General features: G+C 36.7%; 128 protein-coding genes, 1 rRNA gene, 2 pseudogenes, 1 riboswitch and 2 other annotated features (1 of these 134 running past the window's edge). Of the genes and pseudogenes, 22 read left to right on the top strand and 109 right to left on the bottom strand.

From position 1 onward, the window contains the following. Positions 1 to 91, bottom strand: a 16S ribosomal RNA gene (locus tag C7437_RS12340); the annotation flags it as partial. 302 nt (positions 92 to 393) lie between these two features. On the opposite strand from C7437_RS12340, the gene C7437_RS12345 reads away from it, so the two are divergent. Continuing rightward, positions 394 to 1,059: a hypothetical protein gene (locus C7437_RS12345; protein WP_111440045.1), complete on the top strand. Its 666-nt coding sequence runs from the start codon at positions 394 to 396 to the stop codon at positions 1,057 to 1,059. Positions 1,060 to 1,101: 42 nt separating this feature from the next. On the opposite strand, the gene C7437_RS12350 is transcribed toward C7437_RS12345, so the two are convergent. Beyond that, a complete protein-coding gene (locus C7437_RS12350) occupies positions 1,102 to 1,782 on the bottom strand; it encodes a KinB-signaling pathway activation protein (protein ID WP_111440046.1) in 681 nt (226 codons plus the stop codon). Between the two features lie 135 nt (positions 1,783 to 1,917). Here C7437_RS12350 and gerD point away from each other — a divergent pair, with 135 nt between their 5' ends. Then, positions 1,918 to 2,508 carry a spore germination lipoprotein GerD gene (gene gerD, locus C7437_RS12355; protein ID WP_170122372.1) on the top strand — a complete coding sequence of 197 codons (591 nt, stop codon included), beginning with the start codon at positions 1,918 to 1,920 and terminating at the stop codon, positions 2,506 to 2,508. A 30-nt stretch (positions 2,509 to 2,538) separates the two neighbouring features. Here the strand turns inward: gerD and C7437_RS12360 are convergent, their stop codons facing one another. The 74 genes and pseudogenes from C7437_RS12360 to C7437_RS12725 form a co-directional block, all read right to left on the bottom strand. Beyond that, positions 2,539 to 3,591, bottom strand: coding sequence for an Mrp/NBP35 family ATP-binding protein (locus C7437_RS12360; protein WP_111440048.1), 1,053 nt, complete (start codon positions 3,589 to 3,591; stop codon positions 2,539 to 2,541). Between the two features lie 78 nt (positions 3,592 to 3,669). Beyond that, positions 3,670 to 4,383 carry an N-acetylmuramoyl-L-alanine amidase gene (locus tag C7437_RS12365; protein WP_111440049.1) on the bottom strand — a complete coding sequence of 238 codons (714 nt, stop codon included), beginning with the start codon at positions 4,381 to 4,383 and terminating at the stop codon, positions 3,670 to 3,672. 297 nt (positions 4,384 to 4,680) lie between these two features. After that, the gene (rpsI, locus tag C7437_RS12370; RefSeq protein ID WP_111440050.1) at positions 4,681 to 5,073 is read right to left on the bottom strand and encodes a 30S ribosomal protein S9; all 393 of its coding nucleotides are present in this window, start codon (positions 5,071 to 5,073) and stop codon (positions 4,681 to 4,683) included. A gap of 23 nt (positions 5,074 to 5,096) precedes the next feature. Next, positions 5,097 to 5,534, bottom strand: coding sequence for a 50S ribosomal protein L13 (rplM, locus tag C7437_RS12375; RefSeq protein ID WP_111440051.1), 438 nt, complete (start codon positions 5,532 to 5,534; stop codon positions 5,097 to 5,099). Positions 5,535 to 5,701: 167 nt separating this feature from the next. After that, positions 5,702 to 6,451, bottom strand: coding sequence for a tRNA pseudouridine(38-40) synthase TruA (gene truA, locus C7437_RS12380; protein ID WP_111440052.1), 750 nt, complete (start codon positions 6,449 to 6,451; stop codon positions 5,702 to 5,704). 14 nt (positions 6,452 to 6,465) lie between these two features. Beyond that, a complete protein-coding gene (locus tag C7437_RS12385; protein WP_111440053.1) occupies positions 6,466 to 7,263 on the bottom strand; it encodes an energy-coupling factor transporter transmembrane component T family protein in 798 nt (265 codons plus the stop codon). Then, positions 7,263 to 8,132 carry an energy-coupling factor ABC transporter ATP-binding protein gene (locus C7437_RS12390; protein ID WP_111440054.1) on the bottom strand — a complete coding sequence of 290 codons (870 nt, stop codon included), beginning with the start codon at positions 8,130 to 8,132 and terminating at the stop codon, positions 7,263 to 7,265. The genes C7437_RS12385 and C7437_RS12390 overlap by 1 nt, the downstream gene beginning before the upstream one ends. Next, positions 8,108 to 8,956 (bottom strand): energy-coupling factor ABC transporter ATP-binding protein, encoded by an 849-nt coding sequence (locus tag C7437_RS12395; protein ID WP_111440055.1) that lies wholly within the window; start codon positions 8,954 to 8,956, stop codon positions 8,108 to 8,110. The genes C7437_RS12390 and C7437_RS12395 overlap by 25 nt, the downstream gene beginning before the upstream one ends. A 284-nt stretch (positions 8,957 to 9,240) precedes the next feature. Beyond that, positions 9,241 to 9,621, bottom strand: a complete 381-nt coding sequence (gene rplQ, locus C7437_RS12400) for a 50S ribosomal protein L17 (protein WP_111440056.1) — start codon at positions 9,619 to 9,621, stop codon at positions 9,241 to 9,243. A 54-nt stretch (positions 9,622 to 9,675) separates the two neighbouring features. Next, complete coding sequence (locus C7437_RS12405) at positions 9,676 to 10,620, bottom strand: DNA-directed RNA polymerase subunit alpha (protein ID WP_111440057.1); 945 nt, start codon at positions 10,618 to 10,620, stop codon at positions 9,676 to 9,678. 135 nt (positions 10,621 to 10,755) lie between these two features. After that, complete coding sequence (gene rpsK, locus C7437_RS12410; protein ID WP_111440058.1) at positions 10,756 to 11,145, bottom strand: 30S ribosomal protein S11; 390 nt, start codon at positions 11,143 to 11,145, stop codon at positions 10,756 to 10,758. Positions 11,146 to 11,170: 25 nt separating this feature from the next. Then, on the bottom strand, positions 11,171 to 11,536 hold the full coding sequence (rpsM, locus tag C7437_RS12415) for a 30S ribosomal protein S13 (protein WP_111440059.1): 366 nt from the start codon (positions 11,534 to 11,536) through the stop codon (positions 11,171 to 11,173). A gap of 23 nt (positions 11,537 to 11,559) precedes the next feature. After that, a complete protein-coding gene (gene rpmJ, locus C7437_RS12420; RefSeq protein WP_003247619.1) occupies positions 11,560 to 11,673 on the bottom strand; it encodes a 50S ribosomal protein L36 in 114 nt (37 codons plus the stop codon). Between the two features lie 37 nt (positions 11,674 to 11,710). Then, complete coding sequence (gene infA, locus C7437_RS12425) at positions 11,711 to 11,929, bottom strand: translation initiation factor IF-1 (RefSeq protein ID WP_016429904.1); 219 nt, start codon at positions 11,927 to 11,929, stop codon at positions 11,711 to 11,713. A 449-nt stretch (positions 11,930 to 12,378) separates the two neighbouring features. Further along, positions 12,379 to 13,032, bottom strand: coding sequence for an adenylate kinase (locus C7437_RS12430; protein ID WP_111440060.1), 654 nt, complete (start codon positions 13,030 to 13,032; stop codon positions 12,379 to 12,381). 66 nt (positions 13,033 to 13,098) lie between these two features. Next, positions 13,099 to 14,391: a preprotein translocase subunit SecY gene (gene secY / locus C7437_RS12435; RefSeq protein WP_111440061.1), complete on the bottom strand. Its 1,293-nt coding sequence runs from the start codon at positions 14,389 to 14,391 to the stop codon at positions 13,099 to 13,101. Further along, a complete protein-coding gene (gene rplO, locus C7437_RS12440) occupies positions 14,391 to 14,831 on the bottom strand; it encodes a 50S ribosomal protein L15 (RefSeq protein WP_111440062.1) in 441 nt (146 codons plus the stop codon). The genes secY and rplO overlap by 1 nt, the downstream gene beginning before the upstream one ends. Before the next feature lie 32 nt (positions 14,832 to 14,863). Continuing rightward, positions 14,864 to 15,046: a 50S ribosomal protein L30 gene (gene rpmD, locus C7437_RS12445; RefSeq protein WP_111440063.1), complete on the bottom strand. Its 183-nt coding sequence runs from the start codon at positions 15,044 to 15,046 to the stop codon at positions 14,864 to 14,866. A gap of 15 nt (positions 15,047 to 15,061) precedes the next feature. After that, on the bottom strand, positions 15,062 to 15,562 hold the full coding sequence (rpsE, locus tag C7437_RS12450; protein WP_111440064.1) for a 30S ribosomal protein S5: 501 nt from the start codon (positions 15,560 to 15,562) through the stop codon (positions 15,062 to 15,064). 21 nt (positions 15,563 to 15,583) lie between these two features. Then, positions 15,584 to 15,943: a 50S ribosomal protein L18 gene (gene rplR / locus C7437_RS12455; protein WP_111440065.1), complete on the bottom strand. Its 360-nt coding sequence runs from the start codon at positions 15,941 to 15,943 to the stop codon at positions 15,584 to 15,586. A gap of 34 nt (positions 15,944 to 15,977) precedes the next feature. Continuing rightward, entirely contained in the window at positions 15,978 to 16,517 is a 540-nt protein-coding gene (gene rplF, locus C7437_RS12460; RefSeq protein WP_111440066.1) for a 50S ribosomal protein L6, read from the bottom strand. Between the two features lie 30 nt (positions 16,518 to 16,547). Further along, a complete protein-coding gene (rpsH, locus tag C7437_RS12465) occupies positions 16,548 to 16,946 on the bottom strand; it encodes a 30S ribosomal protein S8 (protein WP_111440067.1) in 399 nt (132 codons plus the stop codon). A 30-nt stretch (positions 16,947 to 16,976) separates the two neighbouring features. After that, a complete protein-coding gene (gene rpsN / locus C7437_RS12470; protein ID WP_025783851.1) occupies positions 16,977 to 17,162 on the bottom strand; it encodes a 30S ribosomal protein S14 in 186 nt (61 codons plus the stop codon). A gap of 18 nt (positions 17,163 to 17,180) precedes the next feature. After that, a complete protein-coding gene (gene rplE / locus C7437_RS12475) occupies positions 17,181 to 17,720 on the bottom strand; it encodes a 50S ribosomal protein L5 (RefSeq protein WP_111440068.1) in 540 nt (179 codons plus the stop codon). A 23-nt stretch (positions 17,721 to 17,743) separates the two neighbouring features. Then, a complete protein-coding gene (gene rplX, locus C7437_RS12480) occupies positions 17,744 to 18,052 on the bottom strand; it encodes a 50S ribosomal protein L24 (protein ID WP_111440069.1) in 309 nt (102 codons plus the stop codon). A gap of 36 nt (positions 18,053 to 18,088) precedes the next feature. Beyond that, positions 18,089 to 18,457 (bottom strand): 50S ribosomal protein L14, encoded by a 369-nt coding sequence (rplN, locus tag C7437_RS12485; RefSeq protein WP_111440070.1) that lies wholly within the window; start codon positions 18,455 to 18,457, stop codon positions 18,089 to 18,091. Between the two features lie 43 nt (positions 18,458 to 18,500). After that, positions 18,501 to 18,764: a 30S ribosomal protein S17 gene (rpsQ, locus tag C7437_RS12490; protein WP_111440071.1), complete on the bottom strand. Its 264-nt coding sequence runs from the start codon at positions 18,762 to 18,764 to the stop codon at positions 18,501 to 18,503. A gap of 18 nt (positions 18,765 to 18,782) precedes the next feature. Next, the gene (rpmC, locus tag C7437_RS12495) at positions 18,783 to 18,983 is read right to left on the bottom strand and encodes a 50S ribosomal protein L29 (RefSeq protein ID WP_111440072.1); all 201 of its coding nucleotides are present in this window, start codon (positions 18,981 to 18,983) and stop codon (positions 18,783 to 18,785) included. Next, positions 18,973 to 19,407, bottom strand: a complete 435-nt coding sequence (gene rplP / locus C7437_RS12500; protein ID WP_111440073.1) for a 50S ribosomal protein L16 — start codon at positions 19,405 to 19,407, stop codon at positions 18,973 to 18,975. The genes rpmC and rplP overlap by 11 nt, the downstream gene beginning before the upstream one ends. A 1-nt stretch (position 19,408) precedes the next feature. Next, a complete protein-coding gene (gene rpsC / locus C7437_RS12505; protein WP_111440074.1) occupies positions 19,409 to 20,068 on the bottom strand; it encodes a 30S ribosomal protein S3 in 660 nt (219 codons plus the stop codon). Between the two features lie 3 nt (positions 20,069 to 20,071). Beyond that, positions 20,072 to 20,416, bottom strand: a complete 345-nt coding sequence (rplV, locus tag C7437_RS12510) for a 50S ribosomal protein L22 (RefSeq protein WP_111440075.1) — start codon at positions 20,414 to 20,416, stop codon at positions 20,072 to 20,074. A 20-nt stretch (positions 20,417 to 20,436) separates the two neighbouring features. After that, positions 20,437 to 20,715: a 30S ribosomal protein S19 gene (gene rpsS / locus C7437_RS12515; RefSeq protein ID WP_111440076.1), complete on the bottom strand. Its 279-nt coding sequence runs from the start codon at positions 20,713 to 20,715 to the stop codon at positions 20,437 to 20,439. Between the two features lie 60 nt (positions 20,716 to 20,775). Then, complete coding sequence (gene rplB / locus C7437_RS12520) at positions 20,776 to 21,606, bottom strand: 50S ribosomal protein L2 (protein ID WP_111440077.1); 831 nt, start codon at positions 21,604 to 21,606, stop codon at positions 20,776 to 20,778. A 41-nt stretch (positions 21,607 to 21,647) separates the two neighbouring features. Further along, positions 21,648 to 21,932, bottom strand: a complete 285-nt coding sequence (gene rplW / locus C7437_RS12525) for a 50S ribosomal protein L23 (RefSeq protein WP_111440078.1) — start codon at positions 21,930 to 21,932, stop codon at positions 21,648 to 21,650. Further along, positions 21,932 to 22,555, bottom strand: coding sequence for a 50S ribosomal protein L4 (gene rplD, locus C7437_RS12530; RefSeq protein ID WP_111440079.1), 624 nt, complete (start codon positions 22,553 to 22,555; stop codon positions 21,932 to 21,934). Before rplD ends, rplW begins: the two co-directional genes overlap by 1 nt. Positions 22,556 to 22,580: 25 nt before the next feature. Further along, a complete protein-coding gene (rplC, locus tag C7437_RS12535) occupies positions 22,581 to 23,210 on the bottom strand; it encodes a 50S ribosomal protein L3 (RefSeq protein WP_111440080.1) in 630 nt (209 codons plus the stop codon). A gap of 46 nt (positions 23,211 to 23,256) precedes the next feature. Next, on the bottom strand, positions 23,257 to 23,565 hold the full coding sequence (rpsJ, locus tag C7437_RS12540) for a 30S ribosomal protein S10 (RefSeq protein WP_042478628.1): 309 nt from the start codon (positions 23,563 to 23,565) through the stop codon (positions 23,257 to 23,259). 490 nt (positions 23,566 to 24,055) lie between these two features. Next, entirely contained in the window at positions 24,056 to 26,035 is a 1,980-nt protein-coding gene (locus C7437_RS12545; RefSeq protein WP_170122373.1) for an FtsX-like permease family protein, read from the bottom strand. Continuing rightward, complete coding sequence (locus tag C7437_RS12550; protein ID WP_111440082.1) at positions 26,025 to 26,786, bottom strand: ABC transporter ATP-binding protein; 762 nt, start codon at positions 26,784 to 26,786, stop codon at positions 26,025 to 26,027. The genes C7437_RS12545 and C7437_RS12550 overlap by 11 nt, the downstream gene beginning before the upstream one ends. Positions 26,787 to 26,884: 98 nt before the next feature. Continuing rightward, positions 26,885 to 27,916, bottom strand: coding sequence for a sensor histidine kinase (locus C7437_RS12555; RefSeq protein ID WP_111440083.1), 1,032 nt, complete (start codon positions 27,914 to 27,916; stop codon positions 26,885 to 26,887). Further along, positions 27,913 to 28,602 (bottom strand): response regulator transcription factor, encoded by a 690-nt coding sequence (locus C7437_RS12560; protein WP_111440084.1) that lies wholly within the window; start codon positions 28,600 to 28,602, stop codon positions 27,913 to 27,915. Before C7437_RS12560 ends, C7437_RS12555 begins: the two co-directional genes overlap by 4 nt. Positions 28,603 to 28,696: 94 nt before the next feature. Beyond that, positions 28,697 to 29,884: an elongation factor Tu gene (gene tuf, locus C7437_RS12565; protein ID WP_111440085.1), complete on the bottom strand. Its 1,188-nt coding sequence runs from the start codon at positions 29,882 to 29,884 to the stop codon at positions 28,697 to 28,699. A gap of 117 nt (positions 29,885 to 30,001) precedes the next feature. Then, entirely contained in the window at positions 30,002 to 32,083 is a 2,082-nt protein-coding gene (fusA, locus tag C7437_RS12570) for an elongation factor G (protein WP_111440086.1), read from the bottom strand. A gap of 50 nt (positions 32,084 to 32,133) precedes the next feature. Then, complete coding sequence (rpsG, locus tag C7437_RS12575; protein WP_111440087.1) at positions 32,134 to 32,604, bottom strand: 30S ribosomal protein S7; 471 nt, start codon at positions 32,602 to 32,604, stop codon at positions 32,134 to 32,136. A gap of 48 nt (positions 32,605 to 32,652) precedes the next feature. Next, positions 32,653 to 33,075 (bottom strand): 30S ribosomal protein S12, encoded by a 423-nt coding sequence (gene rpsL, locus C7437_RS12580; RefSeq protein WP_111440088.1) that lies wholly within the window; start codon positions 33,073 to 33,075, stop codon positions 32,653 to 32,655. 99 nt (positions 33,076 to 33,174) lie between these two features. Further along, on the bottom strand, positions 33,175 to 33,423 hold the full coding sequence (locus C7437_RS12585) for a ribosomal L7Ae/L30e/S12e/Gadd45 family protein (RefSeq protein WP_111440089.1): 249 nt from the start codon (positions 33,421 to 33,423) through the stop codon (positions 33,175 to 33,177). Between the two features lie 135 nt (positions 33,424 to 33,558). Then, positions 33,559 to 37,161 carry a DNA-directed RNA polymerase subunit beta' gene (rpoC, locus tag C7437_RS12590; protein WP_111440090.1) on the bottom strand — a complete coding sequence of 1,201 codons (3,603 nt, stop codon included), beginning with the start codon at positions 37,159 to 37,161 and terminating at the stop codon, positions 33,559 to 33,561. A gap of 114 nt (positions 37,162 to 37,275) precedes the next feature. Further along, the gene (rpoB, locus tag C7437_RS12595) at positions 37,276 to 40,830 is read right to left on the bottom strand and encodes a DNA-directed RNA polymerase subunit beta (RefSeq protein WP_111440091.1); all 3,555 of its coding nucleotides are present in this window, start codon (positions 40,828 to 40,830) and stop codon (positions 37,276 to 37,278) included. Positions 40,831 to 41,057: 227 nt separating this feature from the next. Beyond that, positions 41,058 to 41,660: a class I SAM-dependent methyltransferase gene (locus C7437_RS12600; RefSeq protein ID WP_111440092.1), complete on the bottom strand. Its 603-nt coding sequence runs from the start codon at positions 41,658 to 41,660 to the stop codon at positions 41,058 to 41,060. A gap of 78 nt (positions 41,661 to 41,738) precedes the next feature. Further along, entirely contained in the window at positions 41,739 to 42,098 is a 360-nt protein-coding gene (rplL, locus tag C7437_RS12605) for a 50S ribosomal protein L7/L12 (RefSeq protein WP_111440093.1), read from the bottom strand. Between the two features lie 70 nt (positions 42,099 to 42,168). Next, positions 42,169 to 42,669 carry a 50S ribosomal protein L10 gene (gene rplJ, locus C7437_RS12610; protein ID WP_111440094.1) on the bottom strand — a complete coding sequence of 167 codons (501 nt, stop codon included), beginning with the start codon at positions 42,667 to 42,669 and terminating at the stop codon, positions 42,169 to 42,171. 31 nt (positions 42,670 to 42,700) lie between these two features. Continuing rightward, positions 42,701 to 42,842, bottom strand: a sequence feature (ribosomal protein L10 leader region). Positions 42,843 to 42,886: 44 nt separating this feature from the next. Then, positions 42,887 to 43,582: a 50S ribosomal protein L1 gene (gene rplA / locus C7437_RS12615; protein WP_111440095.1), complete on the bottom strand. Its 696-nt coding sequence runs from the start codon at positions 43,580 to 43,582 to the stop codon at positions 42,887 to 42,889. Between the two features lie 130 nt (positions 43,583 to 43,712). Beyond that, a complete protein-coding gene (gene rplK / locus C7437_RS12620) occupies positions 43,713 to 44,138 on the bottom strand; it encodes a 50S ribosomal protein L11 (RefSeq protein ID WP_139176005.1) in 426 nt (141 codons plus the stop codon). Between the two features lie 169 nt (positions 44,139 to 44,307). Further along, a complete protein-coding gene (nusG, locus tag C7437_RS12625; protein ID WP_111440096.1) occupies positions 44,308 to 44,841 on the bottom strand; it encodes a transcription termination/antitermination protein NusG in 534 nt (177 codons plus the stop codon). 104 nt (positions 44,842 to 44,945) lie between these two features. Then, positions 44,946 to 45,131, bottom strand: coding sequence for a preprotein translocase subunit SecE (secE, locus tag C7437_RS12630; protein WP_111440097.1), 186 nt, complete (start codon positions 45,129 to 45,131; stop codon positions 44,946 to 44,948). A 43-nt stretch (positions 45,132 to 45,174) separates the two neighbouring features. After that, positions 45,175 to 45,330, bottom strand: a pseudogene (gene rpmG, locus C7437_RS12635) (50S ribosomal protein L33); the annotation flags it as partial. A 71-nt stretch (positions 45,331 to 45,401) separates the two neighbouring features. After that, a complete protein-coding gene (gene sigH / locus C7437_RS12640) occupies positions 45,402 to 46,046 on the bottom strand; it encodes an RNA polymerase sporulation sigma factor SigH (RefSeq protein ID WP_111440099.1) in 645 nt (214 codons plus the stop codon). Positions 46,047 to 46,116: 70 nt separating this feature from the next. Next, positions 46,117 to 46,626 carry an NYN domain-containing protein gene (locus tag C7437_RS12645; RefSeq protein WP_111440100.1) on the bottom strand — a complete coding sequence of 170 codons (510 nt, stop codon included), beginning with the start codon at positions 46,624 to 46,626 and terminating at the stop codon, positions 46,117 to 46,119. A 4-nt stretch (positions 46,627 to 46,630) separates the two neighbouring features. Further along, the gene (rlmB, locus tag C7437_RS12650; RefSeq protein WP_111440101.1) at positions 46,631 to 47,395 is read right to left on the bottom strand and encodes a 23S rRNA (guanosine(2251)-2'-O)-methyltransferase RlmB; all 765 of its coding nucleotides are present in this window, start codon (positions 47,393 to 47,395) and stop codon (positions 46,631 to 46,633) included. Next, on the bottom strand, positions 47,392 to 47,814 hold the full coding sequence (locus tag C7437_RS12655; RefSeq protein ID WP_281269965.1) for a Mini-ribonuclease 3: 423 nt from the start codon (positions 47,812 to 47,814) through the stop codon (positions 47,392 to 47,394). Before C7437_RS12655 ends, rlmB begins: the two co-directional genes overlap by 4 nt. Before the next feature lie 4 nt (positions 47,815 to 47,818). After that, complete coding sequence (cysS, locus tag C7437_RS12660; RefSeq protein WP_111440102.1) at positions 47,819 to 49,219, bottom strand: cysteine--tRNA ligase; 1,401 nt, start codon at positions 49,217 to 49,219, stop codon at positions 47,819 to 47,821. Further along, positions 49,219 to 49,878, bottom strand: a complete 660-nt coding sequence (gene cysE / locus C7437_RS12665; RefSeq protein WP_111440103.1) for a serine O-acetyltransferase — start codon at positions 49,876 to 49,878, stop codon at positions 49,219 to 49,221. The genes cysS and cysE overlap by 1 nt, the downstream gene beginning before the upstream one ends. Positions 49,879 to 49,937: 59 nt before the next feature. Further along, positions 49,938 to 50,164, bottom strand: a binding site (T-box leader). A 58-nt stretch (positions 50,165 to 50,222) separates the two neighbouring features. Continuing rightward, entirely contained in the window at positions 50,223 to 51,686 is a 1,464-nt protein-coding gene (gene gltX, locus C7437_RS12670; protein WP_111440104.1) for a glutamate--tRNA ligase, read from the bottom strand. A gap of 71 nt (positions 51,687 to 51,757) precedes the next feature. Further along, complete coding sequence (gene ispF, locus C7437_RS12675; protein WP_111440105.1) at positions 51,758 to 52,237, bottom strand: 2-C-methyl-D-erythritol 2,4-cyclodiphosphate synthase; 480 nt, start codon at positions 52,235 to 52,237, stop codon at positions 51,758 to 51,760. After that, the gene (gene ispD / locus C7437_RS12680; RefSeq protein WP_111440106.1) at positions 52,238 to 52,930 is read right to left on the bottom strand and encodes a 2-C-methyl-D-erythritol 4-phosphate cytidylyltransferase; all 693 of its coding nucleotides are present in this window, start codon (positions 52,928 to 52,930) and stop codon (positions 52,238 to 52,240) included. It abuts the gene before it with no gap. 70 nt (positions 52,931 to 53,000) lie between these two features. Beyond that, positions 53,001 to 54,089: a PIN/TRAM domain-containing protein gene (locus C7437_RS12685; protein WP_111440107.1), complete on the bottom strand. Its 1,089-nt coding sequence runs from the start codon at positions 54,087 to 54,089 to the stop codon at positions 53,001 to 53,003. Between the two features lie 123 nt (positions 54,090 to 54,212). Continuing rightward, complete coding sequence (gene radA / locus C7437_RS12690; protein WP_111440108.1) at positions 54,213 to 55,583, bottom strand: DNA repair protein RadA; 1,371 nt, start codon at positions 55,581 to 55,583, stop codon at positions 54,213 to 54,215. Between the two features lie 127 nt (positions 55,584 to 55,710). Then, positions 55,711 to 58,170, bottom strand: a complete 2,460-nt coding sequence (locus C7437_RS12695) for an ATP-dependent Clp protease ATP-binding subunit (RefSeq protein ID WP_111440109.1) — start codon at positions 58,168 to 58,170, stop codon at positions 55,711 to 55,713. Next, on the bottom strand, positions 58,167 to 59,264 hold the full coding sequence (mcsB, locus tag C7437_RS12700; RefSeq protein ID WP_111440110.1) for a protein-arginine kinase McsB: 1,098 nt from the start codon (positions 59,262 to 59,264) through the stop codon (positions 58,167 to 58,169). Before mcsB ends, C7437_RS12695 begins: the two co-directional genes overlap by 4 nt. Next, positions 59,254 to 59,799 carry a UvrB/UvrC motif-containing protein gene (locus C7437_RS12705; protein ID WP_111440111.1) on the bottom strand — a complete coding sequence of 182 codons (546 nt, stop codon included), beginning with the start codon at positions 59,797 to 59,799 and terminating at the stop codon, positions 59,254 to 59,256. The genes mcsB and C7437_RS12705 overlap by 11 nt, the downstream gene beginning before the upstream one ends. Positions 59,800 to 59,821: 22 nt before the next feature. Beyond that, positions 59,822 to 60,289, bottom strand: coding sequence for a CtsR family transcriptional regulator (locus C7437_RS12710; RefSeq protein ID WP_111440112.1), 468 nt, complete (start codon positions 60,287 to 60,289; stop codon positions 59,822 to 59,824). A gap of 391 nt (positions 60,290 to 60,680) precedes the next feature. Continuing rightward, positions 60,681 to 60,986 carry a hypothetical protein gene (locus C7437_RS12715; protein WP_111440113.1) on the bottom strand — a complete coding sequence of 102 codons (306 nt, stop codon included), beginning with the start codon at positions 60,984 to 60,986 and terminating at the stop codon, positions 60,681 to 60,683. 146 nt (positions 60,987 to 61,132) lie between these two features. Further along, complete coding sequence (locus C7437_RS12720) at positions 61,133 to 62,056, bottom strand: S66 peptidase family protein (protein ID WP_111440114.1); 924 nt, start codon at positions 62,054 to 62,056, stop codon at positions 61,133 to 61,135. Positions 62,057 to 62,590: 534 nt separating this feature from the next. Then, on the bottom strand, positions 62,591 to 62,935 hold the full coding sequence (locus C7437_RS12725) for a hypothetical protein (RefSeq protein WP_111440115.1): 345 nt from the start codon (positions 62,933 to 62,935) through the stop codon (positions 62,591 to 62,593). A 539-nt stretch (positions 62,936 to 63,474) separates the two neighbouring features. Beyond that, positions 63,475 to 63,573, bottom strand: a riboswitch (SAM riboswitch). A 143-nt stretch (positions 63,574 to 63,716) separates the two neighbouring features. Here C7437_RS12725 and corA point away from each other — a divergent pair. Next, positions 63,717 to 64,682, top strand: coding sequence for a magnesium/cobalt transporter CorA (gene corA, locus C7437_RS12730; protein ID WP_111440116.1), 966 nt, complete (start codon positions 63,717 to 63,719; stop codon positions 64,680 to 64,682). Between the two features lie 411 nt (positions 64,683 to 65,093). Here the strand turns inward: corA and C7437_RS12735 are convergent, their stop codons facing one another. Next, entirely contained in the window at positions 65,094 to 65,468 is a 375-nt protein-coding gene (locus C7437_RS12735) for a hypothetical protein (RefSeq protein WP_111440117.1), read from the bottom strand. A 4-nt stretch (positions 65,469 to 65,472) separates the two neighbouring features. Beyond that, entirely contained in the window at positions 65,473 to 65,961 is a 489-nt protein-coding gene (locus tag C7437_RS12740; RefSeq protein WP_111440118.1) for an acyl-CoA thioesterase, read from the bottom strand. A gap of 207 nt (positions 65,962 to 66,168) precedes the next feature. Between C7437_RS12740 and rluF the strand changes: the two genes are divergently transcribed. Both rluF and C7437_RS12750 read left to right on the top strand, forming a co-directional pair. After that, the gene (gene rluF / locus C7437_RS12745; RefSeq protein WP_111440119.1) at positions 66,169 to 66,873 is read left to right on the top strand and encodes a 23S rRNA pseudouridine(2604) synthase RluF; all 705 of its coding nucleotides are present in this window, start codon (positions 66,169 to 66,171) and stop codon (positions 66,871 to 66,873) included. Between the two features lie 61 nt (positions 66,874 to 66,934). Further along, positions 66,935 to 67,654 (top strand): DUF6904 family protein, encoded by a 720-nt coding sequence (locus tag C7437_RS12750; RefSeq protein WP_111440120.1) that lies wholly within the window; start codon positions 66,935 to 66,937, stop codon positions 67,652 to 67,654. Between the two features lie 52 nt (positions 67,655 to 67,706). On the opposite strand, the gene C7437_RS12755 is transcribed toward C7437_RS12750, so the two are convergent. Continuing rightward, positions 67,707 to 69,248 (bottom strand): Mur ligase family protein, encoded by a 1,542-nt coding sequence (locus tag C7437_RS12755; RefSeq protein WP_170122374.1) that lies wholly within the window; start codon positions 69,246 to 69,248, stop codon positions 67,707 to 67,709. 204 nt (positions 69,249 to 69,452) lie between these two features. On the opposite strand from C7437_RS12755, the gene C7437_RS12760 reads away from it, so the two are divergent. The 5 genes from C7437_RS12760 (at position 69,453) to C7437_RS12780 (ending at position 76,118) form a co-directional block, all read left to right on the top strand. Beyond that, entirely contained in the window at positions 69,453 to 70,937 is a 1,485-nt protein-coding gene (locus tag C7437_RS12760) for a DASS family sodium-coupled anion symporter (RefSeq protein ID WP_111440122.1), read from the top strand. Positions 70,938 to 71,431: 494 nt separating this feature from the next. Then, on the top strand, positions 71,432 to 72,157 hold the full coding sequence (locus tag C7437_RS12765; RefSeq protein WP_111440123.1) for a FadR/GntR family transcriptional regulator: 726 nt from the start codon (positions 71,432 to 71,434) through the stop codon (positions 72,155 to 72,157). Positions 72,158 to 72,190: 33 nt separating this feature from the next. Then, positions 72,191 to 73,156: a fumarylacetoacetate hydrolase family protein gene (locus C7437_RS12770; protein WP_111440124.1), complete on the top strand. Its 966-nt coding sequence runs from the start codon at positions 72,191 to 72,193 to the stop codon at positions 73,154 to 73,156. A gap of 105 nt (positions 73,157 to 73,261) precedes the next feature. Then, complete coding sequence (locus C7437_RS12775; RefSeq protein WP_170122375.1) at positions 73,262 to 74,146, top strand: VOC family protein; 885 nt, start codon at positions 73,262 to 73,264, stop codon at positions 74,144 to 74,146. Positions 74,147 to 74,426: 280 nt separating this feature from the next. Beyond that, positions 74,427 to 76,118, top strand: coding sequence for an AAA family ATPase (locus tag C7437_RS12780; RefSeq protein ID WP_111440126.1), 1,692 nt, complete (start codon positions 74,427 to 74,429; stop codon positions 76,116 to 76,118). Positions 76,119 to 76,254: 136 nt separating this feature from the next. On the opposite strand, the gene C7437_RS12785 is transcribed toward C7437_RS12780, so the two are convergent. The 12 genes and pseudogenes from C7437_RS12785 to C7437_RS17475 form a co-directional block, all read right to left on the bottom strand. After that, positions 76,255 to 77,250 (bottom strand): zinc-binding dehydrogenase, encoded by a 996-nt coding sequence (locus tag C7437_RS12785; RefSeq protein ID WP_111440127.1) that lies wholly within the window; start codon positions 77,248 to 77,250, stop codon positions 76,255 to 76,257. A gap of 126 nt (positions 77,251 to 77,376) precedes the next feature. Further along, positions 77,377 to 78,165, bottom strand: coding sequence for an enoyl-CoA hydratase/isomerase family protein (locus tag C7437_RS12790; RefSeq protein ID WP_111440128.1), 789 nt, complete (start codon positions 78,163 to 78,165; stop codon positions 77,377 to 77,379). Positions 78,166 to 78,199: 34 nt separating this feature from the next. Continuing rightward, positions 78,200 to 78,316 (bottom strand): annotated as a pseudogene (locus C7437_RS17470) (acetyl-CoA C-acyltransferase); the annotation flags it as partial. A 10-nt stretch (positions 78,317 to 78,326) separates the two neighbouring features. Continuing rightward, a complete protein-coding gene (locus C7437_RS12800; protein ID WP_111440129.1) occupies positions 78,327 to 78,983 on the bottom strand; it encodes a 3-oxoacid CoA-transferase subunit B in 657 nt (218 codons plus the stop codon). Further along, positions 78,967 to 79,653, bottom strand: coding sequence for a CoA transferase subunit A (locus tag C7437_RS12805; protein WP_111440130.1), 687 nt, complete (start codon positions 79,651 to 79,653; stop codon positions 78,967 to 78,969). Before C7437_RS12805 ends, C7437_RS12800 begins: the two co-directional genes overlap by 17 nt. A 206-nt stretch (positions 79,654 to 79,859) precedes the next feature. Next, positions 79,860 to 80,765, bottom strand: coding sequence for a VOC family protein (locus tag C7437_RS12810; RefSeq protein WP_170122376.1), 906 nt, complete (start codon positions 80,763 to 80,765; stop codon positions 79,860 to 79,862). A gap of 252 nt (positions 80,766 to 81,017) precedes the next feature. Continuing rightward, positions 81,018 to 82,079 carry an MBL fold metallo-hydrolase gene (locus C7437_RS12815; RefSeq protein ID WP_111440132.1) on the bottom strand — a complete coding sequence of 354 codons (1,062 nt, stop codon included), beginning with the start codon at positions 82,077 to 82,079 and terminating at the stop codon, positions 81,018 to 81,020. 236 nt (positions 82,080 to 82,315) lie between these two features. Continuing rightward, entirely contained in the window at positions 82,316 to 83,923 is a 1,608-nt protein-coding gene (mhpA, locus tag C7437_RS12820; RefSeq protein ID WP_111440133.1) for a bifunctional 3-(3-hydroxy-phenyl)propionate/3-hydroxycinnamic acid hydroxylase MhpA, read from the bottom strand. 101 nt (positions 83,924 to 84,024) lie between these two features. Further along, the gene (locus C7437_RS12825) at positions 84,025 to 84,318 is read right to left on the bottom strand and encodes a Dabb family protein (protein ID WP_111440134.1); all 294 of its coding nucleotides are present in this window, start codon (positions 84,316 to 84,318) and stop codon (positions 84,025 to 84,027) included. Positions 84,319 to 84,647: 329 nt separating this feature from the next. Continuing rightward, positions 84,648 to 85,382: a FadR/GntR family transcriptional regulator gene (locus tag C7437_RS12830; RefSeq protein ID WP_111440135.1), complete on the bottom strand. Its 735-nt coding sequence runs from the start codon at positions 85,380 to 85,382 to the stop codon at positions 84,648 to 84,650. 271 nt (positions 85,383 to 85,653) lie between these two features. Further along, a complete protein-coding gene (locus tag C7437_RS12835; protein WP_111440136.1) occupies positions 85,654 to 86,358 on the bottom strand; it encodes a LysR family transcriptional regulator substrate-binding protein in 705 nt (234 codons plus the stop codon). A 14-nt stretch (positions 86,359 to 86,372) separates the two neighbouring features. Continuing rightward, positions 86,373 to 86,588 (bottom strand): LysR family transcriptional regulator, encoded by a 216-nt coding sequence (locus C7437_RS17475; RefSeq protein ID WP_111440137.1) that lies wholly within the window; start codon positions 86,586 to 86,588, stop codon positions 86,373 to 86,375. 161 nt (positions 86,589 to 86,749) lie between these two features. Between C7437_RS17475 and C7437_RS12845 the strand changes: the two genes are divergently transcribed. Both C7437_RS12845 and C7437_RS12850 read left to right on the top strand, forming a co-directional pair. After that, positions 86,750 to 87,958, top strand: coding sequence for an acyl-CoA dehydrogenase family protein (locus tag C7437_RS12845; RefSeq protein ID WP_111440138.1), 1,209 nt, complete (start codon positions 86,750 to 86,752; stop codon positions 87,956 to 87,958). A gap of 75 nt (positions 87,959 to 88,033) precedes the next feature. Continuing rightward, a complete protein-coding gene (locus C7437_RS12850; RefSeq protein WP_111440139.1) occupies positions 88,034 to 88,534 on the top strand; it encodes a flavin reductase family protein in 501 nt (166 codons plus the stop codon). 133 nt (positions 88,535 to 88,667) lie between these two features. On the opposite strand, the gene C7437_RS12855 is transcribed toward C7437_RS12850, so the two are convergent. The 3 genes from C7437_RS12855 to C7437_RS12865 all read right to left on the bottom strand — a co-directional run bounded on the left by C7437_RS12855 (position 88,668) and on the right by C7437_RS12865 (position 92,311). Then, the gene (locus C7437_RS12855) at positions 88,668 to 88,961 is read right to left on the bottom strand and encodes a DUF6509 family protein (RefSeq protein ID WP_111440140.1); all 294 of its coding nucleotides are present in this window, start codon (positions 88,959 to 88,961) and stop codon (positions 88,668 to 88,670) included. 212 nt (positions 88,962 to 89,173) lie between these two features. Beyond that, positions 89,174 to 89,680 carry a DUF4825 domain-containing protein gene (locus tag C7437_RS12860; protein ID WP_111440141.1) on the bottom strand — a complete coding sequence of 169 codons (507 nt, stop codon included), beginning with the start codon at positions 89,678 to 89,680 and terminating at the stop codon, positions 89,174 to 89,176. Then, positions 89,681 to 92,311, bottom strand: a complete 2,631-nt coding sequence (locus C7437_RS12865) for a cation-translocating P-type ATPase (RefSeq protein WP_281269970.1) — start codon at positions 92,309 to 92,311, stop codon at positions 89,681 to 89,683. It abuts the gene before it with no gap. Positions 92,312 to 92,537: 226 nt separating this feature from the next. On the opposite strand from C7437_RS12865, the gene C7437_RS12870 reads away from it, so the two are divergent. The 7 genes from C7437_RS12870 to C7437_RS12900 all read left to right on the top strand — a co-directional run bounded on the left by C7437_RS12870 (position 92,538) and on the right by C7437_RS12900 (position 99,111). Next, on the top strand, positions 92,538 to 92,891 hold the full coding sequence (locus C7437_RS12870; RefSeq protein WP_111440143.1) for an ArsR/SmtB family transcription factor: 354 nt from the start codon (positions 92,538 to 92,540) through the stop codon (positions 92,889 to 92,891). Further along, the gene (locus tag C7437_RS12875) at positions 92,891 to 94,618 is read left to right on the top strand and encodes a SulP family inorganic anion transporter (protein WP_425450568.1); all 1,728 of its coding nucleotides are present in this window, start codon (positions 92,891 to 92,893) and stop codon (positions 94,616 to 94,618) included. The genes C7437_RS12870 and C7437_RS12875 overlap by 1 nt, the downstream gene beginning before the upstream one ends. Before the next feature lie 266 nt (positions 94,619 to 94,884). After that, positions 94,885 to 95,403: a transporter gene (locus C7437_RS12880; RefSeq protein WP_111440144.1), complete on the top strand. Its 519-nt coding sequence runs from the start codon at positions 94,885 to 94,887 to the stop codon at positions 95,401 to 95,403. Between the two features lie 385 nt (positions 95,404 to 95,788). Next, positions 95,789 to 96,184, top strand: coding sequence for a MarR family winged helix-turn-helix transcriptional regulator (locus C7437_RS12885; protein WP_111440145.1), 396 nt, complete (start codon positions 95,789 to 95,791; stop codon positions 96,182 to 96,184). Positions 96,185 to 96,197: 13 nt separating this feature from the next. Further along, complete coding sequence (locus tag C7437_RS12890; RefSeq protein WP_111440146.1) at positions 96,198 to 97,367, top strand: MFS transporter; 1,170 nt, start codon at positions 96,198 to 96,200, stop codon at positions 97,365 to 97,367. Between the two features lie 106 nt (positions 97,368 to 97,473). After that, positions 97,474 to 98,010 (top strand): superoxide dismutase family protein, encoded by a 537-nt coding sequence (locus C7437_RS12895; RefSeq protein WP_111440147.1) that lies wholly within the window; start codon positions 97,474 to 97,476, stop codon positions 98,008 to 98,010. 18 nt (positions 98,011 to 98,028) lie between these two features. Then, positions 98,029 to 99,111, top strand: a complete 1,083-nt coding sequence (locus C7437_RS12900) for a CAP domain-containing protein (protein WP_111440148.1) — start codon at positions 98,029 to 98,031, stop codon at positions 99,109 to 99,111. A 235-nt stretch (positions 99,112 to 99,346) separates the two neighbouring features. Here C7437_RS12900 and C7437_RS12905 read toward each other — a convergent pair whose 3' ends face one another. The 7 genes from C7437_RS12905 to C7437_RS12935 all read right to left on the bottom strand — a co-directional run bounded on the left by C7437_RS12905 (position 99,347) and on the right by C7437_RS12935 (position 105,208). Next, positions 99,347 to 100,015, bottom strand: a complete 669-nt coding sequence (locus tag C7437_RS12905) for a DNA alkylation repair protein (protein ID WP_111440149.1) — start codon at positions 100,013 to 100,015, stop codon at positions 99,347 to 99,349. 13 nt (positions 100,016 to 100,028) lie between these two features. Continuing rightward, entirely contained in the window at positions 100,029 to 100,760 is a 732-nt protein-coding gene (nfsA, locus tag C7437_RS12910) for an oxygen-insensitive NADPH nitroreductase (protein WP_111440150.1), read from the bottom strand. Between the two features lie 112 nt (positions 100,761 to 100,872). Then, positions 100,873 to 101,229, bottom strand: a complete 357-nt coding sequence (locus C7437_RS12915) for a DUF779 domain-containing protein (RefSeq protein ID WP_111440151.1) — start codon at positions 101,227 to 101,229, stop codon at positions 100,873 to 100,875. A gap of 20 nt (positions 101,230 to 101,249) precedes the next feature. Next, the gene (adh, locus tag C7437_RS12920) at positions 101,250 to 102,770 is read right to left on the bottom strand and encodes an aldehyde dehydrogenase (protein WP_111440152.1); all 1,521 of its coding nucleotides are present in this window, start codon (positions 102,768 to 102,770) and stop codon (positions 101,250 to 101,252) included. A gap of 237 nt (positions 102,771 to 103,007) precedes the next feature. After that, positions 103,008 to 104,057 (bottom strand): LLM class flavin-dependent oxidoreductase, encoded by a 1,050-nt coding sequence (locus tag C7437_RS12925; protein ID WP_111440153.1) that lies wholly within the window; start codon positions 104,055 to 104,057, stop codon positions 103,008 to 103,010. Between the two features lie 3 nt (positions 104,058 to 104,060). Next, complete coding sequence (locus C7437_RS12930; protein ID WP_111440154.1) at positions 104,061 to 104,699, bottom strand: NAD(P)-dependent oxidoreductase; 639 nt, start codon at positions 104,697 to 104,699, stop codon at positions 104,061 to 104,063. Between the two features lie 80 nt (positions 104,700 to 104,779). Next, the gene (locus C7437_RS12935) at positions 104,780 to 105,208 is read right to left on the bottom strand and encodes an Rrf2 family transcriptional regulator (RefSeq protein WP_111440155.1); all 429 of its coding nucleotides are present in this window, start codon (positions 105,206 to 105,208) and stop codon (positions 104,780 to 104,782) included. Positions 105,209 to 105,455: 247 nt separating this feature from the next. Here C7437_RS12935 and C7437_RS12940 point away from each other — a divergent pair, with 247 nt between their 5' ends. Next, the gene (locus C7437_RS12940) at positions 105,456 to 106,274 is read left to right on the top strand and encodes a YitT family protein (protein WP_111440208.1); all 819 of its coding nucleotides are present in this window, start codon (positions 105,456 to 105,458) and stop codon (positions 106,272 to 106,274) included. Between the two features lie 304 nt (positions 106,275 to 106,578). Here C7437_RS12940 and scpC read toward each other — a convergent pair whose 3' ends face one another. The 7 genes from scpC to C7437_RS12970 form a co-directional block, all read right to left on the bottom strand. Further along, a complete protein-coding gene (scpC, locus tag C7437_RS12945) occupies positions 106,579 to 108,093 on the bottom strand; it encodes a succinyl-CoA:acetate CoA-transferase ScpC (protein WP_111440156.1) in 1,515 nt (504 codons plus the stop codon). 223 nt (positions 108,094 to 108,316) lie between these two features. Continuing rightward, positions 108,317 to 108,961, bottom strand: coding sequence for a LytTR family DNA-binding domain-containing protein (locus C7437_RS12950; RefSeq protein WP_111440157.1), 645 nt, complete (start codon positions 108,959 to 108,961; stop codon positions 108,317 to 108,319). A 23-nt stretch (positions 108,962 to 108,984) separates the two neighbouring features. Beyond that, positions 108,985 to 109,938, bottom strand: coding sequence for a TRM11 family SAM-dependent methyltransferase (locus tag C7437_RS12955; protein WP_245909287.1), 954 nt, complete (start codon positions 109,936 to 109,938; stop codon positions 108,985 to 108,987). A gap of 116 nt (positions 109,939 to 110,054) precedes the next feature. Next, positions 110,055 to 110,231, bottom strand: a complete 177-nt coding sequence (locus C7437_RS17000) for a hypothetical protein (RefSeq protein ID WP_170122377.1) — start codon at positions 110,229 to 110,231, stop codon at positions 110,055 to 110,057. 105 nt (positions 110,232 to 110,336) lie between these two features. Beyond that, on the bottom strand, positions 110,337 to 110,942 hold the full coding sequence (locus tag C7437_RS12960; RefSeq protein WP_111440158.1) for a class I SAM-dependent methyltransferase: 606 nt from the start codon (positions 110,940 to 110,942) through the stop codon (positions 110,337 to 110,339). Positions 110,943 to 111,104: 162 nt separating this feature from the next. Continuing rightward, positions 111,105 to 112,271 (bottom strand): TraB/GumN family protein, encoded by a 1,167-nt coding sequence (locus tag C7437_RS12965; RefSeq protein WP_111440159.1) that lies wholly within the window; start codon positions 112,269 to 112,271, stop codon positions 111,105 to 111,107. 119 nt (positions 112,272 to 112,390) lie between these two features. Continuing rightward, positions 112,391 to 112,807 carry a MarR family winged helix-turn-helix transcriptional regulator gene (locus C7437_RS12970; protein ID WP_111440210.1) on the bottom strand — a complete coding sequence of 139 codons (417 nt, stop codon included), beginning with the start codon at positions 112,805 to 112,807 and terminating at the stop codon, positions 112,391 to 112,393. Between the two features lie 349 nt (positions 112,808 to 113,156). On the opposite strand from C7437_RS12970, the gene tatC reads away from it, so the two are divergent. After that, positions 113,157 to 113,912 carry a twin-arginine translocase subunit TatC gene (tatC, locus tag C7437_RS12975; protein ID WP_111440160.1) on the top strand — a complete coding sequence of 252 codons (756 nt, stop codon included), beginning with the start codon at positions 113,157 to 113,159 and terminating at the stop codon, positions 113,910 to 113,912. Positions 113,913 to 113,971: 59 nt separating this feature from the next. Beyond that, entirely contained in the window at positions 113,972 to 114,175 is a 204-nt protein-coding gene (tatA, locus tag C7437_RS12980) for a twin-arginine translocase TatA/TatE family subunit (RefSeq protein WP_111440161.1), read from the top strand. 496 nt (positions 114,176 to 114,671) lie between these two features. On the opposite strand, the gene C7437_RS12985 is transcribed toward tatA, so the two are convergent. Then, positions 114,672 to 115,343 carry the 3' portion of an EAL domain-containing protein gene (locus tag C7437_RS12985; RefSeq protein ID WP_111440162.1) on the bottom strand. Its footprint extends 327 nt past the window's final position, so 672 of the gene's 999 nt are visible here — the last part of the coding sequence; its start codon lies off the right edge, out of view — the gene reads right to left on this strand; it ends in the stop codon at positions 114,672 to 114,674.

A 115,343-nucleotide genomic window follows, 5' to 3' on the forward strand; every position in this document is an offset into this window, starting at 1 on the left:
AAGAAGCAAGCTTCTTCATCATTCGCTCGACTTGCATGTATTAGGCATGCCGCCAGCGTTCGTCCTGAGCCAGGATCAAACTCTCCATAATAGTTGAGTATAAAACTCAACAAATTAGAACTAGTTTAAAAGCTCATTTTGTTTTGCTGGCATCATCATTAAATGATGTCAAAAATGTTTTGCTATCGAGCTAACCAAAGTTAGTCAATAAGCTGTATTTCTTAACGTTTTGCATGTTCAGTTTTCAATGTTCATGTTTGTTTCTGTTTGTTTCTGTTTGTTTAATTTGTCGTTTTGTTTTGACGACTTTTATATCTTAACATCTTTTAAACATGAATGTCAACACTAAATCATAAAATTTATTAGAACGACTAGAAAGGTGCGAGAATACTCATGAAAAAAAGGCTATTATTTATTATGACGCCGCTACTGTTATTAACTCTTTTCTTTATTATCCCTCAAAATTTTCCATCCTTATTACCCGTTTTTAAAATAACTGAAAAACCAACGATTATCTCTAAAGGCACTCACGGAGTAACAGTAACAATTGATTTAACTTTTGGAAAAGAAGATATTGAGGGTTTAATTAAAAGCCTTGAAACACCCTATCCTCATTTTTTTATGAGTAATGATTGGATTGAACGTTCTGACTCTCTAATTGAGTTAATGAAAGAGAAGAATATTCCAATTGGGCTATTAGGGCAAGATGGAGCTTCTTATATAGAGAATCCCACTTTATTCAAAAAAGAAATAGAAAGGTTTGAAGGTTCTATTGGTAGAGCTCCTCAATGGTTCCGTACAAGGGATTATGAATTCCCTGTCGAATTACAAGAAACAGCTTGGAAGTATGAGGTTAATTTACTTGGCTCTAGTAAATACTGGATAGAAGGTGAGACTAACCCTAAACTTCAACAAGGTGAAATATTGAGTATCCCACTCCATCAAGATGAAAGAATTGATATAAATCAAATTACTCAGTTACTAAAATCAGACAGTTATCTCACGATTGAGCAAAACATATTTGGACTTAAAATAAAAACGAAAACACTTCCTAATTAAAATAAAAAGCTGCTCCGACAGTTTCGTCAGAGCAGCCTTTTTTTATTTCGATTTTACAGCCGCGGTTTCTCTTCTAGCTTTTCTGCGTGCTTCTAATTTTAGTCGATCCTCATCTGATTTTGCATTGTATTTTGGTAAAGCTAATAATTGATATGCATTAACTGCAAGAATCGGGAATAATAATAACGCAACCCAGCTATCTACATTATCTGCATTAACCATTAATACAGGTAACCACTCTAAAGTCGATACTACGATCATGAAAAACAGTGCAGAAATAAGTGCATGTTTTTTTGTCATATTTGCTTTTACAATTGCAACAACTACCGCTGTTAGAATTAAAACCGCGAGTAAAATGGCATATAGCCAAACTTGTCCAGTTGTTTCCGCATTTGGTTTGAAACGGAACATAATCAAATCAATAATTACGATTGCAATGATTAATAGTTGTACCCAATTCCATAAAGTAAGCGTTTTGAAAATATTTACTCCCATTTGATGAATAGTTAAGTAAGCGAAAAAGCCCATTTGAGTAATCACACTAATTGTGAAACCCATTACAATCATAAAAGCAAAGGCAGCAAAAAATTCACCCCATTGTCCAGTCTCAAAATATATTGCGAAAGCATCATCCCACCGTATAAATAAACCTAAAACACCAGTGATAATTCCTCCTATCAACATAGCATTTAGAAAAAATTTGAACCAATTTCGTATAGTCACAACAAATATTCCTCCATATCTTACTATTTCCTCTTTAAATTGTAACAACCAATTGCGAAAAAATCTATTTCTTCCTTAGTACTATACATATTTTCGCAATAAATGTGAACATTAAACGAAAGGAAGGTGATGAATTTGAAGCATTTTATCCTCATTTTGTTGACCATTGTCTTACTCGCCAGTTGTAATACCCCTACTTCGACTCCCTCTTATGAGGAAAACAAAAAAATGATGATTGATGCTTTGCAAACAGAGGACGGCAAAAAGGCAATAAGAAAACTTTTGGAGGACCCGGAATTTAAAAGCCTTTTAGTAATTGACAGTGAGCAAGTCAAAAAGTCCGTCGAACAAACTATGTTGTCTAAAGAAGCAGAGGCTTTTTGGAAAGAGATGTACCAAGATCCTAAGTTCTCCGAAACAATGGCAAAAAGTATGTTAAAACAACAAGAAGATATAATGAAATCCCTTATGAAAGACCCGACGTATCTTAGTGATTTAGAAAGCTTTTTCGGACAAAAAGAGATGACAAAAGAATTAGAAAAAATATTGAAATCTGCTGATATGCGGAAAGAGATGCAAAAAGTAGTCGAAGAAACGATTCAAAGTCCTTTGATGCAAACAAAATGGCAGGAACTTATCTTAAAATCTGGCGGGCAATCAGCAAGTGAAAGTGGTGCTTCTGGTAAAAAATCAGAAGAGGAGACAAAAAAAGAAGAGACAAAATAAGGCCGCTCCATTTAGGAAACGGCCTTTCTTTTATGCTTTTTCTATTACTTTTTGAGCGATCTCCAAATAAATTTTGCCTGTTTCATGGCTTTCTGCATATACAGATGGAGCAAAATCGATATCGTTCCAATCAGGTTGCCCTAGTGGTAATTGTCCTAGTAATTCAGTACGTAACTCATCAGCAAGTTTCGGGCCTCCACCTTTACCGAATATGAATTCTCGTTCACCAGTAGATTTAACCTCATACCAAGACATATTTTCAATAACGCCTAATATCTCGTGGTCTGTCTGCAGTGCCATTGCTCCAGCTCTAGCCGCAACAAAAGCAGCTGTCGGATGCGGTGTTGTTACAATAATTTCTTTAGAAGTTGGTAACATTTGATGAATATCCAATGCTACATCTCCTGTACCAGGAGGTAAGTCTAATAGTAAATAGTCTAGTTCTCCCCATTCTACATCTTTGAAGAATTGATCCAATGCTTTCCCTAGCATTGGCCCACGCCATACTACAGGTGTATTATTTTCTACGAAAAACCCCATTGAAATAACTTTTACGCCTTTTCGTTCTACTGGAATAATTCGATCTTCTTTAATCTGTGGAATATCTTTTACACCCATCATATCTGGTACACTAAATCCATAAATATCTGCATCCACTAAACCAACTTTTTTGCCAAGACGCGCTAGAGCAACTGCTAAGTTTACAGATACAGTTGATTTACCAACCCCACCTTTACCTGATGCAATAGAAATAATTTTCACTTTGCTATTTGGTGAGAGTATGCTTTCACTATCGCTTTCTTTTGCTTGGCCTCGGAATTGTTCTAATACTTCTTTTGGAAGCTCTTCAAAACGAATCCCTACTGTTGCTGCTCCGGCTTCTTTCAATACTTCTACGACTTTTCCTTGAAGTTGCATTTGTTCAGCAGAATTTATTTTTGCAATAGCTAGTTTCACACTAACATGATTTTTTTCTTCCTTTATTGATACTTCCGAAATCCCGTTCGTTTCCTCTAACGTTCTATGTAAAAATGGATCGTTTAATTCTCCAAGTAATGCTCGAACCTGTTGTTCATTAATCATTTGTAGACACTCCCCTTTAGTTAACTATTCGCATAATAGTATACCATATACGAGTGTCTACAATACCACACATTGAACTCAGTAAATATTATCTTCTACAAAGCGACTTACACCTTCTCTAATCGCTTCGACCATTTCTTTTTGATATTTGTCTGATTGTAGTAATTCACGCTCTTCATCATTACTAATAAATCCTGTCTCGACTAATACAGTAGGAGCAGACGCTTTCTTTAAAATATATACTTGTTTAATCGAAAGTGCTTCTCTCTCTGTATTGCCTATATTTTCACGAATGGACCCTTGGATGGATTTAGCCAAAAGTTCTCCCCCTGCATGGCCCTCTGCATGATAAAACACTTGTGCGCCTCTCCATCTTTCTTCTGGAACAGCATTCACATGAAGGCTAATTACTATGTCTGCCTCCGAGTTATTTATGATTTCTTCTCGAAGAAGTAAGTCTGCTCGTTTTCTTGCTCGAATTGTAGGATAGTCCACATCTGGAGTATGCTGTGCAATTGCATCGCCTTCTTTACTACGCGTCATTACAACAGTAGCACCTTTCGATTTCAGCTCTTTTTCTAATTTTAAAGACATCGCAAGTGTAATATCTCGCTCAACTATTTCTCCATGACTTGCACCTCCATCAATCCCACCATGTCCAGGATCAATTACAACTTTCACTCCACTTAACACATCTGGTAAGAAAAAACTTTTATCGCTTGCTTGTGTTCCGTAAAACACTGCTATTAAACTAACCAAAAATAATACTGAGATAATTAGCCACTTTTTCATGTCCATCGCTCCTTTTTCACTCATTATACGTACGACGGACAAAGAGTATGAAAAAGGCTTAAGTAACAAATAAGAACAGCGAAAACGCCCTTTTTCTATGTGGACTTTAACGGTTCGCTTTGGACGAAACTTATGGTAACTGGTTAAACGATAAATCTTTCGTACTGTCCAAAGCGATCTAGAAAAAAATCGCACCTCCTTTGTTCAAAGTCGATGAAATTCATATACTTTCTTAACAAAATAAAAAAAGCACTCCCCGAGAATTCTCGAGAAGTGCTTTGAACTGAAAATATAATATTAACGTTTTGAGAACTGAGGTGCACGACGAGCACTTTTAAGTCCTGGTTTTTTACGTTCTTTCATACGTGGGTCACGTGTTAAGAATCCTGCAGATTTTAAAGCTGGACGGTAATCAGGGTCAACTGTAAGTAATGCACGTGCAATACCATGACGGATCGCTCCTGCTTGACCTGTGAATCCACCACCATTAACATTTACATGTACATCATAGCTACCTAAAGTTTGAGTAGTTACTAATGGTTGCTTCATAATTTGAATTAAGATTTCATACGGTAAGTAATCTTCTGCTTCACGTTTGTTAATAATAATTTTACCTTCGCCCGGTACTAAACGTACACGTGCAGTTGAGCTTTTACGACGACCTGTGCCGATATATTGAACTTGTGCCAAGGGTATGTCCTCCTTTTAATATATTATCCGCGAAGCTCGTAAGCTTCTGGTAATTGTGCTGCATGTGGATGTTCTGATCCAGCGTAAACATGAAGTTTTCTGTACATTTGACTACCTAAAGAGTTTTTAGGAAGCATCCCTTTAATAGCCATTTCTAACATTCTCGTTGGGTACTTAGTACGCATTTCTAAAGCTGTACGTTGTTTAAGTCCACCAGAGAATTGTGTGTGACGGTAGTAAATTTTATCATTTAACTTGTTCCCAGTTAAATGAATTTTTTCAGCGTTGATAATGATCACATGATCACCTGTGTCAACGTTTGGTGTGAATGTTGGTTTATGTTTTCCGCGTAAAATAGCTGCTAATTCAGAAGCAAGACGACCAAGAGTTTGACCTTCAGCGTCTACTACTAACCATTTACGTTCTACTTCGTGACCTTTAGCCATGAATGTTGTGCGCATGTATTTTGTCCTCCTAATTGAATCATAATCGATCTAAAATTCTATATATCCTCATACAATAAGTTTCGGGGCTTATCTTGTGGGAGTATTAGAAATACCATACATAATCATAACCTGAGTACTTGATTATGTCAAGCGTTTTACTAAAAACACCTGGAAAGGTTGCTTCACTCTAAATAAGCCACTTTCTCTAAATACAAACCTTGTGCTGGAGCGGTTTTCCCTGCTTTTTCTCTTGCGCAGGATTTTAGGATTTCCGGCAAATCCTCTACACTTTTTTTCCCAATTGCAATTTCCCACAAAGTACCTGCAATAATACGAACCATATTATATAAAAATCCATTTCCACTAATGATCATATGAAGTTGATTAGATTCTTTTTTCACTTCAAACTTTATCGAATGAATGGTTCTTACAAAATCTTTTACGCTTGTATTTGCTGCACAAAATCCCGAGAAATCATGTGTTCCTAATAAGTATACAGATGCTTTTTCCATTCGTTCTATATTTGGTTTATATCGATCGATATGTACAGAATAATTTCTTTCAAACGGGCTCTGCACTTCATTCAAAGACCAAATATAACGATACGTTTTACCAATGGCATGATATCTTGCATGAAAATCTTCACTTACTTGCTCTACAGACACTATTCGGATATCACCTGGCAATTGTACATTTAACGCTATTTGCCATTTGTCCATTGGAATTAATAATGGGCTATCCCAATGAATGACTTGTCCAGTCGCATGTACACCTGCATCCGTTCGTCCACTAGCAACTACCTTCACGACATTCCCTTTATGCATGTCTTGAAGAACTCGCTCTAATTCTAGTTGGACAGTACGCTTTCTGGGTTGAATTTGATAACCTGAAAATTCAGTTCCGTCATAACTTATGATTGCTCGTAGTCTCACGTTTACACCCCACTCTACTGTCTAAAATATAAGAGTATAACTGCTAATACAACAAGCGTAAGAAGTATAACTGTATCTCTTGTTGCCCACTCTAATTTACGGTATCTCGTTCTACCTTCTCCACCCTTGTAGCCTCTAACTTCCATAGCTGTAGCTAAATCTTCCGCACGCTTAAAGGCACTTACAAATAACGGAATAAGTAAAGGAACAATTGCATTCATTCGCTCTTTAATACTTCCAGAAGTCATGTCCGAGCCTCGTGCCATTTGTGCTTTCATAATCTTATCCGTCTCATCCATTAATGTAGGGATAAAACGAAGAGAAATAGACATCATTAATGCCAATTCATGCACAGGAAGCTTCCATTTTTTTAATGGGTTCAATAATGCCTCAAGTGCATCCGTAATCGAAATAGGCGTTGTTGTAAGCGTTAGAATAGATGTTAAGATCACAAGTACGAAGAATCGAATGGAAATGAATATCCCTTGTCGAAGTCCTTCTTCGTATATCTTAATAAACTTCCATTCAAAAATGATGGATCCTTCTTTTGTAAATATTAAATGCAATAAAAACGTAAAGATAATTAATATAACAACAGGCTTCAATCCATTAATAAGAAAGTATAATCGGATTTTACTCATACGAATGATCAAAAATGTAAAGACAAACAAAACTCCGTATGTAATCCAGCTGTTTGCGATAAATACAATTGCAATAAATAAAAATACAAAAATGAGTTTTGCTCTAGCATCTAATCTATGAATAAATGAATCCCCTGGTATGTATCGTCCAAATATCATCTTTTCTAGCATTACACTTCACGCTCCTCTTTCATCAGGCGAGCAAGTTCTTCTGCTAGTTTCTCTTCCGTCAAACAAATAGTAGGAAGCTTTTTGCCCATCATTTGCTCCACTTTTTTTTGAAACTTTACACATTGTGGCAATTCTAAACGATAATCTAATAATCGTTCTTCATTTTCGAATATTTCTTGTGGAGTACCTTCTAATACGCATTTCCCATCATGCATAATTGCAATACGATCAGCATACCTTGCAGCATCTTCCATACTATGTGTTACAAGAACCGTTGTTAAGCCTTTTTCTTGATGTAGTCGATAAAATAAATCCATTATTTCTTTACGCCCTCTTGGATCCAAACCAGCAGTTGGTTCATCCAATACTAACACCTCTGGATTCATTGCAAGGACTCCCGCAATTGCAACTCTTCGCATTTGGCCACCAGATAGGTCAAAAGGAGATTTCTCTAATACTTCCTCAGGCAACCCCAATAATCGACTTAACTCAATCGCCCTAGATTTGGCTTCTTCTGCTGGTACACCAAAATTCATGGGACCAAACATAATATCTTTTAATACAGTTTCATCAAATAATTGATGTTCAGGAAATTGAAACACAATCCCTACTTTTTGTCTCACTTTTCTTAAATGCTTGTTCTTCTGATCAGCTTTTACTAACACATCACCAATTTTAATAGAACCTTCAGTAGGCTTTAATAAAGCGTTCAAGTGTTGTAATACCGTTGATTTTCCAGACCCAGTATGCCCTATAATTGCTTGATAAGAACCTGAAGGAATATCCAAATTAACGTCGAATAACGCTCTTTTTTCAAAGGGGGTATTCTTCGCATACGCATAGCTTACTTGTTGAAGTGTGATGTCCATAAATCATTCACCAACTCTTCTTCTGACATATGCTCTGCGACTAACTCAATACCTTGATCACGCAGTAACCTGGAAACATTCATCGCAAATGGTAAATCCAAACCTAAATCAACTAATTCTTGCCCACGCAAAAATATTTCTTCTGGTGAACCTACTGCATACTTTTCGCCTTGATTCATCATAATAATTCTATCTGCCAGAAGTGCTTCCTCTAAATCATGAGTTATGGAGATAACCGTCAAATCTGTTTCTTCTCTTAACTTACGAACTATCGAAAGTACTTCTTCTCTTCCTTGTGGATCTAACATAGAAGTTGCTTCATCTAATAATAAAATTCTAGGTTGTAGCGCAATTGCACCAGCTATTGCTACCCTTTGTTTTTGACCACCTGATAAATGATGGGGCTCACTATTCATAAAACTACTCATATTTACTTTTTCTATAGATTGCTGTACTCGCTCTACCATTTCCTCAAAAGGGATTCCATTATTCTCTAAGGCAAATGCTACATCGTCTTGAACGGTAGCACCTACAAATTGATTATCTGGATTTTGAAAAACCATTCCCATTTGAGAACGCGTTTCCCATAAGTTTTGTTCGTTTAACGTTTCCCCAAAAATACGTACTGTTCCCTTCTGAGGAAATAGAAGACCATTCATTAAACGTGCAAGAGTCGATTTACCAGAACCATTATGTCCCACAATCGCAACCCACTCACCCTCATAGATTGTAAATGATACATTGTCTACTGCAGGTCGAATATTTTTTTCTTCTTCTGTATATGTAAATGTCACTTCTTGTAAAGAAATAATTTCGCTCTTCATTCTTTACCTCCTCTAGGCTCTGCTGTGCTATTTAAGTTCAAATATTTTCGAAAATTAAAAAAGCGCGCACCTCATTTGAGAAATGCGCTCTTCTAAGAGTATTTTCTAGACTGGCTGCTCATGACCAATCTATAAAATGAGGTGCGTAGAGCTAGACGAGACGCAACTGAATTGTCCGCTCATCGTAACACTCTGCTTTTATAATGTCGTATAAATCTAATAAATATATTTGAAAAAAGAAGAGGGTGGTAGAAACACCAATGACCCTCTTCAACTTTTAATGATTAAACTAACTCAATTACTACAACTGGTGCCGCGTCTCCGCGACGTGGTCCAACTTTCATAATACGAGTGTAACCGCCTTGACGGTCTGCATAGCGTGGTGCTACATCGTCAAACAATTTTTGTAATGCAAAAATTGTTGATTCATTACCTTCTTCATCAGTAGAAGTTACTAATTCACGACGAATGTAAGCAGCCGCTTTACGACGTGCATGTAGATCTCCGCGTTTGCCTAAAGTGATCATTTTTTCAACAACAGAACGTAATTCTTTTGCGCGTGCTTCAGTTGTTTGAATACGCTCATTGATAATTAGGTCAGTTGTTAAGTCACGTAACATCGCTTTACGTTGAGAACTTGTACGTCCAAGTTTTCTGTAACCCATGGATGTTTCCCTCCTTTGGTGAATAATTCAAATCTAGCTTTATCAAAAATTCGCTTAGTCTTCTTTACGTAATCCTAAGCCAAGCTCATCTAACTTAGCTCTTACTTCTTCAAGTGATTTACGTCCAAGGTTTCTTACTTTCATCATATCGTCTTCTGATTTGCTTGCCAGTTCAAGTACTGTATTAATACCTGCACGTTTTAAGCAATTATAAGAACGAACAGAAAGATCAAGTTCTTCGATAGTCATCTCTAATACTTTTTCTTTTTGATCTTCTTCTTTTTCGACCATGATTTCAGCAGTTTGAGCCTCATCAGTCATTCCCACAAAAATATTCAAGTGCTCTGTTAAAATTTTTGCCCCAAGCGAAATCGCCTCTTTTGGACCGGTGCTGCCATCTGTCCACACATCAAGAGTTAATTTATCGTAGTGCGCCGATTGGCCCACACGAGTATTTTCCACTTGAAAATTAACGCGTGAAACTGGAGTGTAAATAGAGTCGATCGGGATTACGCCGATAGGAAGATCCTCACGTTTGTTTTGATCAGCAGGAGTGTAGCCTCGGCCTCGTCCAGCATACATACGCATGCGGAAATGACCATTTTTGCCGATTGTTGCAATATAGAGTTCTGGATTTAAAATTTCAACGTCACTGTCATGAGTAATGTCAGCTGCTGTAATAATTCCCTCTCCTTTTACATCAATCTCAATGACTTTTTCTTCATCAGAGTAGATTTTCAAAGCTAGTTTCTTCACATTCATAATAATTGATGCAACATCTTCCACTACGCCTTCAATAGTTGAAAACTCATGTAAAACGCCATCAATTTGAATAGAAGTAACTGCAGCTCCTGGTAAAGAAGACAGAAGGATACGACGTAAAGAATTACCCAAAGTATTTCCATAGCCACGCTCTAGCGGTTCTACAACAAATTTGCCAAATTTAGCATTTTCGCTGATTTCTACACTTTCAATCTTTGGTTTTTCAATTTCCATCATTCCAATTTACCCTCCCTCAAAACATCGAATGTATAGGTTCTTTCCATCATGAATTCGATCGTTTAACTGATATGTTGCATTAACAAATTCAGTCTGCACAATAAATGATGTTCTCAAACATTTGAGACTCGCCTATTATACGCGACGACGTTTTGGTGGACGGCAACCATTATGTGGTACTGGTGTAACATCTTTAATAGCTGTAACATCTAGACCTGCAGCTTGAAGTGCGCGAATAGCCGCTTCACGACCAGCACCAGGACCTTTAACTGTTACTTCTAAAGTTTTGATACCATGTTCCATAGATGATTTAGCAGCAGCTTCTGCAGCCATTTGTGCAGCGAATGGAGTAGATTTACGAGAACCTCTAAATCCAAGAACACCAGCACTTGACCATGAAATTGCATTACCTTGCATGTCTGTTATAGTAACAATTGTATTATTAAATGTAGAGCGGATGTGAGCAATACCGGATTCGATATTCTTTTTCACACGACGCTTACGTGTTTGTTGTTTACGTGCCATGTTAGGAAGAAACCTCCTTTACCGATTATTTTTTCTTGTTAGCTACAGTTTTACGAGGACCTTTACGTGTGCGGGCGTTATTTTTAGTGTTTTGTCCGCGTACAGGTAAGCCTCGACGATGACGGATACCACGGAATGAACCGATTTCCATCAAACGTTTAATGTTAAGTGATACTTCACGACGAAGGTCACCTTCTACTTTATAAGCACCAATTTGTTCACGAATTTTGTTTAACTCGTCTTCTGTAAGATCTCTAACGCGAGTGTCTTCAGAAATACCAGCTCCAACTAGAACTTTTTGTGAAGTAGTTTTACCAATTCCAAAAATGTAAGTTAATGCAATAACTACGCGTTTTTCGCGTGGAATGTCAACACCAGCAATACGTGCCATATGTGTTGTCCACCTCCTTCTTATTATCCTTGTCTTTGTTTGTGTTTAGGATTCTCACAGATTACCATTACTTTACCGCGTCGGCGAATTACTTTACATTTTTCGCAGATCGGCTTTACAGATGGTCTCACTTTCATCTAACCCAACCTCCTTAGTAGTCCGGAGTGCAAAAGATTATTTAAAACGGTACGTGATACGACCGCGAGTTAAATCGTAAGGAGAAAGTTCAATTGTGACTTTATCTCCAGGTAAAATGCGGATAAAGTGCATACGAATTTTACCAGATACGTGCGCAAGTATCGTATGACCGTTTTCTAATTCTACCTTAAACATCGCGTTTGGCAAAGTCTCAACAACTGTTCCTTCGACTTCAATTACATCATCTTTCGCCATCAACCCTGTCTCCCTTCTATATACAAATCAGGTTCTCATCAATATTCAAACGAAATTTGCTGTTAGTATAGCCTCTATAGTAACGAAACTATTCGTTTCAAGCATATGTTTGGAAATCATGAGAGATGTTCGAAAGACACTCGTAAGGTTTCGCTTAACGCAATCCACGGAGTAGACTGACTGGTAGAACCTGTCTCCCTCATGTCAACATGTTCGGACGAATGTGTTGGATGAGTTCCATAGTACCCGTTCGTTACATAGATGCTTCCACGAAACCCATTATACCCCGAAAAAATTTGAAATGCACGTGGACTAGGGGGCCCTCGCTTTTAAGCATTTCTTTCTTCCAGTTCGTATACCGGGCGCAATATGCTTTTGCAGCTCTCGAAAAAAACGTTTTCGTTCTTTGCATACTGCCCGGGTATTCGTCTGAGACGGGCACCGGGCTATTAAATGCGGTTGCCCTGTAACAGAGCATCAAGATCAGCAAACACTTTCGTAATATCTTGCTGTCCATCAATATTAGTTAAAACACCTTTGTTATCATAAAAATCAAGCAAAGGTTTTGTTTGATTCATATTTACTTCCAGACGGTTTGTTACTGTTTCGGGATTATCATCCGCGCGTTGATAAAGTTCTCCACCATCTTTGTCACATACCCCATCTTTAGCAGGTGGGTTAAAGACTAAATGGTAAGCAGATCCACATTCTTTACAAATGCGACGACCTGTTAGACGTTTGATTAATTCTCCATGTTCAACTTGAATGTTAAGTACATGCTCAACTGATCTTCCAAGAACCAAAAGTAAAGCATCTAGTGCTTCAGCTTGAGGAACTGTACGTGGAAAACCATCAAGTAGGAATCCTTTTTCGCAGTCTGGTTTACTTAATCTCTCACGAACAATGCCAATCGTCACTTCATCAGGTACTAATGCACCTTGATCCATAAACGATTTTGCTTTTAAACCAAGTTCCGTGCCTTCTTTCATCGCTGCACGAAACATATCGCCTGTAGAAATATGAGGGACTGCGTACTTCTCAACAATTTGATCTGCTTGAGTGCCTTTACCAGCACCCGGTAGACCCATTAAAACTATATTCATACGTTAATGCCCCCTCAGGACTGAATTGTAGATTCTTAGGAACAAAAAAGTCCCTAAAAACCAACATTACTTCATAAAGCCTTTATAATGACGCTTAACTAATTGAGATTCTAGTTGCTTCATTGTTTCTAGTGCAACACCCACAATGATTAGCAAACTTGTTCCGCCAATTTGCGCTGATTGCGGAAGACCCGCAAATTTTACAAATAGCATAGGCATGATTGCAATAACCGCTAAGAAAATAGATCCAACAAATGTTAATCGATATAATACGCTAGTCAAGTAGTTTTGTGTATTGATACCTGGACGAATCCCCGGAATATATGCACCTTGCTTTTTCAAATTGTCCGCTACATTCTCTGGATTCACTTGAATGAATGCATAGAAGTATGTAAAAGCAATGATTAAAGCAACGTAAATTGTCATACCAATAGGTTGAGTGTAATCTAATGCTTTTGTTATAGCATCCGTTACATTATTTTGTCCAAAGAACAAAACAAGTGATTGAGGAGCCATAAGGAAAGCAGATGCAAAGATTACCGGGATAACTCCCGCTGCATTAACTTTTAACGGTAAATGTGTTTGTTGACCACCCGTTTGAGTAGTCCCGGCCACACGCTTAGCGTACTGAATAGGAATTTTACGTAACGCTACTGTAATATAGATAACTCCAACAGTAACTGCAATAATTGCCAATAAAAGTAATGCGACTACAATTAGATTGATAAACAGTGCTTCACCAGCACCTTCAATTTGTTGTGCATACACTTGGTTTACTGCATTCGGTATAGCAGCAGCGATGCCAGCGAAGATAATGATAGAAATACCGTTACCTACACCTTTAGCCGTAATCTGCTCTCCTAACCACACTAAGAATGCAGTCCCTGCAGTTAAAACAATTGCTATAATAATATAGGTTGTTACACCCTCATCCTTTATTAAAGAACCGCTATACATACGATTAAAACCGTATGACATTGCAAATGCTTGTATAAAAGCTAAGATAATTGTGAAGTAACGAGTGAATTGAGCAAGTTTCCGTCTTCCGACTTCACCTTGTTTAGACCACTCCGTAAACTTCGGTATAACATCCATTTGTAATAATTGAACAATAATAGAAGCAGTAATGTATGGCATGATACCCATTGCTAAAATAGAGAAGTTAGCAAGTGCTCCACCACCAAAAGTATTTAAGAAACCGATTAATCCAACTTGATCACTCTGTTTCAATACATCTGAGTCAACATAAGGTACTGGAATGAATGTTCCAATACGAAAGATTACTAACATTAACAAAGTAAAAATGATTTTATTTCTAATATCTCGAACACGCATAAAGTTAGAGATAGTCTGAAACATTAAACCACCTCTGTTTGTCCGCCAGCGTTCTCAATTGCTTCTTTAGCCGAGCCAGAGAATTTGTGAGCTTTTACAGTTAATTTCTTTTCAAGTGATCCATTACCAAGAATCTTGATACCTGATTTTTCATTACTCACTACACCTGTTTCAATTAATAAAGCAGGTGTTACTACTGTGCCTTCTTCGAAACGATTTAATGTGTCAAGGTTAACAATTGCATACTCTTTACGATTAATATTCGTAAATCCACGTTTTGGTAAACGACGGAATAATGGGTTTTGACCGCCTTCAAATCCTGGACGAACCCCACCGCCTGAACGTGAGTTTTGACCTTTATGACCTCTACCTGATGTTTTACCTGTACCAGAACCGATACCGCGTCCTACTCTTTTGCTAGTTGAACGAGAACCTTCTGAAGGTTTTAACTCATGTAATTTCATATGGTGGCACCTCCTTATTCTTAAAATAAATCCTAGATTTCTTTCAAAGTTATTAAATGAGCTACTTTTTTGACCATGCCGCGAATAGCGACATTGTCTTGATGCTCAACTGTTTGGTGCATTTTACGTAATCCAAGAGCTTCTGCAGTTTTGCGTTGATTCGGTTTAGTACCAATCAAGCTTCTAGTAAGGGTAATTTCTAATTTAGTTGCCATTGTAATTTCCCCCCCTTATCCTAACAGTTCTTTAACTGATTTACCACGTAATTTAGCAACGTCCTCAGCACGTTTTAATTGTTGTAAACCTTGAACTGTAGCACGAACCATGTTGATTGGTGTGTTAGATCCAAGTGATTTAGAAAGAATATCCGTAATACCAGATAATTCTAGTACCGCACGAACTGGTCCACCAGCAATAACTCCTGTACCAGGTGCAGCAGGTTTAATTAAAATTGAACCAGCTCCGAAGTGTCCAACAACTAAATGTGGTGTAGTTCCGGCAACTCTTGGTACTTCAATTAGATTTTTCTTCGCATCTTCAACAGCTTTACGAATTGCATCTGGAACCTCTTGAGCTTTACCAGTACCAAAACCTACATGTCCGTTCTTGTCACCAACAACTACTAATGCAGTAAAGCGGAAACGACGTCCACCTTTTACAACTTTAGCAACACGGTTAATCGTAACTACGCGTTCTTCAAGTTCAAATTTGTTTGGGTCAATACCACTCATGAAATATGTCCCTCCTTCTTCTTAAAATTCTAAGCCGTTTTCACGTGCAGCTTCAGCTAACGCTTTAACACGTCCATGATATAAGTAACCGCCACGGTCAAATACAACAGACTTAATGTCTTTTTCGACAGCACGTTTTGCAATAATTTCTCCGATTTGTTTAGCAGCTTCAAGATTTCCAGCTGTTCCAGCGAAGTCTTTATCCATAGTAGATGCACTAACAATTGTTAATCCTTGAGTATCATCAATTAATTGTGCATATAAATGTTTATTAGAACGGAATACGTTTAAACGCGGACGTTCAGTAGTACCCGTGATTTTTGCACGAACACGTCCATGACGTTTCTTACGAACTTGATTCTTATCTTGTTTCGTAATCACAGTGGTCACTCCTTTCTATCTAATGCCAGAAGCATTATTTACCTGTTTTACCTTCTTTGCGGCGTACAACTTCGCCTTCGTAACGAATACCTTTACCTTTATACGGCTCTGGTGGACGTACTTGACGAACGTTAGATGCTAATGCTCCAACACGTTCTTTGTCAATTCCGCGAATGATAATTTTTGTATTTGTCGGAACTTCAACTTGAATTCCATCCTCCGGAGTGAATTCAACTGGATGTGAGAACCCTACGCTAAGTACAAGTTTTTCTCCTTGTAGTTGCGCACGATATCCTACTCCAACTAATTCAAGTCCACGTTCAAATCCTTTAGATACACCAGTGATCATATTCGCTAATAACGCGCGAGTTGTTCCATGAATCGTGCGGTGATCTTTTGAATCTGAAGGACGAACTAAAGTAATGATAGTGCCTTCTTGTTCGATTGTGATGTCTTTGTTGAAAGTTCTTGTTAATTCACCTTTTGGTCCTTTAACAACTACTGTATTATCATTGTTGATTGTTACAGTAACGTCTGCAGGAACCTCAATTGGTTTTTTACCTACTCGAGACATTTTGTTGCACCTCCATTCGTTTGTTGATTCTTACCAAACGTAAGCTACGATTTCTCCGCCAACTTGTTTAGCGCGTGCTTCTTTATCTGTGAATAAACCATTTGAAGTAGAAACTAAAGCAATTCCTAAACCATTCAATACTCTAGGCACTTCATTTGATTTAGCGTAAACGCGTAGACCAGGTTTTGAAATACGTTTCAAACCAGTAATAACGCGCTCGTTGTTTTGACCATATTTTAAGAAGATACGAATAATACCTTGTTTGCTATCTTCTACATATTCAACATCACGGATGAAACCTTCGCGTTTTAAAATCTCCGCGATTTCCTTTTTCAAGTTTGAAGCAGGAACTTCCAATTTCTCGTGACGAACCATGTTAGCATTACGAATGCGTGTAAGCATATCTGCAATTGGATCTGACATTGTCATTACATTTACCTCCTTCCCAGTTATAGGGGATTACCAGCTTGCTTTTTTAACGCCAGGAATTTGTCCCTTGTATGCAAGTTCACGGAAACAAATACGGCAAAGCTTGAATTTGCGATATACAGAGTGCGGACGCCCACAACGTTCACAACGTGTGTATTCTTGCACTTGGAACTTTGGCGTACGTTTTTGTTTAGCGATCATTGATTTTTTAGCCACGTTTTCGCCTCCCTTATTTTACTTTTGGAATGGCATACCGAATTGTGTTAATAACTCACGAGCTTCTTCATCAGAGTTCGCAGTTGTTACAATCACGATGTCCATACCGCGTACTTTCGAAACTTTATCATAATCGATTTCAGGGAAGATTAATTGCTCTTTAACTCCTAGCGTGTAGTTACCGCGACCGTCGAATGCTTTGTTAGAAACACCGCGGAAGTCACGAACACGTGGAAGTGAAATAGAGATTAATTTATCCAAGAAGTCATACATACGCTCTCCGCGTAGTGTAACTTTTGCGCCGATAGGCATTCCTTCACGAAGACGGAAAGTTGCGATCGATTTTTTAGCTTTCGTAACTACAGGTTTTTGACCTGTGATAATTTGTAGTTCTTCTACAGCAGCGTCAAGCGCTTTAGTATTTTGAACAGCGTCACCGACACCCATATTGATAACAATTTTATCAACATTAGGTACTTGCATCACTGATTTATATTCAAATTTGCTCATTAGAGCAGGAGAAACTTCCTTAAGATACTTTTCTTTTAGGCGGTTCATGTGTGTACCTCCCTTCTTTATACTTATTTAATAACTTCACCGGATTTTTTCGCAACACGAACTTTTTTGCCATCTTCTACTTTATAACCTACGCGAGTCGGCTCGCCAGTTTTAGGGTCGATTAACATAACATTCGATACGTGAATTGCTGCCTCTTGGCTTACAATTCCACCTTGCGGATTTGCTTGGTTTGGCTTCATATGTTTTTTGATGATGTTTACACCTTCAACTAACACACGGTCTTTCTTTGGAAAAGAAGTTAGAATAACTCCTGTTTTCCCTTTATCTTTACCTGCGATTACCATTACTTTGTCGCCTTTTTTAACATGCATTCTGTCGCACCTCCTTGATTGGCACTTTCATGTAAATTAAAGAACTTCTGGAGCTAAAGATACGATCTTCATAAAGTTGTTGTCGCGTAATTCACGAGCAACCGGTCCGAAAATACGTGTTCCACGCGGTCCTTTGTCATCTTTGATAATAACGCATGCGTTCTCATCGAATTTGATATATGTTCCATCTTTGCGACGTACGCCGCTTCTAGTGCGAACGATTACAGCTTTAACGACGTCACCTTTCTTGACAACGCCACCTGGTGTTGCTTTCTTAACTGTACATACGACGATATCGCCGATGTTTGCAGTCTTACGACCAGAACCACCAAGTACTTTGATAGTTAAAACTTCACGTGCACCTGAGTTGTCTGCAACCTTCATACGAGTTTCTTGTTGGATCACTTAGGTAACCTCCCTTCGGAATTAATTAGTTCCGAATTTATTATTAGATAATAACCGCTTTTTCTACAACTTCCAAAAGACGGAAACGTTTTGTAGCTGATAGCGGACGAGTTTCCATAATACGGACGATATCGCCGATTTGGGCTTCGTTTAGCTCATCATGAGACTTGAATTTTTTAGAGTATTTAACACGTTTACCGTATAATTTATGTTTTTTATGAGTTTCAACTAAAACAGTAATTGTTTTATCCATTTTGTCAGAAACTACACGGCCAGTGTATACTTTGCGTTGATTACGCTCAGTCATGCCTGAAAACCTCCTTTATCAGTTGTTTGCACTGATTTCTCTTTCGCGAATCACAGTTTTCATACGTGCAATCGCTTTACGTACTTCACGAATGCGAGCTGTGTTTTCTAATTGACCAGTCGCCAATTGGAAGCGTAGGTTGAAAAGCTCTTCTTTCAGTGATTTTACCTTTTGTTCTATTTCTGAAGTAGTAAGTTCACGGATGTCATTAGCTTTCATTAGATTCACCACCAATTTCTTGACGTTTAACTATCTTACATTTAATAGGAAGCTTATGTGCCGCTAAACGTAGGGCCTCACGAGCAACTTCTTCAGTTACGCCAGCAATTTCAAACATAATTTTTCCGGGTTTAACGACAGCTACCCAACCTTCAGGAGCACCCTTACCGGATCCCATACGAACCTCAAGAGGCTTTTTCGTATATGGTTTGTGCGGGAATATTTTAATCCAAACTTTACCGCCACGTTTCATGTAACGAGTCATGGAAATACGAGCTGCTTCAATTTGACGACTAGTAATCCAGCTTGCTTCAGTTGCTTGTAAACCGAATTCACCGAACGCTATTTCTTTGCCGCCTTTTGCTTCACCACGCATTTTTCCGCGGTGTTCTCGACGATATTTAACGCGTTTAGGCATTAACATATTATTTGCCTCCTTCCTCAGAGTTCTTCTTAACTGGAAGGACTTCACCACGATAGATCCATACTTTTACGCCTAATTTACCATAAGTTGTGTCAGCTTCTGCATGCGCATAATCTATGTCAGCACGTAATGTATGAAGTGGTACAGTACCTTCACTGTAGTGTTCAGCACGCGCAATGTCAGCGCCGCCTAGACGTCCAGATACTTGAGTTTTAATACCTTTTGCGCCTGAACGCATAGTACGTTGAATTGCTTGTTTTTGAGCGCGACGGAAAGATACGCGGCCTTCTAATTGACGTGCGATACTTTCTGCTACTAATTTAGCATCAAGGTCTGCTCTTTTAATTTCTACGATGTTGATGTGTACACGCTTGCCAGTAGTATCGTTTAAGTGTTTACGAAGTGTTTCAACTTCAGTACCACCTTTACCGATTACCATACCTGGTTTCGCAGTGTGAATTGTAATGTTTACACGTTTTGCAGCGCGTTCGATTTCAACTTTAGAAACCGATGCTTCTTTTAAACGAGTTTCGATATGTTTACGAATTGCTAAGTCTTCGTGAAGAAGAGTTGCGAAGTCTTTGTTACTAGCGAACCATCTTGACTCCCAGTCACGAATGATACCAATTCGTAATCCTATTGGATGTACTTTTTGACCCACGGGTTATCCCTCCTTCTTCTCAGATACCACTATTGTGATGTGGCTTGTACGTTTGTTAATTGCACTTGCACGACCCATAGCACGTGGACGGAAACGTTTTAGTGTTGGACCTTCGTCTACAAAGATTTCAGAAACAACTAAGTTGTTAATGTCTAAATCGTAATTGTGCTCAGCGTTTGCAACAGCAGATTTTAAAACTTTCTCAACTACAGGCGATGCTGCTTTTGGAGTAAGTTGTAAAATTGCAACTGCTTCACCGATTTGCTTACCTCTGATTAAATCAACGACTAATCTTACTTTACGAGGGGCAATGCGCACTGTTTTAGCAATAGCTTTTGCTTGTGACATTTGAATGACCTCCTCTCAAATTAGCGTCTTGTTTTCTTATCATCTGAACCATGACTTCCAATAGCGCGTGTTGGTGCAAATTCACCTAATTTATGACCTACCATATCTTCAGTCACGTATACAGGAACATGTTTGCGTCCGTCATATACCGCGATAGTTAATCCGATAAATGTAGGGAAAATAGTAGAACGGCGAGACCAAGTCTTAATCACTTGTTTTTTCTCAGAACCGACTTGTGCATCGACCTTTTTAAGTAAATGATCGTCTGCAAAAGGTCCTTTTTTCAAGCTACGACCCATGCTGAAACCTCCCTTCGCGATTGCACCACGGTTTGTTTGTGTAACCGCAGTAAAACCACTTTATTTTTTACGACGACGAATGATAAGCTTGTCGGATTTATTTTTCTTGTTACGTGTTTTGTATCCAAGAGTAGGTTTACCCCATGGAGACATCGGTGATTTACGACCGATTGGAGATTTACCTTCACCACCACCGTGTGGGTGATCGTTAGGGTTCATTACAGATCCACGTACAGTTGGGCGTTTACCTAACCAACGATTACGACCTGCTTTACCGATATTTACAAGTTCATGTTGCTCATTTCCTACTTCACCAATTGTAGCGCGGCAAACACCTAGGATTAAACGAACTTCACCTGATTGTAAACGTACAATTACATACTTACCTTCTTTACCAAGTAATTGAGCAGATGTACCAGCAGAACGAACTAACTGACCACCTTTACCAGGTTTCATTTCGATATTATGAATTGTAGTACCCATTGGAATGTTTTCTAATGGAAGTGCATTTCCAGCTTTAATATCAGCTTCTGGTCCTGACACGATTGTCATTCCCACTTCTAAGCCTTTAGCAGCTAGGATGTAACGTTTTTCACCATCTGCATAGTTAATTAACGCGATATTTGCAGTACGGTTTGGATCATATTCTATAGTAGCAACGCGTCCTGGTATGCCGTCTTTATTTCGTTTAAAATCAATAATACGGTATTGACGTTTATGCCCACCACCATGATGACGAACAGTAATTTTACCTTGGTTGTTACGGCCGCCTTTACGTTTCACAGGAGCAAGTAATGATTTCTCAGGCTTGTCAGTTGTGATTTCAGCGTAATCTAACGATGTCATGTTACGACGTCCGTTTGTGGTTGGTTTATACTTTCTAATTCCCATGTTATACCCTCCTTTTTGAGTATTAATTCCTTATAAAAGGATTAGATTTCAAATAATTCTATGTCTTTACTTTCAGCAGTCAATTTAACAATAGCTTTACGACGTTTGTTAGTGTATCCACCGAATTTACCTACGCGTTTGTATTTACCTTTGTAGTTCATGATGTTAACTTTATCAACATCAACTCCAAAGATTTCTTCAACTGCATATTTTACTTGTGTTTTATTAGCGCGAGTGTCCACTTCAAAAGTGTACTTTTTATCCGCCATTACTTCAGAAGATTGCTCAGTAATGACTGGACGTTTAATAATATCACGTGCTTCCATTATCCAAGCACCTCCTCTACTTTTTCTACTGCAGCTTTAGTCATTACAAGTTTGTTATGACCGATTAAATCTAAAACGTTAATGCCTGTTGCAGACACAACTGTGATTCCAGGGATGTTACGAGCTGCTAATGCAACTGTTTCATCTAAATCAGCAGTTACGAATAACGCTTTTTTATCGATTGAAAGGTTAGATAACACTTTCACGAAATCTTTTGTTTTTGGAGCGTCAAACACTAAACCTTCAAGTACTACGATGCTTTCTTCGCGAACTTTCGTTGAAAGTGCTGAAAGAAGTGCTAAACGACGTACTTTCTTAGGTAATTTATAGCTATAACTACGTGGAGTTGGACCGAATACAACACCACCGCCACGCCATTGTGGAGAACGAATAGATCCTTGACGAGCACGACCAGTACCTTTTTGTTTCCAAGGCTTACGGCCACCACCAGCTACTTCAGAACGGTTTTTCACTTTGTGATTACCTTGACGAAGTGATGCGCGTTGAGCAATGATAGCGTCAAATAAAACAGATTCGTTTGGCTCAATACCGAAAACTTTATCGTTTAACTCGATTTCGCCAACAGAAGATCCGGTTTGATTGAATAATGATACTTTTGCCATTCCTGTTTCCTCCTTTCTTTAGAAATTATTTCGATTTAATAGCTGCTTTAACAACTACTAATGATTTACGAGAACCTGGAACATTACCTTTTACAAGTAGTAGGTTACGCTCAGCATCCACTCTTACGATTTCTAAGTTTTGGATTGTTACTGTGTTCCCACCCATTTGACCAGGTAATTTCTTTTGTTTAAATACACGGTTCGGAGCAACTGGCCCCATTGAACCTGGACGACGGTGGTAACGAGATCCGTGGGCCATTGGTCCACGAGATTGTCCGTGGCGTTTAATAACACCTTGGAAACCTTTACCTTTAGTAGTACCTGTTACGTCAATAACATCGCCTTCTGCAAAACTTTCTACGTTGACTTCTTGACCAACCTCGTAATTAGCTGTATCCAAGCCGCGGAATTCGCGGATGAAGCGCTTAGGAGCAGTGTTAGCTTTAGCTACGTGCCCTTTAGCTGGCTTGTTAGAAAGCTTATCGCGCTTATCTTCAAAACCTAACTGAATTGAGTCGTATCCGTCTGTTTCAACTGTTTTCTTTTGAAGTACTACGTTTGGAGTAGCATCAATTACAGTTACAGCTATTAAGTCACCGTTCTCAGCAAATACTTGCGTCATACCGATTTTTCTACCTAAGATTCCTTTGGTCATCTGTCACACCTCCTATAATTATTTGTTCTTTTTTTATGTTTTACCATTAAAGTTTGATTTCTATATCAACGCCAGATGGTAAATCAAGCTTCATTAACGCATCAACAGTTTGTGGTGTTGGGTTAACGATATCGATCAGACGTTTATGTGTACGCATTTCGAATTGTTCACGAGAATCTTTATACTTATGAACCGCACGAAGAATTGTATACACAGATCTCTCAGTAGGAAGCGGGATCGGACCTGATACACTTGCACCTGAACGTTTTGCAGTTTCCACAATTTTTTCAGCTGATTGATCAAGAATTCTATGATCATATGCTTTCAAACGAATACGAATTTTTTGTTTTGCCATTACTTTCCCTCCTTTTCGCCTATTTTCTAGACATTCTCCACGAAAATTTTCCGTACACTCGCCATGGCAAAGCGGCCGGGTGTGTCGGTAACCTCTCGCTTCATCGCAGTCAAAGACCAACTTCAATATTATATACAATACTAAAATATTTTGCAAGTCTTTTTACAAAATAAATTTTAAAGTTATAAACGCATTACTTTTTTCTATAATACTTATGTTTTCTAAGCCGTTGTTTAGTATATAAAATTTTAATAAAAATTGCAACTGATAAGTAAAATATATTTTGGCACTTTGTAAATCTAACTATTTCATTATAGAATATGCTTTTAAAGAACTAAGCTGGACACCATTTCCTTCTGTGAATGCTTGAAACTTATTTCACGAAAAAAGGACATCTCTACTATAGAGATATCCATACTTTCTATTACTATAGAACAAACACCGCTACACTCACATTACCCACTGTGAGGAGTACATCTGCCTCTTTCCTTTATAATGCATCTTCTACTACTTTGCGGTAATAACCAGCAGATAGAATAGCAAATATAGAGTAAAGTATTATATATACACCCATCGTAATCAGTAAGGGTGCAACTAGCTCCGTACCAAAGAAAACCCATCCTGATTTTACTGCAAAATAGCTGTGTGCTAGGCCTATTGCTAATGGGAAGCCAAAGTTAAACAGTTGCTTCCGATGGATTCCCTTCATAATTTCATTTGTAGTAAATCCTATTTTGCGCAAAATCGTATAGGTCGCCTTTTCTTCATCAGCCTCTGACATTTGCTTGAAGTATAATATACTTCCAGTCGTAATTAAAAATGCTAGACCTAAGAACCCAGTTATAAAGATAGTTAAACCAAGTTCATTCAATAAATCTAAACGGTAGCTTTCTTGAGATTCTACACTAACTGTTTTCGTAGCAATACCACTAGGATAAGGTATTTCTACAGATACTTTGTTCGCTTCAAATATTTTCTCTGCTTTTTTTAATTGGCTCACTTCTTGCAACTCCATACCTACTACCATCTGATTCTCATTGAGAGGGTCATTGAGTAGCTTTTGAAAATAGGAGTCCTCTAATACAACAGTAAAAAAGCCATACGAATGATAATTTGGTACCATGTATTCTTCGGAAACCTCTGTAATAAATACCTCTTCTGTACCTGTGGATGTAATAAACTGAATTGGTTTTTGTGCTTCTATTCTTATATTCTCTGCACGCAAACTGTCATAGCCTACTATATAACCCTGTCCTTCCTTTAATTGAAGATTTGGCAACTTGCTTTGAATATCCTTCTGACTTACAACCTGTATTGTCAGTCTCGTCGATATATCATTATTTAGTGCAGCATCTTTGACCAGAAGGGAACGAACATCAGCTTCAACTGCCAGTAAATCTATATCATCTCTTGTATATTGAATTTCTTCTTTGTCAAACTCTTCTATTAAGTCGAAACCAGTATCTTCATACATTACATAGTCATATGGAATAGCTTCCTCTGCCACTGTATCTACTGAATAGTAAGAGATATACGATAGTGTGAGTATACCTAGTGTTGTAGCAGATAAAATTGTAATAGTCGTAAGAGACATTGCACTAGATTTCATACGATGCATAATGGTAGACAAAGATAAAACATCTTGAACAGACATTAAACCTTTTTTACTCTTTCTTACTAGATTAAGGATAAAAGCTACCGAGAAACGAAATACAAAATAAGTTCCACCTACCGTTAAAATAAGAATTGAAACCATTTTAAACAGTAGCATATTTGGAGTTAAGTCTGGATTACTTAAGTCTAACAATGAAGTAGACAAGTAGTAGCCGTAACCTATAAAAGCAAGCCCAATAAAGCCTAAGAACATATGAAAAGCATTGAACTTTTTGACCTTTTCATCTGCAACTCCTGTTGTAGTGATAAGAGTTAAGAGGGATACTCTCCTTATTCTTATTGCAGTTTGTAAAATCACTACTATTAATAGTAATAGAAAAACTATTACGGTCATTAGAAGTGCTTCTAAAGAAAAAGTAAGTTCTACAAACGCATCCTTTTCTAATATTTTAAGGAGAATCATTGCAAATACTCTTGATGTAACAAATCCCATTAATACTCCAAGGATAATTGATCCTAACCAAAGTATAATATTCTCAATTGCTATTAATCTTGTCACTAGCCCCTTGGACATACCTACTAGCTGATATAAGCCGATTTCCTTGCTCCGTCGATTCATAAATAGCTTATTAGCATACAGTACGAAGAAAATGACAATGAATAGAAGTAAATAGGAACCCGCCTTTAAAGCTGCGGAGGACATTCCGCTACCTATTTCCTTAACAATTGCTGGATTATACTGCAATGTTACAAAGGAATAATACAGTGTAACGCTAAAAACTAATGCAAAGACATAAAGGTAATAGTTTTTTATATTCTTTCTCATACTGCGTAGAACTAACTGATTAAGCGTCATAGCCATCACCACTCAATACACTCTGTGTATTCATAATTTCATGATAGAATTGCTTGCGATCCTTTTCACCTTTATATAACTCCGAATATATTTGTCCGTCCTTTAAAAACAGCACACGTGAGCAAAAACTAGCAGCTACAGAATCATGTGTAACCATCATAATTGTCACTTTTTTCTCTTTGTTAATTTTTTCTAAATTACTTAGTAACGCTGTAGCAGACTTGGAATCCAAAGCTCCTGTTGGCTCATCAGCAAAAACGATAGAGGGACTTCCAACCAGAGCTCTTGCAGCTGAAGTTCTTTGTTTTTGTCCACCAGAAATTTCATTGGGATATTTATTTAAGATATCATTAATTCCTAAAAGATCGGTTATCTCCTTTATCTTTTTCTCTGACACAGTTTTAGGGGTTTTCCCTACTGATAATGGAAGATATATATTTTCTTTGACAGTTAATGTATCCAGCAAGTTATAATCCTGAAAGATAAAACCAAGCTGTTCTCTGCGGAACTGGGAAAGCCTTTGTTCTTTCATTTTTTGCAGATTAAAATTATTTATCTCTATCGTTCCTGATGTAACTTTATCAATAGATGCTAAGACATTTAAGAGCGTTGTTTTACCTGAGCCTGAAGGTCCCATGATTCCAACAAATTCTCCTTCTCTTACCTCTAGATCAATATCCTTTAATACTTCCTGCGTATTTGTTTTTTTTCCAAATACCTTTTTAATCTTTCGACCTCGTAAAATAACCATGGTCTACCTCCTACCTTTTATTAATCTCATTTTACCCATTATTTAATGAAAAATCGTTCGTTTTAGGTGACAATCAAAGAAAGTAGATGACATTTTTGTCACCTACCTAAAATTTGCTGCATTTCATTTTGTAATGGGAAATGTAAAGAAAAGGTAGATCCGAAATCAACCTCAGAAATAACACTTATCGTAATACCGAGCTTTTCGGCAGCATTCTTTGCTAAATATAGTCCCATCCCAGTGGAAGAAGTACTCTCTCTGCCTACCCTACCCGTAAAAGACTTATCAAAAATTCTAGGCAAGTCCGCTTGAGACATTCCTACCCCTTCATCTTGAATAGAGAGGATTAAGTGACCTAATTCATCATCTGTAGTAAATATCCTTATTTCTCCATGTACTTTGCTGTATTTAACTGCATTCGAGATTAACTGTCTTACGATAAATGAAAGCCACTTCTGATCAGTAAGGACAAGTCTATCTAAACCTATTGTTTCAAACCCTATATTACGTTCCATACACCATGGCTTAAGTTCTTTTATTTCCTTGAAGATAACTCTTTCCACATTGACATCTTCAATTAGGTTATCTTTTTCTATGGAGGGAAGACGTGTTTTATGAAGCTGCTGATCTAAAAGCATATGCAATCTTAACCATTCTACTTCTAATTTTTTCTTAAGTGTAGAATCATCTACACTATCCAACATGAGCTTCATACTTGTTAGAGGTGTTTTCATCTCATGTATCCAAGAAAGCGTCTGGTCCCTCTCTTCTAGAAAAGTTGTATGGGCATCATTCAGTTCTTGTTTCCCTAATAGAACTATCTCTTGAAACTCATCCATAAGTACCTTTTCGTAAACTGACTCCCCTTCAGGAAGGCTTGCAATTAACTGATCGAACGTCAAATCGCCTTTAGGAATTTCTAAAACACTTTTTATAAATTTTGTTTCCTGAAAAAATCTCCATAGAAAAAACAATAAAAATAAAAACAGATTAGTACTATTCATATACAGTATAGAAGTATTAGCAAATGTTACGTCTAGAGTCAGAAGAATATTTAACCATAACTGAAAAAAGCTAAAAAAGAGAATCCACGTCATTCTTTCTTTTATATATAACAGAAATAGTTTCATGGCTCCTGCCTAGTTATCGCTATATACCCCAAACCTTTTTTCGTCACAATAACTTCCCCTAACCCGATTTGTTCTAGTTTCAATCGTAATCTATTAACATTGACTGAAAGGGTATTGTCATTTACAAACTTTTCATCATCCCATAGCTTTCTCATAAGCTCATCTCTAGAAACAATTTTATCCAATGACTGGACTAAAACTCTTAGGATAAACAACTCATTTTTAGTAAGTTCAACCTCTTGATCTCCTTTGGAAATAACACTTCTAGAATAATCAATGATAGCATCATTCCAATGGACAATATCTAATTGTTCTTCTCGGTAATCATAGGTTCTTCGGAGTATCGCTTGGATCTTTGCTAATAAAACTTCCATATTAAAAGGTTTTTGAACAAAGTCATCTGCCCCCATTTGCATTGCCATAATTATATCCATAGGATGATCCCTAGAGGAAAGAAAAATAATAGGGACTTTCGAGTGCCTACGAATTTCTCGGCACCAATGAAATCCATCATATGCCGGAAGCTGAATATCTATAATTACTAACAGTGGTTTCTCTTCTAAAAAAGTAGGTAGGATTTCCTGAAAGTTAGTTGGCCCAATAACTTCAAATGACCAATGAAGAAATTTTTCTTTTATCAGATCAAATATAGAATTATCATCTTCTATCAGCATAATTTTTTGCATTTAATCCCCCCCTATATATACAGTGTACACAATTTTAAGTACAAAAAAAACCATCTCGTCGTCACGAGATGGTTTTATATTAAAGAATTATAGATTACTTAGTAATAGTCGCTACTACTCCAGCGCCTACAGTACGTCCACCCTCACGGATAGAGAACTTAGTACCTTCTTCGATAGCGATTGGAGAGATTAGAGATACTGTCATTTCGATGTTATCTCCAGGCATAACCATTTCTACGCCTTCTGGTAAGTGACAAACACCAGTTACGTCAGTTGTACGGAAGTAGAACTGAGGACGGTAGTTTGTGAAGAATGGAGTATGACGTCCACCCTCTTCTTTAGAAAGAACATAAACTTCAGCTTTGAAGTCTGTGTGCGGAGTGATTGTACCTGGTTTAGCTAAAACTTGACCACGTTGGATATCTTCACGAGCAACCCCACGAAGAAGAGCACCAATGTTGTCTCCAGCTTCTGCATAGTCAAGAAGTTTACGGAACATTTCAACACCAGTTACAGTAGTTGATTTTGGTTCTTCAGTAATACCAATGATGTCAACAACGTCACCGATTTTAACTACTCCACGTTCAACACGACCAGTAGCAACAGTACCACGACCAGTGATTGAGAATACATCCTCAACTGGCATCATGAATGGTTTATCAGTTTGACGTTCTGGAGTTGGGATATAGCTATCAACAGCGTCCATTAATTCAATAATTTTTTCTTCCCATTCAGGTTCTCCTTCAAGAGCCTTAAGAGCAGAACCTTTAATTACTGGAATATCGTCTCCTGGGAAATCATATTCAGATAAAAGGTCACGAATTTCCATTTCTACTAATTCAAGTAATTCTTCATCGTCAACCATATCACATTTGTTCATGAATACAACTAGGTATGGAACACCTACTTGTTTAGATAAAAGAATATGTTCGCGAGTTTGTGGCATCGGGCCATCAGCAGCAGATACTACTAAGATACCACCGTCCATTTGAGCAGCACCTGTAATCATGTTTTTAACATAATCGGCATGTCCTGGGCAGTCTACGTGAGCGTAGTGACGAGCAGCTGTTTCATATTCAACATGTGATGTATTGATTGTGATACCACGTTCTTTTTCTTCAGGTGCATTGTCGATGTCAGCATATGATCTAGCTGTACCACCCATTTTTTTTGCAAGAACTGTAGCGATAGCAGCAGTTAGAGTTGTTTTACCATGGTCAACGTGTCCGATAGTACCAACGTTAGCATGTGTTTTTGAACGGTCAAATTTTTCTTTTGCCATTAGAGATAGCCTCCTCAGTAATTGTTTAATTTTTTATTATAAAAGTCTAGGGGTAGCTTGCCCCTATTCTTTTATATTCTACTTGTTGTTTATACTTGAAAATTGGTGATAATTCAATTATTCACCTTTATTTTTTTTGATAATTTCTTCAGAAATTGATTTTGGAACATCTTCATAGTGATCGAATGTCATAGAGAACACTCCACGTCCTTGTGTGTTAGAACGTAAAGAAGTTGCATATCCGAACATTTCTGCAAGTGGAACCATTGAACGTACTACTTGTGCATTACCACGAGCGTCCATACCTTCAACTCGTCCACGACGAGAAGTGATATCTCCCATGATGTCTCCTAAATATTCTTCAGGAACAACAACTTCAACTTTCATGATTGGTTCAAGAATTACTGGATTTACTTTAGATACAGCATTTTTTAATGCCATAGAAGCAGCAATTTTGAATGCCATTTCATTCGAGTCAACATCATGATATGAACCATCGTATAATTTTGCTTTAATATCGATTAACGGATATCCAGCAAGTACACCATTGTTAAGTGAGTCACGAAGACCTGCTTCAACAGCTGGAATGTATTCACGTGGAACTACTCCACCGACAACAGCATTTTCAAACTCAAAGCCTTTTCCTTCTTCGTTTGGAGAGAATTCAATCCAAACGTGTCCGAATTGACCACGTCCACCAGATTGACGTACAAATTTACCTTCAACTTTTGCTGAAGAGCGGAAAGTTTCACGGTAAGATACTTGTGGAGCACCTACGTTAGCTTCTACTTTAAATTCGCGACGCATACGGTCAACTAAGATATCTAAGTGAAGTTCACCCATACCAGCGATGATAACTTGACCAGTTTCTTGGTCAGTATGAACGCGGAATGTTGGATCTTCTTCTGCTAATTTTACAAGAGCAGCACCCATTTTATCTTGGTCAGCTTTAGATTTTGGTTCAACTGATAGAGAAATAACTGGTTCTGGGAACACCATAGACTCTAGAATTACTAAAGCTTTTTCATCACACAGTGTATCACCAGTAGTTGTATCTTTAAGACCTACCGCTGCAGCGATATCTCCTGCAAATACTTCTGTAATCTCTGAACGAGAGTTAGCATGCATTTGTAGAATACGTCCTACGCGTTCACGCTTACCTTTTGTAGAGTTTTGTACGTATGAACCTGATTGTAAAGTACCAGAGTAAACACGGAAGAATGTTAATTTACCAACATAAGGGTCAGTCATAACTTTAAATGCTAATGCAGAGAAAGGTTCTGAATCATCAGAATGACGTTCAATTACTAATTCAGAATCATCAGGGTCTGTCCCTTGCATAGCTGGAAGATCAAGCGGTGATGGAAGGTATGCAACAGCAGCGTCAAGAACTTTACGAACACCTTTGTTTTTAAATGCAGTACCACACACTACTGGATAGAATTCTACGTTCAAAGTACCTGTACGGATACCATCAACTAATTCTTCGTTCGTGATTTCTTCACCATTTAGATATTTTTCCATTAAATCTTCGTCAAGTTCTGATACCGCTTCAATTAGTTTTTCACGGTATTCTTGTGCTTGAGCTTTATATTCTTCTGGAATTTCAACCTCTTCTAAATCAGTACCTAAATCATTAGGGTAGATAGTAGCTGTCATCGTTACTAAGTCGATGATTCCACTAAAACCATCTTCAGCACCGATTGGTAATTGAATTGGATGAGCGTTAGCTTGTAAACGGTCGTGAAGAGTTCCTACAGAATATAAGAAGTCTGCTCCCATTTTATCCATTTTATTAATGAAAACAATACGCGGTACGCCATAAGTTGTAGCTTGACGCCATACTGTTTCTGTTTGTGGTTCTACACCAGATTGAGCATCTAGTACGGTAACCGCACCATCAAGTACTCGAAGTGAACGTTCAACTTCAACCGTGAAGTCTACGTGACCAGGTGTATCAATGATATTTACACGATGATTATCCCAAGTAGCTGTTGTTGCAGCAGAAGTGATTGTAATACCACGTTCTTGCTCTTGCTCCATCCAGTCCATTTGTGATGCACCTTCATGAGTCTCTCCAATTTTATGGATTTTCCCAGTGTAATAAAGTATACGCTCCGTAGTAGTAGTTTTACCAGCATCTATGTGAGCCATGATCCCGATATTACGTGTTTTATCTAAGGAGAACTCTCTAGCCATATTGTATATCTCCTTCCGATTCGTATTTGATTAAGAATTTAAAGTAATTCCTACCAGCGATAATGAGCGAAAGCTTTGTTAGCTTCTGCCATTTTGTGAATATCTTCACGTTTTTTAACTGCAGCACCAGTGTTGTTTGATGCATCAAGAATTTCGTTAGCTAAGCGTTCTTCCATAGTTTTTTCTCCACGAAGACGTGAATAATTAACTAAGTAGCGAAGACCTAATGTTGAACGACGATCTGTACGTACTTCAACCGGCACTTGGTAGTTTGTACCACCAACACGACGAGCGCGTACTTCAAGAACTGGCATTACATTGCTTAATGCAGCTTCGAATACTTCTAAAGCATCTTTACCAGAACGTTCTTTTACGATATCGAACGCTCCGTATAGGATTTTTTGAGAAGTACCTCTTTTACCATCAATCATCAATTTATTGATTAAACGAGTTACTAGTTTCGAATTATAAATCGGATCTGGTAACACGTCACGTTTGGAAACAGGACCTTTACGAGGCATGTGTTTTCCTCCTTTCGACGAATGTCAAATTATTAATTTATTTTAAAATTAGTTTTTCTTTTCTTTCGGGCGTTTAGCACCGTATAATGAACGACTTTGTTTACGTCCAGTAACACCAGCTGTATCAAGAGCTCCACGTACGATATGGTAACGTACACCAGCTAAGTCTTTTACGCGTCCTCCACGGATAAGTACAACACTATGTTCTTGTAGGTTGTGACCTTCACCAGGAATATAAGCAGTAACCTCTAACGTATTAGTTAAACGTACACGCGCATATTTACGAAGTGCTGAGTTTGGCTTTCTTGGCGTCATAGTTCCAACACGAGTACAAACCCCACGTTTTTGCGGTGAGTTAAGATTTGTAGCAGATTTTTTAAAACTGTTATAACCTTTTCCTAAAGCAGGAGATTTTGACTTCGTGATGTTGGATTTACGAGGCTTACGTACCAATTGATTAATTGTAGGCATCGATTATTCCTCCCTTCATTTGTTCTTTTTAATACCACACATCCAGGTGGTTCATTTTTTGGGTAAAAACAAAAGTTTTTGTGTTTTACACAAAAACAGTTACACAGTAATAGCTACTAACGATGCGCCTATGCGCAATCCACAAGCCTTACCAAGATCTATTTTAGACTCAACATAGTGAATTAGAACATTGTTTTCTTGTGCTGTAAGTCGTGCTAGTTCAATAATCCTAACATCTACATCAAGTGCAATATAAACTTCTTTGACAAGTCCATTTTTCATTGCTTTTACTGCTTGCTTTGTACCAATGATTGTTTTTTTTTCTTGTTTCACTTTTTCATAAGACATTTACATATCCTCCAAAGCTACAAGTCAGATAACTATCAACCTTAAATATTTTAACATCCATATAAACCAGTGTCAACACAAATCATAAAAATATTTAGGGAGAGAAGTAATATACTTTCTCCCTAATTGATTTTTTTACTCAGCGCTTACTACTTCTTTATCAGCATTTGATTCATTTTTTGTGATTTTAATTTGACGATAACGTTGCATACCTGTACCAGCCGGAACTAGTTTCCCGATAATTACGTTTTCTTTTAATCCAAGTAATTCATCACGTTTTCCTTTGATTGCTGCATCCGTTAAGACACGAGTCGTTTCTTGGAATGACGCTGCAGATAAGAATGATTCTGTTTCAAGAGATGCCTTTGTAATACCAAGGATAACCGGGCGACAAGTTGCAGGAATCTTCCCTTGAAGAACTGCATCTTTGTTTGCTTCAGCAAATTGGTGAATATCAAGCAATGAACCTGGAAGTAATTCTGTTTCTCCCGCTTCGATAACACGAATTTTACGCATCATTTGGCGAACCATTACTTCAATATGTTTATCACCGATCTCTACCCCTTGCATACGGTAAACTTTTTGTACTTCTTTTAACAAATACACTTGAACAGTATTTACATCTTTTACTCGTAACAATTCTTTTGGATCTATAGAACCTTCAGTTAATACTTCTCCACGTTCAATCACATCTTCTAGTTGAACTTTTAGACGTGCGTTATATGGAGCAAGGTATTTACGTGTTTCTACATTACCTTGAATTGTAATTTCTTTTTGTCCTTCTCTAATTTCCTCGATTTCAGTAACGATACCTGAAATTTCGGAAATAACAGCTTGACCTTTTGGATGACGAGACTCGAAAATCTCTTGGATACGTGGAAGACCTTGTGTAATATCGTCTCCAGCAACCCCACCTGTATGGAATGTACGCATTGTTAACTGTGTACCTGGTTCACCAATAGATTGAGCTGCAATAATACCTACTGCTTCTCCAACCTCTACTGTATCTCCAGTTGCTAAGTTAAGTCCGTAACATTTTTTACAAACACCGTGTTTAGTATTACATGTAAATGCTGAACGAATCGTTAACTCTTGTATACCGACTTCTTCAATAACACGAGCAACATCCTGTGTAATTAATTCATTTCTTGCTAAAATAACTTCATTTGTAGTTGGGTGGAATATTGTTTTCTTCGTATGGCGACCTACAATACGTTCACCAAACTCTTCAATAACTTCCGTCCCATCCATAAGAGAGCCAATTAGTAAGCCACGATCTGTTCCACAATCTTCTTCTCGAATTATTACATCTTGTGCTACATCTACTAAACGACGAGTTAAGTAACCTGAATCGGCTGTTTTAAGTGCTGTATCCGCAAGACCTTTACGAGCTCCATGTGTAGAGATGAAGTATTCAAGTACGGTTAAACCTTCACGGAACGATGATTTAATCGGAAGTTCGATAATTCGACCAGCCGGATTGGCCATCAGTCCACGCATACCTGCAAGTTGAGTGAAGTTGGATGCATTACCACGGGCACCTGAATCAGCCATCATGTAGATCGGGTTCATATTATCAAGAGTTTTCATCAGTTTCTCTTGAATAATTTCTTTCGCTTTACTCCAATGTCCAATAACACTAGCGTAACGCTCTTCTTCCGTAATTAATCCACGACGGAATTGTTTTAATACCTTATCTACTTTTCCTTGTGCTTCTTCAAGAATTTCACCTTTGTCAGGAAGTACCACGATATCAGAGATACCAATTGTAATACCAGCTTTAGTTGAATATTTAAATCCAAGAGCCTTCATGCGATCTAGCATTTTAGACGTTTCAGTAATATGGAATGATTTAAATACTTCCGCAATAATATTACCTAGAATTTTTTTCTTAAATGGTTCAACAAGTTCTGCAGCTTCGATATGTTTTCTTACATCAGTTGTTGTAGGAACAAAATATTTTGCAGGAGTTTCAGTTTGTAAATTGAAATCCGTTGGTTCGTTAATGTAAGGGAACGTTTCTGGTAGTATTTCATTGAAAATTACTTTACCAACAGTCGTTAACAATAACATTTTATTTTGTTCTTCTGAAAATGTTTGATTATTAAGTGATGATGCATCAATTGCGATACGAGAATGCAAATGTACATGACCAGTACTATAAGCAAGTAGTACTTCTTCTGGACCAAAGAAAGTGGTACCTTCTCCAGTTGCACCTTTACGCTCTAAAGTTAAGTAATAGTTTCCTAAAACCATATCTTGAGATGGTGTAACTACGGGTTTTCCATCTTTCGGGTTCAAAATGTTTTGTGCTGCAAGCATTAGTAAACGAGCTTCTGCTTGTGCTTCAGAAGATAAAGGAACGTGAACTGCCATTTGGTCACCATCAAAGTCAGCGTTGTATGCTGTACATACTAGAGGATGAAGACGAATTGCACGACCTTCTACTAATGTTGGTTCGAATGCTTGGATACCTAGACGGTGAAGAGTTGGTGCACGGTTTAATAAAACCGGATGCTCCTTAATAACATCTTCTAGTACATCCCAAACTTCTGCGTGCATACGCTCAATTTTACGTTTTGCACTCTTAATGTTGTGTGCTAAGCCACGTTCAACAAGTTCTTTCATAACGAATGGTTTGAATAATTCAATTGCCATTTCTTTTGGAAGACCACATTGATACATTTTTAAGTTTGGTCCTACTACGATTACTGAACGACCAGAGTAGTCTACACGTTTACCTAGTAAGTTTTGACGGAAACGACCTTGTTTCCCTTTTAACATATGTGAAAGAGATTTCAATGGGCGATTACCAGGTCCTGTTACCGGACGGCCACGACGACCATTGTCAATCAATGCATCTACAGCTTCTTGTAACATACGTTTTTCATTTTGAACGATGATGCTAGGAGCACCAAGGTCTAATAAACGTTTTAAACGGTTGTTACGGTTAATTACGCGACGGTATAAATCATTTAAATCAGAAGTAGCGAAGCGTCCTCCATCTAATTGAACCATCGGACGTAATTCAGGTGGTATTACAGGAAGAACATCTAGAATCATCCAATCCGGCTTGTTACCAGAGTTACGGAAAGATTCCACAACCTCTAAGCGTTTAATCGCACGAGTACGACGTTGCCCTTGAGCTGTTTTCAACTCTTCTTTTAAGTGCACGGTTTCTCCTTCTAAATCAATTTCTTGAAGTAGACGTTTGATAGCCTCTGCACCCATTGCCGCTTGGAATTTACTCCCAAACTTATCGCGATATGCACGGTATTCTTTTTCAGAAAGCAATTGTTTCTTTTCAAGCGGTGTGTCTGCTGGCTCTATTACTACATAAGAAGCAAAATAAATTACTTCTTCAAGTGATCTAGGAGACATATCTAAGAGAAGTCCCATACGACTCGGAATCCCTTTGAAGTACCAGATATGAGAAACTGGTGCAGCTAATTCAATATGGCCCATACGTTCACGACGTACTTTAGAACGTGTTACTTCTACTCCACATCGATCACATACGACACCTTTATAACGAACTCGTTTATATTTACCGCAATGACATTCCCAGTCCTTTGTAGGACCAAAAATACGCTCACAGAATAAGCCATCTTTTTCTGGTTTTAACGTACGGTAGTTAATTGTTTCTGGTTTTTTGACTTCCCCGTAAGACCATGAACGGATTTTATCAGGTGAAGCTAAACCAATTTTCATATACTCAAAATTATTTACATCTATCAAGGAGCCTACCTCCCTTTAGTCTTGTGTCTTTGAAAGACTTTCCAAGTAGCTCTGCATTATGCAATTTTATACGGAAATACGGACAGGTATCACCTGTCCGATTATTATTGGCTTTTATTCTACAGTTCCAACTGGTTCTTCTTCATTCACCACTGGCAAAATCCCAAGTGCGTCAGCTGCAGGTAAATCTTCATCTTCATCTAAATCACGAAGCTCAATTTCATCTTCGTTAATGTTCAACATTTTAACATCCATCCCTAAACTTTGTAATTCCTTGATCAATACTTTGAATGATTCAGGAACACCAGGTTCTGGAACACTTTCCCCTTTAACAATTGCTTCATACGTTTTTACACGTCCAACAACGTCATCGGATTTAACTGTTAAAATTTCTTGTAGTGTGTAAGCAGCACCATAAGCTTCTAAAGCCCATACTTCCATCTCTCCGAAACGTTGTCCACCGAATTGCGCTTTCCCTCCAAGAGGCTGTTGCGTAACTAGTGAGTAAGGTCCAGTTGAACGAGCATGTAACTTATCATCAACCATGTGGGCAAGTTTAATCATATACATAACCCCAACAGAAACGCGGTTATCAAATGGTTCACCTGAACGACCGTCATAAAGGGTCGTTTTACCATCACGGTTAAGTCCCGCTTCTTCCATTGTCGACCAAACATCTTCTTCGTTGGCACCATCAAATACTGGAGATGCCGTATGGATACCAAGAATTTTTGAAGCCATACCTAAATGTAGCTCCAATACTTGCCCAATATTCATACGAGAAGGTACGCCCAGTGGATTTAACATAATATCAACTGGTGTTCCGTCTGGAAGGTAAGGCATATCTTCTTCCGGAAGGATACGAGAGATAACCCCTTTGTTACCATGACGGCCGGCCATTTTATCTCCAACGGAGATTTTACGTTTTTGAACGATATAAGCACGGACTAATTGGTTAACTCCAGGAGATAACTCATCTCCATCTTCACGATTGAAGACTTTAACATCTAAAATAATCCCACCAGCACCATGGGGTACACGCAGTGATGTATCACGAACTTCTCGTGCTTTTTCTCCAAAGATTGCATGAAGTAAACGCTCTTCTGCAGTTAGTTCTGTAACCCCTTTTGGTGTTACTTTCCCAACTAGAATGTCTCCATCACGAACTTCAGCACCAATACGGATAATTCCACGGTCGTCCAAGTTGCGAAGTGCATCTTCTCCGACGTTTGGAATATCTCTTGTGATTTCCTCCGGCCCAAGCTTAGTATCACGTGATTCTGATTCATACTCTTCAATATGAACTGAAGTGTATACATCGTCTTTCACTAGACGTTCACTCATAATAACGGCATCCTCGTAGTTATATCCGTCCCATGTCATGAACGCTACTAGAACGTTACGTCCTAAAGCTAACTCTGCTTTTTCCATAGAAGGACCATCTGCAAGAATATCAAGTGGTTTTACAGTGTCTCCAACTTGAACAATTGGGCGTTGATTAATAGATGTCCCGTGGTTAGATCGTTCGAATTTGTGTACTTTGTATGAGACTAAGTCACCTTTTACTTCTTTACCATCGACTTCTTCAATGCGACGAACTCGAATTTCTCTTGCTTCAACATGCTCTACAATACCTGCATACTTAGCAACTACTGCAGCACCTGAATCACGAGCATTTACATGTTCCATACCTGTTCCAACGAATGGTGCTTCTGGGTTCAACAATGGAACCGCTTGACGTTGCATGTTTGCTCCCATAAGCGCACGGTTGGAGTCATCGTTTTCTAAAAACGGAATACATGCAGTCGCAGCAGAAACTACTTGTTTCGGCGAGACGTCCATGTAATCTATTTGGTCTTTTCTAAATACTGTGTTATCTCCACGGAAACGACCAACTACTTCTTCTTTAGCAAATGCACCTTCATCAGATAAAATAGAGTTCGCTTGAGCAACCACATAGTTATCCTCTTCATCAGCAGTTAAGTAGTCAATACGTGAAGTTACTAATCCAGTCTCAGGATCAACACGACGGTATGGTGTTTCAATAAATCCAAATTTATTTACTTTTGCAAAACTTGAAAGTGAGTTAATCAGTCCAATGTTTGGTCCCTCAGGAGTTTCAATTGGACACATACGACCATAGTGAGAGTAATGAACGTCACGTACTTCGAATCCAGCACGTTCACGCGTTAAACCACCGGGCCCAAGTGCAGACAAACGACGTTTATGAGTAAGCTCAGCAAGTGGATTTGTTTGGTCCATGAACTGAGATAATTGAGAGCTACCGAAGAATTCTTTGATAGACGCAATAACAGGACGAATGTTAATCAATTGTTGTGGAACAATAGTTTGTGTGTCATTAATAGACATACGTTCACGAACCACACGTTCCATACGAGAAAGACCAATACGGAATTGGTTTTGTAATAACTCTCCTACTGAACGTAAACGACGGTTACCGAGATGATCAATATCATCTGTGTTCCCAACGTTATATAAAAGGTTAAAGAAGTATCCAATAGAGGAAATAATATCTGCTGGCGTGATGTTTTTAATTTCAGTTTCCACATACGCATTACTGATAACATTAATCACTTTTTTCTCTTCATCATTTGGCACATAAATTTTAATTGATTGAATCGTGATCTCGTTGTCTAAAACACCACCAACTTGCGATAATGTTTTGAACCCAATCCCACTTTCTAAATAAGGGATCAATCGATCTAGTACACGACGATCAATAAGTGTACCTTCTTCTACTAAAATCTCACCTGTTTCTGGATCCACTAGCGTCTCAGCTACTGTTTGGTTAAACAGACGATTTTTAATATCTAATTTCTTATTCATTTTGTAACGACCAACATTCGCTAAATCATAGCGTTTTGGGTCGAAGAAGCGCGAGTATAATAAGCTCTTTGCACTTTCAACTGTTGGTGGCTCACCAGGACGTAAACGCTCATAGATTTCAAGTAACGCTTTTTCAGCCGTTTCTGTGTTATCTTTTTCAAGCGTGTTACTTAAATATTCATTGTCTCCGATTAAATCAATGATTTCTTGATCTGTTCCGAAGCCTAAAGCACGAAGTAAAACAGTTACAGGTAATTTACGAGTACGATCTATACGAACGTAAACAACGTCTTTGGCATCAATTTCATACTCTAACCAAGCACCACGGTTCGGTATAACTGTTGCTCCAAAGCCTTTTTTACCATTTTTATCTGTTTTATCATGGAAGTAAACACTTGGTGAACGGACTAACTGAGATACGATTACTCGTTCAGCACCATTGATCACAAAAGTACCCGTTTCAGTCATTAATGGGAAATCTCCCATGAAGACATCTTGTTCTTTTACTTCGTCCGTTTCTCTGTTATGGAGACGTACTTTTACGCGAAGTGGTGCAGCGTAAGTTGTGTCACGTTCTTTTGATTCGTCGACTGAATATTTTGGATCACTTAAACTATAGTCGACAAATTCAAGTGATAGATTGCCTGTAAAGTCCTCGATCGGTGAAATATCTTTAAACATTTCACGTAATCCTTCTTCGAGGAACCATTCGTATGATACTGTTTGAATTTCGATTAAATTCGGAAGTTCTAGAACCTCACTAATACGCGCAAAACTTCTGCGCTGGCGGTGTTGCCCGTACTGAACTAGTTGACCTGTCAACTCATTCACCCCTCAATAAAGCGATAATAGGTCTTTTCTATATCAACAAATTAGTGTATGATATCGAAAAGACAAAAAGAAAACGAGTTCTAAATAAGAGCTCATTTTTGATTAATTAAACTTTTCTCGGCCAGTATACCCATATTTACTACTTTTATACAAAAGGGCACACGTCCTCAAAATAATATTTTTGCATTTTCTTATAATATCATAGCGATTTTGTCAAGTCAATCTTTTGTAGCTTTTAAAATCCAGTAACCTTTTTCTTTATCTACAATTTCTACTTGACCAAAAATCTCTTCTAAATAACTAAAAGTTGATGGTGCCCCTTGTTTCTTTTGAATCACAACCCACAATTCTCCCATTGAAGCCAATTTCTCGAAAGATTCCTCGTAAAAACGAAAAATTGTTTCCTTTCCAGCGCGGATGGGTGGATTAGTTATAATAGCCGCAAAGTTTGCAGTGTTAACTGCTGACAATCCATCACTTTCATAGATTCGCACATTTTGTATCCCGTTAGCAGCAGCGTTTTTTTCCGCAAGTTGGATTGCACGTGTGTTAACATCTACCAAATGAACTGTTCTCTCTTCATTCGCTTTTGCAAATGAAAGTCCAATAGGACCATACCCACACCCTACGTCTAAAAAGTCTCCTTCTAGATCAGGCACTTTAAAAGCATTGATTAATACACGGGAGCCAAAATCTACTTCGCTCTTACTAAATACACCAGTATCTGTTTCAAATCGAAAATTATGACCAAGCAAAGGAAAATTCCAATGGCGTGGTTTGCTCTCCGTTTGAGGTTTTCTAGAGTAATAATGATCAGACACTTCAATAACCCTCCATAATACAAACAAAGAAAAGCTCGTCGTTAACTGACGAGCTTTTTTCTTCGAACTGTACAAAAATTACTTAACTTCTACGCCTGCGCCAACTTCTTCAAGTTGAGCTTTGAACGCTTCAGCTTCTTCTTTAGATACGCCTTCTTTAACAGCTTTAGGAGCGCTATCTACTACTTCTTTAGCTTCTTTCAAGCCAAGACCAGTGATTTCACGAACTACTTTGATTACTTTGATTTTTTGAGCTCCTGCAGAAGTAAGGATTACATCAAATTCAGTTTGTTCTTCAGCTACAACAGCACCGCCTGCAGCTGCTGCTACTGGAGCTGCTGCTGTTACTCCGAATTCTTCTTCGATTGCTTTTACTAAGTCGTTTAACTCAAGAACTGTCATTGATTTGATAGCTTCTAAAATTTGTTCGTTATTCATGTTATTTTCCTCCTATGATTGGATAGTTTTTTAGGCTATATGCCCTTTTTTCGTTAAGCCGCGTAATAAATTATGCGCCTTGTTCTTCTTTTTGTTCTGCAACAGCTTTTGTTGCAAGTGCAAAATTGCGTACTGGAGCTTGAAGTACTGAAAGAAGCATAGAAAGTAGACCTTCGCGAGATGGAAGTTCCGCTAATGCTTTAACATCTTCAGCTGAAGAAACAGTTCCTTCAATGATACCAGCTTTAATTTCAAGCTTTTCGTTCTTTTTAGCAAAATCATTTATGATTTTTGCAGGTGCGATTACATCTTCGTTAGAAAATGCAATTGCGTTTGGACCAACAAGGTATTCGTTAACCCCATCAACTCCAGCAATTTCAGTAGCGCGACGTGTAAGCGAGTTTTTGTAAACTTTGAATTCCACGCCAGCTTCACGAAGTTGTTTACGTAGTTCAGTTACTTGCGCAACGTTTAAACCACGGTAGTCAACTACTACTACAGATGCAGCAGCTTTAAATTTCTCTGCAATATCTTGAACTTGCACTTGTTTAATTTCAATTGCTTTGCTCATCTTGGCACCTCCTATAAGATTGGCCATTTATACCGACAAAAGAAAAGCCTCTAATCTACGAATAGACAGAGGCAGAAAGTCATCATCTAATAAGAATCTGAATTTACTTGTCCTCGGTAGGTTATTAAGTGACAAGTCACTCCTACTGTCTTCGGTACGAATGTATATTTAACAACAAAAGCCATCTTATCAGATAGACTTTTGTCTGTCAATAATTTTATTTTGCAACACTTGATGCGTCAACTTTAACAGCTGGACCCATTGTAGTAGTAACATTTACAGATTTCATGTAAATACCTTTAGAGGCAGCAGGTTTTGCTTTTTGAATTACTTCAAATACCGCTAAGAAGTTTTCTACTAGTTTATCGTCCTCGAAAGAAACTTTACCAATTGGAGCATGAATGATCCCGGCTTTGTCAGCACGGTATTCTACTTTACCAGCTTTAATTTCTTCGATTGCTTTAGTTACGTCAAATGTAACTGTACCTGTTTTTGGATTTGGCATTAAGCCTTTAGGTCCAAGTACACGACCGATTTTACCAACTTCACCCATCATGTCTGGAGTAGCTACGATAACATCGAAGTCAAACCATCCTTGTTGAATTTTGTTGATGTATTCAGCATCGCCTACGTAGTCTGCACCAGCAGCTTCAGCTTCTTTTACTTTTTCACCCTTAGCGAATACTAATACGCGTTGAGTTTTACCAGTACCGTTTGGTAGCACTACTGCTCCACGGATTTGTTGGTCATTTTTACGAGTATCGATTCCTAAACGGAAAGCAACCTCTACAGTTGCATCAAAATTAACTGTGCTTGTTTTTTTAGCAAGCTCAATCGCTTCTTTAGCTGTGTATACTTTGTTAGACTCAACTAATTTAGCTGCTTCTTGTAATTTTTTACCTTTGTTAGCCATTTTAAAATGTCCTCCTTGATAGTGGTTTTAGCGGAATAAACCTCCCACGTGTAAAGGTTGTAGTTATCCCCTAAGAACAACTACAACCTTCCAAAAACAAATGCATCATATGAATGATGCACATTAATTATTAGTCTTCGATTGTGATACCCATGCTGCGTGCAGTACCTTCAACCATCAACATAGCTGCTTCAACAGACGCTGCATTTAAATCTGGCATTTTTTGTTCTGCGATTTCGCGAACTTTTTCACGTTTTACCGTTGCCACTTTTACGCGGTTTGGTTCACCTGATCCAGATTGAATACCAGCTGCTACTTTAAGTAACACTGCTGCCGGGGGAGTTTTTGTAATGAAAGTAAAAGAACGATCTTCAAATACAGAAATTTCAACCGGAATGATTAGACCTGCTTGATCTGCAGTACGTGCGTTGAACTCCTTACAGAATCCCATGATATTAACACCCGCTTGTCCTAATGCAGGACCAACCGGCGGCGCTGGGTTTGCTTTACCAGCAGGAATTTGTAATTTAACAACTTTAATCACTTTTTTAGCCACGAGACACACCTCCTTAAGTCCGTGATGTGGTAATTGGGTTGCCCCTCCCACTCAAATATCTGTCTCTCAGCTCTGCGCTGATAACATTAGAAAATTAATACAGACATATTTTCAGTCTGACCTTAGAAATAATACCACTTTTTCATTTTTTTCGCAAGTGGTAAAAAAATTATATTTTTGCTACTTGATCAAAATCTAGTTCCATATTTGTTTCTCTACCAAACATATCTACAGAAACCGTTACTTTACCTTTATCAAATTCAATCGTTTCTACTTTACCATGGAAGTTCGCAAACGGCCCTTCTAGAACCTCTACCATTTCTCCGACAGTGAAGTCTACTTCTACTCTACGCTCATTCATACCCATTTGTTTCAACATTGACTGAACTTCTTCTGGTGGTAAAGATGTTGGTTTTGTTCCTCCACCTGAAGAACCAAGAAACCCAGTTACACCCGGTGTATTACGAACAACATACCAAGCGTCATCTGTCATAATAAGCTCTACAAACACGTATCCAGGAAAAGTTTTTCTCAAAACGACCCGTTTTTTTCCATCTTTAAAATCTGTTTCTTCTTGTTCAGGGATAAAAACTCGGAAAATTTTATCATTCATTCCCATTGTTTCAACACGTTTTTCTAAATTTGCTTTTACTTTGTTTTCATACCCAGAATACGTATGAACTACATACCAATTTTTCTCCATAGTTACAGGACTAGTCGTCCTTCCCCCCTTTTCTCAGACAAATAAAAAAACCCGTTCACTAACTTAGACGGGCTATTTTCCAATAAATATTATCATATCGCATTTTATAATTCTAAATACCAACGGAATAATCCTGAAATCCCCAAATCCACTATAGCGAAAAATATAGCCATTACAATAACTGTAGATAACACTACAACAGTATATTTTGTAAGTTCTTTTCTTTTAGGCCAGCTTACTTTTCTCATTTCAGACATTACATTTTTAAAAAATCCACCAATATTAGCCATTGTAGCTAAACCTCCACAGGGAAAATCTATCTTATTTGCATACTCAAAGTGTTTGTTTGTGAAGCGTATGTGCATTGCAATGCGTACAATACTTTTTTCGTTCTATACGAATTGTTGCACTATCTTTTGATGCCGGGATCGTATAATTCCTATTACCACATTGTTCACAACTCAAGACAATTTTCTTTGTCATTTTATCACCTTTTTTTGCGTATAATTCTTTTTCAAGATTATCACCTTACAGAAACCATGTCAACAAATTCCCAGTGCTTATGCATAATTACTACCAATCTCCATAAAACGTTCTAGTTTTCTTTTAACGCGCTGTAGTGCATTATCAATTGATTTTACATGTCGATTTAACTCTTCTGAGATTTCTTGATAAGATTGTCCATCCAAATATAAAGCAAGCACTTGTTGCTCTAATTCACTTAAAATCTCAGACATCTTACCTTCCATGTAATCGATATCTTCTCTTTTAATGATTAATTCTTCTGGGTCATCTACTACCGAACCAGCGATCATATCCATAAGCGTACGATCTGATTCTTCATCGTAAATAGGCTTATCAAGTGATATATAAGAATTCAGTGGAATATGCTTTTGCCGAGTTGCTGTTTTAATCGCCGTGATAATTTGTCGAGTAATACATAACTCTGCAAATGCCCGAAAAGAAGAAAGTTTTTCCCCACGAAAATCCCGAACCGCTTTATATAAACCAATCATTCCTTCTTGAAGAATATCTTCTTTATCCGCCCCGATTAAAAAGTATGATCTACCTTTCATCCGAACGAATGAGCGATACTTCGTAATCAAAAAATCAAGTGCTTCAGTGTTTCCCTGATGAACCATTTCTACAAGCTCTTCATCTTGTAAACTACTCAATTTTTGTAGATTATGTTCCGTCTTTTCCAATGAAGTCACCTCGACAGTCTACGAACAGTTAATGTCAGTATACAGGAAGCAAATTTACAGCGTCAATCAATCATTTCATTCCCCTGCGCCATTTTTCGAAAATTTCGGCAACTTCAGCAGATAAAGGTAGTTCTGAATTGGGTTTATTTCCCTGGATACGCTTCACTTTCTTTGTAATATTTCGGGAAATATCTTCCACTTCAATTTCAAGTTCTCTTGCAGATTTCCTTAAAGCCCCTTGTCCAAATATCACTCGTTGCTCCGTCAAATCTGAAGTAGCTACATAAATTTCAACTTTACGACCACTAAGTTCTTGTGTTAGTTTTTCTATTCTTTCATCTGCAATCTCATTTTTTCTTGTATAAATTACTTCCACATCATATTTCTTTTGCTTACTTTCAATACCTGGAACTAAGTGTGCATCAAAAATGACAATTACTCGAATACCTGTAAAAGCTTTATACTCTGCCATTAGTTCAATCAATCGGTCTCTTGCATCTACTAATTTATCTTCTTTAAGCTTTCTTAACTCAACCCATGCGCCAATGATGTTATAACCATCGACAAGAAGAATTTGCATCGTCTTATCCTTTTAAGGGACGTCTTACGCGCAACACTTCATAGAGAAGTATCGCCGTAGCAACGGACGCATTCAAACTCGTTACATGACCGACCATTGGCAAATGGTAAAGAAAGTCACACTTTTCTTTTAATAGTCGACTCATTCCTTTTCCTTCACTACCAATAATAAGCGCTAAAGGAAGGGTTGCATCCATATTCCGATAATCCGTTGATTTGGAAGCGTCTGTCCCTGCAATCCATACACCACGTTCTTTTAACTCATCTACCGTTTGGGCCAAATTGGTAGCACGATATACCGGTATATGCTCAATCGCACCAGTAGATGCTTTTGCAACAACGGCAGTTAACCCTACCGCTCGTCTTTTTGGAATGATAATACCGTGTGCACCTACAGCGTCAGCAGTTCTCATAATAGAACCAAGATTATGCGGATCTTCAATTTCATCTAAAATAATAAAAAGAGGATCTTCTTGTTTACTAGCTGCTAGGTTGAACAAATCATCTAACTCTGCATAACGATAAGCCGCAACAGAAGCAACAATTCCTTGATGATTCGCGTCAGTCAGTCCATCTAATTTCTTTTTAGGGACAAATTGAACAATGATACCTGCTTCTTTTGCCAACTGAATTATTTCAGAAACTCCTGTTTTTTGCACACCTTCTGCAATCCACACTTTATTCATATCTCTCCCCGAACGGAGTGCTTCTACGACCGGGTTTTTCCCTGCTATAATTTCTCCTGTTTGTTCTGGTTGGTCTGTTGTCATTTCTTGCTCTCCCCTTTCTGCTTATCAATAAATTCTAATGAAAATTGAAGTACTTCATGTAAACGCTCTGTTTGCTCACTTAAATACAAACTCCCAATAACCGCTTCAAATGCAGTACTATAATGATATGTTTGGACATCGGTATTTTTAGGCACCGTACCTGATTTAGCATTTCTACCTCTTCTTAACTCGGCTTCCTCTTCTGCTGTGAGAAAACCAGTGTTTAACATTTCTCGAACAATTGTTGCTTGTGCTTTAGCAGAGACGTACTTAGTTGCTTCTTTATGCAAAATGTTTGGTCTCACTCGACCAGATTTTATAAGATGTTCTCTTACAAATTGTTCGAGTACAGCATCGCCCATATACGCTAGGGCTAGTGAGTTTAATTGTTTTACATCTGATAATTTAAATTTTTCCACAAGCTTATCCTCTTTTCCAACGAATACCTTGTGCGGTATCTTCTAAAATAATATTCATTTCTTTCAATTGATCTCTTATTTCATCTGCACGTGCAAAGTTTCGATCTTTTCGAGCTTTGTTACGCTCTTCAATTAATGCATCAATTTCTTCGTCTAGCACTTCTTTTTCTACTCGTAAAGAAAGCCCTAATACTCCAGTAAGTTCATCAAATATCGCGATGAATTGTTTCAATACTTTTGCAGAAGTTTGTTTTTCCAATAAATACGTATTCGCCACTTTGGCAAGCTCGAAAACTGCCGCAATACCGTTTGCTGTATTAAAGTCATCATCCATTGCAATAATGAATTGTTCTTTTACTTCTTCTATTTTGTGAAGCCAAATATCATCATGATCTCCTAAATCTGCAGTTGCATCTAAACGATGTAATACATTTGCATAAGCTGTACGAATACGATCAAGTCCTGCTTCTGCTTGCTCTAATAATTCCTGCGAGTAATTAATCGGATGACGATAGTGCACTCCAAGCATGAATATGCGCAACACTTGCGGATCAATTTGTTTGCGGATATCATTTACTAGTACAAAGTTCCCTAATGATTTCGACATTTTTTCGTTATCAATATTAATATACCCATTATGCATCCAATATCTCGCAAATGTTTTACCAGTTCTAGCTTCTGACTGAGCAATTTCGTTTTCATGATGAGGGAATGTTAAATCTTGCCCTCCAGCATGTATATCAATTGTATCCCCTAGTATTTCACGAGCCATTACAGAACATTCAATATGCCATCCCGGACGGCCTTGGCCCCATGGACTTTCCCAGAAAATTTCACCAGGTTTTGCTGCTTTCCAAAGAGCAAAGTCTAGTTCATCTTCTTTCTTTTCACCTGTCTGGATTCGTGCGCCAACTTTTAAATCATCTACTGATTGGTGAGATAGCTTTCCGTAACCATCGAACTTTCTCGTACGGTAATACATATCTCCTTGCGATTCATAGGCATATCCTTTTTCTTCTAACACTTTTATAAAATCAATTATTTCTATCATGTGATCAGTTACACGAGGGTGAGCGTCTGCTCTGCTGCACCCCAGCGCTTCAACATCCGCAAAGTAAGCTTGGATAAAACGCTCTGTTAATTCCGAAACATCTTCTCCTAGCTTATTTGCCGCATTAATAATTTTGTCATCTACGTCAGTAAAGTTCGATACGTAAGTCACTTCATATCCACGGTATTGAAAATACTTTCGAACTGTATCATATACAATAACAGGTCGAGCATTCCCTATATGAATATAATTATAGACAGTAGGACCACATACATACATTTTGACCTTTCCTTCTTCCATTGGAACAAAAGGTTCTTTTTCACGCGATAATGAATTAAATATTTGAATCGCCATTACAGATTTCTCTCCTTTTTTAAATCTCTTGAAAGTTTTTGGATGTCTTCATTTAACTCTTCTATTCTTAACTCCATCTTTTTGCAACGATCCCCCACTGGATTCGGCAAATCTTGATGATCTAAATTTCGCTTCACTTTTTTACCATCTTGAATAACAACTATTCCCGGGATTCCTACTGCAGTTGAGTTCATCGGAACATCTTTTAACACAACAGAACCCGCTCCAATTTTGCTATTATCCCCAACAGTAATAGATCCTATTATTTTCGCACCTGTTGCCACAAGCACATTATTGCCTAACGTTGGATGTCTCTTTCCCTTTTCTTTGCCGGTCCCACCAAGCGTAACACCTTGATAAAGTGTGCAGTCATCACCTATTTCGCATGTTTGTCCAATTACAATTCCCATACCATGATCTATAAATAATCTGCGCCCAATTACGGCTCCTGGATGTATTTCAACACCTGTAAAAAACCTGCTAATTTGCGAGACGACACGGGCTAAGAAAAACCTGTTCTTTTTATATAAAGCATGCGCAATTCGATGATTCCAAATTGCGTGTAAACCCGAATAAGTTAGGACTACCTCTAAAGTACTTGTTGCTGCAGGATCTTGTTCAAAAACGACAGCAATATCTTCTTTCAAACGCTCAAACATTTTTTCCATCCCCTTTTACCAAAAAAATAAAAAGCGTCTCTGTCTATATATAAAATATAGACAGAGACACTATTAGGCGTGGTTCCACTCTGATTGAAAAGGCAATTATTACAACCTTTTCCTCTTTACATCTCTTAACGCAGATGAAGCGTCCAGCCTACTATATAGTTCGGCATGGCACTCTAAGGTGCATTTCAGTAACACATTGGTTCAGACCACTTACAGCCGGTGATGGTCCTCTCTTGTTGAACATGCGTTACTTACTTATCCTCTTCTCGGTTTTCTGTTACTTCTATTTGAAATTTGTATTCTAATTTTCACATCTAATAGCTAGAAAGTCAATCTTATTGTTTTGCGTATTTAGCAACGCGAGCAATAACTTTTTCTTTCCCTATTAAGCTAATTGCATCAGCTAATTCAGGACCATGAGTTTGAGCAGTTGTTACGACACGAATTGGCATGAACAGGTTTTTACCTTTATGACCAGTTTCTTTTTGCACCGCTTTAATTGCAGCTTTTATGTCAGGTGCATCAAATGTTTCCAGTCCTTCTAATTGCACTTTAAATGCAGCCATAACTTCCGGTACTTGTTCTCCCGCTAAGACTTCTGCTGCTTCTTCAGTATATACAAGCTCGTGATCAAAGAATTGTGAAGCTATTTCAACAATCTCAGCCCCAAAACTCAGTTGATCATGATAAAGAGCGATTAGTTTTGTCGCCCAAGTATTCTCTTCTTCTGTCAATTCTGCAGGGAGAAGTTCCGCTTTTTGTAAATGAGGTAGCGCAAGTTCTACTACGTTCTCTAACGGCAGTTGTTTAATATATTGATTGTTCGTCCAAGTTAGTTTTTGTTTATCAAACATAGACGGCGACTTAGATAAACGATTGACATCGAACATTTTAATGAATTCTTCTTTAGAAAAGATTTCATCTTCCCCTTCAGGAGACCATCCAAGTAAAGCAAAGAAATTAAACATCGCTTCAGGTAAGTACCCAAGGTCTTTATATTGTGAGATGAACTGAATAATTGACTCATCACGTTTTGACAATTTTTTACGGCTTTCATTAATAATTAGTGTCATATGGCCATACTCTGGATACTTCCATCCAAATACATCAAATACCATCAGTTGTTTAGGTGTATTAGATAAATGTTCTTCTCCGCGGAAGACATGTGAAATTTCCATAAAATGATCATCTAATACTACAGCATAATTATAAGTAGGGATGCCATTAGCTTTCACTAATACCCAATCTCCCACATCTACTGACTCAAATGATACCGTTCCACGAACTAAATCATCAAAAGCGTATGTTACGTTTTCTGGCACACGCATACGAATAGTGAATGATACACCTTCTGCTTCTTTAGCTTGTACTTCTTCAGCAGATAAATGACGGCATTTACCATTATACATTGGAGCGGCTACTCCTTTTTCTTTTTGCACTTCACGGTCTACTTCTAATTCTTCTGAAGTACAGAAACATTTATAAGCATGTCCTTTTTCGATCATTTCTTCTGCATGTTTTACATAGATATCTAGACGTTCCATTTGACGATACGGTGCGTAAGGTCCACCGATATCAACCGATTCATCGTAGTCTATACCTAACCATTTCAAGTTTTCTAACTGTGACAACTCGCCACCTTCGATATTACGTTCAATATCAGTGTCTTCGATTCGAACGATGAATTTCCCATTATGGTGACGTGCATATAAATAGTTAAATAATGCTGTACGTGCTCCTCCAATATGCAATTGCCCTGTTGGACTTGGTGCGTAGCGTACGCGAACTTCTTGTGTCATTGTATATCCTCCTAGTTTTCGTGCGTATATAAACTCCATCTATTTTACCACTGCTAACCAGTTATTAAAAGTTAGTCTTTTTTGACAAGTAGAATAGTCGCCATTGAAGCAATTCCCTCTTCACGCCCAGTAAATCCAAGCTTTTCGGTCGTTGTTGCTTTTACATTTACTTGTGATGCATCAGCTTGCAATAACTCGGCAACACGTGCACGAATTGTTTCGATATACGGTGCCATTTTTGGTTTTTGTGCAATAATTGTACAATCGATATTCCCCAATTTGTATCCACGCGCATCTACTAACTTCCAAATATGCTCTAGCAACTTTGCCGAATCCGCATCTTTAAAATCTGGATCTGTATCTGGAAAATGTCTCCCTATATCCCCTTCTCCAATTGCTCCAAGTGCGGCATCTGTAATTGTGTGTAACAATACATCTGCATCAGAATGACCGATTAAACCTCTTTCATGAGGTATTTCAATTCCTCCAATAATTAAAGGACGATTTTCTGCAAATTCATGAACATCAAACCCTTGACCAACTCGTATCATTTATAATTCCTCCCGCTCACGATTTTTTAATATTACTTCTCCAAGCAGAAGATCTTCTTGCGTCGTCATTTTTACGTTGTCATACGTACTTTCGACAATGTGAACACACTTACCTAATCGTTCAACCAGCATCGATTCATCTGTCCCTACAAAGCTTTCCTCGTCTGCTAATCTTTCCGCTTCTTCCAATACATCGTACTGAAAAGCTTGTGGAGTTTGGATTATCCATAAACTCTCCCGATCAACTGTTTCTTGAATTATACCATTATCCACCTTTTTCATCGTATCCTTTGCACGAACCGCTGCTATCGCTGCTCCTGACTGTTGTGCTTTTTCAACCAATTGATGAATAACACTCTGTTTAATAAAAGGACGAGCTGCATCATGAACTAAAACAATTCCTTTAGATGGCGAAACCTTCAGACAGGCATAAACACTATGTTGACGTTCGGTTCCGCCTTCTGTAATGGCAACCACTTTTGTAATTCCGTATTCAAAAATTAGTTGTTCAATAAATTCTTGTTCCTCTTTTTTTACGGCTAACACAATATGCTTGCACATCTGATCGTACTCAAATACACGTAATGTATGTATTAAAATGGATACATTGTTAAACTCTAGAAATAACTTATTTCTGTCTGCACCCATACGTTTTCCACTTCCTGCAGCAGGTAATAATACAGTATACCCCATTAATTATCCTCCTATTAAGCATAGAAAAAGGGTGTTTACCTATTTAAATCTAGGTAACAACCCCGTTCTATTATTTCGATTCTTGTGGTTTGGCAAAAATCATTCGTCCCGCAGATGTTTGAAGGACACTTGTTACTTCTACATTGATCGCTTGTCCAATGTAAGTTTTACCGCCTTCAACAACAATCATTGTTCCATCGTCTAAATATGCAACGCCTTGATTATGCTCTTTCCCATCTTTAATAACTACCACATGCATTATTTCCCCTGGAATAACAACTGGTTTCACAGCATTTGCAAGGTCATTAATATTGAGTACACGCACTTGGTGAAGATCACATACTTTATTCAGATTAAAGTCATTTGTCACGACTATACCATTCATTTTCTTCGCCAGTCTTACTAATTTCAAATCCACTTCTTGAATATCTTCAAAGTCCTGTTCTACTATTAAAACTGCTGAGGCACGCTCAGTTTGGAGTTTTTTCAACACATCCAACCCACGACGACCTCTTGTTCTTTTTAACGTATCAGAGGAATCCGCGATATGCTGCAGTTCCGTAAGTACAAATTGAGGTACAACAAACACACCTTCTATAAATCCTGTTTCTGAAATATCGGCAATACGACCATCAATAATAACACTAGTATCAAGGAGTTTATATGTCCCTAAACTGAGGGCTTGAGTATCTTCCTCATTCCCCTTTTTCTTAATTGTCTGTTGCTTAGATGTAGTAAAAACTTGCAGTAATTCATCCCGTTTTTTAAATCCAACCTGGAATCCTAAATATCCTAAGACAATGGACAATAATACCGGCACAATCGAACCAATTCCGGAAATAGCAATATTATTAATTGCGGATCCAAGGAAAAATGCAATGATTAACCCAATAACTAAACCAAGCGTCCCAAATAGTAGATCTCCAATCGGTGCCTTTAAAAGCCTTTCTTCCATCCATTTAATAAAATGAATTACATAATCCGTTAAGAATAATGCAATGACATATAATAACACCGCTCCAATTAAAACTGAAACATATGCATTCTGTAGTAAGGGGATTTCGGATAAATTAATGAAATCGTATAAGTTCGGTAAAAATAATAACCCCAGAGTACCACCTATTAAAATAAAAACAATTTGAATAATCCATTTCAACACATATCTCACCTCCATTTATTTCTTATTATACTTCCTAAATTCCATATAAGTCTATTGTAGGGAACAAGGGAAACTACTAAACGTCCCCCTTTAATGTCTAACACATCGAATTATTCTTCATTCTTATTGAAATGCTTCTTTCATCGCTTGATTTACAGATTCTATACCAATTACCTGAATTCCCGTTGGATAATCCCATCCACCCAAATTTGATGCAGGAATTATTGCTCGTTTGAATCCTAATTTAGCCGCTTCTTGAACACGTTGCTCAATCCTGGACACTCTTCTCACTTCGCCAGTTAACCCTACTTCTCCTATAAAACAATCGGTCGGTGTTACACCCGTATCTTTAAAACTTGATACGATACTTACTAGGACGGCTAAATCGATGGCAGGTTCGTCTAATTTCACTCCACCAGCAACTTTTATATAAGCATCTTGGGTTTGCAACAATAATCCCATACGCTTTTCAAGAACCGCCATCAATAAAGATATTCGATTTTGATCAATTCCTGTAGCCATTCTTTTAGGATAATTAAAGCTTGATTGAGTTACAAGCGCCTGAATTTCCACGAGAATTGGTCTCGTTCCTTCCATAGATGCAACAATCGCAGAACCCGCGGCACCGTGGGATCGCTCTTGCAAAAACAGTTCAGAAGGATTCAATACTTCTTTAAGACCTTGCTGTACCATTTCAAAGATGGCAATTTCATTAGTAGAACCAAAACGATTTTTTTGTGAGCGCAAAATCCGATACGTATGGTGACGTTCTCCTTCAAAGTACAAAACAGTGTCTACCATATGTTCAAGTATCCTTGGACCCGCAATTTGTCCTTCTTTCGTCACATGTCCAACTAAAAAGATAGCAATATTTTTGGTTTTCGCAATCCGCATCAGTTCTGCTGTACTCTCTCGAACCTGGGTGACACTTCCTGGAGCACTTGCTACTTCCGGGTGATGTACCGTTTGAATCGAGTCGATAATGACAAAACGGGGCTCTACACTATCAATTGTTTCATTGATCAACTCTAGGTTCGTTTCAGCATAAATATAAAGTTCTGCCGATGTGACACCAAGGCGTACCGCGCGAAGCTTTGTCTGCTTTATGGATTCCTCACCAGAAATATATAAAACACGCTCTCCCTTATTTGCTAAAAGTGCTGATACTTGTAAAAGTAAAGTTGATTTTCCTATACCTGGATCTCCACCTATCAATATAAGCGATCCTGGCACAATTCCCCCACCTAAAACTCGGTTAAACTCTACTAACTCGGTTTTTACTCGTGGCTCTTCTTCGGTTTCTATCGCAAGGATAGAAGTTGCTTTTTGGACTACTCCTGTAGAGTGCTGAAAAGAACGCTTTGGCCCTTTAGAAACGACTTCCACTTCTTCTACCATCGTGTTCCATTCTCCGCAACCTGGACATCTTCCCATCCACTTTGCAGATTCATAGCCACACGAATTACACATAAATTTCGTTTTCTTCTTCGCCATTATTTCCATTTCCTCCTATGGACCAAAAGTGCCAGTACCTATTACTACCCCCGAGAGGAGCAAGGTATACTTGCGCTAGAATTGAAAAAAGGGCATTCCGCAAATAAATTTCGGAATGCCCGCAATATTAGTTTTCTGGTACTGGTACTGCTACCACTGCTTTCGTGCGTACAACGAATTCATCGTTTTCTACATCAAAGACTACATGTTGGCCAGCTAAAACTTCGCCTTTTAATAACTCTTCAGAAAGGCGATCTTCTACATGTTTTTGTAGCGCTCTACGTAATGGTCGCGCACCATATGCAGGATCGTATCCTTCAGTAGTAATCTTTTCTTGCGCAGCTTCTGTTAACTCTAGTTCAATACCTTGTTCTTTTAAACGTTTTGCTAATTGTTGTGTTAAAAGAGATACAATTTGTTTTAAGTGAACTCTTTCTAATGAATGGAACACGATCATTTCATCCAGACGGTTTAAGAACTCTGGGCGGAATGCTTTTTTAAGCTCTGTTAGCATTTTGCCTTTCATATCTTTGTAATCTGTTTTTCCACTTTCTTGCAGATTAAATCCAACATATTTATTGTATTTAAGTGCTTCTGCTCCAACGTTTGAAGTCATGATGATTACTGTATTACGGAAGTCGACTGTACGTCCTTTAGAATCCGTTAATCGTCCATCTTCCAACACTTGAAGAAGAATATTAAAGACATCTGGATGTGCTTTTTCAATTTCATCTAAAAGGATGACAGAATATGGTTTACGACGAACTTTTTCTGTTAATTGTCCACCATCTTCAAAACCGACATATCCTGGAGGTGAACCAACTAGACGAGAAGTTGAATGTTTCTCCATGTATTCAGACATATCCACTCGGATCATCGCATCTTCGTCACCGAACATTACTTCGGCTAAAGCACGCGCTAGTTCAGTTTTACCAACACCAGTAGGTCCAAGGAAGATAAATGAACCGATTGGACGCTTAGGATCTTTCAACCCTGCACGTGCACGACGGATTGCCCTTGAAATAGCATCTACAGCTTCTGATTGGCCAATCACTCTTTCATGCAGAGTATCTTCCATTTTTAATAACTTATCAGATTCAGTTTGTGCAAGTTTAGATACTGGCACTCCCGTCCACATAGAAACAACTGCTGCGATATCTTCAACTGTTACTTCTGATTCTTCTTTACCTTGTTTTTCTTTCCAAGAGTCTTTCATTTTTTCTAGTTCTTCTTTTAACTTCTGTTCTTTATCTCTAAATGATGCTGCTTTTTCGAATTCTTGACTTTGAACCGAAGCGTTTTTCTCTGAACGTATTGCTTCCAACTTGGTTTCTTGTTCTTTTAAATTTGGTGGCGTAGTATACGAACGAAGACGAACTTTTGAACCCGCTTCATCGATTAAATCTATTGCTTTATCTGGTAAGAACCGATCGGAAATGTAGCGATCAGACATTTTAACTGCAGCTTCCACAGCTTCATCTGTGATTTTCACGCGGTGATGCGCTTCATAACGGTCACGTAAACCGTAAATTATTTGAATTGCTTCATCTACAGATGGCTCATCCACTTGAATTGGTTGGAAACGACGTTCCAGTGCTGCATCTTTTTCAATATATTTGCGGTATTCATCGAGTGTTGTAGCACCAATACATTGAATTTCTCCACGAGCAAGTGCTGGCTTTAAAATATTAGATGCATCAATAGCACCTTCTGCTCCACCCGCTCCGATTAATGTATGCAACTCATCGATGAATAAAATAACATTGCCCGCTTGACGGATTTCATCCATTACTTTTTTCAAACGATCTTCGAATTCCCCACGGTATTTTGTACCAGCAACTACTGTACCCATGTCTAACGTCATAACACGCTTGTCACGCAAGATTTCAGGTATCTCATTTTGTACAATTTGTTGTGCAAGACCTTCTGCTATTGCTGTTTTACCAACACCAGGCTCCCCGATTAATACAGGATTGTTTTTTGTACGACGAGCAAGAATTTCAATTACACGAGTAATTTCTTTACTACGTCCTATAACAGGATCCAATGTACCTTCTCTAGCAATTTGCGTTAAATCACGCGCCAAACTATCTAATGTTGGCGTACTAGCGGGTGCAGCATTATTAGCACCATTGGTATGTGACTGGTCTGTACTTCCTAGTAATTGCAACACTTGTTGACGAGCTTTGTTTAAACTAACACCAGAATTATTTAATACTCTCGCTGCAACTCCTTCACCCTCTCGGATCAAAGCTAACAATAAATGCTCTGTTCCAATGTATGAATGACCAAGCTTACGTGACTCATCTACCGAAAGCTCAATAACTTTTTTAGCGCGAGGTGTGTAATGAACAATCGGACCAACATCTTCTGTACCAGATCCTACTAACTCTTCAACCCCTGCTTCAATTACTTTTGGATCGACTTCGATTGCTTCTAAAGCTTTTGCAGCAATCCCACTACCTTCTCGTAAAAGCCCAAGTAATATATGTTCCGTTCCTATAGAGTCATGTTTTAAACGAATAGCTTCCTCTTGTGCTAACTGTAGTACCTTTTGTGATCTTTGAGTAAATCTATTGAACATCATGCAAGTTCCTCTCCTTTGGTTATCCTTTTTTCTCCCATTTTCTGTAACCTTTCCCTAATTAACTTCGCTCGAAACATATCTCGTTCTGAAGTATTCAATGTAGCTCCTGCAAATTTTTGTAAAAATCCAGGTTGCATAAATACCATACATTCATTCAATATGGTTACGTCTACATCTTGTATTAGACCCATATCTATTCCTAAACGTACATCAGACAAGCATTTCCCTGCTTCTTCTGTGGTCATAATACGAGCATACGACAGCGTTCCTAACGAACGATATAACCGGTCTTCTAATGTATTAGCAGAATGTTTTAATAGTGCACTTCTTGCTTCTTTTTCTTTTTGTATAATTTGCTCTGTGATGCTTTGAAGATCGGCAAGGATATCTTCTTCTGTTTTTCCAAGTGTCGTTTGGTTCGACACTTGATACACATTACCGAGCGCTTCACTACCTTCACCGTATATACCTCTAACAACCATTCCTAATCTAGAAATGATCGTTACAATTCGATTCATTTGCTTTGACATTGTTAAAGCTGGTAAATGCATCATAACGGATGCACGTAACCCGGTTCCGGTATTTGTAGGACAACTAGTCAAATAACCAAATTGTTCATCAAAAGCGTAGGATAATTCCTTTTCTAAAATCCGATCTATTTTATCAGCTAGTGCATAAGCTTCTTCAATTTGTAGTCCAGGAAATAGACATTGCATACGAATATGGTCTTCTTCATTAATCATCACGCTCACTGACTCATCTTCAGACAATAAAACAGAACCTTCAATTCGAGAGTTTGCAAGCTTCGGACTAATTAAATGCTTCTCTACTAAGACTTGGCGATTCAGTTCAGATAGATCTTTGATTTGAACGGAAGAAATATTCATTTGAAGTTCCTCAGATGCATCCAAAAGCGTGGCAGAAATCGATTGGTCAATTCTATGTGCTTCATCTTCTGTAAATGCTAAAGGAAAACGATAACCGGTCAAGTTTCTTGCTAAACGGATTCGAGTACTCATCACAATATCTGAATGCTCCCCGCGTCCAGCCATCCAACTAGATAGAGAGTTATCCAAAAACTTTTCAATCACCATGTGTTTCATCACCCCCAGTAGCAAGCTTACTTTCCAGTTTTCTTGCTTCGTCTCTCAACTTAGCTGCTTCCTCGAAATTTTCCGCCTGTACAGCTTCCTTCATCTGTACACGCGTGGCCTCGATTCTTTTTTTCAGCTCTAATATTTCACCGAATGCGCCAGGTGCTTTTCCTACATGTGTCGTATTCCCGTTGTGTAGGCGTTTGAAAACACTTGGTAGTTGAACACGGAAGCTATTATAACAAGAACCACAGCCAAACTTCCCTTCATTTAGAAAACGTTGAAAAGTCCATCCACATTCTTCGCACACTACCTCTGCTGTATCCATTCGTTGTTGTACCGGTTGTTGTTCAGAGTGATTGAACCAGTTTGAAAGAAGTTGGTGAAGTGATAAAGGATCTTGTTTATACTCTTCATAAAACGGATGAAGACTATTTGCACAGACCTCACAATAATTCCTTTCAAAGTGGTCTCCGTTGTGCATTTGTGTAACCTTCACTTTTGCTGGTCTTTGCTTACAATTTTCACAAATCACTTATCAACACCCCGTTATAAATTTACTTTTTTTCGTATTTCAACGTTAATAACATGGCACATAAAATTCGAGCACGTAACTCATCTCTTGCTGGTAAAGGTATTGCTAATGTTTTTTTGTTAAGAGCCGCTAAAATAAGCTTTGCCTCACGTTTAGTAATTACCTCTTCATCAATTAATCGGAATACAATATCTTGTGTCATTGATTCAGAAGCTCCGTTTTCTAAGCTCACTATTATATGCTCAATTAAATCAGCCTTTGTATGCGCACGTACGCGGAGGATTCGAATATATCCACCTCCACCACGCTTACTTTCTACTAAGTAACCGCGATCTACGGTAAATCGGGTATTTATCACATAGTTTATCTGAGATGGAACACATTGAAACATTTCAGCAATTTCATTTCTTTTAATTTCAATTTGTCCCATACTCTCTTCTTCTATAATGCCCTTCAAATAACCTTCAATTATGTCAGATATATTTTTCATCTTCTCACCTCATCCTGCAACTGACTTTGACTATCTTTGACTTTATTATAACGAGAAGATAATCGTTGTGCAATTGATATGATTTGCTTTGAGAGAAGAAAAGCGGAAGCGCCTATTACTGCGTAAGGCAGCAAATGGGGAATCTAAGTTGGTCTGCAAAGGTCGCCACATCCTGTGGCAAAGCAGACATGACCCGCTTCGTGCGGGCCCGAGGCAGCTCCTCAGCCACCACACAAGGTTTTCTGCGACGAGCTTTGCGCAGGAGCACGCGATTTCACATTTGACCCCGAGGGGCAAGGCGCTCGAGCTAGACAGATACTAATTTGAATTCTTCATTCTTTCTTTTTGTATAAAAAAACTACTAACCAGATTGATTAGTAGTTTCAGTTGATTAGAATTTTAGTTTGCCACTTAAAAATGTTTCTGTAACTTTTCCAAGAAGTTCTTTCCAATTAGAGAAATTCGTATAATCGTTCACAAACGAATCCATTTTATTGTTATCTAAGTCTTGTAAATTCGCAATATTTTTTAAATCAATTGGACATTTTTCTAAAAATGCTTGAACACTTTCGAAATTCGTGAATTTTTGGATGAGTTCATCATTTAACAAACTCTCTATATTAATATTATTACCCTTAGACAGTTCAGCAGATTTATCTGCTAGACCTTTTAAATCGCCTAAATCAAATGGTGCCATTAAAACGCCCTCCTTAATTCTTATTATTCTGATAATATCACATTTGTGCCCCACTTCAAAGCCAAATGCTTTCCTAATAAAGGAATTATTTATTTATTGTTCGAGAATAAGTGAGCATAAGTTTCGTCCAAAGCGAACCGTTTATCTCATTCTACTCCAGGTAAAATTGATAATGTACGCTCATCTGCATCTAGCTGAGCTTCTACCCCTAGTGGAATTGCAAAATGTGGCTCACAGTGACCTATTTTAAAACCTCTTACTGCAGGCTTCCCTAGAGCACCGAAGTAATGCTCAAATACATCCTCTAAGGTTAAAGATACTTTTCGTTTAATCGGTTCTGCTTCACTAAAATCACCAATGATAAAACCGGCAGCATCACTTAACTTACCCGCTAGTCGTAATTGGTTTAAGAAGCCATCGACTTTATAAGGTTCTTCTCCTACATCTTCTATTAGTAATAGTTTACCTTTTGTATCTATTTCATACTTTGTACCAAGTCCACTCACAAGTAATGACAAATTACCGCCAACTAGTTCTCCTCTTACTTTTCCTGTACTAATTGTTTCCAGTGGTGATATTGCTTCTGAATAGTACAGCTCCATTGGGTCAAAAAGTTGCTGGAACATTTTTTTAGATAACTCAGAAAAAGTATCTTTCCCTACGTCTGAGGCAAGCATTGGTCCATGGAATGTTACAAGATCTGAGTATTCCCCAATTCCTGTATGTAAAAATGTGATGTCTGAGTAACCCCAGAAAATTTTGGGATTTTCATTCATTAACTGATAATCAATTTTATCTGCATATCTAGCAGAACCAAACCCACCACCTGCACAGATGATACCCGCAATTTTAGGATCTGCGAACATTTCATGTAAGTCCGCTAACCTGTCATCATCACTTCCCGCAAGATAGCCATTTTCCTTTTCAACACTTTTCCCAAGTGTATAAGAAAGTCCCAGTTCTTCTAAGAAAGGAAGGGCGCTTCGTAGATTTTCTAAATTAGGAGGACTCGATGGTGCAATAATTCCAACCGTATCCCCTTTTTGCAATCTTCTTGGACGAATTTTCATATAATTTCCCCTTTATACAGAAATAAAAGGAGCAGCTCCTTTTACAGAAGCTACAACTTTTTAGTTTTATCACCTTAGCTTAAGCTTAACAAAAATTAGTATACGCTGCTAATTCTACCATTATGTAAAAGTATAAGTTGAAATTATATATTTTGGCTGACATGGCTGTGAATGACCAAAAATAAACCTGACACCTACAATTTCTACATGTTTAAGTTTTCTATTTAAATTTTAAATTCTGATTTATGAAATATAGCAAAATCACTATACGACTTATCCGAAAATAAGTGCAAAAAGAGACTTTTCTCCTGTATTTGCACTTATTTTAAAATATGTCGTATGTGAATTTTGACCGTTTTTGAGGTTTGCGAGTATTTTATGGCGGGTTGGTTTTAGAAGCGCTTTCTTAACAATTAAGAAAAACCGCTAAAGCGACTAGAAGAAATTATACAAACAGTGTTCCGAGTATGTGAAATTCTTATACTTTAAAAAAAGCAAACACCCTTTGTAACAAAGGCATTTGCTTTTTAAAAATTATCGTTGACCAGGGAAAAATTGTTGTTGTTGCTGATACGGTTGTTGTTGAAAAGCACCTTGCTGATATTGGTTCATATAAGGTGTCGCTTGTTGATGTCCTTGATTTGCAAATTCATTTCGAGTTACTTGAGGAAAGAAATGCTGTGGCACAGGGAATACATGTTCTCGATTTACATTCACAGTCGGATGTATGACAGGTTGCATTCTCGGTATAAACGAATCATGTACTCTATAACGTGGCGGACACACGATTGGTTCGAAAGGTGGTTGGAACCACTCAGTTTGCTGAGGGGATACCTGAGGTTGCTGACAAGAATTACAAGGTTTACGATATCGGTTCATATTAAATTCACCTCCTTTAGCACTTATACTAGTAAATGCAAAAAAAGAAAGACAAACTAGACAAACACCTTAGCTCGGTGTAAATAAAAAAAGGTTTCTGTTTTAAATTCAATGAGAACAACAATAACCCCCTTCATCTTTTTGCTGATGAGAGGGGGTTATTGCTTACATTTCTTTTCCTATAGATGTGTGTGGTGTTTTGTAACGAATACTTTCTTTCCTGATCGAATGGGACTACTGAAAAAAAAGCTGTATTTTGCTCTTTGTAATCCTTTACGTATGAGTAATTGGATTCCAAAAAGGTATTACCAATTTTATTTCTAAACTTTTTTAGATATGAAAGGGTTCCGAATAATTCAAATGAGAATATCCTAGTTTATTTTAGTTTTAACATGACTGCTTTCGTTTTTTGAAGTGTGACAAATGAGTCTTCTTCGTTTGAAATACTTGATTTCTCCTCCTGTATTTGTAGTAGAAATCAAATAAAACCCCTTCTTGAGATCAAGAAGAGGTTTAAGCGTCATAGGACAATTAGTCTCTTCTTATCTTCAAGCATACGCTTCTGGAATTAGCACAGTACACAAATGTCTGTTGCTGAGGTATCATAGGGCCAGTCCCTCCACCTCTCTTGATAAGAAAGTTGTTTTATTTGATTAATACCAACTATACATATAGATATTGTGATTGTCAACAGAAAATCCACTTAAGTTTTAAATGATTATATACTGCAGAGATATGCGATAATAAGAAATGAGATTTTGTAAAGAAACGAGGTTTTAGTTTGATTCGAACGCTTGGTATAACTGTAGACCATGAAATAGTGAGTGATTTCCCTATAGAGGACATTAAACAAAAAACGTTTGAATGGTACTGGGTCGATATTGGAGAACCTACAAAAGAAGAGGAATTATTACTTAGTTCTTTTTTTCATTTCCATCCTTTAGCAATCGAAGACTGTTTGCTAGATCTTCAGCGCCCTAAACTAGACCATTATGATGATGGATATGCATTTTTTGTTTTACATACATTCAACGAAGAAACATTAGAAGCTGAAGAGTTAGATATTTTTGTTGGAAAAGATTTTGTTGTAACCTTTCATTACCCCATCATGCATGAATTAGAAGAAGCACGCCAAAAAATACGTAATAATCCTAAAGGATGGGACCGCGGTCCTATGCATGCAACATATCATATTGTAGATAAAGTGGTGGATGCGTACTTCCCAATCGTTTATAAAATAGAAGATTATTTAAATGAGGTAGAAGATAAGCTGACACTTAATATGGGTTATTTATCCATGGATCAAGTTTTTGACGTTCGTAGCGATTTGCTCCGTTTGCGTCGTACTGTATTTCCGATGCGCGATTTATTATATAGGGTAATGAACTCTGAACGAATTGGATTACGGAAAACAGAACGTGCATATTTTGGAGATGTATATGATCATCTGCTAAAATTAGCTGAATTGATTGAAACAAATCGGGAATTAACTGCAGACATCCGAGATAGTCATATGTCCATAAACTCCAGTCAAATGAATCGAATCATGATGATTTTAACGATTGTTTCTACTGTTTTTATCCCACTTACTTTTATAGTTGGCTTATATGGTATGAATTTTATTCATATGCCAGAACTTGAGTGGAAATATGGATATTTAACTGTAATTATAGTAATGATTGTGATCACAATTGCAATGGTTATTTGGTTTAAATACAAAGGTTGGTTTAAATTATTTAAAAATTAGCTGGAATTCTATTATTAAGATTGTACAATATATGACGTTGGTGAAATAAAAAAATACTAATCCGCGCTGATTTCGTTCCGATCGGACGCTTTCCGTGGGGCGTGCGGTGAGCCTCCTCGTCGCGAAAATCGCGCTCCTGTGGGGTCTCACCTGTCACGCTAATCCCACTGGAGTCGCCGCTCGGAACGAAATCAGCAAAGAGAGTATTGGAAACTTAAGTTCAAGTAGACATAAAAAACTACAAAAAAAGGCTGTCACAAAAAATCAGTGTTACTGACTTTATGGACAGTCCCATGACAAATAAATTATAGCCGATTAAAATTCTTCACCAACGTCATTTAACAAAGAAACATTATTAATTTAAGAAAAAACTCATTAAAGCTATGAATTCATAGCTTTAATGAGTTTTTTCTATTTACCTATCGCTCGTGCATAGAGTTGCTTTAAGAAATATCCTACTAGGTAGAAACATACGAGTGCAGTTAGTAGAAGTAAAACTGTTTCCAGTGGCTGCGGTATGCTAAGAGACTGAAGAAAAATTTGAAACAAGATAACAATATATATAGTCCCCGAAATACCCGCAAGTACTATAATCCCAATGATCGCCAATTGGGAATAAGTAAGTTTTTTAATATGATAACGTTGCTTAATAATTTCTAAAATAATAGCCAAAAAGATTGCAGTAAATGTGACCGTTATTTCTTTTAAATAAGCAGTGTTTATTAAATAAACAACTAGTAACAATATCATTAAATATTTATAGTTTTCTTCAATTTGCTTTAGCACATAGTCACTTCCCTCTTGGTTTATATTTCATTGCTTGGCGTTGTTTTCTATGCTCACGTCTAGCGGCACCTGATTCAAATAGAAGAGTTTCATCTTCTGTTTCAGGATAAATTCCTGGTACAGGAATCGATTTTCCGTTTTCATCTACTGCAACCATAGTTAAATAGGATTCGGTTGTTAATTTTTCTTCCCCAGTTAATAAGTTCATTGATGTTACACGAACATACACTTCCATAGATGAACGACCGGTTGAACTAACGATTGCCATTAGCTCTAGAACATCGCCTACTTTTGCAGAAGATAGGAAGTCTACAGAGTCTATAGAAGCCGTAACTACTGCATGTTTTGCATGCTTCATCGCAGCAATGTCCGCAATTTCATCAATGTATGCAAGTACTTTTCCACCGAAAATTGTTTGGTGATGATTTGTATCTGGTGGCAGGATCAAATGGGTTTGAATTGTTTTCGATTGGTTCATTGGGTTTTTACTCATGGTGTGATTGCTCCTCTAATATATGGTTCTTTTCTTATTTAAATAATCTTTTTTCAAGTATATCATGTAGTTTCATCAAAATTAATAATTGCAAAAGATGAACACTACTAGTTTACCTGCTCACTCCTTTTGTTTTTTACTGTTTTTACATTATAATGGTTGTACATACTTCATATAATAATTTTAACAAGAAAGTAGGTATCTAACATGCGAATTAACAAATTTTTAAGTGAAGCCGGAATAATTTCTAGACGTGGTGCAGACAAATGGATTATTGAAGGAAAAGTTACAATTAACGGAATTACGGCGGAACTTGGTAGCAAAGTAGAAGCTGGAGATGATGTACGAGTCGATGGCAAACCAATTGTTGTCGAGCAACCATTAGTTTACTTAGTATTAAATAAACCCGTGGGCATTACTAGTACAACAGAACGTCATGTGAAGGGAAATATAGTGGACTTTGTCAACCATCCACTTCGAGTTTTCCATATTGGTCGGTTGGATAAAGACTCGGATGGTCTCATTTTATTGACGAATGATGGAGACATTGTCAACGAAATACTTCGTGTAGAGAATAAACATGAAAAAGAATATGTCGTAACAGTAAACGAAAAAATTACGGATAGTTTTCTAGAAGAAATGGCTACTGGAGTAGAGATTTTAGGTACTACAACGCTCCCGTGTAAAATTAAAAAAATGGGACCCAAAACATTTAATATAACGCTAACACAAGGGTTAAACCGCCAAATCAGAAGAATGTGTAGTGCACTTGGATATTCAGTAAAAAGTTTACAACGCATTCGCATTATGAATATCAACATTGAAGGTCTTTCCATTGGGGAGTGGAGAGAGCTATCAGATACAGAAAAAAAAGAGTTATTTAGTACGCTAAACTACACAGCAAAACGGTAATATACTTCTCGTATTAAAACTATAGAAAAGAAAATTCACTATTCAGCAAGGGGGAAATCGAATGTTATCTTTAAAAAACACAGATAATTTAACAGGTGCCTTAATCAGTGGGGATTATTGGGATTTAGATGAGCTCTGTACTGCTATCTATTCAATTACCGGAGATGAAAAACGGTATTATGATTGGCAAGGCTCTCGTATGAGGTTACTTGGTATTACATATGATTTACGCCATGCCCACCAAGGAGATAGAAATGTAGAATTTATAGGCAATGGCTTGCATAAAGAAATAATGAAAGCACATGACTTTATAGCTCCTAATAAAAATATTTATTATTCAGTAGAAATCCTGTGGCCAGAACTTATATATTCTTCCATTGCAATAAATGATTTTATTAAACTATACAAAAAAGATAAGAACGCAACCGATTTCGATCTACATATTGTAAATGCACGTAAATTTCAAGCGATTGTTGCGGAAGGTTTAAAAGAAAATATGACCGCAACCGAATTTAAGACACTTACAGATGCCATGTTTAGTCCACAAACTACCGTAGAAGAATATGCCATTCAATACATTGATATGCTCAATCTTTCCTACATAGAAATGCCAAGAGAAAAGCGCATAAAAGCTTTTACTGCTATTGCGAACAACATCGTTATTTCTAATAGTGAATATAATTCCGTCAAACAAACTGTTCTAACAGAAGCGAATAAAACCAAAAGTTCAATTCACGATTTACGTCTAAATGTAGACTATCCAGAAGACATTGAGTGGTAAAAAGAAAAGCGTCCTTAGCCAATAACATGGCTAAGAACGCTTTTTTTATTTCTTATGAATTTCCAGCTACTCTTTTTTCTAGTGGTTGAAATAGTTTCTTCTTGTCCACGTTTGGTCTTATCGTTTCTAATTGTTCTAACGCAAACTTGGCACCAAAGTCCATTCCTTGACAGCCACCTAGCAAGACTAGGTCGCCTTCTTCTACCATGTTCATGCTATAACGAATCGCTTCTGGTAGTTCCTCGTATAAATGAACCTGTATTCCTGCATCATCCATCACTTCCATGAAAGCAGCAAGTTCCGCTTCGGAAACAACATCCTTCTGCGTTACATGGGAACGACTTAATGTTGCAGTTACTTCATGAATCCCCAGTCTCGGAGCCCATCTAGCTATCGCTTCTGCATTTTCTTTATTTACTGTCACTCCACGGTCACCTCGAATTGCGTAAACAAGCAAAATCCGAGTGAAGTCCATTTTTTCTAAAGTACCAAGCGTTATATCGATATTTCCGCTATTCGCGAAATGATCATCGATAATTTTAAAGTCATCCTCAAAAATAATTTCAAATCGACGTTCTACTCCCACAAATTCAAATAAACTCTTTTGAATTGTTGTAACTGGCACTTCACATAACAATCCGATGACGATGCTTACCATAGAATTATAAACTGAGTGAAAACCAGGTGTTGAAAGTTCTATTTGGAATTGTTGTTTCGGAATCACTACATCATTCGTTATTAGTTCGCGCATAATTTCTACAGTAAATGATGCTCGTCCCGTTGATAAATCTAAGTTATGACAAATTACATCTGCAGACTGATCTTCCACCCCAATTGTTATAACTTTTGCTTTTGTTTGATCAACAAGAGAAGCAGAATAGGAGTCATCTAAATTTAAAATGGCTACTTTATCTGCACCTGCGTTACGAATAAGACTCGATTTATGCGCAAAGTAATTTTCAAACGATGAATGTAAGTCTATATGTTCACGGCTAATATTATTTAAAGTAACGATATCAAAATCGACACAAGCTACCCGATTTAGTTCTAATGCGGATGAAGAAACCTCCATAGTTGTATGTGTTACTCCCGCTTCCACCATTTGTGCGTAAAAGCGTTGAAGATCCAGAGACTCTGGTGTTGTCAGTTCAGACGGCTCTGCATAGTCTCCAATTTTCACAACTACTGTACCCATTAAACCCGTTATTAGGTCATGGTTTTCTAAAATAGCATTTGTCATAAAGGAAGTTGATGTCTTTCCATTTGTTGCTGTAATACCGATTGTCTTTAATTTTCTTGTAGGATGATCATAAAACGCATCTGCCAATATTGCCAAAGCAGTTCTTCCACTTTCCACTTTATACTGTGGAATGTTCAAGCCTTCTATAAAGCTCTCTACAACTAGTGCAATCGCACCTTTCTCTACAGCTTGTCCAGCGTATTTATGCCCGTCTGTTTTAAACCCTTTTACACAAACGAATACTTGACCCTTTTCTACTTTACGTGAATTATATGCGATCCCTGTTATTTCTATATCTTGAGCATTTTTAACTTCTATAATATTTAGATGCTTTATTAACTTTGTCATTTCCATCAAAACGGCCACCTTTTATTAAAATCTATTCTTTTTAGTTTACCCTAATTTGCAATAGAAGAACACTGAAAGCTTTTGTAAATTATTATAACAATATTGCATTTTCATTGTATATTCACTTATTATACACACCTCAAAAATTATAAATCTGTATAATATAAATGAACTAGTGGGATACACTATTTCACAAAAGGAGTAAGTACAATGACATCTCAAGTAACCGAAAAAAAAGTGAAAAAGAATTTAAAACCATTATGGCTTGCATTAGCCTTTCTAGCACTCATTATCATTGTTTTATTACCTACACCTGATGGCCTCCCTGTTGCCGGACATCGTGCGTTAGCTATTTTAGCTTTTGCAGTAATTCTCTGGGTTTCTGAAGCCGTTTCATATCCAGTAAGTGCAGCAATGATTATCGCACTCACAGCTATGTTGCTCGGACTATCGCCAAGCATGGAAGATCCTACTGAAATAATCGGAACTTCTGCTGCGTTAAAAATGGCTTTAGGAGGTTTCAGTAACTCGGCAGTAGCACTTGTAGCAGCTGCTCTATTTTTAGCTTCGGCCATGCAAGCGACTAATTTACATAAACGAATTGCACTTTGGATATTAACAAGAGTTGGTACAAAAACAGGTAGCATCGTATTTGGTGCAATTCTTGTGTCAATCGTACTAGCATTTTTTGTACCAAGTGCTACCGCTCGAGCTGGAGCGCTTGTACCAATCCTAATGGGTATGGTTGCGGCATTCGGTCTACCGAAAAACAGTAAGTTAGCAGCCCTTCTTATCATTACAGCTGTCCAATCAATTTCGATTTGGAATGTTGGTATTAAAACAGCGGCTGCTCAGAACATGGTAGCAATTGGCTTCATAGAAAAGGAATTTGGCATTACTATTTCATGGGGACAGTGGTTCCTATACGCTGCCCCGTGGTCCATCCTAATGTCGATTATTTTATATTTCGTTATGATTAATCTAATTAAACCTGAAACGAGAAATGTTCAAGGTAGTAAAGAAATCACTAAGCAACAATTAAAAGATTTAGGACCTTTAAAGAAAGAAGAGCTTCGCCTTATTATTGTTTCGGTTGCACTCCTCTTCTTCTGGGCAACAGAATCGAAATTACATCCGTTTGATACAACTACCGTAACAATTATTGCGATTGCAATTTTACTTTCACCAAAGATTGGTGTATTTGACTGGAAATCTGTTGAAAAGTTAATTCCCTGGGGAACTATCATAGTTTTTGCTGTAGGTATAGCTCTTGGTACCATTTTGTTAGATACACAAGGTGCTCAGTGGTTATCAGATAATGTATTTGGTGCGATGGGTCTTGATGGAATGCCTCTACTCGCAACTATTGCATTAATTTCTGCTTTTAATATATTAATACATTTAGGATTTGCTAGCGCTACTAGTTTATCCTCTGCATTAATACCTGTTTTCATAGCGTTAACAACTACAATTTCTTTAGAAGGTAATGATATTGGATTTGTTATAATTCAACAATTCGTTATTAGTTTTGGTTTCTTGTTACCAGTAAGTGCTCCTCAAAATATGCTCGCATATGGGACAGGTGCATTCACTGTAAAAGATTTCTTAAAATCAGGTATTCCACTAACAATTGCTGGGTACTTACTAATTCTTCTATTCAGTGCAACATACTGGAAATGGATTGGCCTTTTATAAGAACAGCGAAAGCGTCCTTTTCTAAATGGACGTTGTCGGTTCGCTTTGGACGAAACTTATTTTAATAGAATAAACGAGAAAGAAATCGAGGAGCTAAGTGACTATGTCACCTAGCTCCTCGATTTTTTTCGGTCATTCTATTGTGATTGTTTGTCCGCCGATCACCTAAAACGTCATTTGTTAGATTTCTACTAGTTTTAGTTGGTAATCTAGATAAAAACAGCACTAAATATTGATTTATACATTATAAAAAATTAAGTTTATAGAATTTTCTATAAATAGATTGACAATAGCGGGGAAAATAAATAATATTAAAGTATTAAATATTATTTATTCAGAACTATTAAATAAGTAATATTTAATACCCTACTGTTTTTTCTTAACTAAAACAAGAGAAAGATTATGAACCCTACCTAGTGGTCAATCATTTTTTAATTGTTAAAAAATAAAATTGGATACTATTTAGGGGAAAATAAAATTTGAGAGGGAAATAAATGCAAAGTTTTAGTGAACAAATAGTATATGAAATAGGTCGGAAAATAGCTGGTGGAGATATACAGCCAGGAGAAACCCTCCCTAAAGTTGAGGACATAAGTGAACAATATGGAGTTAGTCGAACAGTAGTCAGGGAAGCTTTAAAGGGATTAGCTGCTAGAAAAATGATTAGGTCTAATCAAAGATCAGGAACAGTAGTACTACAAAAATCAAATTGGCAATTATGGGATTTAGATGTTATTACTTGGTTGAGTGAAGTGGAAGTAAAAGATGGTGAATTTTTAATTCAATTAACTGAAATTCGACTAGCGTTAGAACCTTTGGCGGCATCCCTTGCCACTCAAAGAGCAACGGAACAAGATATTTCGAATATAAAGGAAACTTTCCTTACTCTCGAAAAAACTGTTGGAAATGAAAAGGAATGGGCTAAAGCAGACTTCTATTTTCATCAAAGTATTTATGATGCTTCACATAATGATTTACTTATTAGCATGCTGAAGCTATTACGAAAAGGGTTAATTATTAGTCGAGAAAAAACGATGTCTGCATTAAGTTTGTTTCCAGAACCTCAGTTTGAAGAACCAAATTTAGAAGTTTTGCAAAGGCATAAAGCTTTACATGACGCTCTCGTTGCTCGCGATACTGATGAAGCACAAGTAAGAGCTATTGAAATTATGGTCCGCGCCAAACAATTATTAGAAAAAATGGTTGAATATCAAAAATAATATTATGGAATTTATATAAGGAGGAGAATTATTATGGGTACTCGTATAGTTAGGTTTGAAAAGGATAATGTAGAAAAATGGGGTGTTGCTCTAGATGGTGAAATTCTCGTTCTAGAAGATAACTATAGCTCTTTAAATGACTTTTTAGAAAACGGAAAAGAAAAGGCAATTGAAATTGGGAAATTGGGTAAAGGAGAAAAAATTTCAACTAATGAAGTTACTCTACTAAGCCCGGTTACTTGGCCGTCTAAAGTAGTTTGTCAGGGAGCCAATTATTCGGGTCATCGTGCTGAATCGGGTCTTGATGCAAGTAAACCACCATTTAATTTAGTTTTTGGTAAAGATATAAGTTCATTAAGTGGCGCGTATTCAGAGATTGTACGACCAAAACATGTAGAGTTTTTAGATTACGAGATTGAACTAGGTCTAGTAATTGGTAAGAATATTAATAAAGTTGAAGAAATAACTGAAGAAAATTTATCTGATTTTGTAGTTGGCTTAGTAAGCGTAAACGATGTTTCAGCTCGTGACGTTCAGATATTAGAAGGACAATGGTTAAAAGGGAAAAGTTACCGAACTTTTGGTCCGACTGGTCCATTCTTATACTTACTGGATGAAGACGAGTATTCTCTAATCCATGATCTTGAGGTAAATTTATGGGTGAATGACGAGTTACGTCAATCAGCTAACACTAGTCAATTACTGTTCAAACCAGCTGAAACACTTACAGAGCTTTCAACTATTATGGATTTTGCAGTAGGTGATTTAATTATTACTGGAACTGCGGCTGGAGTAGCGATGAGTCTAAGTCCAGACGTTGTAGGTACAGTCACAAGTTTGGGTGTTCCATTTAATGAGAAATCTGAACTATTTTCTAAGACACAAAAATTGGTTAACAATTATTTGAAAGATGGAGATGTTATCCGAACTCAAATTAAAAGTACTGACGGACGGATAGATCTTGGAGAGCAACAAAATAAAGTTGTTCCAGTAAAGTAAATAGATCAGAATCAGATTGGTCTATTCGATAATTCACTATCTTATATAAATAAATTCATAAAGTAGTATAACTTATTAAATGTAGGGATGCAGGAGGATGATTTAATGTCAAATGTAAAAGTATCTCGATTAGTATATGCAGATTTTCATTCTACAAATGTAGATGGTATGGTGGACTATTATGTTAATGTAATGGGATATAGTATTACTGAAGAGAAAGATGGGATTTTTTACTTAAGTAACTGCTTAGATCATCACAATATCGTTATTACACCAGGTGATGAAAATGCAATTAAAAGCTTAGGATATCAATTAAATCGCAAACAAACTATCGAAGAAGTGTACGTAGAATTACAAAGCAAGGGTATTGTTGCAAAAGTATTAAAAAATGCTAAACCTGGAATTGCAGAATTGGTTGAGTTACAGGATCCAGATGGCATTGTCATCGAATTATTTAATGATATAGCCCTTTCAAAAAATGGTTATTCAAGTTCGGGAATTGTTCCTCTTAAATTAGGTCATATTGCATTCTGTGCAATAAATCATCAAGAGGTTGTTGATTTCTATCAAGACGTTTTAGGATTCCAATTTACAGATAAAATTGGTGAGAACTTCTGTAATTTCTTAACATGTAATATGGATCATCATGTCCTTAATATTGTTGCATCTGATCAAAGCAAATTACATCATATTGCATTTCAATTAAAGGATGCCGGTCATCAAAATGCAAGTTCTGATTTGCTACAAAAATTCAATCATCCTGTTATTTGGGGACCATCTCGTCATACAGCGGGACATAATATTGCAACGTACCATTATGATCCAGATGGACATGTAATAGAGTTATATACGGATATGGATGTCTTTCTACCAGAATTAGGTATATTCGAGCCTCGTCCATGGCATAAAGAATTACCTTTAAAACCGAAAGTATGGAATAGTCTAAGTTCATGGGGTACCGAGTTCCAAATGGATTTATCTAAAATCTAACTGGGCTTCCTAAGGATATCATATTCCCTAAAAAATAATAATGGCAGAATAAAATGCATGACAGCCTACCTTTTTTTGATAGGAAATTCGCCTAAAAATGAAGAGATTACCCTACAATAATTCACTTTATTGTAGGCTTTCTTTATTTAGATGGCCCTACTAGATAACATAGAATAAGTGTTTTTATATTTAACTAAATCACTTTTATAGATGATAAGATTATTAGGAAAATGAATAGTGTTGATCATATATAATCTATTGAAAAGAGGGGAATTCGCAGATGATTAAAAGTCCTGATGAGAAGGAAATTTTTTATCCGAGCGGTGAAGTGATGTACCGCGGGGAAGTAAAGAAAAATGATTATGGACATGATAAATTTCATGGAAAGGGAGTGTTGTTTGATCAGGACGGTGAGGTTTTGTATGAAGGCGAGTTTGCTGAACATATGAAACATGGTAGTGGGACAATGTATTTGAAGAGAAAACGTATTTATGAAGGGGAATTCGAGAAAAATAAAAAACAGGGATCTGGAATTTCATTTCATTCGGATGGCAGTGTTCAGTTTGAGGGTAGCTTTGACCAAGATCAAATGGACGGGTACGGAGTACTTTATTATTCATTAGTGGAGTTAGCCCCGTTTGATACTTTTCGCGAACAGTTTCCCCAATTAAATCGTCCACTTTATGAAGGATATTTTGTACACGGCATGAAGAAAGGTGAAGGCAAGTTGTATTACCCAAGTGGTTTATTGCAATACGAAGGAGACTTCATGTGGCATGATATGCGAGGGGTAGGACGTCTTTATTTCAACACAGATGAAGTGACCCAGGAGTTGGCAGAAGTAGGTCATTGTGGATTGGAATATGAAGGATATTTTTTGGATAATATGAAAAATGGGAAGGGTAAACTTTATTCACGTGAAGGTGTGCTCTTAGCGGATGGGCAATTTAAGAATGATGATTTAATGGGAAAAGGCAAGCTGTATTATCCGCATGGTGAGGTTCATTATATAGGCGATTTATTTGCTGGAAAAATGCATGGACGTGGTGAATTTTATAATGAAAAGGGTAAGCTTATTTATAGTGGTGAATTTAACAATGGTGAGAGACTTCGTATCACGCCAGAAGTAGAGTATGAAATTGCCAAACTACAACAGCAACTGGATCAATTAGTAGGCTTACCAAATGCCAAAAAGGAATTACATAATTTAATTAGTTTTATTAAAGTTCAAAGCTTGCGGGTAGATCATGGTTTAGCAAGTTTTCCAATTACATATCATTTAGTATTTACAGGAAACCCTGGAACAGGAAAGACCACTGTGGCACGTATTATAGGGCAAATTTATAAGCATTTAGGGGTATTATCGAACGGGCACTTTGTGGAAACAGACCGTGCTGGATTGGTAGCGGGATACGTTGGACAAACAGCGCTAAAGGTGCAGGAAGTTGTGAAAAAAGCGACGGGTGGCGTACTTTTTATTGATGAAGCGTATGCACTAGTGAATGACCCTAAGGATGCGTTTGGTCAGGAAGCAATTGGTGGTTTACTCAAAGGAATGGAAGATTTGCGTGATGATTTGGTCATTATTGTGGCGGGCTATGAAGAACCGATGGAATCTTTTTTAAATGCGAATCCAGGATTTAAATCGCGCTTTAATCATTTCGTAAAATTCGATAATTTTACAAAGAGTGAGCTATATGAAATTTTCGCGTCATTATGTGCTCAAAATGATTATGTGTATGAAGAAGAATTTGCGGAGAAAATGAAAGAGCAATTAGGTATGATTCCAGTGGAAGAAATTCCGAACTTCTCCAATGGACGCTATATTCGCAACGTTTTTGAAAAGTTGGTAACAACTCAATCTAATCGACTTGTGAAACAGGAGCAAATTACGCGTGATGAGTTAATGCACTTTGAAGTGGTAGATATAGAGCAATGCATTATGGAGAATTTGTTCGGACGAACGTACTAAATATTTTTAATGAAAAAAATCCATATTTTGAACTGCACCTCAATTGTTAGAAAGCAGCTACCAATTGGAGGTGCTTTTCTAGATGAGAAATTGTTTTTTGCACCCAAACCCTACTTTATCTGTAGTTCCTAAATAATTATTCTCCAATTTGCAATACAATCTTTCCAAACTGTTCACCCTCACTCATGCGTTTGAATGCGTGTAATGTTTCTGAATGTAAAAAGACTTTGTCAATTACTGGCTTCAACTGATATTTTTCAACAAATTGCAGCATTTCCTTAAACTCTTCATGACTTCCAAGCGTGGTCCCTAAAATATTATATTGCCCGAAATATAATGATTTCAAATTAATATGAATATCCTCTCCAGTCGTAGCTCCGTAACTGACAACCGTTCCACCAACTTTTACTACATCCATTATTTTTCCCCAAGTAGCTGGACCTACACTATCAACGATTAGATCTATTTTTTCATCCTTTAATTCATCCTTCCAATCATTATTACTGTTTATTGCTAAATCTGCACCAAGATTTAGCGCTCGACTCATTTTCTCTTCACTTCTGGATGATACAATCACCCGTGCACCAATGGCTTTAGCCATCAACAAAATGAATGTCGCTACACCTCCACCAACACCTGGAATTAATACTGTTTGATTAGACTTTAATTTTCCTCTTGTAAAAAGCGCCCGATATGCTGTCAGCCCAGCTAATGATAGAACGCCTGCTTCTTCCCATGACAAATGCTTTGGTTTTAATTCTACATTTTCAAAAGGTACAAGTATAAACTCTGCAAATGTCCCATTTGAAGGAACACCAAGTATTTTAAATTCAGTTGGTGGGATATCACTTTTAGTAAACCAATTTAAACTAGGATTAATAATTACTTCGTCTCCAAGTTTTACATTTTCTACAGCTTCACCTATTTCCACAATTATTCCAGCTCCGTCAGAACCTAGTACCACGGGCTCTGAATCCTCTTCTCTACGATGTAAGTTCAAAATATCACGATGGTTTAATCCAGCTGTTTTAATACGAACTTTAACTTCACCTTTTTTGGGCTTTCTTTCTTCCATATCAGTGAAATGCGTATTTTCAATTCCTGGTTTTCCTTTATGTACAAAAGCTTTCATAACAACTCCTCCAATTTTTTAAAAATTAACCTATGCCAAAGTACACTGTGAGGCAAAAAGACGCACTAGGGATAATACAGTTGACTTCATTTTCCTTCAGTAATAATAAACAAAGGAACCTGTTTATTATTGTTTAAAATAATCGGCTTCGCGTTTTTCTAAAAATGCGGAAATCCCTTCTTTACCTTCTGTACTACTTGCTCTCTCAGCCAGAAGTAAAGCTTCTTTACTCATTTGAGACTCAAGTGTTTCTTGTAGAGAATGATAAAATAATTTTTTAGTTGCTCCATATGCATTCATTGGTCCACGCGCTAGCGTTGTGGCTAAATCAAGGACAACTTCCATTAACTTATCTTCGGGAATAACATGATTGATAATCCCCCATTCACTTGCTTCTTTCGCATCTAACATTCTATTTGTATACATTAGCTCAAGCGCACGTTTCATTCCCACCAAACGTGGTAAAAAATAACTTCCTGATCCATCAGGCGTTAAACCAATTCGGTTGTAAGCCATTACAAACTTCGATTTTTCAGAGGCATAAGCAATATCACATGCACACACCAGACCCATTCCTGCACCAGCCGCTACTCCATTTATAGCGCCAATAAACGGTTTATTCATTCTTACAAAATTTGAAGTTGCTTGATGTAAATAAGAAGTCACGCTTTTCAGATGTGAGCTAATTTCATCACCTTCATTAGCAAAGCTTTTTAAATCTCCACCCACAAAAAATTTATTTCCTGCCCCTGTAATAACAACCGCTCTTATTTCATCACTTTCTGAACAAATAATAGAAACATCCATTAATTCCTTTGCCATTTGTAGATCTAGTGCATTTCCTACATCGGGACGATTTAAAGTAACAATTCCAACATTATTTTCTACTTTTAAAAGTACACGGTTATTACTCATGATATTCTCCTTAACGATTCATTTTTTATTATATTTACAAACTTTCTAAAACAATAGCACTGCCTTGCCCACCATCAATACAAAGTGAGGCTAATGAATAGAAATAAGTAATTCTTGTACCACTCGCGCCAAGAGGATAATCTAATGCTACGAACTGTTATTTATTTACTACTGTTGAACTCAGCTGCATACTCCAAATTAAATCCAACCTTTTTACTTAATTCGTCTAGAGTAATATCTTCCATCATTTCTAATACTTTTACTCCCTCATCGGTAAAAGTAAAGACGGCATAATCAGATACAAATAAGTCTACTTTGCGAATACCACTTGTTTTATACGTTAATTCCTTCACTAATTTAGAAGTTCCATCTTTTGCAAATAATGTGGCAGCAACTATTACTTTTTTGGCTCCAGTTACTAAATCCATTGCACCTCCAACACCTAAAATGGGTTGGTCTGGAACAGCCCAGTTAGCAATTTCACCCTTAATATCAACTTGAAGGATCCCTAATACCGCTACGTCTACATGTCCACCTCTGATCAATCCAAATGAATCAGCACTATTGAAAAAAGAGGCGCTTTTCAAATAGGTAACTGGTTCTTTTCCAGCATTGATCAATTCAATATCTAGATTTTCTTCTGTTGGAGGAGGCCCCATTCCCAATAGTCCATTTTCTGTTTGTAAAAATACTTCTTTATCATCCAAGTACTCCGATACAAGAGTCGGAATGCCAATACCTAAATTTACGATTTGGCCCTCTTTTAATTCTTCTGCAATTCGCTTCGCAATAACTAGTCTTTTATCTTGACTCAACATACTCACTCCCTACTTTGGAATACTTACTTTGAATGACATAATCAACATACGCATGAGGTGTAACAATGTATTCAGGGTCTAGTTCCCCTACCTCCACGATCTCATCTACTTCCGCAATAACAATATTACCCGCAGTAGCCATCATCGGATTAAAGTTTCTAGCTGTTGTATGGTAAACCAAATTTCCAAGTCGATCGGCTTTTGCGGCTTTAATAATTGCTACATCACCTTTAATCGCTTTTTCAAAAATATATCTTTCTCCATCAATTACACGTTCCTCTTTACCCTCTGCTAGTTCTGTTCCTACAGCTGTCTTCGTATAAAAACCACCAATACCAGCTCCGCCGCAACGTATTGCTTCAGCCAATGTTCCTTGAGGTAACAAGTCAATTTCTAACTCACCTTTTGACCAAGCAATCACAGCTTCTCTATTTATCGAAAAAAAGGATCCTATTGCCTTTTTAATTTTCCCCTGCATAAACAATTTGTGTAACCCTTGTCCAAGATCACCTAAATTATTACTCACTACCGTTAAATCTTTAATATCTGTTTCTAGCAATTCATCAATAATTGTTAGTGGTGTACCAGATAAACCAAATCCACCCGTTAAAATTTGATCGCCATTCTTAAACAATTTTCGAATTTCACTTGATTCAATAACTTTATCCATCATGCTTCCCCCTTGCAAATTGATCCAGACTAAATATTATTACTGTCTTTTTAGTTTATTAATAAATATATAAAGCTCTTACAACCTGTATAAAGAGTAAAAAAGGGTGCGAAAAAGCCATTTTTTATGACTATAATGCCCCTTTACTTCTTACATAATTCTTTTATAAACTCATATTTTTCAAAGATGGCAAGGAAAGTTTCATCTTATTTAATGGTCTCTTCTTCTTTCATAACAATACCAATTAAATCTTGATCGAAGTTTGTACCCCAATAGCTTAATTCTTCCCACACTCTTGGTTTTAGAGGTAAAGTTTCATGCCATGGACGTGGATCCATACAATCCAGTTCCGGAATGTAAACATCTAAATCTGAAAATAATTCAATATAATGTTGATCTGGATCATGATGATATGCTGCGATGTTATGTCCAGCTGTATGACGGGATGGACCCCATAAAACCGGGATTTTTTGTTTTGCAAGCTTGTCAGAGCTGTCTTTATGATGTTCAAAACTTCTTAATTCAAATGCAATATGATGCATAATTGTACTTTTAGATTGAAGTACATTTAGAGTATGATGATCTGAATTACAAGTTAGAAATGTTGCAATATCCCCTATTTTATCTGTTTCCCAAAATCCTAAAACTTGCTTGTAAAAGTCTACCGTTTGTTTGGCATTTTTTACTCCGATAGCAATATGTCCAAGTTTATTTGGGACAATTCCTGATTCTTTAAATCCTGGTGCCGGGGTTTTAATATCACTATAGAGATTCAGTATTGTGCCTCCTGGATCTTGAAGCTCCAACAATTGTGAAATACCAGGTTCTGCATCTGTTTTCAATTCAGAAGAAATTCCATGTTCTTTTAATTGTTGACTCACTTCTTTAAGAGATAGTTCTCCGCCAATCTGCCAGCCTATTTTATTAAGCTGACTACTATCGGAAGGCGTTACCACAATGTTGTGGTGATCAACTCCACTGGAAAGATAGGATTTCCCATTATCTGCTTGTTCAATTAAAGTAAAACCCATAACTTCTGAATAATAATTTGTAAGCGCACTAATATCTTTTGTACCAAACTCTGCATAACCAAGTTTAAAAACATTCACCATGATAAAATTCCTCCCTTTGTTAAACTCCATAACTAAAACTTCCGCAAATAATTAATTAATGTATACCCTTTTAAAAGTAGAATTTTCTACTTTTAAAAAGATTTAACCGGTACCACAAAAAGACAAAACAAACAGTATACCTACCGTCTTCCATAGAGAAACGGATCGTTTATGAATGTGAGAATGATTTCTGTATTCATACTCATTTTAATTTTTCATCCAAAGCCAAAAAATAAGCTCACATTCTTCCCTTTAGGGCTCAATTATCTCTATCTCCTCACCAATCTCAAAAGACATCAAATCTTCACCAACAACCACGTCACCATCATAGATTTTCTTTGTTCTTTCTACTAATTTTGCTTCTTTTTCAGACATCATTAGGGCAATATGTGTGTATGCAGCGAGTCTTGGTTTGACTTGCTTAAAGACTTCTCCAGCTTGTTCAGGGGTAGTGTGATAAGCCTCAATATTTTTATGTGCTTGTGATTTGTACTCTTCCTCTGGACTTTTTATTGAGATAACTTCATGAATAAGCAAATCAGTTCCTTGTGCATATTTAACCAGATTTTCGCTATAGGTAGTGTCACCAGAAATCACAACCGAATACCCATTATAATTCACTCTGTAACCAAGGGCTGGCTTCATAGGTCCATGATCAACCTCAAAAGCGATTACTTCTATACCGTCCTCTTGAAAGACAACTCCTTCTTCAATCTCAAGAACATCAGCATTCAATCCAGTGGCACCTTCAACTACTTTTCTAACCTCAATATCAGCCTCAAATGCCTTTAATGTGTGATCGACCCAACTTTTTGTTCCCTTGGGACCCCAAATTTGGAAATTATCTTCTCTCCTCCCCCTAGGATCTGGTACGGCCGCTGTAATTAAAACATCAGCAAAGCCCATTGTATGGTCATGGTGTAAATGGGTAACAAAAAGTTTATCAATCATCCCGGGAGCAATATCCATTTGATTTAATCGAAGAGCAGCTCCCCGACCAACATCAAAAAGCAATTTCTTATCACCAACCTCTACTAGGGTTGAATTACTAAATCTATCCATTGATAACATAGGTGAACCAGTCCCTATTAGAGTCACCTTAAAATCGCTAGTACTTTGCTTTTTCTCATTATCTTCAGTGATATTTGTTTTCTCTTCATTTGTTTTTTCTGTATCTGATGAGAGTACTTTAGTATTTTCATTTTCTACAGATGACTCAGAACTCTCGGCTTGTTCACCTTCCTGACTACAACCTACCAAGATAAACATAAAAAATAAAAAACCAATTGAGAGTAAAAGTGACTTTTTAACCATTAAACTATCTCCTCCAATATTTTTTGTATTTGTTGATTGTCGTAGTTCATCATTGACCCATAATTTTAGTTCTAAATTATTAATTAATGGGATTTCTTCTTTTTCTAGGAAATAGGGGAATGGACCGACTGGACAGAATGTACGGAACTTTTCCCCTGTACCATAGTAAAACTATAATGTAAGTAATATCCACAGGAAATATATAATTAAATGTTATATATACCTAATCGCTCTTTTTATACGTTAAGTTCTTTAGAAACTTTTAAGTGAAGCTGTGATAATAAGTCATCCACAACTCCTGGAAGTTCTTCCAGCGTTGGTACTCCAGCAAAAGTATAAAAGTCTGGGCGAACAATAACTGCATCCAAACCTTTTTCATTAAAGTACGCAGCGTACTTACCATTCAAGTCATACACTGTATCCGTATTTTCCTCGTTACTAATATGAACAATCTTCACGTCAATTTGTTCAAGTAAAGCGATTTGATTATTTGTTAGTAGATCACGAGGATCTGCTTTAGTACTTATAATTGTCCATCCTTGCCCAATGATGTCATCAAACCGTCCTGTTTTACCTTGATAACTTACAAAGTCTTGTAGTGATAACTCTCCTGTTGGAGATAATATCTCTCCATTTTGATTTTTGTGTAGTATTCCATTTGTTAAGATTGGCATTTCCGGGAACGGTGGAATATTACCTGAGAAGAATGCTTGATCACGTTTTTCTGCTTCTTTTTCATCTGGAATGCAGATAATTTTTCCGAGTTCAATTGCCATATTAATAAGTGTCTTACAATGATCATAACGCTCTACTTGATATGACTCAAAAAGGGATTCTTCCGCTTTGTCACGAAGTACAAGATCTAATTTCCATGCTAGATTTTTTGCGTCGCGAATACCTGAGCACATGCCTTGTCCCATGAAAGGAGGTGTTACATGTGCAGCATCACCAATAAGGAACACGCGATTATTTTGCCAATTTTCAGCAATATTTGAGTTAAATCGATAGACTATTTTCCGAATAATTGTTCCTTCTTCTGGTAAAATCCATTCCTTTGTCAATTCATGAATTTTTTCTAAATCTAACATATCCTCTTTTTTCTCACCAGGTAACAACATAAATTCAAATCGTATATGCTCATTACCTAAGCGACTTACAACAGTAGTTGGTCTGGCTGGATCACAAACTTGATATCCTTCTGGCAAGTGATATAAAATCTGCGGGTCATTAGGACGAATGTCAACAACAAGGAATTCAGATTCAAACCCTAAATCCTTTGTTTTTATGTCAAATTTATTTCTTGTAAAACTGTTGGCCCCATCAGCACCGACCGCATAACGTGCTCTTACAGTCCTTGTCTCATTTGTTGCCACCCATTTACCGGGTTCAGGTATTTCGCCCTTTCTAAAAGTAACTTCTACATGATCCTCATGTTCTGTTATTTCTTCAGCCTGCCATCCTAGGTTTAGCTCAACATTAGGATAAGATCGTGCAGCTTCATCAAGCGCTTTTTCAACGTCAGGTTGGAACATAAGATACCCGTTTTCCCATCCAGATGCTGCCACACCTCCATAAGGAAGGTCTAGTAAAATTTCTCTTTTCGCATTCACCCAGTGATAACGAATAAATGGAACAACTTTTTCTTCTATTTTATCGGCGCAGCCTATACCTTGTAATACACGCATAATCTCATGATCAAATGCTGCAGCTCTCGGAAGACTAAATGTTGATGGCCACCGTTCAAAAACTGCAACACTTTGTCCCGTTTTTCCAAGTAAAGCTGCCATTGCTTGTCCAACAGGTCCATATCCAATTTGTACAACATCATAAATTTTATTAGTCATTTGTATTTCCTCCAAGGAAGTATATTTTTTTATAGATACCGAATAGTATTCTTAATAATAAGGTAATTGGGAACGCTTACAAAGGTAATTGAACTAATATCTCAAATCCAAAAATCTACAGTAATAGTTTCAATAAGCCCAATCTGCTTTGCAAAAGAAACCACGTTTTGATGAGCTGGGTGAAATAGAAATATTTCTAAATTTTTTCTATCTTCGAACTTAGCGGTAACCCCAATATCAAAACCTTGATTTCTTTCAGAAAAATTAAATCCGATCTGGATTTCAATGATAGCTTCAATTTCCTCCACTAAATCCTTAAGTCTATGAATCACTAAATCTTTTTGTTCTTTCGATGTGGATGATTTAAATTTTAATATAGCAATATGTTCAATCATATATATCCCCCTACTATGTGAAGATAATTGAATATTGACGTATAATCGGGAAATTTTTCACTTCCTTTCAGTTCTAACAAATCAAATTAATATTAAATAAATAATATTATATTACCCCGTTAAAGTCAATTGAATTTTCTAAATATTTTATATGTTCGGATACGTAGAGTGTTTTTATAAAAAGCATTCAGGTTAATATCTGTAACTTTTAATTATATTAGTTGTTAAAATATCTAGAGAAATTAAAAAATAGTCTGCTTACGACGGGAAATCCGTCGTAAGCAGACTATTTTAGGTGTTTTATGTCGTTATTATTTCTCTTTATTTGTTCATTTCAAACTCACTGATTCATTTTTACTCTTTTCAATTATAGTGTTTACATCCAATATTAAATCATACATAGTTTGACGTGCTTCTATACCATTACCTTTACAGATTGCCATATAAACATTTTTATGTAAATTCAAAGCTTGCTCTTTTGATGCAGACAAATCTTTTTCAACATTAACGTATTCTTTCATTGTTTGGCGGCGGCTTTGAAGAAGTGAATTTCTTAGTAAATCCCCCAGATTTATAAGTAATTCATTATGGGAGGCGGCCATAATACTTTGATGAAAATTGTAATCTGCTTGGGCCCATTGACTTTCACTTCTATTCATTGCGGAAGTTTCAAGATCTTCAAAAGCGGCAGTAATATTCTTAATATCTTCCTCAGTTGCATTTTTGACAGCAAGCTCTGAAGCAGTTGGTTCAATAGCAAGACGCATTTCGGTTAATTGCTGCAAAAATTTATAGTCAGGTGTATCCTCACAAGCCCAACCAAGTACTTCTGTATCCCACCATTTCCAGTCTTTGCGGTCGCATACGATAGTTCCTACTTTTGAAACTGAATTAACTAATCCCCTTGCCACCAGACCCTTAAAGGCTTCCCTTACGACTGTCCTACTAACTCCATACTGTTCGCTCATTACTTCTACTTTTGGTAATAAACTTCCGGATGGAATGACTTCTTTAATTATTTTTTTGCCTATATCATGTACAAGTTGTTCACTTAAATTTAGCATTTTCCATCCTCCTTCATAATAAATAATATCTAATGTTTAATTTATTAGATAAAAACAAAAACGTCAAATTTCATATTAATATGATTTGAATATCGGGAAGTTACCTAGATGTATCTTTTAAGACTCTTTACAATGCTTTCCAGCACTATTAATACATCAAGCGCCTGGCTCAAAAACCTCTTTTGTTCCAGTATTAATTGGGGTTGTAATTAAAGAAACATGTTTCTTTAGATAACCATATTCCACATGCTCGAATTCAGCGTAGTCTTAATTAATTATTATTATAGCTTTGTATATTAATTTTCATCATTTCATTTACAAACAACTCTATAGCCAGATTTTGATTGTTTTTTTCCCAAGCGATACCGATTTCAAAATTTAATAAATCATCTCTTAATGAGTCCCTACTAATAGGCAATTTAATAATTTGATTATCATGATTAAAATAATTAAATATTGAATTGGGTAAGATCGAAATCCCTATATTCGATTTAACCATCATTAGTAAGTGTTCGAAATTATCAGGTTCATTAATTATGGTAGGATTCAAACCATTTTCATTACATAGTTTTATAATGCTGTTATATGCGGACGAAGCAGCTACCTCAGATAAAAGTATAAATTTTTCATTCTTAAGTTCTGAAAGATTTATAGACTTTTTAGAACTTAGTCTATGATTTTTATGGCAATAGACCACAAAAGAATCACTGTAAATTGGCTTGAAAGTAAGGTTTGGATATTTTTCAATTACCATAGAAAGAGAAAAAATAATATCTAAATTACCATTAATTAGAGAATGAATTAATGCTCCTTGATAATATTGTTCAGAAAACAAATTAATATCAGGGTATTTTTCATTAAAATTTTGCAGTAGATCGGGAAGGAATTTAAATTCGGCAGGTCCCAAATAGCCTAATCTCAAGGTGTTTTTATAGTTTGAACTTATATCTTCCATTTTCCTTACCATGTCTTCCATTTTATTTAAAACTTCTACAGCATCTTTAAAAAAATTTGACCAACAGATGTTAATTTTACAGTTCTTTTATTTCTTTCTAATAAAATAACGCCTAATTCATCTTCTAAAGATGCAATTTTTTTACTCACAGCTGCTTGACTTACAAACAACTTTTTAGAAGCGTTAGTAAAGTTTAATTCGTTTGCGACTTCAACAAAGTATCTAATTTGGATTATATCTATATTTATCACCCTTTTTTAGTTATTACAGTTATAACAAATATGCATTTCACTAAACGATTGTTCTAATGTAACATACGAGTAAGCGGTTGCAATAATTAGAAATATCAGATATTAATAAGGATTCAACCCCTTATTAATCTATTATAGCATTTTATCAAAGGAGGATTTATATGGTAAACAAACAAATGGTAGTTGAATCCACAATTTATGAAGAATTATTAGGGAAAGCTGAGGCAATGATACCAAATCTTCGAGAACGAATTGGTGAAGTAGAAAGTCTAAGAAGTATTCCTCAATCTACTATTGATGAATTAACAGAAGCTGGTCTTTTAAAATTGCTTACACCAAAAAAATATGGAGGTTATCAACTAAACTTCCGACAGTATCTTGATATCGTTTCACAGATTGGTAAGGGATGTGGTTCAACTGCTTGGGTGGTGTCTTTAATAAACGTTGTGAAATGGTTTGTTTCTGTAAACTTTACAGAAGAAGTTCATGATGTAGTTTTTAAAGATGATGCAATTGCTAACTGTTGTGGCGTATTTGAACCTAGAAAATGTGATGTGGAGAAAGTTGAGGGAGGATATCTTATTAAAGATGGGATGAGGGGCTTTGCTTCTGGTTCCAATCACTCAGATTATTTCTTCCTAGGTTTCCCACAAGTCAACGAAAATGGAGAAGTTGAAGGCCTCGCTGCTGCACTTATTCCTCGTAAAGATGTTAATGTTTTAGACGATTGGGATACTATGAGCATGAGAGGGACAGGAAGTAATAGCCTTACAGTGAAAAATGTATTTGTACCGGAAAAATGGATAACATCTTTATCAAAAGCTGTTGTTGGAGAATACCCATCAGTACATTTACAGGATCAAGCCTTGTATAGATCAGCCTTAATTCCAGTAGCTTCACTAGTTCTACTAGCTCCAGGTATAGGATTAAGTGCAGCAGCAAAAGAGATATTCTTAGAAAAACTACCGAACAGAAGAATTCAATATACATTCCATAACAAACAGGCAGAAGCAGCAATTACGCATTTACAATTAGCAGAGGCTGTAATGAAAATGGAAACAGCTAGTCTATTAGCATATCGTTGCGCAGATGAAATTGACAAATGGGCAGCTTCTGGAGAATATATGGACTTTAATGGTCGTGTACAAGCCCGCGTAGACAGTAGTTACGCTAATAGATTGAACTGTGAAGCAGTAGATATTATTTTCTCTATTGCCGGTGGTAGTGCAATTTCAGAATCAAACCTACTTTCTAAAATTATGAAAGATTCTAAAACACCTCCACAACATGGCTTAATTGTACCAACAACAGGTCTTGAATTATATGGAAGAATTCTAGCAAAACAAGAACCTAACACGTTTTTAGTTTAGAATTCCGTAGATTTCAAAAGCGAATAAACAATATGATTACATGTATATTAGCAGTAAGTGAAGGAGGAGAACTGTATGAATGCAACTATAGAAAAACAAGATTTATTCAAGGAAGCACTTGGAAATTATCCTACTGGAGTAACAATTGTGACTACAACTGATGAAAATAATATACCACTTGGCTTGACAGTTAATTCATTTGCTTCTGTATCCTTAGATCCATTACTTGTCCTATGGTCAATTGATCATAAAGTGTCTAGCAGAGAGGCGTTTGAAAACGGTGGTAAATTTGCCATTCATATTTTAGCTGGGAACCAATCAGAATTATGTAAAACGTTTGCTAGTAAAGATGTTGATCGATTTGCTAGCTGCAATTGGGCACTTTCCCCATTAGAGTTACCTGTAATAGAAGGAGCTTTTGCAGTATTAGAATGTGAAACGTATAAAACAATTGAAGCTGGTGATCATACAATTTTAATTGGTGCAGTTCAAAATATTCAAGTGGATAAAGAACTTAATCCTATGTTATACCATCGAAGACATTTTGGAGAAATTCCAGCAGAGTTCTATTCATAAGAAAACCGCAAGCGCCGTATCTCTGCCCCGAGAGGCCAGGCTACTTGCGCTAGACATATTCTGTAGAAAACTCATTTATTTTCATATTTTATAAGAAAACAACCCAAGAAGGACATTCCTTCTTGGGTTGTTTTTATATTACCTCTTTATAATGTTCTTTACAGAAGCTAAGTATTATTGCTTCTTCTTCATCTTCTAGAGCAAAGTCTAATACTTTCCCACTAGTTCTGTTGATAATATGATATTGTAAAACTCGTTCTTCTGTTTCGGAAACAGCTAAGATTACGCGTAAATCTAATGAATACTCATCTTCATACAGTTCATCGTCTTCTGGTACTTCAATTCCTAATAAAAACTCATAACGATCTCCTGTAATAATACCAGTAGGGTCATTTAACTTATCGACTTCATATGATGTAATTTTCAAAAAGTCACCTCCATTGTTTATAGTTTATCACTATTCCTACCGAAAATAATCCAAATTCTAATTTGTTATTATTAATATTTGGACAAGTACATATTAGTGCTTCTCTTTACTCTATCCCATCATTCGTCCTTTCGGTTAAATTATTACGCACCCAAAGAAACCGTAACAGTAAATCTTGCAAAGATGAGCTGGATTTACCCTTGTTTTCAATACTAATTTAGCCATCCTTTGCCATCATCATTCATCAAAGGCTTTTGCACTTTTTCTTTAAACCGAGCAGGATCTGTCAATTTTTCCAAATTGCTCCCGAACCACTTTTCTACATTTTCTCTTGTGATTACATAGGATCGATTAGTAAAACGCATCTCCATTACCTCTAAATTTTTGATTAATACAAAAGCTGCTGTCGCATTATAAATAACCGTTTGATCATCACCCACTGTATCGTAATTGACGGTGAATATAAATGACTCTGAATCGAGTTCAACCGCTCCTTTATAATTCGAAAGAGGAAGATTATTGAACAGATTATTCATATTCGATGCATTTCCCATGAAGTCATTTTCGTAAGCTAATACTTTTTGAAAATCATGCGTACTTACACTGAGTTGTTCCATTTCATCTTTTTCTGCTTGCTTTTGATTACCGTTTAATACAAAAATCACACCTATTAGTAACGTCAACACAATCCCAATAATAAACCAAATTGATTTTTGCATTTACTTTCCTCCTGAAATTTTAAAGAGTTTAAATAACTCATTCGCTACTAAAGGCAAGAAACTTAACCCAGCTACAATTCCCCAATCACTTATCGCTAACGAATGTACACTAAATACGGAAGCAATCGGTCCAACTGAGACAATTAACACTTGTAAAACAACCCCAACCAACACGGAATATATTAAAAATTTATTTTTGAAAATCCCAACTTTAAATATCGACTGATTCATCGATCTAAAGTTAAATGAATGGATTAATTGAGAAAAGCTTAACGTAATAAAGGCCATTGTTTGAGCGTGCATTAGGACATCTTCCGAAACATTTGTCGTAACACCATTTAACCCAATTAAAAATGCAGCAAGTGTAATCACACCAATTAACAAGCCATTCAGTATTAAAAATGGGAACATCCCGTGGAATAGCCCTTCTTTTTCTCCTCTTGGCTTTTCCTTCATCACACCTGGTTCTTCTGGATCGACACCTAATGCTAAGGCAGGAAATGTATCAGTTACTAAGTTAATCCAGAGAATATGAATCGACTTTAATGGAGCTGGCCACCCTACAAGAATTGCGACAAACAGTGCAATTACTTCTCCTAAATTACAGGAAAGTAAAAAGACAATTGCTTTTTTAATATTTTTATAAATATTCCGACCTTCCTCGACAGCCTTCACAATGGATGCAAAGTTATCATCCGTTAACACCATATCAGAAGCCCCTTTTGCAACATCTGTACCCGTAATTCCCATTGAAACGCCAATATCCGCTTCTTTTAACGACGGGGCATCATTTACTCCATCACCGGTCATTGATACTGTATTTCCCGCCGCTTTTAACACTTTAACAATCTTCACTTTATGCTCTGGTGAAACGCGTGCAAATACGTTTGTGTTTTTACAAGCAATAACAAGTTCCCGTTCAGATAATGTATCCAGCGCAATTCCTTCCATTACCTCTTCTTCACTAGATGCAATTCCTAGCTCCTTCGCTATAGCAAAGGCAGTATCTTTATGGTCACCTGTAATCATTACCGTACGAATACCAGCGGATTTACATACAGCAATTGCCTCTTTTACTTCTGATCTAGGAGGGTCAATCATTCCTACAAACCCTATAAATATTAAATCTTCTTCTGCTGATTCAACACCCGCTTGATCCTCTACTTTATAAGCAGCTGCCAATACGCGCAGGGCTAATTTAGACATTTCATGTGCAGCATCTAAAGTTTCGGTACGCTTCTCTTCCGTTAATGCAATAACTCCGTCGCTTGTCATCATGCGATCGCAACGAATAAGTAAACGGTCAATGGCACCTTTTGTCATATTGTAATAGACTTCTCCATGTTCATGCACCGTTGTCATCAACTTCCGATCCGAATCAAACGGAATTTCATTTACACGAGGATAATCAATTTCTAATTCATTTTTATGTAATCCATGATTTTCTCCCGCTGCAACCAATGCAGTTTCTGTGGGATCCCCAGTTTCATCATCTTTTGTATAGGTAGCGTCATTACATAGAATGAAACTTTCCATTAACAGTTTATTCGTTTTATTGTCTTTTTGAAAATTACTCATTTCATTCACTTGACCATCTGCATAAAACTTAATTACCGTCATTTTATTTTGCGTTAGCGTACCTGTTTTATCTGAACAAATAACATTTACAGATCCAAGTGCTTCTACTGCAGGTAGCTTACGAATAATCACATGCTGCTTGATCATTCTTTGTACACCAATTGCGAGAACAATTGATACGATAGCTGGCATCCCTTCTGGAATTGCTGCAACCGCTAGACTAATGGAAATCATGAACATCTCAAGAAGATCTCTGCCTTGGAACATACCAATGAGGAACATAAGCAAGCAAATAGCTACTGCTGCAAAACCAAGATATTTCCCTACTTGTGCTAAACTTTTTTGCAAAGGTGTTTGCTCATCTTCTGTCGTGTTTAGCATCCCAGCAATTTTACCGATTTGTGTGTCCATACCTGTAGCAACTGCTATACCTGACCCTCGTCCAACCGTCACAAGTGTCGACATGAATAGCATGTTTTTTTGATCCCCTAGTGGAATCGTTCCCTCCCCATTGTTTGGAACAAATGAAGCAAACTTATCTACTGGAACAGACTCTCCTGTCAGCGCAGCTTCTTCTACCTTCAAATTAGCAGAGTCAATCAATCGAATATCACATGGAATATAAGAACCTGCTCCGACGATTACTACATCTCCAGGAACTATCTCGGCAGAATCAATTTCCTTTGTTTCTCCATTACGTCTTACAACTGCTTTTGGTGTCGACATATTTTTGAGTGCCTCTAAAGCATCTTCCGCTTTAGACTCTTGGACAACTCCAACAACAGTATTAATAACAACAACAATGATAATTATGAATGCATCAGCTATCTCTCCAACAATAGTAGATATTACAGCCGCTACGATTAACACATAAATAAGTACATTATTAATTTGAGCAAAGATTCTTTCCAACCATGTTTTTTTGCGATTAGCAGCTAATCTGTTTACCCCGTGCTCTTGCAATCTTCTTTGTGCTTCTGTTTCTTGCAAACCTTCTGCATTGTTTGTTTTGAGCTCTGCCATTACTTCGTCTGTAGATTTTTCGTACCACATTGAATAACCAGCCTCCCAATCAAAATTTCTATACATACCTATTTCTATTCTACCCTTTTATCAGCTAGTCATCTGTAGTTAGTAGATTAATACTTTATAATTCTTTTACTTCAGCGTAATAAGTACTAATCTAAAATACTACATTGCAAATTTTGCAAATCTATTCTATCCTGTATATATCAACATATTCAAATGTTTGAATATGTACTTTTTAGGAGTGATCTATATGTGGAGTGACTTACAACAATTTAAGGCCGATTTTTTCAAAGCACTTTCGCATCCATTACGAATTCGTATTCTAGAATTACTTTCAGAAGGTGAAAAAAGTGTCCATGAAATTCAAAAAAATTTAACAAGTGAAGGGTCTGCTGTATCCCAACAACTAAGTGTCCTTCGCTCTAAAAACATTGTCATTGGACGAAAAGAAGGGAAAAATGTTTTATATTCATTACGCGATCCCTCCACTGTCGATTTACTAAATGTTGCTAGAGAGCTATTTAACAATCACTTAATCGATACTTTATCTATGTATGAAGAGTTAGAAGACCAAAAAAATAGTACGAAAAAGAAGGGTTTATAGTGAAAAAGCCATTTCAATTGATGAATAAAAGTTATTCACTCCAACATTTTCAAAAGGATTTACTTTCCGGACTAATTGTCGGAGTCATTGCTATTCCATTAGCAATGGCTTTTGCAATTGCATCTGGGGTAAAACCAGAATATGGAATTTATACAACCATTATTGCTGGGATTATTATCTCCATTTTTGGCGGTTCTAAGTTTCAAATTGGGGGTCCTACCGGAGCCTTTGTACCAATATTACTTGGGATTGTTATTGCTTATGGCTACGAAGATTTATTGCTCGCGGGTTTACTTGCTGGAATTATGTTAGTAATTATGGGTATTTTTAAGATTGGAACCCTAATTAAATTTATTCCTCGTCCTGTTACAATCGGTTTTACTTCAGGGATTGCTGTCATTATTTTCACCGGACAAATTGCAAACTTTTTTGGCTTAGAAGGTATTGAAAAGCATGAAAATTTTATTGCTAATATGAATGAGATTGGACTTCACTTTGATACATTTAATATGTACAGCGTGATCGTTAGTATCATTTGCTTTGCTTTCATCATCCTTACACCGAAAGTACTTCCAAAAGTACCTGGCCCAATTGTCGGGTTGCTGTTTTCCACGCTAATCGCGAGTTTCTTTTTCAGTGGAGAAGTTGCTACAATCGGATCTGCTTACGGAGGAATCCCAAGTTCATTACCGAGTTTTCATCTACCTGAAATTACTTGGGAACGTATACAACGTTTGATCGTTCCTGCTTTTGCAATCGCAGTATTGGGTGGAATTGAGTCATTACTTTCCGCAGTTGTTGCAGATGCCATGTCGGGTACGAAGCATAATAGTAACAAAGAGCTAATCGGGCAAGGGATAGCAAATATTGTTACTCCATTTTTCGGTGGTATACCTGCAACTGGTGCAATTGCACGAACTGCTACTAATATTAAATCTGGAGCAGTTTCTAGAATGTCAGGGATCATCCATGGTTTGTTGGTACTGCTTACACTATTACTATTTGCGCCATTTGCATCCCAGATTCCATTAGCAAGCATGGCACCAGTGTTAATGATGGTAGCCTGGAACATGAGTGAACGAAAACCTTTTTATAAAGTATTAAAACTTAAAAATGGAGAATCGCTCGTGTTATTAATGACGTTTTTATTTACGGTGTTTTCTAGTATTACAAATGCTGTTTTAGTTGGTTTAGTATTATCCGTTATTTTATTCATACAAAGAATGGCAACTATTGATGTAGTTACAAAAGTATTACCTGACCATTCAACTCCACAGAAGACGGTTCGATCGAGTGTTGTTAATACAGCACATGATTGTCCTCAAATTCATATGTTTACAATTAATGGCCCATTATTTTTTGGCACAGCAGAAGTTTTTGAAGAACGTATTATGGAAACCATACATTCAGATGCATTTGTACTTATTCTACGAATGGAAAAGGTACCTTTTATAGACATAACTGCACAAGAAAACTTACTAAATATCATTAAATATTTCCAAAAAAATGACGGAATCCTATTAGTCTCAGAAGCTTCTTCTAAACTTGTAGATCAGTTTAAACAAAGTGGTATATATGAGTTAATCGGAAAAGAACACTTTTTCGAACGTACTGGTGGTGCAATTGATTATGCACTACAAGTGATTAATCACCAAGCATGTATCGGCTGTCAGCATTTGGCATTTAAAGAATGTACAAAACTATCTAACCCAAAAATGAGTGAATAACAACTGGGTGTATTATTTAGAAAAGCGCAAGCGCCTATTACTGCGTAAGGCAGCAAATGGGGAATCGCGAGGAGGCAGCTCCTCAGCCACCGCAGTGATTACCCATTTGACCCCGAGGGGCAAGGCGATGGAGCTAGACAGCTTAAGCAGAAATTTTATATACTTTCTTATCTGTTGACAAAAACTATATTAATAGTCATGACCGTTCCACAAAAATCCTTCTCACATATACTATGTTGAATATGTAGTGAAAGGAGGATTTTATCTTGACTAATCAATTTCCATTTCCAGGAGGTCAACAAGGGAGTCCATTTGGAAATCAGAACTTCCCTGGAAGTATGATGCCACCATTTGGACAAAGCCCTAGACAGTTTCCTGGTCAATTCCCAAGTCAGTTTCCCGGTCAATTCCCAGGCCAGTTCCCGAGTCAATTTCCTGGTCAATTCCCTGGTCAGTTCCCCGGTGGACAGCAGCAAGGCCCATCATTTCCACCAAGTTCCCCACGACCTGGTCAGCAACAAGGAAGTGCACCAACTAGCCCACCACCGTCTTTCACTCCTCAAAGACATCAACAACAAGGAGTAGGAGTATTTGCAGTGGATCCAGGAGCTATTAGAGGATGTTTATTCCGTAATACTTTTATCTGGTTAGAAAATGGACGGTCTTTTTGGTTTTACCCGACTTTTGTTGGAAGAAGATCCGTTTCTGGTTTTAGATGGAATGGATTTATGTGGACATATTACGGAACCGATTTAGATAGAATTGCATCATTTCAATGTTTCTAAACAAAAGCGGAAGCGTCTATTACTGCCCCGACAGGCAAATGGGGAACCGCGAGGAGGCAGCTCCTCAGCCACCGCAGTGATTACCCATTTGACCCCGAGGTGCAACGACCTTCTGCGACGAGCTTCGCGCAGGAGCACAGGCGCTGGAGCTAGACGTCACTATGTAGAAAAGTTTTATACTTTCTTATTCTAAACAAAAACTAGGCAGAAATTGCCTGGTTTTTCTTATGTCTAATTACAGATTCCATGAAACAATCTAATCAAATAGGATACTCTTCCGTTAAATACATACATTTAACAGCTTTACAAATTTCATGATGTAAACTAAAGTTAATTTAACTAGGTAAACTAATCTCTCTAAACGGAAAAAGGAGTTTTCGATCTAATGAATCCACTTATTCATGAACTTTTTCAGAAATCACGGTTTTTGTCGAATGAAGTAAACAATACATTAAACCAGCATGGTCTATACGCTTCCCAATGGTCTGTTTTATACTGCATTCAATTACATGAAGAAATGACATTAACACAAATATGGAAATATTTAAATGTAGAAGCGCCAACGATAACTCGTACCGTTACTCGTCTATCCGAGCTCGGGTGGGTAGAAATCCACCCTGGAAAAGACCGCCGCGAAAAAAGTGTTAGATTAACTGAACAAGCGTTAAAAGATTTCCCGGCTATTAAAACATCCATGATAGAATTCGAAGACCGTATGGTTTCAAGCCTTTCTTCTGAGGAAGAAATTCTATTGATAAAACTTTTACAAAAAATAAAATAAGGAGCTATGTAGTTTGAAAACGAAAGAACCGATCTGGACAAAACCTTTCATTAGTTTGTTTATAACAAACTTCACCATATTTATTATCTTTTATGGTTTATTATCTGCACTTCCTCTGTACGCAACAGATATCTTATCTCGCACAGATGAAGAAGCAGGTCTATTAATGACTACATTTTTAATATCGGCGATTATTGTTCGCCCTTTCTCCGGAAAGATATTGGATATTTTGGGGAAACGGAAAACACTTTGGATTACCCTTTTCCTCTATTTGATATGTACATCTCTTTATTATTTTATCGAACCTTATGAAGCATTATTAGTATTACGATTTGCACAAGGTATTTTCTTTAGTATTGTCACAACCGCTTGTGGATCTATGGCTGCGGACAATATCCCAATCTCTAGACGTGGTACCGGATTAGGTTACTTTACTATGTCGACAAACTTAGCAGTTGTTGCAGGTCCATTTGTCGCTTTAACGGTTATACAGTATTTCTCCTATGATGCGTTATTCATTACATTCAGTATTTTACTTACGCTTGGTGCAATTATGTCATTACAAATCCCTGTTGGTACAGCAGTCGTAGTTCCTTTTGCAAAAACTAAAATAACTTGGAATGATTTATTTGAGAAAAAAGCATTACCGATATCTTTAGTTGCAAGTCTTGTAGCCCTTTCCTATTCTAGTATTCTTTCATATTTATCCATCTACTCTCAAGAGAAAGATGTCTTACATCTAACTAGTAGCTTTTTCGCCCTATTTGCAACTACTATGCTCCTAACAAGACCATTCACAGGCCGTATTTTTGATGAAAAAGGTCCAAAATATATTATTATTCCAGGAATGCTTTTGTTTACAATTGGTATTACTTTATTAGCTTTTATGAATTCGCCTTTTACCTTTTTACTTGCAGGCGCAATTATCGGTTTAGGTTATGGAGCAGTCGTTCCAAGTTTTCAAACCCTTGCAATTCAATCGACTAAACACGAAAGAAGTGGCTATGCTACCGCAACATTTTTTACACTATTTGATATAGGTCTTGCATTAGGTTCATATTTCCTTGGACTAATTGCAGTAAAATTTGGTTATCAAAGTTTGTATCTATTTGCTAGTTCCATACTCGTAATAACTCTTGGTATTTTTATGATTGTACAAAAAAGAAAATCTCGTTTAGCTTAATTGCTTAAAGGGATTTTCTTTTTTCTAACTTATTGTCCATCTACGTATATATATGCCCTTTATCTGGTGATACTTGAATGGATAAATAATTTAGGAGGTAATTAAAATGAAAAAATTATTTCTAATACCAATAATTATTACAATTGGAGCATTAGGTGGATGTAACTTCTCATCTGTAGATGCTGGTTTGAATGAGAAAGTGGAAGTTTCATTAATAAACACAGAAGGAAAAGAGATAGGACAAGCGACCTTAACGGAAAATCCAAAAGGTGTACACATCCTATTAAAAGCAGAGGGGCTTATGCCAGGTGTAAAAGCAATTCATTTCCACGAAACAGCTTCTTGTGAAAAACCCGAGTTCACAACAGCAGGGGCTCATGTCAATCCCACCCATAAAGAGCATGGTTTTCAAAATCCAAAAGGATACCATCTAGGTGATTTGCCTAACATAGAAGTTGATGAAAATGGTAAAGTAGAATTAGAAACAGTATCTCCAGCTGTAGTATTAACTGCAGGAAAAGATAATTCGCTATTAGATGCAGATGGTAGTTCCATTATTATTCATGAAAATGCGGATGATTATAAAACCGATCCTTCCGGCAACTCTGGTAAACGAATTGTTTGCGGAGAAATTACCAAATAATGTAGGGGCTGATTGCAGATGAAAAAGATCATTTGGCTTTTCCTTTTACTCGTTATTCTTTTGTTTTCGAAACCTTTGTGGGAAGACTCTGCCTCTGAGTATGTTGATCTTACTTTTTTAGCACCAGTGGATGAATGGGTAGACTCGTTAGAGATAGATCAGTATGTAAACGTAGCAAAAGCATACTGGATGGAAATAAAAGATGAGCCCACAGTGAAAGTTTCCTCGAGTGAAGAAGTAGTCATTGGGAAAGGTGTCATATTAGATCAAATTTCACTTGGCATGAAAAAGAGTGAAATAGAGAAAATTCATGGCACAGCTCAGCGTGTAAGTCTAAATGAATATGATTTAGTATGGCATACGTATCATGAAAACTATGAAAACTTTATTATGGTTTCCTATGATAGCGATAATAAGGTTAATGCCATGTTTACAAATCAACCAGGAAATTCATCTTTTCTTGGCATCCAAATGGATAGTAATCGAGATGAAGTGCACACTTCTCTTGGTGAACCTTTAACAAAATTGCGCAAAGGGAATATTGTATATATTCTTCCTGAATCCGGTGAATATGATTTATTTCAAATGGATGATAGCTACTTAACAATTTTTTATGATAAACACGAAAACAATAGCGTTACGGGATTGCAAATTATGGAGAAATCTGTAGAAAAAAACCATGAAACAACATTTGGTACACCATCTGTTGAGTTAACAAAAGGATTTGAATTACAACTTTTTGACTTAACAAATGCTGCTCGAGTTTTTCGAGGTCTTTCCATCCTTACTTATGATGAGGCTGTTAGTAATACAGCTAGAAAACATAGTGAGGATATGGCCATTCACAATTATTTTAACCATGAAAATTTAAATGGAGAATCCCCTTTTGATCGACTAGAAAAAGACGGTTTAACCTTTTCATATGCTGGGGAAAATTTAGCCTATGGACAAGCTAGTAGTATTTTTGCGCATGAAGGTTTGATGAATTCTCTTGGACATCGTGAAAATATATTAAATACAGATTACAACTTTCTGGGAGTTGGTACTGCTTTTAACAAAGAATCCGCACCTTACTATACAGAAAATTTTTATGCTAAATAATGAAAAGAGCAAGCGGCTTTTTTTTCACATGAACGTTTTTGGTTCGCTTTGAACGAAACTTATTGTAACAGGATAAACGTTAAAAATAGTAGAGGAGCTTAAGAAAATGACTGCGTCACTTTCTTAAGCTCCTGTTTTTCTTTTAAGTTAAAGTGTAAGTCTTGCGTACTGTCCAAAGTAATCTAGAAAAAGTCGTAAAAACTGCGTTAGAAGTCGAGGCAATTCTTCTACTTTCTTATTTGAAGTGCTTTAATGCTTCTCGCCTACTTAACGGAGCAAGCTTTGTTTTTTCTACAAATTTCCACACAGCTTCGGGTCTTGTTTTGGCATATTCTCTTAATACCCATCCAATCGCTTTTTGAATGAAAAATTCTTTTGAAGCTAAATGACGCTCTAATGTTGCAAAGAGAAGTGCTTCATTCATATTTTCCTTGTATTTCAATTGGTGTAAAATAGAAGCTCGGTTAGTCCACATATTCGAGGAAGTTGCCCAGTCTTTCATGAAATCTTCTCCCGCTTCTCTATCTAACATCACAATATTCCCCACAATGGTAGGTGCAATAGAATCTACACTATCCCACCAAGATTTGGTTTGGATTAGCTTTAGACAAAAATTTAGGTCTTTCGCTGTTAATTGTTTTTTAAATTTCCCTAATAATTCAATTGCTACATAATGATATTCACGTTCTTCGAGCTGAAACAAACTCCATACTTCTTCATGCAAATCATCATATGAAGGGAGTTCATTCTCTTTTACAAGCTGTCGAAAAATAGCCCTACGTTCGGGAGTTCTAATCCCTAAAAAAGGAAAGTGGTTTTTCATATACTTAGCCATAGGCAGGGCATTTTTTTCATTTCGATGTGGTTCAAAATAGCTTTTTACAAGTTCAGTTGACCATTCCATTTAACACTCACCTTTATTTAAAATGAAATCCTTTACTTGCTAAAAACTCAGCCATATGAGGGCGACCTGGATTTTCCAAGTAATCTGCCATCTGTTTTGTCCAAGTTGCAACCTTTTGGTTAGAACCTCGACTTGCGTAATAAGCTTCCATTGTTTGATCATATTCTTTTAGAATTTCTTCATATTTAGAAGAATCATATGCGTTTTCGTGCAATATTGCAGCTACCGGAAGACGAGGTTTCACTTCATTTTGCCTAGCTGGCACACCTAAAGTAATTGCAAACAAAGGAAATACACCTTCAGGTAGGGCAAATAATTGACTGATGGCTGTTGGATCATTCCTTACTCCACCAATGTAACAAATTCCGAATCCCTTTGATTCTGCGGCAGTAACAAGATTTTGGGCAAACAAAGCCACATCTACTGTTCCTACCAATACATTTTCTGTCGTATCAATTTCTATTTCCGTCCCATGTAACTTACCAGCTGACTGAAGACGATTAAAATCAGCGCAAAGTAAAAAAGCTGCTCCCGCTGTTTCAAATTGCTTTGGATTACGAGATAATCGGCCTAGCTCTTCTTTTTTAGTTTCATCCGTTACCCAAATAACGCTATAAGCTTGGACAAAGTGAGAACTTGCTGCATGTTGAGCTGTCTCGATTAATTCATAAACTTCCTCTTTAGATAATATATAGTCCGTGTATTTCCGAACAGATGCATGGGAATTTAATAATTTTTGTACCATTAAAAAAACCTCATTTCATTGTTTAAATCTATGTATAGTATAACGGAATCTTTTGAAGAAATGAAAAATAAAGAACGAGAAAGTATTAGCTCTATACTTTCTCGTTCTTTGATTAACTCTGCAGTTGTGTATTTTCTTCACTTGTAAATGCACGAGACCTTGTCAGAAAACGTTTCCCTTCAACTCCCTCAAGGGAAAACATACCTCCACGACCATCCACTACATCAATGATTAATTGTGTATGCTTCCAATAATCAAACTGGCTTTTATGCATATAAAATGGGACATGCCCAATTTTACCTAAGAGAACATCTTGGTCTCCTACGATTAAGTCTCCATCTGGGTAACACATTGGAGAAGAACCATCGCAGCATCCCCCTGATTGATGAAACATAAGAGGTCCATGCTTACTTTTTAATAATTCAATGAGCTCTAGTGCAGCGTCTGTAGCAATTACGCGTTCAACCATCTACACTCACCCTTTCTAGATCAAAAGAATCCTTGTTTGTTTTCACTGTAACTTACAAGAAGGTTTTTCGTTTGTTGGTAGTGATTAAGCATCATCAAATGATTTTCACGACCAATACCAGACATTTTGTATCCTCCAAATGCAGCATGTGCTGGATATTGATGATAACAGTTTGTCCATACACGACCCGCTTGAATTTTACGTCCGAAACGATATGCAGTATTCATATCCCGAGTCCAAATACCAGACCCTAAACCATACAATGTATCATTCGCAATTTCCAATGCTTCTTCTTTCGTTTTGAACGTCGTTACCGATACCACTGGACCAAAAATTTCTTCTTGGAAAATACGCATTTTGTTATTACCTTTGAATACTGTTGGTTTAATGTAGTAGCCATCTGCTAGTTCTCCATCTAACTTGTTTTGTTCTCCACCAATTAAACATTCTGCGCCTTCTTGCTTACCTATATCTAAATAAGATAAGATTTTTTCCATTTGTTCATTAGAAGCTTGTGCGCCCATCATCACAGACGGATCTAAGGGGTTCCCTACTTTAATCGCTTCTACACGTGCAAGTACTCGCTCAATAAATTTGTCATAGATAGACTCTTGAATGAGAACACGTGACGGACATGTACATACTTCTCCTTGGTTCAATGCAAACATGACAAATCCTTCTACCGCTTTATCTAAAAATGCATCATCTTCATCCATAATATCTTCAAAGAAAATATTGGGTGATTTTCCTCCAAGTTCTAATGTCACCGGGATCAAATTTTGAGAAGCATATTGCATGATTAAACGGCCAGTTGTTGTTTCACCAGTAAATGCAATTTTACTAATCCGAGGTGACGAAGCTAAAGGTTTTCCCGCTTCCAAGCCAAAACCATTTACAATATTCAACACTCCAGGAGGCAATAAATCTCCAATTAACTCTGCTAATACTAAGATTGACGCTGGTGTTTGTTCAGCAGGCTTCAAGACAACACAGTTTCCTGCAGCAAGTGCTGGTGCAAGCTTCCAAACAGCCATTAAAATTGGGAAATTCCAAGGGATGATTTGCCCAACAACTCCTAGTGGCTCATGGAAATGATATGCAACGGTATCGTTATCAATTTGACTTAATCCACCTTCTTGTGCACGAATTGCACCTGCAAAATAGCGGAAATGATCAATAGCAAGTGGAATATCGGCATTTAATGTTTCCCGAACTGCTTTTCCGTTGTCCCATGTTTCTGCTACTGCTATTAGTTCTAAATTTTCTTCTATTCTATTCGCAATTTTATTTAATATATTCGCTCTTTCGGCAACAGAAGTTAAGCCCCATGCATCTTTTGCCGCATGTGCCGCATCCAAAGCTAGCTCAATATCTTCTGCAGTAGAACGAGCTACTTGTGTAAATACTTTTCCTGTAATTGGTGTAATGTTATCAAAATATTGTCCTTTTACTGGGGGTTTCCACTCGCCGTTAATATAATTTTCATACTTGTCCTTAAAAGAAACCTTTGAGCCTTCTGTATTCGGAAATGCATAAACCATTCTGAAATTCCTCCCCATGGATCTATTTGTATGTTGAAACTAAAAAGCATTACTACCCATTCTTGTTTTAATCTAAGATGTAAACGTTTCCAAAACTATTTAAATAAAAATAGCTTTATAAACTCATTTTGTCAGAAGATGCAGATTATTTCAACTAACATGACTATTGAATTTGAGTTCATTATAAAAAAATGACCCAGTTGCAACTAAGTTGCCTCTGAGCCATCATTCAATGCCTTATTTACTTGTTTCTCTTCTTACAACTGGAGCTACTTCAATAGCAAGCATCTCCACTACTTTTGCAATACTATTATAAGATTGTCCGCCAATATCAACTTGCGCAATAAATCGTTCATGTCCATAGAGTTCATGTTGATATAGAATTTTTTCAATAATTTGTTGTGGACTTCCGACGAATAGAGCAGTTTCTGGACGTGCCATTTGTTCAAAGTCCGCACGAGATATATTTGTATTCATCCCTCTTTGTTTATTCACGTAAGACCAGTAGTTAGTGTAATAAGGATAAAACTCATCTTTTGCTTGCTGAGTTTCTTTTGAGATGTATGTGTGACCCGTGACACTAACACGTAAGCTTTCTCGAGCATGACCTGCTTCCAATCCAGCCTGGTAATACAAATCTACAAGTGGTTTAAACCGCATTGGATCACCACCAAGAATAGCAAGTGCAATTCCTGTACCAAGTCTCCCTGCTCTAATAGCACTTTCCGGAGTACCACCTACCCCAATCCAAATAGGTAGTTTTTCTTGGGTGGGCCTTGGAGCAATCATTGCATCTTTTAAGGAAGAACGGAATTGGCCTTCCCATGTTACAACTTCTTCTTCATTTAACTGTTGAAGTAATTTAATATTCTCTTCAAATAGTGCATCATAATCATTTAAGTTGTATCCGAAAAGTGGAAAAGACTCTACGAAAGCACCTCTACCTGCAATAATCTCTGCTCTTCCATTAGATATTACATCCAAAGTAGCAAAATCTTCAAATACACGTACAGGATCATGTGTACTTAGAACAGTTGTTGCACTTGTCAATTTAATTTGTTTTGTTGCTTGTGCGATAGCCGAAAGAACGACTGCCGGAGATGAAACTGTATAATCTAATCGGTGATGTTCTCCAACCCCGAAAATATCAAGACCTGATTCATCTGCTAGCTTTCCAAGTTCAATTACTTCATGCATGCGCTGCTTTGCACTAATAGTTTTTCCTGTAGTGGGATCCATTCCTATGTCTCCAAATGTATAAACCCCTATTTCCATTCCTTTACCCATGACTTATTCTCCTTCTGATACGACAGTAAAACGTTCGTTTACATGTTTTGGATTCTCAATTTCATCTACTACTGCAATTGCGTAATCGGCATAACTTACATAGCTATCACCTTTTGCATTTAAAATTAAATTATCCTTGCCTAATTGGTAAGATCCTGTTCGTTTACCTTCTGGATCAAAATGACCAGCAGGACTAACAAATGTCCATTTAATATCCGATGTTTCTTGTAATTCTTTTAAGTTTCTACCTTGACCATTTGCTGTTGGTTTAAACATGTCTGGAAAATCAGGTGTATCGATTACACGAATTGTTTTAGCTTCATCTACAAATAGACTTCCTGCACCACCTACAACAATTGCCCTTGTATCCGTTCCTTTAAGTGCTTCAATTAAAGCGTGCCCTGCATCCACATGTGCCTGCTCTTCACCAAGAGGAGCACCAAAAGCATTTACGACTACGTCAAACTGTAATACATCATCTGATGTAAGATTGAATATACTTTTTTCTAAGATCTTCACGTCTTGAGCATTCACTTTCGCAGCATTTCTTACAATTGCTGTTACTTCGTGACCTCTTACTTTTGCTTCTTCAAGTATGAAACTTCCTGCTTTTCCTGTTGCTCCGATTACACCGATTTTCATTATGATTTCCTCCTATTATTTTCATATTAATCCGTTGTAATCAACTAAGTTACAACTATGTCAAAAAAATTGAATAGACTTTATCCAATTCTTTGATTTAATACTTTTACTAACTCTTCCATCGTGACTTCCTTCAGAATTGCTTCCATCGCATCCTGTGCACGTAACAAAATTAACTCAAGTACTCCTTGAATATTAGCGCCTACTGGACAATTAGGATTAGGATTTTCATGCATTTGAAAAAGCTCTCCCTCATCCATCACCTCAACAGCACGATACACGTCTAAAAGTGTAATCTCTTGTAGGGGCTTTTCCAGTGAAGCTCCTCCCAGTCCGCGACGAATGGAAATGAATCCCGCTTGTTTCAGCTTACCCATTATTCGACGTATTACTACTGGATTTGTATTAACACTTTCAGCAATCCATTCAGACGTACAAACAACACCACGTTCAATTGTTACGAGAGAAAGTATATGAACAGCTATAGTAAAACGACTACTAATTTTCATATAATCCATCCTTTCGTTGTAACCATCGTAATTACATCTATGCTTTTTGTCAATAAAATTAACTTAAATTTCGAATACGTGCTATTTCCCCTTTAAATAAATTAAATTTTCCTATAAAATATAGGAATAGCTTTTAAAAGATAAGAGGAGATTTTTATTGAGTAACATATCTAGTGAAATAAAAAACGAAGTTAAACCTATCAAATCGCCACATAGAAATGCTCCTAAAAAAGTTATATTTATACGTATGCTAATGATTGCCTTAGGTGCAATATTAATGGCTATTGGACTAGAATTATTTTTAGTTCCTAACCAAATTTTAGATGGTGGAGTAGTTGGTATCTCTATTATCATTTCCCATTTAACCGGTGCAAGGTTAGGTATCTTTATTTTCATCCTAAATATCCCATTCTTCTTCCTTGGTTACAAACAAATTGGAAAAACATTTGCTTTGTCAACTCTTTTTGGAATAACAATCCTATCTATTTTCACATCACTATTACATAAGGTTGATGCTATTACACCAGACCTTTTACTTGCCACAGTCTTTGGTGGAATCGTTCTAGGCATGGGCGTAGGCCTTGTAATTCGAAATGGTGGATCTCTTGATGGCTCTGAAATTTTAGCAATTTTATTCAACAAATCCCTGCCATTTTCCGTAGGCGAAATTATTATGATTATTAACTTGGTAATCTTTTCCGTTGCTGGTTTTGTGTTTAGTTGGGAACAAGCAATGTACTCCTTCTTGGCATATTTCATCGCATTTAAAACGATTGATATCGTAATACAAGGGCTCGATGAGTCAAAATCGGTATTTATTATTAGTGATAAGGTGGAAGACGTTGGAGATGCTATTATGGATCGTCTAGGGCGTGGTGTAACTTATTTGCACGGAGAAGGTGCATATACTGGTGACAATAAAAAAGTTATTTTCACAGTTATTACACGACTAGAAGAAGCCAAACTTAAATCGATTGTTGAAGAAATTGATGATCATGCTTTTCTTGCAGTCGGTAATATCGCTGAAGTACGTGGTGGAAGGTTTAAGAAAAAAGATATACATTAATACGAAAAAGAATCGGAGAGAAGTGACAAAATCACTTTTCTCCGATTCTTTTTTGTAATCCTATAGCATTATATCTTTTGGTTGTACAATATATGACGTTGGTGAAATTAAACAAATCAAGACTTGAAAAACTTCAAAAAAAAGACTACCACAAAAAATCAGGCTTACTAACTTTCTAGACAGTCCCATGACAAATAAATAAATCAATTATAACCGACTAAAATTCTTCACCAACGTCATTTGACAAAGAACCTATCTTTTGTAAAAAAATAGCTCCATCCGAGGATGGAACCAGTTTTCATTTTTATGCAAGTGTATTTACTTCTTCTAACATTGTGCCTTTGCTTGCTAGTTTCTCATGGAATGAGAATGCTTTTTCTAAAACGTGTGGAGTGTGTCCACCTCTCATTTTAGCTTCTTCATAATACTCTAATAATTGCTCTCTATACATTGGATGTACACAATTTGCAATAATCTTTTCTGCACGTTGTCTTGGAGCTAATCCACGTAAGTCAGCAAAACCTTGTTCAGTTACTACAACATCAACATCATGTTCTGTATGATCTACATGAGATACGAAAGGAACAATACTAGAAATTTTGCCGTTCTTAGCAATTGATTTCGTTACGAAAATTGCAAGACGTGCATTACGTGCGAAATCTCCTGAACCGCCGATACCATTCATCATTTTTGTTCCAGCAACATGTGTAGAGTTTACATTGCCGTAAATGTCAAATTCAAGTGCTGTATTAATCGAAATTAATCCGAGTCGACGAATTATTTCAGGATTATTTGAAATCTCTTGAGGTCTGAATAATAACTTGCTGCTATATTTATCAAATTCACGATATACCTGCTCCATTTTATCTCCAGAAAGAGTCATAGAACATCCAGATGCAAAGTTTACTTTCCCAGCATCAATTAGATCAAATACATTATCTTGAAGTACTTCAGAATAAATCTCTAAATCTTCAAATTCAGAATTGATCATACCAAGCATAACTGCATTTGCTACAGAACCAATTCCAGCTTGTAGTGGAGCTAAATTATTTGTTAAACGTCCAGCTGTTACTTCCCCTCTTAAGAAATCAAGAAGATGATTCGCCATAGTTTCAGTTTCTTCGTCTGGTGGAACAATTGTAGAAGCTGAATCTGGATAATCTGTAATAACAATTCCTCTTACTTTTTCAGGATCAAATGGTATTCCAATAGTACCTATACGATCGCTTGCTTTCATAACTGGAATAGGTCCTCTATTGCCTTGCTCCGCTGGTTCATAAATATCATGCAAGCCAATTAGCTGTTCAGAAGCTGCTAAATTTAACTCAATTATAATATTTTTTGCTTGTGAAATAAAGGTCGGTGAGTTTCCAACAGACGTTGTTGGAATAATCATATTGTCCTCTGTAATTGCAACCGCTTCCACTACAGCAAAGTCAACTGCAGGAAAAGCACCATTACGAATCATCTCTGACATATGAGATAAATGACAATCTATAAAGTGATGTTTGCCTTCGTTTATATTTTTTCGCATAGCAGGTTCTGCCTGGAATGGAGAACGAATATTTACAATATCTGCCTCTGACATTAATTTGTCTATATCTGATCCTAAAGAAGCACCAGTAAGTACATTTACTTTAAATTTCTCATTTTTTGCACGGTCAACTAAAGCAAATGGAATCGCTTTCGCATCGCCTGCACGTGTAAATCCACTTAAACCTAAAGTCATACCATCTTTAATCCATGAAGCTGCTTCATCCGCCCCTACAACAAGACTGTGTAAGCTAGTATTTTTAATTCTGTCAAGTTTATTATTCATGGTTATGTCCCCCTCAATAAATGCTTTTAAATAATTCTATCGCGTTTCGTCACAATTTAGATAAATATAGACAGATGCGCTATTTTACCGTTCGAAGCAGAGTATTAACACACCAAAACAGAATATTCGTTAAATGGAATATTTGTTTAATTTTATATTTATATAACATCATAAAAAAAACGCTTGAATAATAAAGAGATTTCCCCTTATTCAAACGTTTTTTCTAAAACCCTAATAACTTTCGGAAATAACTGGAATATGATTGGCTTACAGAAATTTTTTCGCCATTCTCCATTGCTAACACAAACGTTGAATGTGTATCCGGATAAATTTCTTTTATATAATGAACATTTACAATAAAGGATCTGTGGCAACGAATAAACAAATCTCTTGGAAGTCGATATTCAAAATCTTGTAGAGGACTTGTATGAGTTCCTGAAAGATTCCTAGTCGTAATATGAGTTTTTCGATCTTTAGCTTCTAAATACATGACATCTGAAAATGGAATGGGAACCCACCCATCTTGTGATTTAATAGTAATAACTGATTTTCCTTCTGTAAATGCCGGATAAATAGCTAATACAGTTCCTTCTAACTCTCCATTTTGCTGAAATGGTACAGCCATTCCATGATAAGGAACTCCAAACTTTTCACGATCAATAAATTCCGAAACCTTTTGCTTATTATGTATAGCTTTATAAGCCAGCGTTCCCTCTTTTAATGGATCTCCAGGAGTAATTTTTAAATCTATTCTTTTACTCGGACGATAGTAAATATATTTTTCAGTATCTGAAACAGCTATTGATATTTCATCTGAAAACAATTCTCCAATAACGTCTAAGAGTGAACCAATAGATAAGTCTCTCATCATGAACATCCCCTTTATAATTCTTATTTGCAAACGACTATTTCACGAGAAAACTGTTGCTTCATTGTTACGCAACGATCAATAACTTGAAATCCTACTTCTTCTAATCGTTCGTCCATTGATTCAATGGTGACAATGACTACTTTTTTCGCAATTCTTCTTGCATGCTTTAAAATAGTAAATTGCTCGTCCCATGTGGCATGTGTATATAAATTGTATGGCAAATCAATAATTGCTACATCATATGATTCTACAATTTCTTCAATTGCACTTTTTTTTACATCTCCAGTTAAACCGAAGTATGCAATATTTTCTCTAGAACCATCACAAACAAGTGGATTAATGTCTCGTCCAACGATATCAATTCCCATTGATAATGCTTCCACAAGAACCGTTCCAATTCCACAACAAGGATCTATCGCTATGATTCCCTCGGGATTTGGAACTGCAATATTTGCAACTGATCTTGCTACACGAGTACTAAGTGCTGTTGAATATTCTCTAGGTTTCTTCATATGTTTAAACCATATTGGTTCACTTTTCGTATACATTCCAAAGTACCAACGTCCTTTAAACGGAACGATAGCATACAGTTGATTTGGATTATGTAAGTCAAATTCTCCTTGCATTTCACTACCAATTGCTCTTTCTATTTGAAGGCGTTCATTATTTTCAACTTTATCTATTCCTTGGCGGTCATTGATTTTCAAGAAGATCACTTTATTTGTCTCTTCTTCAGAACCAAAAGCAGGAGCTTTAGCGATGATTTCTTCTACTGTATCTCCATCTGCTAATATCTCGACTCTACCTTTCATAAATGGACTTCTACTTGGATTAATTTTAACATGGCTTTTTATAATTTTAGTTTCTGTATCTGCTCCAAAAAAAGAGCGCATCTCTAAATGACATAGAGAGCGTTCTGCATCATTATATGCAAATGTATATATGAATGCCGATTCCCGGCTAATATTCGTCAATGTATTCCCTCCAATAATACCTTTATTATAACATGATTTTCGCAGGTTCTCTCATATGAAATAGTAAAAAGCGTACCGAATCATACAATGATCGCTACGCTTTTATACTATTAGTATTATAGATCCTGATAATCTCGTTGATATCTACCACCATCTTTTACTTCTGCATGGTACAAAGCTTTCAACGCAAAACTTTTCTCTAAATCATGCTCTTTCATTATTTCTTTCAACTTTCTAGAAAGCTCATCACTATGCTTCACTAGCTCTGCCATTTTCGGTTTCGAATATTGCATTATTGATATCCCTCCTTTTACGCGAATTCTATCCTTTTATTATAACACCGAAGCATGATGAAACCTCCTACTTTGTTATAATTCTTGCACGATAGGGAATTTACTTTATTCATAACGGAAAATCATAAATCTTTCATTGCTATTTTGTTCATATAATTCAGGGATCCTCACTTCTTTTAGCAGCTCAAAGGTAGTGTCCTCTTCAAGATATTGGATATAATCGGATGTAGGATAATAAAGAATAACATCTACTGAACGAGGATTGTTCTCAACTGATAGGAGAATGTTATTAATTACCTTCTGAAAAATCTGAATGGAAAAAGGATTAAAGAAATAAAAACGATTATCTAGTGGATTTATATCGTAACCCTCTGCAAACATCCGTTCAAATCGAATAGAAGCCCTTGAGTCTTTTGCTCTCTCCATATATTTAGTTAAATTTTCCATTGACTGTTGATAAAGTTGCCCACTCATCTCCACCCCTAACGTCGATACACGAAGATGGTGATGTATGTAAAAAGAAAATCTGCCTTTTCCGCAACCAAAGTCTACAAATGTATCGGTAGACTTATATTCATACTCATCAAAAAGAACTTCTAAAGCCATGTAAGGAGTTGCTTCATAACGATTATAATGAGCTGATTGGTGCTGCCACTCGCGAATTCCCTCTGTTTTTATTCGTAATAATCGGTCATGATCTTGTTCTTTCATTTGCTATCTCCTTTTATCTTCACTCACTAGAAATGTCGAAAATTGTTTCATGTGGAACTAATGATCTAAAGGTTTAGTAATTATAAAAAGTTAATTTGTTTAAGCAACAATAAAAGCCAAACAAGAACTTATACGCTTGTTTAGCCAATTTTATGCAAGTAATTAAAAGTTATTAAAGAACAATCGAATTACATCTGCTCCACCAATAAATGTGCCTAATGAACCAAAAAGGTTGGTCAACACTACTACAAGTAGTATTCGTGTCACTTTATTTTTCCAAAATCCTTTAATAGTAAATACATCTTCAGAAAGTGTTTCAAAATCTGCAATTGTTGGTCTTCGTACAAATGCTTGTACTAAACCAGATACCCACCCCGAAGCTAAAATAGGGTGAAGTGCAGTTATAGGTGCTGCAAAAAATGCAGACACAATAGCGAGTGGATGCGCTAAAGCAACGGCTGCTCCTATAGCTGCCATACCTCCCGTCCAAAGAATCCAGCTTAACGCTTGATCAAAACCTGCAGTAGGATTTACAAAGAACGTAACAATGATTAATGCCACAACAAGAATTGGAAGTGTCCATCCGATGATCTTTGGTATTATCGACTTTGGTGGCACTTCAGAAAGAGCGGCTAAATCTTGTTCCTTATAAATTTCTTTTGTGATACCCGGAACATGAGCTGCTCCGAGTACTGCAACCACTTTATCTCCAGGTGCTTCTTTAATTTTTTGTGCTAAATACTGATCTCTTTCGTCGATTAAAGGTGTTTTTAACTTCGGAAAAGATGTTGTAAACTCTGCAAGAACGGCATTAAGCGTGTCCTGTTTTTTCATATTCTCTAATTCTTCTTCTGAAATAGTATCTTTACTAAAAATACTAAAAATCACACCATTAAGAAGTTGAGCTTTCCCCATAAAACCAAGGTTATGCCAAATTCGAGAAAACGTAATTTGGATATTACGATCAGCTAGAACAATTTCTGCACCTGTCTCTTTAGCACTCTCAATTCCTTGAATCATTTCTTGGCCTGGTTTAATATCAAATTGTTTTGCCATACGATTTTGAAAAGAAGAAATTGCAAGGTTCATCAAAAGTAGCGTAGCCTTCTTATCTTTAATTACTTTGAAAATATCAGTTTCTTTCCATTTATTACTATCCATAACTGATTGAAACCTTTGTTCATCCAGTTCAATACAAACCGAATCTGGTCTTTCTCTTTCGATTACTTCTTTTACTTGCTCTGCACTTTGTCTTGATACATGGGCAGTTCCAATAAGTATTATTTCCTTGCCATCTACATGTAAGCGAGTAATATTATCTTCTGACATAAACTACTTCCTTCATTGAGTTATATTCCTCTTAGTATTTCTAGAACTAATGACTACTAAAAGATTATCTATAGTTAATAATGAATTAGATTTAGGAAAATTTCAATCATGATCCCTTACTAAATTTGTATTTTCTTCAGTAATTGAAGTAGTTGCTTTTTCTCATCTTTGGTTAACTGTTTGTACTGATCGGCTTGATACTCTAAATGTGCAGGTAGTACCTCATCAAAAAGTTCTTTTCCTTCAGGAGTTAAATAGAGAAAGTTGGTTTTCCATTCTCTTTCTCTTCTGATATAACCTAAGCTCTCTAGCTTGTTCAACAACTGTGTAATATTTCCTTTTGTAACGAAGAGCTTATCAGCTAACTCTTGTTGCATGATCGGATGCTCATTCGCTATATGAGATAATACATCAAATTGTGCAGTAGTAAGATCCCATTCTTTTAGATGAATATTAGTACTCTTCAAATTTTGATTATAAACTCTGGCTAATCGAAACCAAATTAGATATCCTAATTTCGTCTCTTTTTTAGACACTTTAGAAGTGCCCTTTTCTTTCCTTTTTTCTTTTTCTTTTTCTTTTTTCGTCACACCATCTCACATCCATTTTTATTCATCACTTTGTAGGTAAATTAATGATTTGTCAAGTATTTCCTGGATTAAACATATGTATATAAAAAGACATCTGAGCGCAATTTAAGAAATCTTAAACTCCCTTAAATACTTTTTTAATAGAGTATACTTTTATTTACAAATATATAGTTGAAAGAGTATAATGTGTAGTTGATACAAGACAACATTTCTACATATCCTTTATATTTTAGTAAGCTATAAACTTCTCAACTATAGATTTCACTTTATTTGAGAAAATGAGGTGGTAAAAACATTGACACAAGAACCAGAATTGACACTTGTTGAGCATTTAACCGAGTTACGAAAAAGGCTAATTATTGTTTCAATAACTTTTATCCTGTCACTTGCAGCAGGATTTTGGTTCGCTCCGAAGACACTGACTTTCCTAAAAAAACAACCTACAGCTCAACATGTGGAATGGAATGTTTTTGGATATACAGACGGTTTATTAATCTATGTCAAGTGTGCTTTAGTATTAGCTATCTTAGTCACACTGCCAATTGCGATGTATCAAATTTGGCTTTTTGTGAAGCCAGGGTTATTAGATAAGGAAGCAAAGGGAACAATATATTTTATACCCGCTTCATTTTTCTTATTTTTAACAGGTATTAGTTTTAGCTATTTTATCTTATTTCCATTAATGTTGAACTTCATGTCCAATATTAATGATTCAATTGGTGCCATAGAAACCTATGGAATGAAACAATACTTTACATTTATGTTTAATTTAGTTATTCCAGTAGGGATTGTTTTTGAACTACCAGTTATTATTCTCTTTTTGACTAAATTAGGAATTGTAACTCCAGATCGATTAAGAAAAATGAGAAAAATATCTTACTTCATACTTGTCGTAATCGGGGTTTCTATTACACCTCCTGATTTTATATCAGATTTCATCATTGTAATTCCTTTATTACTCTTATTTGAAATAAGTATTCTCGTATCAAGTTGGTCGTATAAAAAACAGATAGCTAGACAAGCTATTCTCGAACAAGAATTAGATGATTAGGCTAGAACTGTAACTTTTCGTAAATTATACTTTGTAAGACATTTTAAGGAGGAGACACTATGCCAAACATCGGTGTACCAGGTTTAATCATTATTCTAATCATTGCGTTAATCGTCTTTGGACCATCTAAATTACCTCAATTAGGTAGAGCTGCTGGTCAAACTTTAAAAGAATTTAAAAATTCTACAAAAGGTATTGTAGATGATGTAACGGAAGAATTTAAACTAGATGACAAAGAAGCAGATACTAAAAAGAAATTATAATCTTTACCCCAGTCATCATAATGATAGCTGGGGTTTTTATCTTATAAGAAAAGCGCAAGCTCCTAGAAGCGAACAAAAAAAATTAACTTACATGGCTGTGAATCATCAAAAACAAATTAGACATCTCGCATTGCTACATGTTAAATATTTCTATTTAAATTTTTAATCCTGATTTATGAAATATAGCAAAATGACTATACGACTTATCCGAAAATAAGTGCCAAAAGGGACTTTTTTACCGTTTTTGCACTTATTTTAAAATATGTCGTATGTGAGTTTTGGCCATTTATGATGTTTGGGACTATTTTTTTGGCAGGTTCGTTTAAGGAAACATAAGTTCAAATAGACACAGAAAACAAGACTGCCGCAAAAAATCAGTTTTACTGACTTTCTGGACAGTCCCGAGATAAATAAACAAATTATAGCCGACGAAAATTTTTTCTCCAACAACATTTGGTATAGAACCTATTAAATCACTGGCATTTTATGTTTAGCTCTAAACTTGATCAATAGCTAAAGGTTCTGGTCCTGGTTTGCCGAAGTAATAACCCTGAAAAAGCTGGTACCCCACTTCTTTTAACCATTCAAAATCTTCTCTTTCTTCCACTCCCTCTGCCAAAGGAATAGAATCTATCTCAAATGCTTTTTCCAAAAACTTTCTAGCAATCTTTTGTTTAGAGTCATCTTGTGCAACACCTTGTACATACTGCATATCTAATTTCATATATTTAGGTTTTAAATCAGCTAACATTTCAATTGTGCTATAACCTTCTCCTACATCATCCAAAGCATATTGAAATCCTTTTTCCTTATAATAAGTTAAAATTCTTTTCAAATGATCCAAATCCTCAACTTTCTCCGTTTCTACTACTTCAAAAACGAGTTGAGTAGGATCTAAATCTAGTTCATTTGCTAAGGCCGTTGTTGATTGCAGACAAAATTCTGGAGAATAAATAGATGTTGGAATGAAATTAATAAATGCTTTCTTATCTTTTATAGCTGCAGCATATCTTACTGCTGTCATTCTACATACACGATCTAAGGCATATAACCTTCCCCTGCTTCTTGCAGCCGAGAAGATCTCATTCGGATAGATGATAGAACCATCTTCATTTTGAAATCTAGATAAAATTTCATAAGCAAAAACATCTTCTTGTGTATCGACGAT

Source organism: Psychrobacillus insolitus (assembly GCF_003254155.1).
Taxonomy (GTDB): Bacteria; Bacillota; Bacilli; order Bacillales_A; family Planococcaceae; genus Psychrobacillus; species Psychrobacillus insolitus.

Excerpts from the sequence above, each read along its gene's own strand:
- C7437_RS12585 (WP_111440089.1), bottom strand. The coding sequence starts at position 33,423 with ATGTCTTATGAAAAAGTGAAACAAGAAAAAAAAACAATCATTGGTACA.
- tuf (WP_111440085.1), bottom strand. The coding sequence starts at position 29,884 with ATGGCAAAAGAAAAATTTGACCGTTCAAAAACACATGCTAACGTTGGT.
- C7437_RS12715 (WP_111440113.1), bottom strand. The coding sequence starts at position 60,986 with ATGGCACCATTTGATTTAGGCGATTTAAAAGGTCTAGCAGATAAATCT.
- C7437_RS12905 (WP_111440149.1), bottom strand. The coding sequence starts at position 100,015 with ATGGAATGGTCAACTGAACTTGTAAAAAGCTATTTTGAACCACATCGA.
- mhpA (WP_111440133.1), bottom strand. The coding sequence starts at position 83,923 with ATGACTAATAAAATTTATGATGTTGTACAAATTGGATATGGACCTGTT.
- C7437_RS12390 (WP_111440054.1), bottom strand. The coding sequence starts at position 8,132 with ATGGACATCACACTTCAACAAGTAAGCTATGCGTATGCGAAGAATACC.
- C7437_RS12780 (WP_111440126.1), top strand. The coding sequence starts at position 74,427 with ATGATTAAAAGTCCTGATGAGAAGGAAATTTTTTATCCGAGCGGTGAA.
- C7437_RS12645 (WP_111440100.1), bottom strand. The coding sequence starts at position 46,626 with ATGCAAATTCTTCTTGTCGATGGTTATAACATCATTGGCGCATGGGTT.
- C7437_RS12790 (WP_111440128.1), bottom strand. The coding sequence starts at position 78,165 with ATGAGTAATAACCGTGTACTTTTAAAAGTAGAAAATAATGTTGGAATT.
- rpsG (WP_111440087.1), bottom strand. The coding sequence starts at position 32,604 with ATGCCTCGTAAAGGTCCTGTTTCCAAACGTGACGTGTTACCAGATCCG.
- C7437_RS17000 (WP_170122377.1), bottom strand. The coding sequence starts at position 110,231 with ATGCAATATTCGAAACCGAAAATGGCAGAGCTAGTGAAGCATAGTGAT.
- C7437_RS12865 (WP_281269970.1), bottom strand. The coding sequence starts at position 92,311 with ATGTGGTACGAAAAATCTACAGACGAAGTAATGGCAGAGCTCAAAACA.
- rpmJ (WP_003247619.1), bottom strand. The coding sequence starts at position 11,673 with ATGAAAGTGAGACCATCTGTAAAGCCGATCTGCGAAAAATGTAAAGTA.
- rpsQ (WP_111440071.1), bottom strand. The coding sequence starts at position 18,764 with ATGACTGAGCGTAATCAACGCAAAGTATACACTGGCCGTGTAGTTTCT.
- C7437_RS12755 (WP_170122374.1), bottom strand. The coding sequence starts at position 69,248 with ATGGAAATGACAAAGTTAATAAAGCATCTAAATATTATAGAAGTTAAA.
- C7437_RS12900 (WP_111440148.1), top strand. The coding sequence starts at position 98,029 with ATGAAAAAGATCATTTGGCTTTTCCTTTTACTCGTTATTCTTTTGTTT.
- nfsA (WP_111440150.1), bottom strand. The coding sequence starts at position 100,760 with ATGGTACAAAAATTATTAAATTCCCATGCATCTGTTCGGAAATACACG.
- C7437_RS12825 (WP_111440134.1), bottom strand. The coding sequence starts at position 84,318 with ATGATTGAACATATTGCTATATTAAAATTTAAATCATCCACATCGAAA.
- C7437_RS12965 (WP_111440159.1), bottom strand. The coding sequence starts at position 112,271 with ATGTCAGAAGATAATATTACTCGCTTACATGTAGATGGCAAGGAAATA.
- C7437_RS12545 (WP_170122373.1), bottom strand. The coding sequence starts at position 26,035 with ATGACGCTTAATCAGTTAGTTCTACGCAGTATGAGAAAGAATATAAAA.
- radA (WP_111440108.1), bottom strand. The coding sequence starts at position 55,583 with ATGGCGAAGAAGAAAACGAAATTTATGTGTAATTCGTGTGGCTATGAA.
- nusG (WP_111440096.1), bottom strand. The coding sequence starts at position 44,841 with ATGGAGAAAAATTGGTATGTAGTTCATACGTATTCTGGGTATGAAAAC.
- C7437_RS12870 (WP_111440143.1), top strand. The coding sequence starts at position 92,538 with ATGTGGAGTGACTTACAACAATTTAAGGCCGATTTTTTCAAAGCACTT.
- rplF (WP_111440066.1), bottom strand. The coding sequence starts at position 16,517 with ATGTCTCGAGTAGGTAAAAAACCAATTGAGGTTCCTGCAGACGTTACT.
- rpsL (WP_111440088.1), bottom strand. The coding sequence starts at position 33,075 with ATGCCTACAATTAATCAATTGGTACGTAAGCCTCGTAAATCCAACATC.
- C7437_RS12930 (WP_111440154.1), bottom strand. The coding sequence starts at position 104,699 with ATGAAAATCGGTGTAATCGGAGCAACAGGAAAAGCAGGAAGTTTCATA.
- C7437_RS12950 (WP_111440157.1), bottom strand. The coding sequence starts at position 108,961 with ATGAGAGACTTATCTATTGGTTCACTCTTAGACGTTATTGGAGAATTG.
- C7437_RS12765 (WP_111440123.1), top strand. The coding sequence starts at position 71,432 with ATGCAAAGTTTTAGTGAACAAATAGTATATGAAATAGGTCGGAAAATA.
- C7437_RS12560 (WP_111440084.1), bottom strand. The coding sequence starts at position 28,602 with ATGCAAAAAATTATGCTGATAGAAGATGATAATTCTATATTTGATCTG.
- C7437_RS12365 (WP_111440049.1), bottom strand. The coding sequence starts at position 4,383 with ATGAAAAAGTGGCTAATTATCTCAGTATTATTTTTGGTTAGTTTAATA.
- rplV (WP_111440075.1), bottom strand. The coding sequence starts at position 20,416 with ATGTCACAAGCAAAAGCTATTGCTAAAACAGTGCGCATTGCCCCTCGT.
- rluF (WP_111440119.1), top strand. The coding sequence starts at position 66,169 with ATGCGAATTAACAAATTTTTAAGTGAAGCCGGAATAATTTCTAGACGT.
- C7437_RS12810 (WP_170122376.1), bottom strand. The coding sequence starts at position 80,765 with ATGGTGAATGTTTTTAAACTTGGTTATGCAGAGTTTGGTACAAAAGAT.
- secE (WP_111440097.1), bottom strand. The coding sequence starts at position 45,131 with ATGGCTAATATTGGTGGATTTTTTAAAAATGTAATGTCTGAAATGAGA.
- rpmD (WP_111440063.1), bottom strand. The coding sequence starts at position 15,046 with ATGGCAACTAAATTAGAAATTACCCTTACTAGAAGCTTGATTGGTACT.
- rplA (WP_111440095.1), bottom strand. The coding sequence starts at position 43,582 with ATGGCTAACAAAGGTAAAAAATTACAAGAAGCAGCTAAATTAGTTGAG.
- C7437_RS12550 (WP_111440082.1), bottom strand. The coding sequence starts at position 26,786 with ATGGTTATTTTACGAGGTCGAAAGATTAAAAAGGTATTTGGAAAAAAA.
- C7437_RS12860 (WP_111440141.1), bottom strand. The coding sequence starts at position 89,680 with ATGCAAAAATCAATTTGGTTTATTATTGGGATTGTGTTGACGTTACTA.
- C7437_RS12405 (WP_111440057.1), bottom strand. The coding sequence starts at position 10,620 with ATGATGGAAATTGAAAAACCAAAGATTGAAAGTGTAGAAATCAGCGAA.
- C7437_RS12940 (WP_111440208.1), top strand. The coding sequence starts at position 105,456 with ATGCTAATGATTGCCTTAGGTGCAATATTAATGGCTATTGGACTAGAA.
- C7437_RS12815 (WP_111440132.1), bottom strand. The coding sequence starts at position 82,079 with ATGGTTAAAAAGTCACTTTTACTCTCAATTGGTTTTTTATTTTTTATG.
- rplW (WP_111440078.1), bottom strand. The coding sequence starts at position 21,932 with ATGGAAGCACGTGATATTATTAAACGTCCAGTCATTACTGAGCAATCT.
- scpC (WP_111440156.1), bottom strand. The coding sequence starts at position 108,093 with ATGAATAATAAACTTGACAGAATTAAAAATACTAGCTTACACAGTCTT.
- rplC (WP_111440080.1), bottom strand. The coding sequence starts at position 23,210 with ATGACCAAAGGAATCTTAGGTAGAAAAATCGGTATGACGCAAGTATTT.
- rplP (WP_111440073.1), bottom strand. The coding sequence starts at position 19,407 with ATGTTAATGCCTAAACGCGTTAAATATCGTCGAGAACACCGCGGAAAA.
- C7437_RS12740 (WP_111440118.1), bottom strand. The coding sequence starts at position 65,961 with ATGAGTAAAAACCCAATGAACCAATCGAAAACAATTCAAACCCATTTG.
- rplD (WP_111440079.1), bottom strand. The coding sequence starts at position 22,555 with ATGGCAAAAGTATCATTATTCAATCAAACCGGATCTTCTGTTGGCGAA.
- rpsK (WP_111440058.1), bottom strand. The coding sequence starts at position 11,145 with ATGGCACGTAAACAACAAACACGTAAGCGTCGTGTGAAAAAGAATATC.
- C7437_RS12830 (WP_111440135.1), bottom strand. The coding sequence starts at position 85,382 with ATGCTAAATTTAAGTGAACAACTTGTACATGATATAGGCAAAAAAATA.
- rplJ (WP_111440094.1), bottom strand. The coding sequence starts at position 42,669 with ATGAGCAAAGCAATTGAAATTAAACAAGTGCAAGTTCAAGATATTGCA.
- C7437_RS12695 (WP_111440109.1), bottom strand. The coding sequence starts at position 58,170 with ATGATGTTCAATAGATTTACTCAAAGATCACAAAAGGTACTACAGTTA.
- C7437_RS12960 (WP_111440158.1), bottom strand. The coding sequence starts at position 110,942 with ATGAAAGAACAAGATCATGACCGATTATTACGAATAAAAACAGAGGGA.
- C7437_RS12360 (WP_111440048.1), bottom strand. The coding sequence starts at position 3,591 with ATGATTAATGAACAACAGGTTCGAGCATTACTTGGAGAATTAAACGAT.
- fusA (WP_111440086.1), bottom strand. The coding sequence starts at position 32,083 with ATGGCTAGAGAGTTCTCCTTAGATAAAACACGTAATATCGGGATCATG.
- C7437_RS12895 (WP_111440147.1), top strand. The coding sequence starts at position 97,474 with ATGAAAAAATTATTTCTAATACCAATAATTATTACAATTGGAGCATTA.
- C7437_RS12785 (WP_111440127.1), bottom strand. The coding sequence starts at position 77,250 with ATGAAAGCTTTTGTACATAAAGGAAAACCAGGAATTGAAAATACGCAT.
- infA (WP_016429904.1), bottom strand. The coding sequence starts at position 11,929 with ATGGCGAAAGATGATGTAATTGAAGTCGAAGGAACAGTTGTTGAGACT.
- rplE (WP_111440068.1), bottom strand. The coding sequence starts at position 17,720 with ATGAACCGCCTAAAAGAAAAGTATCTTAAGGAAGTTTCTCCTGCTCTA.
- cysS (WP_111440102.1), bottom strand. The coding sequence starts at position 49,219 with ATGGCGATTCAAATATTTAATTCATTATCGCGTGAAAAAGAACCTTTT.
- rplL (WP_111440093.1), bottom strand. The coding sequence starts at position 42,098 with ATGAATAACGAACAAATTTTAGAAGCTATCAAATCAATGACAGTTCTT.
- rpsH (WP_111440067.1), bottom strand. The coding sequence starts at position 16,946 with ATGACAATGTCAGATCCAATTGCAGATATGCTTACACGCATTCGTAAT.
- C7437_RS12725 (WP_111440115.1), bottom strand. The coding sequence starts at position 62,935 with ATGAACCGATATCGTAAACCTTGTAATTCTTGTCAGCAACCTCAGGTA.
- C7437_RS12805 (WP_111440130.1), bottom strand. The coding sequence starts at position 79,653 with ATGGATAAAGTTATTGAATCAAGTGAAATTCGAAAATTGTTTAAGAAT.
- mcsB (WP_111440110.1), bottom strand. The coding sequence starts at position 59,264 with ATGGTGATTGAAAAGTTTTTGGATAACTCTCTATCTAGTTGGATGGCT.
- ispF (WP_111440105.1), bottom strand. The coding sequence starts at position 52,237 with ATGATACGAGTTGGTCAAGGGTTTGATGTTCATGAATTTGCAGAAAAT.
- C7437_RS12720 (WP_111440114.1), bottom strand. The coding sequence starts at position 62,056 with ATGAAAATTCGTCCAAGAAGATTGCAAAAAGGGGATACGGTTGGAATT.
- C7437_RS12385 (WP_111440053.1), bottom strand. The coding sequence starts at position 7,263 with ATGCTAGAAAAGATGATATTTGGACGATACATACCAGGGGATTCATTT.
- rpmC (WP_111440072.1), bottom strand. The coding sequence starts at position 18,983 with ATGAAAGCTAATGACATCCGTGAACTTACTACTTCAGAAATAGAACAA.
- C7437_RS12750 (WP_111440120.1), top strand. The coding sequence starts at position 66,935 with ATGTTATCTTTAAAAAACACAGATAATTTAACAGGTGCCTTAATCAGT.
- C7437_RS12775 (WP_170122375.1), top strand. The coding sequence starts at position 73,262 with ATGTCAAATGTAAAAGTATCTCGATTAGTATATGCAGATTTTCATTCT.
- C7437_RS12915 (WP_111440151.1), bottom strand. The coding sequence starts at position 101,229 with ATGGTTGAACGCGTAATTGCTACAGACGCTGCACTAGAGCTCATTGAA.
- rpsE (WP_111440064.1), bottom strand. The coding sequence starts at position 15,562 with ATGAGTGGTATTGACCCAAACAAATTTGAACTTGAAGAACGCGTAGTT.
- C7437_RS12555 (WP_111440083.1), bottom strand. The coding sequence starts at position 27,916 with ATGAAACTATTTCTGTTATATATAAAAGAAAGAATGACGTGGATTCTC.
- C7437_RS12770 (WP_111440124.1), top strand. The coding sequence starts at position 72,191 with ATGGGTACTCGTATAGTTAGGTTTGAAAAGGATAATGTAGAAAAATGG.
- rplQ (WP_111440056.1), bottom strand. The coding sequence starts at position 9,621 with ATGGGTTACAGAAAACTTGGACGTACAAGTTCTCAACGTAAAGCGATG.
- tatA (WP_111440161.1), top strand. The coding sequence starts at position 113,972 with ATGCCAAACATCGGTGTACCAGGTTTAATCATTATTCTAATCATTGCG.
- secY (WP_111440061.1), bottom strand. The coding sequence starts at position 14,391 with ATGTTTCAGACTATCTCTAACTTTATGCGTGTTCGAGATATTAGAAAT.
- C7437_RS12935 (WP_111440155.1), bottom strand. The coding sequence starts at position 105,208 with ATGAAAATTAGTAGTCGTTTTACTATAGCTGTTCATATACTTTCTCTC.
- gltX (WP_111440104.1), bottom strand. The coding sequence starts at position 51,686 with ATGACACAAGAAGTTCGCGTACGCTACGCACCAAGTCCAACAGGGCAA.
- rlmB (WP_111440101.1), bottom strand. The coding sequence starts at position 47,395 with ATGACAACAGACCAACCAGAACAAACAGGAGAAATTATAGCAGGGAAA.
- rplX (WP_111440069.1), bottom strand. The coding sequence starts at position 18,052 with ATGCATGTTAAAAAAGGCGACAAAGTAATGGTAATCGCAGGTAAAGAT.
- rplO (WP_111440062.1), bottom strand. The coding sequence starts at position 14,831 with ATGAAATTACATGAGTTAAAACCTTCAGAAGGTTCTCGTTCAACTAGC.
- C7437_RS12430 (WP_111440060.1), bottom strand. The coding sequence starts at position 13,032 with ATGAATATAGTTTTAATGGGTCTACCGGGTGCTGGTAAAGGCACTCAA.
- rplM (WP_111440051.1), bottom strand. The coding sequence starts at position 5,534 with ATGCGCACAACATTCATGGCTAAAGGTCACGAAGTAGAACGTAAATGG.
- rpsM (WP_111440059.1), bottom strand. The coding sequence starts at position 11,536 with ATGGCACGTATTGCTGGTGTTGACATTCCACGCGAAAAACGCGTAGTT.
- C7437_RS12760 (WP_111440122.1), top strand. The coding sequence starts at position 69,453 with ATGACATCTCAAGTAACCGAAAAAAAAGTGAAAAAGAATTTAAAACCA.
- C7437_RS12925 (WP_111440153.1), bottom strand. The coding sequence starts at position 104,057 with ATGGGTAAAGGAATGGAAATAGGGGTTTATACATTTGGAGACATAGGA.
- C7437_RS12345 (WP_111440045.1), top strand. The coding sequence starts at position 394 with ATGAAAAAAAGGCTATTATTTATTATGACGCCGCTACTGTTATTAACT.
- C7437_RS12885 (WP_111440145.1), top strand. The coding sequence starts at position 95,789 with ATGAATCCACTTATTCATGAACTTTTTCAGAAATCACGGTTTTTGTCG.
- rplB (WP_111440077.1), bottom strand. The coding sequence starts at position 21,606 with ATGGGAATTAGAAAGTATAAACCAACCACAAACGGACGTCGTAACATG.
- rpsJ (WP_042478628.1), bottom strand. The coding sequence starts at position 23,565 with ATGGCAAAACAAAAAATTCGTATTCGTTTGAAAGCATATGATCATAGA.
- C7437_RS12800 (WP_111440129.1), bottom strand. The coding sequence starts at position 78,983 with ATGTTGAGTCAAGATAAAAGACTAGTTATTGCGAAGCGAATTGCAGAA.
- rpsS (WP_111440076.1), bottom strand. The coding sequence starts at position 20,715 with ATGGGTCGTAGCTTGAAAAAAGGACCTTTTGCAGACGATCATTTACTT.
- C7437_RS12835 (WP_111440136.1), bottom strand. The coding sequence starts at position 86,358 with ATGGAAGACATGGTAAGGAAAATGGAAGATATAAGTTCAAACTATAAA.
- adh (WP_111440152.1), bottom strand. The coding sequence starts at position 102,770 with ATGGTTTATGCATTTCCGAATACAGAAGGCTCAAAGGTTTCTTTTAAG.
- C7437_RS12845 (WP_111440138.1), top strand. The coding sequence starts at position 86,750 with ATGGTAAACAAACAAATGGTAGTTGAATCCACAATTTATGAAGAATTA.
- C7437_RS12710 (WP_111440112.1), bottom strand. The coding sequence starts at position 60,289 with ATGAAAAATATATCTGACATAATTGAAGGTTATTTGAAGGGCATTATA.
- cysE (WP_111440103.1), bottom strand. The coding sequence starts at position 49,878 with ATGTTTGAGCGTTTGAAAGAAGATATTGCTGTCGTTTTTGAACAAGAT.
- C7437_RS12395 (WP_111440055.1), bottom strand. The coding sequence starts at position 8,956 with ATGAAGAGCGAAATTATTTCTTTACAAGAAGTGACATTTACATATACA.
- C7437_RS12850 (WP_111440139.1), top strand. The coding sequence starts at position 88,034 with ATGAATGCAACTATAGAAAAACAAGATTTATTCAAGGAAGCACTTGGA.
- ispD (WP_111440106.1), bottom strand. The coding sequence starts at position 52,930 with ATGGGGTATACTGTATTATTACCTGCTGCAGGAAGTGGAAAACGTATG.